Here is a 113,621-nt window from a genome sequence, read left to right on the forward strand (position 1 = left end):
CCAAACGCTTACTCTCATCATATAATTAGGGAGAGTACTTGACAATATAAAAAGAGCACTTTGTTTGAGAGAGAAGAGAGTGTTATAATAGTTTTTATAACTGACTAGAGTAAGGTGACGAAAGATGGATAAAAAATTACACACACTACAAAATATTGCAAATGAGCGCACATGGGCATCATTTTTGAATGATAATCATCCATATAGTTTACTTCATTGGTCAATCGCAGGTGTAGGACAAGAACCGAAAGATGTTTGGTTACTTCAAGATGAGGTGACTTTTCAAACGACGGAATTTCCAACGCTAGACGAGGCAGTAAAGTGGATTTCTGAAAATATGGAACAAGTTACAGACGTTTTAGCGCAGTAAAAAAACAGGCTTATGCAAGCCTGTTTTTTGTTTCTTTTACATATGTGTTTAAAAATTGATCGATGGCATCTTCGTACTCTTCTTTATTTTCATTATAAGAGCAAGCGTGTGCACCATGTTCTGCAATATAAAGCTGTTTATTATTTTCTTTCGCTTCATAAAGTGATTTCGTCATATCAGATAAAATATAGTCATCATCTTTACTATGAATAAAGAGAACCGGATTGTTAATATTTTTTATACAATCAATTGGTGAAACTTCACGAATTGTATAGCCATCACGAACTTTTAAAAAGGCATTTGCTAAAGGTAATAAAGGCCATTTTGGCAAATGAAACTCAACTTTCAAACGATGTTGTAACTGTCCATAAAAATCAGAGAAAGGACAATCAGCAATATAAAAATCAGCACCATCTTCTACAAGTCCTGCATATTGAAGAAGAGTTGCAGCACCCATAGACTCACCATGAATTCCGAGTGTAATATTCGTTCCGAAACGATCTTTTAGCCAGTCAACTACTGACTTTAAATCATGTTTTTCATAATAGCCATAACTTGTTGTTTTACCACCGGTTTTACCATGACGGCGATGATCATAAATAAATACGTTATATCCTCTATTTAAAAATAAGTTTGCATATTTAACGGAATTCATTTTATTTACAGTCACACCGTGGCAAAAAATCATAAATTTATTGGAATGACCAGCTGGCATGTAATATCCGTGAAGTTCGTATCCGAATTGAGAAGGGATGTGAACCTCTTCTTTTTGAATAGCCTTAAAATCGTCCAAATGAAAATGTTTTTTCGTTTCGCGTTCTAAAACTTCTTCCTCTGTTTTTTTCTTCAAGTACATAACTTTATTTGTAAAGAAAATCCCAATCGCAGTTAGTGCACCTAGTATAGTAAACAATGCTGTAAAAAAACGTTTCATACTTTACCTCATCCTCCAAATACCTCTACATGTGATACACTAACATTGTATCACAATGATGTGAAAAGGGGAGAAATCGTGTATGGTTCATATACAAAAAATCACACCAGAAATGAAAGAAGCAATTCAGGATTTTATGTGTGAAAACTGGGGAAGCTCAATGATGGTCTCGCGAGGCAGAGTACATCAATTAGAAGAATTACCTGGTTTTATTGCACTTATAAATAACAGAATAGTGGGAATTGTAACATATAAAGTGATAGAAAACATATGTGAAATTGTATCGTTAAATAGTTTTGAGGAAGGGAAGGGGATTGGTACAAAACTGGTGGATTGTGTGTTGCAAGTGGCAAAAGAGAACGAATGTAAAAAAGTGTGGCTTATTACGACGAATGATAATATGAACGCACTTCGTTTTTATCAAAAACGTAACTTCATGATGACGAACTTGTATATTGATGCGGTAAAGGAAGCGCGAAAAATAAAGAAAGAAATTCCGTTTATTGGTTATGATAATATCGCGATTTCACATGAAATTCAGCTGGAGTATATTTTTTCCCGCATTAACGGGCAGTAAAACTCCCACCTCAAAATTCAGTTGGAGCAAAGAAGTTAGGTGGGAGATCAACTGCCCGTAAACGCCCGATTGGTGAAGGCTAATAATCAGTGGGGGATGAACAAAACCCCCACTGATTAAAGTTTCACTTTATGAGTAGAGTGGAAATTGTGTAACAATTTTCAGAAATATAAAACAATAACCTTGACGAATGTTATATTTTGGTTTAATTTAAAATTGTAATCTATTACCATATTAAGGGGTGACGATGTGGCAACTATACGTGATGTTGCAAAATTGGCCGGTGTTTCAGTCGCAACCGTTTCAAGAGTCATTAACGAAAAAGGATATGTCCATGAAGATACGGTGAAACAAGTAAAAAAAGCAATTGAAGAATTACATTATAGACCGAATGCTACAGCAAAGCCTTTATTTAAACAGCCTTCAACGGTGATTGCATTACTTGTAGATAATTTGCATAATCCATCATACATCACTTTGCTCCGTTTCGTTGAGGAAATAGCATACAAAGAAGGGTATCAAGTAATAGTTTGTAATATAGAAAATAAGAATAGATACATAGATATGTTGGAGCAAAATAACATTGCAGGCGTTATAATGACGAAATCTGTTTTTCGAAGTATAGGAGAAATCTCACTTCCTTTCGCTGTGCTTGAAGAACGACAATCTCTTATGAGCTATTATGAAAGTGGACAGAAAGCTGTTTCTTTATTAAAAGAGAAAGGCTGCCAGTTTCTTGCTTATATCGGTGAGGGAGTAGAGAGTGAAGAAATGGAAGAGCATGTGGCAGGATTTCTAGATACTGCTTGGAAAGAAGGACTTTCTTATCGAGAGGAAATTGTACAAGGGTATACGAATCAACAGTTTCTTGAATTGTTACAAAAGCATCCATACATAGATGGGGTTGTAGCTTCAAGTGATAAGGTCGCTATTGAGCTAATCAGGGCGGCGAAAACTCTTAATATTCATATACCAGATAAGTTACAAATCATTGGATTTAACGGGAGTGTAGAGGGTGAATGGATAAGTCCATCATTAACGACGATTGGAAGTTATATCGAAGAAAATGGGGAAATAGCTTTTCAACAGTTAATAGGAAAAATAAAGAAGAAACAAGTGCGACAAGAAGAAGTGGAAACAGAATTTAGGTGCATTGAGAGAGAAACAACAAAGTAAAAGGTGCGTTTTTAAAACGCACCTTTTATAGTGTAATTGCGGCAATAAAGCCGAATATAAGTAACGGTATATTATAGTGTAGAAATGTTGGGACGCATGTATCCCATATATGATGGTGCTGACCATCAGCATTTAAACCAGACGTTGGTCCAAGTGTACTATCAGATGCTGGAGAACCTGCATCACCAAGTGCACCAGCTGTACCGATAATTGCGATTGTAGCCATGGGACTAAATCCGATCTGGACGCATAACGGTACGAAAATTGTTGTTAATATTGGGATGGTTGAAAAGGAAGAGCCAATTCCCATCGTAACGAGAAGTCCAATAATGAGCATAAGAAATGCAGCAAGCGGTTTATTATTTCCGATTATATGTGCACTCGTTTGCACAAGAGATTCAACATGTCCAGTTTTTCGAAGAACAGCGCCAAATCCAGCGGCAGAAATCATAACAAATCCGATAAAGGACATCATACGCATTCCACTTGTTAAAATAGCATCGGCTTCTTTAAGAGGGAGGCTACCGCTAACTGATAAGACGATAATACCTGCTAAAGCACCAAAAATCATTGATTCTGTTGCTAATTGCACAGTTAATGTAGCGAGTATTGATAATAAACCCAAAGTAATGCTTCTTTTCGTATAGGGAACGATTTCATTCTGTGCAGCATGAATTTGTTCTGTTTCATATGTACGTGGTTTTCTGTATGTAATGAAAACCGCTACACATAATCCGATAATCATACCGATTGCTGGAATAGTCATCGCTTTTGGAATAAGTGCGACATCAAATGTAAGACCGCTTTGCGCAGCATTTGTTTGCAATACGTCATGAAAAATTTTTCCGAACCCTGCTGGAACCCACATGTAAGGGGTAATTAACCCAAATGTAATAAGACATGTTACAAGCCTACGATCCACCCTCAGTTCATTTAATACTTTTAAAAGTGCTGGAATTAAGATTGGGATGAAAGCGATATGAACAGGGATAATATTTTGTGAGAAGCAAGCCATTGTTAAAATGATAAATAATATAAGTATTTTAGAATAGACTTGTTTTTTCGTGTCTTGTTCGTTGCCGATCCATTTTAAAGCTGATTGGATCATTGCATCAGGAAGTCCTGTTTTTGAAAGGGAAATAGCAAATCCACCGAGCATTGCGTAGCTTAATGCGATAGGAGCACTGTTCCCAAGACCGGCTGTAAAAGTACTAATTGTTTCTGAAATACCGAGTCCGCCGATAAGTCCGCCTGTTAAAGCTCCAACGATAATGGCGACAATGACTTGGACACGTAACAAACTAAGCAGTAGCATGACTGCTACTGCGATGAGTACAGCGTTCATAATAAATGTAATCTCCCTAATTTTTATTCTGTTAAGGCAAGCAAGTGTTTGTAGTGACATATACTTGCGACATATCATTATAAAATGTTTTCTATGAAATGTAAAAGCGCCTTTTGTTATTAATGTTGAAAAGATAGTTCTTGTTTAATTGATTGTAAAGATTTAGCGAATAACTCAGGCTCTTCTAAATCTGGAGAATGTGCCGAGTTTGGAAACCAAATCATCTTTTTAATAGGAGCTTGAATGATATCGCAATATTGTTGAACGAGTGCATAAGGAGTTTGATAATCATAGCGACCAGAACAAAAATAAACAGGAACAGATAAACTTGAAATAGATGAAAAGAAATCGATTGTCAGCATCTCTTCCCATAAAACTCCGGATTTTAAATTTCCTGCGAGAAATTTGAACCAATCTAATAGCGTATATTCAGGAGAAAAGAAGCCTTTTCGTATGAAAGAAAAGGAAGATCCATTTTGGATTGCTCCTCCGAATGTACCAAGCCACTTTCTTTGAATAATGAGGCGTCTCGTATCTAAAAAGGGTGGTTTCCCTAATTTTAAAAGAGAAGCTAATGCCTTTTTATGGTCATGCTTTTTGGCAGAGCTAATTAAATGTTGATATAGTAATTCTTCATTTTGCTTCATATGTACGATTTGACCGATGCCGATGTATGCTTCTATATATTCGGGACATTGATTAGCGATTTGTAGTCCGATAATACTTCCCCAAGAATGACCAGCGAGAAATAGTTTTTGCTTATTAAAGCGTTTGAGAAGATATTGAATAACCTTTTTTGCATCTGAAAAAAATTGATCAATCGTAAGATTTGTTTGGATGTCCCGCCATAAAAAGGATTTACCTGCCCCTCGCTGATCCCAATTAATAACGATAAAGTGCTTTTCTAACTCTTTTTGAAAATGGCGAATAAAGCCGATTTGTGCCATACCAGGACCGCCGTGACAGCATAATAAAATAGGCTGATCCACGTTTTGGCCGCGTATAAGGAGAGATTGTTTCCGGTCATTAATCATAACGCTTTCTATCGTAGCGATACTGTTAGGGATTAGTTGCTTCTTTTCGTTGTAAAACCGAGGGGTATGGCTACGAAAAAGCATATGTAAACCTCCTTTTCTTAAATGGTATGAATCGCACAGGCTCTTTCTTTTGCATATACTACTAGAAAATCATTGTATCATAACATACTGGTTTGATTTCAAGTTTAGGCGATTAAGAGAGGAGGGAGAATGTGACGATTGGAGAAATTATTGATTCTTTAAATAGACGCGAATCAATCGCTATTATAGCGAAACGGCTTGAAATGAGCCCATATACATTATCAAAGAAATTAAGGGTGATTGGATATGAATATGATGGAGAGCAGAAAAAACGTATCTTTATAGGTGATGGTGAAGAGCCACGTCATTTGCAAATACAAGAAGCTACTGCCCTTCAATATGCAAAAACAGACTATCAATTACTAATTTATGAACAATTACAAAGCATTTATGAATTGCTAAGAAAAAGAGAAGAAGTAAGTGTTCAAATTATAAGTAAGAGCACAGAGAAAAAGAAACGAACCTTTTCGATTAATATAGAAGTATTAGCAAGACTAGATGTTATATCGGAATCAAAAGGGATTCAAAAGTCTAAAATTGTAGAAGAAGCACTACAGGAGTTTTTGCAACGGTATGATGTTAATCATGAAACGTATCCAGAGAAATAAAAGAAAGGATACTATGTTCCATATAAGAGCGTGTATCCTTTCTTTTATTTCATTTTTTGTTTTGTTTCGAAAAGTAATATAGGAACCAAACGGCATGATTTTGTTCATCAGCTGCTGCGCGCTGAAATGTTTCTTTCACTTGTTGATTTGTCGTTCCGTCAGCAATTTCTAAGTAAAAATCAACTGTTCGTTGCTCATCTTGCCGAATTTCAAGGATTTGAGTTCGTTCATTTATGTCTGGAGCTAAAGTAGCTAATCTAGCATAAAAATGAATGGCGCTATATTCTCCATTAATTGCTTTCTCAATACTACGAATGTGTTTGTCGATACAATGTATCGTCATTGTTTGATAGAAATACATACAAATCTTCCCATTATAGTTTTCTATATACTACGAAGAAACAAGGGGCTATGTGCGTATCCTTTACTGCACTAGAAAAATGACAATACGTATGACTCTAAAAGAAGAAGCTCCTTGCATATAAAAGGAGCTTCTTCTTTCGAGTGTCACGCACTAGTTTGAATAGTATTTAATTGTTTTTTTGAATACGTCCATCAATAATCGGCTGAATTGGTTCTTTCACTTGTTTTACATAATCGACTAATGCTTCAAAATCGTTTGGACCAGTTTCAGCATTTTTTCCATTTTTAAAGGATACGAATCCATCACCGCCAGAAGCTAGGAAAGCATTTGCAACTACGCTATACGTTTTAGAGGGAACTAATTCTTCACCATTTGTTAAACGGATATTCGTAACCTTTTCGTTATTTGGTTTGTTTGCATCCCAAGTGTATTGAATACCTGAAATTTGAAGCATTCTCGTTGCTCCTTTTTGCCATTGTTGATTTAATATATCACGAATATCTTGACCTGTTAGATCTACTTTAATTAATTGGTTTCCGAAAGGCTGAATGCCGTATAATTCGCCCCATGTAATATCTCCAGCGTCTAGATCATTACGAATTCCACCAGGATTCATAAGAGCGATTTGTGTTTGCATAGTTTGGCGCTGGGCATCCGCAACTAAATTTCCAAGTGTAGATTCACCAGCATCGTTTTGTTTACGGTCGATAGGTGCTGTAGATTTTCCGACTACTTCATTTACAAGAGGTGCGATTTTTTCTTTATATTGATCTAACTTTTGTTTTACTTGTTTGTCAGGCTCTACACCTTCATGGTACGTTGTAATAACTTCAGCTTTTTTCTTCACAATATCTTTTGTTTTTCTATCAATCGTTACATCTACATCAGAGAAAGCCATCCCGTAAGAGTTCGCCTGCACGATAAGTTTATTATTTACAGTACCATTTACGTACGTATGACTATGTCCGCCGAAAATAACATCAACTTCTGGATCTGTTTCATTTGCAATTCGAGTGAGGTCTCCATTTGTTACACCAGACTCATCAGTTGTTCCGCCGACATGTGCAAGGACTACGATAGATTTAACGCCGAGACGCTTTAATTGTTGTGTGGATTTATTAATAGCCTCTACTTCATCAGTGATTTCTACATTTTTAAGCATAGTAGGCATAACGACATTTGGTGTATCCGTTGTAACAACTCCAATGAACCCTACAGGAACTCCGTCAACCATTTTTACAGTGAATGGTGGTAAAAATAAGCGGCCAGTTGATTTATTATAGAAGTTTGCAGCGACATAAGGGAAGTTTGCTCCTTTGAAATTCCCTGTTTTTTCGTGATATCCACCGTAAATGAGGCGTTTCATTTCATCAATACCTTCATCAAATTCATGGTTTCCGATTGTACCAACATCAAACTTTAAGTCATTTAAAAATTCAATTGTTGGTTCGTCTTGTAATAATGCGGAAACTGGTGGGCTGGCTCCGACAATATCACCGGCATGTACGAGAAGTGTATTAGGGTTTTGTTTTTTGCGTTCTTTTAAATAAGTAGCTAAATAATCAGCGCCACCAGCTTCTTTATTGTTAACTTTTTTTACAGTATCTAGTTGACCATGTAAATCATTAATACCAAGCATTTGTACGTCTATGTATCGGTTTTGTTCGGCAGGAGTCTGAGATGGAGGAGCGGCGAATACGCTTGAAAAAGTAATAGTACTTAAAACAGCAACAGCAGGAATAATTTTTTTCCACATAATTAATTTCTCCTTTTTTTATAATCTGACATCATACGACATAATTTTAATAGATTACTAGGATTATATCCATATAAAAATTTAGTTTTTTCGAAAAATTAACATATTTACAAAAGATAAATAATAGAGTAGGGAACCTTTTTTATTGTCGATTTCGCCGTGTATCCTCTATAATGGAGAAAAAAGTAAAAGGTGAATAGTATGAAGAAAAAGAAGCAAAGACAAACACAAAGACACTCTCAAATGAATCAACCAGAGAAAGAATCACTTACACTAGGTGATCAATTGAACGATTCGTTAATGCAACAATTAAAGAATAAGAAAAAAGAGTTGCAAGTGAGAGAAGAGAAAAAAGAGGCAGCAGAACAAGAAAGAAAGCGTAAAGAACAAAAAGAACGTGAAAAGAATAAATCATTTGAAGAACTGTTAAGTGAAAGTAGCCTTACTTGGAAAGACTTTAAATAATAAAAAGATGATCAGTGAAATGCCACTGATCATTTTTTTGACGAGTTTGTAAGAAAAGGGGAGTTAGAATGAGGAAAATTGTAGTCGTTCCGTATGAAAATCATTGGAGTGAGAAATTTCAAATGGAGGCCGAAAGATTAAAATCGGCGATGCCAGAAACGGTAAAAATCCATCATATTGGAAGTACGTCAGTGCCAGGACTAGCAGCTAAACCTATTATTGATATGATCATGGAAGTAGAAAGTATCGACAGAGTAGATCATTGGAATGAACGATTTAAAGAGCTTGGTTACATCGTGAAAGGGGAAAATGGTATTTCAGGTCGTCGTTTTTTTATTCATGGAACTGAGGAAAAACGCTCGTATCACTTACACGTATTTGAAAAAGAAAATCCTGAGATAGTAAGGCATTTAGCATTTCGTGATTATATGATGGCTCATTGTGAAGAAGCAGAAGCGTATGCGACTTTAAAGAAAGAACTAGCTGAAAAATATACATATGATGGCACGTTGTATACAGAAGGAAAAAATGAATTTGTACGTAATGTTGATGAAAAAGCGAAGAAATGGATAGAAAGTAACGTGAACGACTGAGTTCATGTTATTTTCTAAAGGGGTATAAAATTATTATGTAAACTGTACGTATGTTTTGACATTTTGAATAAATCTTGTTGAAATAAAGTGGTGGTTTATAAAAAATGTAACATTGAAAGGGAGAACGACTGTGCATATTCCAACAACTACACTTCATAATGGCGTGAAAATGCCGATGATTGGTCTAGGCGTTTATAAAGCGAAAGAAGGCGACGAAGTTAAACAAGCAGTAAAAACAGCGTTAGAAGTTGGATACCGTTCGATTGATACAGCAACTGTATATGAAAATGAAAGCGGTGTCGGAGAAGCGGTTCGTGAATCTGGAATCCCGAGAGAAGACATATTTATTACAACAAAAGTTTGGAACGACGATCAAGGGTACGAGGAGACGCTCGAGGCGTTTGAAAAAAGTTTAAAGAAATTACAAATGGAGTATGTAGATTTATATTTAATCCATTGGCCGATAAGAGGGAAGTATGTTGATACGTACCGTGCTTTAGAAAAGCTATATGAAGAAGGTAAAGTGCGCGCGATTGGTGTTTCTAATTTTCATAAACATCATTTAGAACTGTTATTACCAAATTGTAAAGTGAAGCCGATGGTAAACCAAGTTGAACTTCATCCGATGTTAGCGCAATTTGAATTGCGTGATTTCTGTCAAGGTGAGCAAATTCAGATGGAAGCGTGGAGTCCTTTAATGAGAGGCGGCGAAGTATTCCAGCATCCAATTATTCAGGATATTTCTAAAAAATATGAAAAGTCACCTGCACAAGTTATATTAAGGTGGGATATTCAAAGTGGGATTGTGACTATTCCTAAATCTGTTACGCCATCTCGTATTAAAGAGAACTTTACTATTTTTGATTTCTCATTAACTGAAGAAGAGATGGATCAAATTAATACGTTAAATCGTAATTTACATGTAGGAACGAATCCTGATAAATATGATACGTTATAAAAAAAGACTGCCGCCTAGTGTTGGGGGGCAGTCTTTTGCTTTTATCGGTATCAATATTTTAGCGATGCAAAGCATATGAATCATACTTAACAATCTTTTGAAGTTGTACATATTCTTCTTTTGTTAAAGATAACTGTTGGCTAGCTTGTATATTTTCTTGCAATTGTTGAATAGAGCTTGCACCAGGTATAACAGCTGCAACAGTTTCGTTATGTAAGCAATATTGAATAGCTGTTCCTGTTAAAGAGCTTTCCCCGATTATTTCTTTTACACTCGCGAGTGTCGAATATAACTCATCGTAAGAATAAGAGAGGTAATCTTTTTCTTTTACTCTTTCTATCTTTCTTGCATTATTGTTAGTTAAAATCCCTTTTGCAAGTGGTCCGCGAGCAATAACGCTAATTTGCTGTTCATTAAGAAGCGGGAACCATTCTTCAGGGCGACGATTTAAAAGGCTGTATTCCATTAATATGCTAACGATATTTGATCGTTTTGCATACTCACGAATGACATTTGGACGTATAGAAGAGATACCATAATGACGAATAATCCCTTCTTTTTTTAATTCTTCAAAGGCTTCAACTGTTTCATCTATAGGATCTTCAATCGTCCCGCCATGCAGTTGATATAAATCAATATAATCTGTTTGAAGTCTACGTAAACTCTCTTTTACTTCGGTCTTTATATAAGCTTTAGAAGGATCCCAAGACCAACCGTTTTTTTCTTCTGTCCATCGATTTCCAACCTTTGTTGTAAGAACAATTTGGTCGCGTTTTCCTTTCAGAGCTTTTCCAACAAATTCTTCATTTAATCCATAATCGTATAAGTCCGCTGTATCAAAAAAATTAATTCCTAAATCGATTGCCTCATCGATAATACGCATAGCTTCAGCCTCAGATGCACCGAGAGACATACAGCCAAATCCAATTTCCGTAACATATAAATCTGAGTTTCCTAATTGACGTTTTTTCATAGGTCAACCTCCTTACCTTTATTGTACGAAAGGGGAAGGAGGTTGACAAACGTTTACTTTTTATTTGCTGTAATCCACTCTTGTACAGTTGTATACTCTTTTCCATATTGTTTTAGCTTATGACGAATTTGCCATGCTTTGCCGACTAAAGTGACGCGATTTGGTAAAATGTAAACTTTCATTTCTATCACGCTCCTTTCAATGTGGTAAAATGTATGAAGAACGATTAGGAAATAGAACAGGGAGATGAAGTAGTATGAGTAATCTTGCAGAAAGAACAGTAAAAACTGAACCGATTTTTGATGGTAGAGTTATAAAAGTTCGTGTTGATGATGTAGTATTACCAAATGGAGAAATGAGTAAACGTGAAATCGTAAATCACCCTGGGGCAGTTGCTATTATTGCTATTACTGATGAGGGGAAAATTGTACTCGTTGAGCAGTATCGTAAAGCTCTCGAAAAGGCAATTGTGGAAATTCCTGCTGGGAAGTTAGAACCTGGGGAAAAGCCAGAGGTGACAGCAGTTCGTGAATTAGAAGAAGAAACAGGATATGTATGTGAAAATATGGAGCTTATTACATCTTTCTATACATCACCTGGTTTTGCAGATGAGATTTTATATGTATATAAAGCGACAGGATTAAAACAAAAAGAAAATAAAGCAGCTTTAGATGAAGATGAATTTGTGGAATTAATGGAAGTGTCATTAGAAGAAGCGATTGATCTTATGAAAGACCTTCGCATACATGATGCTAAGACGATGTTTGCAGTACAATATTTACAATTACAAAAATAAACACTCGCCTAAGGCGAGTGTTTTTAGTTGATTTTTGCATATACACGTGCATCGCGTAAGCTGCCATCGGGTGCTAGGAAATCATTTTCCATTGTACCTTCTAAAATAAATTCTAGACGTTCTGCTAAGTTACATGCGTTTATATTTGTTGCATCAGTACGAATTTCAATTCTTCTAGCACCTAGTTTATCAAATGCAAATTGAATCGCACCTTTAATGGCTTCTGTCATATAGCCATGCTTTGTATAAGCGCTATGTAGCCAAAAGTGAAGTGAAAACTTTGGAATATCCCAGTTTTCAGGCTTGAGCGTAATAGCTCCGATGAATGTACCAGATACTTTATCGTATAAGTGGAAATCAAGTGTTTCACGAAGTAAAAACTGTCCGTGAGCTTCGCGAACAATTTCTTCAGCACGTTCTTCTGTTTCAGCTGTAATTGGCATCCATGGTAATAAGTCTTCTAGCGAAGCTTGGATTGCTTCATATACTTCTGTTCCATCACCTGGAAACGGCTTACGTACTTGCAAGCGCTCAGTTTGAAATAATGTTGGAAAATCTAATAATAATGGTTTCAAGAGAAATCCCTCCTATTCTCTACTTTTTAGTTTAGCAAAGTAGAGCGGAATTTCAATGCTAATTCGTCATACTTTTTTTCTTTCTTTCATACATTTTTAGTAAGAGTGTGAACGGAGGGAAGGAAAATGTGGCGAAAAACGTGGCAAGACCGTGTAATGTCTCACATACAGGAAAATTCTTCACTATATATATTTAATGCAGTTTTATTACTGATGGGAGTAATATTTGGAGCGATTCTTGTGAATAGTTTACAAATAAACCAAAAGCAAGATTTATCATTTTATTTACAGCGTTTTTTTGGACAAGTTTCTAAAGGAGAATTTGCTGTCGCAGGCGAAATGTTTCGAGAAAGTTACTTTTCGCAATTAAAATATATCGGCTTTATTTGGATTTTGGGGATTTCAATTATTGGGTTGCCGCTCATTTTTATCTTACTATTTTTAAAAGGGGTAGTTGTTGGATTTACAGTAGGTTTTTTAGTAAGTCAGCACGGATGGAATGGACTATTATTAGCATTTGTATCTGTATTGCCACAAAATTTAATTATAATTCCTGTATTTCTCGTAATGACAACAATTGCTGCAAGCTTTTCCTTACGCATGATTAGGCATCAATTTATTCGGAAAATAACTGAGCCACTATTACCGTTATTAATTCGCTATACATGCTTTTTTCTCGTGATTGGAGCGGTATTAGCTATTGCTTCCAGTGTCGAAGTGTATGCATCACCAGTTTTAATGAAAGAAGTTGTGGAGGCTATTAACAAACAATAAATGTTTTTTGAGAATAATTATCAATTTGTTTTTATTGTTTTTCTTTTGACAGGAGCCCTTCTTCTGATATAATGGTGTAAGAGTGGCGAGGAGGGAGTAGTACCGAATGGAAGAAAGAATTGAACGAATTAAGAAGCAATTACATGCAGCGAGCTATAAATTGACACCACAACGTGAAGCAACAGTTCGTGTGCTGCTAGAAAATGAAGAAGATCATTTAAGCGCAGAAGATGTATACCTCCTTGTAAAAGAAAAGTCGCCAGAGATCGGATTAGCAACCGTTTATCGAACTTTAGAGTTATTGTCTGAGTTGAAAGTTGTCGATAAAATTAACTTTGGAGACGGTGTTTCGCGTTATGACTTACGCCAAGAAGGTGCACAGCGTTTCCATCATCATTTAATCTGTACACAATGCGGTGCTGTACAAGAAATACAAGAAGATTTACTTGGTGAAGTGGAGAATAAAGTGGAACGAGACTGGAGCTTTAAGGTGAAAGATCATCGTTTAACATTCCATGGGATTTGTAAAAATTGTCAAGAAAATGAAACGGATGAAAAATAACCTTTTCCTATTTAACTAGGAAGAGGTTTTTTATTTGAATAAGGTATAAATTGGTGAAAGCTTGGCATATGTTGTAATAACTTATATTTTGGAGGAATTTACAATGCGCCGAGCTTTAAAATTAACTTTTGATGGGATGAAAGTATTTTTATTATTTACAAGTTGTACGATTTTGTTTTATTTCGCTATACTATGGATAAATCAAGAATATGAAAGTTACCATCGTTATGAAAAGCCAAAAGAAGAGACTGTAGAAAAAGTATCAGGGAATGAGGAGCCGGAAAAGGATGCTTTCGTAAATAGAATGATGTTTTTCTATGAAAATGGGGAGTAGTGTAGATTGGAAGATCAATTAAAAGATTTTATTCATTATATGATTGTTGAAAAAGGTTTAGCGAAAAATACAGTTGTATCTTATGAACGCGATTTAAAAAGCTATGTGAAGTATTTGCAAAATGTAGAACAAACGAAGACGTTTCATGAAGTGACACGCTTGCATATTGTTAACTTTTTGCAGTATTTAAAAGAAAACGGGAAATCTTCAAAAACATTGGCGCGTCATATTGCATCGATTCGTTCGTTTCATCAATTTTTACTTCGTGAACGAGCAGTGGAGCATGACCCATCGGTACATATTGAAACGCCACAAGGGGAACGGAAATTACCAAAAGTATTATCAATCGACGAAGTGGAAGCATTGCTTCAAACACCGAAAACGGCAAGTGCTTTTGGGATTCGTGATAAGGCAATGTTAGAGTTGTTGTATGCAACAGGACTTCGTGTTTCAGAATTAATTGCATTAAATTTAGAAGATGTGCACTTAACGATGGGATTTGTTCGCTGTATCGGGAAAGGGAACAAAGAAAGAATTATTCCACTAGGAAGCTTAGCGACAGAAGCGATTCAAAAGTATATTGAAAAAGGAAGAAGAGAATTGATGGGTAAAAAAGCAGTAGATGCGCTCTTTTTAAACCATCATGGTAATCGATTATCGAGACAGGGATTTTGGAAAATTTTAAAACGGCTAGCGAAAGAAGCGAATATTGCAAAAGAGCTTACACCGCATACGTTGCGTCACTCTTTTGCTACGCATCTATTAGAAAATGGGGCAGACTTACGTGCTGTACAGGAAATGCTTGGACATGCAGATATTTCGACGACACAAATTTATACGCACGTTTCAAAAACTAGATTAAAAGATGTATATAAACAGTTTCACCCGAGAGCATAGTCACTATGCTCTTTTTTCATAGATTAAGAAGAGTGAACCATTTCACAGAAACTTCACAAACATTTCGTACATTGTTTTCAGCAGAAGACTAGAATATTACAATGTATTTCCTCTATACTAAGGAAAGTATGAAGGAGGAAATGAAGATGAAAAAACTTATTATTACATTATTTATCGCGATGCTAGCATTGGCTGGCTGTAATACAAACAAAGAAGAACCGAAAAAAGGACAGAAACTTGAAGGTATAGACGTAGCGGTTCAAACGAATCCGAAAGAAATTAAACCTGGTGAAAAAACAGAGGTACAAGCACTTGTTACACAAGGAAAAGAAAGAGTAACGGATGCTGATGACGTAAAGTTTGAGATTTGGAAAGATGGCGACGAGAAACACGAGATGTTAGATGGTAAGCATAAAGGAAAAGGTGTTTATGCAGTAGAGAAAACATTTGAAACTGATGGAGTATATCATATTATTCCTCATACAAATGCACGTGATATACACGTTATGCCAGAACACAAAATTGCTGTAGGGAATGCGAAAGTAGAAGATGCGAAAAAAGAAAGTGGTGATCATAGTGCAGGACACGGTGATCATAAAAGTGACACAATGATTCATCTTATGGCCGGTGACATAAAAGCAAATGCTGAATCAACAATGAAAGTCCATTTAAAACAAAAAGAAGAAGCGTTAACTGGTGCTGAAGTACAACTTGAGATTTGGAAAGACGGCGTTGAAAAACACGAATTTATTCCGGCGAAAGAAGGGAATAAAGGGGAGTATGAAAGTAAACATACTTTCAAAGAGAATGGTGCTTATAAAGTGAAAGTTCATGTAAGAAAAGGTGAACTACATGAACATAAAGAAGAAACAGTAGAAGTAAAATAAAAAGTAGCTCTTTAGAGCTGCTTTTTATTTTTATATTAGGAAATATGTTATAAAATGATTAGCACTTCTTTGCAGAATGGATTACAATAGAATGGTAAAGAAAATGAGAAATTCTACGAAAATGTATTAAAAAGAAAGCGTAAACATGGTATGATATCAATATCAGATGTCTGACATCTGACTTGGAAAAACCTAGAAATGTTTTTTATTCGTTTGAAAGTAAAACGAAAAAGTTAGAGAATGATTTAAAGCAGTACTGTTTAATAATGAGGACGAAAGATAATTCCCATTGATAACAGTTTCACTTTATAGCGTTTTGAACATACTACAAGAAGTAGAACTGAACATATAGGAGGTTGCAGTTATGAATAAATATAAACGTATTTTCCTAGTCGTAATGGACTCCGTGGGAATCGGTGAAGCACCAGATGCTGAGCAGTTTGGTGATTTAGGTTCTGATACAATTGGTCATATCGCTGAACATATGAATGGATTACACATGCCAAACATGGTGAAATTAGGCCTTGGTAATATTCGTGAAATGAAAGGAATCTCTAAAGTAGAGAAACCGCTTGGATATTATACAAAAATGCAAGAGAAATCTACAGGTAAAGATACAATGACAGGTCACTGGGAAATCATGGGCCTTTACATTGATACACCATTCCAAGTGTTTCCTGAAGGATTCCCGAAAGAATTACTTGATGAATTAGAAGAAAAGACAGGTCGTAAAATTATCGGTAATAAACCAGCTTCTGGAACAGAGGTACTTGTTGAGCTTGGTCAAGAACAAATGGAAACAGGTTCTTTAATTGTTTACACTTCTGCTGATAGTGTATTACAGATCGCAGCTCATGAAGAAGTAGTACCACTTGAAGAGCTATATAAAATTTGTAAAATCGCACGTGAATTAACATTAGATGAGAAGTACATGGTAGGGCGTGTTATTGCTCGTCCGTTCGTTGGAGAGCCAGGAAACTTCACACGTACACCAAATCGTCATGACTATGCGTTAAAACCATTTGGTCGCACAGTAATGAATGAACTTAAAGATGGCGATTATGATGTAATTGCTATTGGTAAAATTGCTGACATTTATGATGGAGAAGGTGTAACTGAATCACTTCGTACGAAATCAAATATGGATGGAATGGACAAGCTTGTAGATACATTAAATATGGACTTTACAGGTATTAGCTTCTTAAACTTAGTTGACTTTGATGCCTTATTTGGTCATCGTCGTGACCCACAAGGGTACGGAGAAGCATTGCAAGAATATGACGCACGTCTTCCAGAAGTATTCGAAAAACTAAAAGAAGATGATCTATTATTAATTACAGCAGACCATGGTAATGATCCAGTACATCCTGGTACTGATCATACACGTGAATATGTACCGTTATTAGCATATAGCCCAAGCATGAAAGAAGGCGGACAAGAGTTATCACTTCGTCAAACATTTGCTGATATTGGTGCAACTGTAGCAGAAAACTTTAATGTTAAAATGCCAGAACATGGAACAAGCTTCTTAAATGAGCTAAAGAAATAGGGGGATAAACAGATGAATCGTGAACTAATTACAAAATCAGCTTCATACTTAAAAGAGAAATTTCAAGAGACACCACAAGTAGGACTAATCCTTGGATCTGGACTAGGTGTATTAGCAGATGAAATCGAGAACGCAGTAACAGTACCATACAGTGAAATCCCTGAATTCCCGGTTTCAACTGTAGAAGGACATGCAGGTCAACTTGTATTCGGTACACTTCAAGGTGTAACAGTAGTAGCAATGCAAGGACGTTTCCATTTCTACGAAGGATACGATATGCAAAAAGTAACATTCCCAGTTCGTGTTATGAAAGAACTAGGTGTAGAAACAGTTGTTGTAACGAACGCAGCTGGTGGTGTAAATACATCATTTGAACCAGGCGATCTTATGTTAATTTCAGACCATATTAACTTCATGGGTACGAACCCATTAATCGGACCAAATGATTCTGAAATGGGTGTACGTTTCCCTGATATGTCTACATCATATACGCCAGAACTTCGCGAAATGGCGAAACAAGTTGCAGCAGATTTAAATATTAAAGTACAAGAAGGTGTATATGTTGGAATGACAGGTCCTGTATATGAGACACCTGCTGAAATTCGTATGCTTCGTACACTTGGCGGAGATGCAGTTGGTATGTCAACAGTACCAGAAGTAATTGTAGCTCGTCATGCAGGTATGAAAGTACTAGGTATTTCTTGTATTTCAAATATGGCAGCTGGTATTTTAGATCAACCACTTCACCACGATGAAGTAATTGAAACGACAGAACGTGTTAAAGCTAATTTCTTAGCATTAGTAAAAGCAATTGTAAAACAAATGAAGGGGTGACTTCACAATGAGAATGGTGGACCTAATTGCAAAAAAACGTGATGGACATGCATTAACGACAGAAGAAATTAACTTTATCGTTGAAGGATACACAAATGGTAGTATTCCAGATTATCAAATGAGTTCACTTGCAATGGCAATTTTCTTCCAAGATATGAATGATCAAGAACGTGCAGATTTAACGATGGCAATGGTAAATAGCGGTGATACAATTGACTTATCAGCCATTGAAGGTGTAAAAGTAGATAAGCATTCAACGGGTGGAGTTGGTGATACAACGACACTTGTATTAGGTCCATTAGTAGCTGCTTTAGGTGTACCAGTTGCGAAAATGTCTGGACGAGGTCTAGGACATACGGGTGGTACAATTGATAAATTAGAAGCAGTACCAGGATTCCATGTGGAAATTGAAAATGATGAATTCATGCGTCTTGTAAATGAAAATAAAATCGCTGTTATTGGTCAAAGTGGAAACTTAACACCTGCTGATAAAAAGTTATATGCGCTTCGTGATGTAACTGCAACAGTAAATTCAATTCCTCTTATCGCTAGCTCAATTATGAGTAAGAAAATTGCTGCTGGTGCAGATGCAATTGTTCTTGATGTAAAAACTGGAGCAGGCGCGTTTATGAAAACGGATGAAGATGCAAAGCGTTTAGCAGAAGCAATGGTACGCATCGGTAATAACGTTGGTCGTAATACGATGGCGGTTATTTCTGATATGAGTCAGCCGCTTGGTGAAGCAATTGGTAATGCATTAGAAGTACAAGAAGCAATTGATACATTACAAGGTAAGGGACCGAAAGATTTAGAAGAGTTATGTTTAACACTTGGAAGTCAGATGGTGTACCTTGCTGGACAAGCTTCATCTTTAGAAGGTGCACGTGAAAAGTTAATTGAAGTAATGAACAATGGTAAAGCGCTAGAATCATTTAAAACGTTCTTATCAGCACAAGGCGGCGATGCATCTGTTGTTGATGATCCTTCTAAATTGCCACAGGCACAATTTAAAATTGAAGTGGAAGCGAAAGAAGACGGTTACGTATCGGAAATCGTTGCAGATGAAATCGGAACAGCAGCAATGCTTTTAGGAGCAGGGCGTGCAACGAAAGAGTCTGAAATTGATTTAGCAGTTGGTCTAATGCTTCGCAAAAAAGTAGGCGATAGCGTGAAAAAAGGTGACTCTCTTGTTACAATTTACGCAAACCGCGAAAATGTTGAAGACGTAAAAGCGAAAATTTATGAGAACATGAAAATCGCTAAAGATCACGTAGATGCACCAACTTTAGTACACGGTATTGTAACGAAGTAATAAAGTGAAACTTTAATCAGTGGGGGCTTTATCCCCACTGATTATTAGCCTTCACCAATCGGGCATTTACGGGCAGCCCGACCTAGACCTAACTTCTTTGCTTTCGCTGAATTTTGAGGTAGGGGTCTTACTGCCCGCAAATAGCGGGATAAAAAAAAGCTGAGGAGATTTCTCCTTGGCTTTTTTTACTATTTTTTGTTTATAATAGTAATGGGTGAAATTATGATTAGAATTTGTGCAATAACGAAAAAAAATGAAGTTTTATATGATGTTTCGCTAGAAGAAACGAAAAAAGAGAACATCATATGGTATTGGCTTGATTTATATAAGCCAACGAAAGAGGAGTATACATATATTTTACAAGATCACTTCAAGTTCCATCCCCTTGCAATTGAAGATTGTGTAGAGTATGTACAGAGACCAAAGGTAGATTTTTATGATGGATATAACTTTTTAGTTCTTCATGCATTCGGAGAAGACGGATTAGAACCGCATGAAATCGATTTATTTATTAGTGATCGATATATAGTCTCTTTCCATTTCTCTCATAACAATGCGATTGAAAGAGTATGGAAAACGCTCGGTGAAAAGAAACGTATTAAGAAGAGCCCTTTGCATGTAGCACATACAATTATTGACCAAATTGTAGATGATTATTTCGCACCTGTTTATTACATCGAAGACCATTTAAATGCAATTGATGATAATTTAACGGGTGAGACAGCAGGAAGTGTGCTAGAAGAAGTATTTGATATTCGTGCAGATTTATCTAAGTTAAGGCGTACGATTATTCCGATGCGTGATTTATTGTATCGTATATTAAATTCAACACGTTTTTACGGTATAAGCGATCATGAAATTTATTTTAAAGATATACATGATCATTTGCTTAAACTGACAGAGATGATTGAAGCGAGCCGTGAATTAACAGCAGATATTCGAGATAGTTACTTTTCGTTGAATTCCCACCATATGAACAATATTATGAAAACATTAACTGTTTTCTCAACTATTTTCATGCCGTTAACATTTATTGCAGGGGTATACGGCATGAACTTCGCACATATGCCAGAGCTTGGCGGGAAGTATAGTTATTTTATTTGCTTAATTTTAATGGCGTTAATTGGCGGCGGAATGATGGCTTGGTTTTATAAAAAAGGTTGGTTTAAGTAAAAAAACACCGAGGATTTCCTCGGTGTTTTTTCTTAGCCAATAGCGTGTAATACGAACATGGCTAAGAATAAGCATGTAATAATATACATGGACGGTGCGACCTCTTTACGCTTTCCAAGTGCAACTTTCAAGATAGGATAAGCAATAAATCCGAACGCAATGCCATCAGCGATACTATATGTGAGCGGGATCATAACGATAATTAAAAACGCTGGAAATCCTTCTGAAAAGTCGTTCAGAGGAATTTGTTGAATGCTTGTAATCATCAGCCCGCCAATAATAATTAAGATTGGTGCAATGGCACTGTCAGGAATTATTTTGACAAACGGAAGCGCAAACAGTGATGCGAAGAATAACAACCCTGTAACGATAGACGTCAGACCTGTCTTTCCGCCTGCAGTAATACCTGCGGCACTCTCTACTGTTGAAACGGTAGGGCTTGTGCCAAATAGACCACATGTCATTGCTGAAATTGCATTTGCTTGGTAAGCACGTGGGAATTTACGATCATCTTCTAATAAACCATGTAAAAGTCCCATGTTCTCAAAAATAAGCACCATGCTTAAGGAGAATGTTGCAATCCAAAATGGCAAGGAAGAAAGTTTCCCAAATGACATAGCTCCAAACACATCGCCATAATTAGCGAATGAAAACGAACTATTTCCCATTTGACTCGTATCAACAAGACCAAACAGCCATGCAATACCAGTTCCAATTGCAATCGTCCATAAAAAGCTTCCACGTACGTTACGCGCAAATAGTACAAGTGCGACAATAAGAGTAAGTAGTGTGGCAAGAACGACAGGACTACTTAATTTTCCCATTGCAACAGCAGTATTAGGATGCGAAACGACTAAACCACCTTTTTGCAAGCCGATGAAAGCTAAAAACAACCCGATACCGACAGTGATCGCTTCCTTTAATGACTTTGGAATAGATACCGAAAGCACGCGAGCAATCGGTGTAAAAGCAGCAATTGCAAAAATAATACCGGCGATAAAAACAGCTGCCAATGCTTCTTGCCAAGTTAAACCGAGCGTATGCACAGCAGTGTACGTGAAGAATGCATTTACACCCATACCAGGGACAAGAATAGCAGGTGCATTTGCCCAAAATGCCATAAGTAGACATCCGACAAATGAACTGAAAACAGTTGCTAAAATTCCAGCTTCAAGAGGAATGCCGGCATCTGATAAGATTGACGCATTTACAATCATAATATAAACGATTGTGAAAAATGACGTGACTCCAGCTAAAACTTCTTGTTTTGGTGATGTTTGGTGTAAGTCTAATTTAAATGTTCTTTCAAGTATTCCTTTCATGTTAAACCTTCTTTTTCATATCCCTCTCCCACCCGTGATATCTCTTATGTAAGAGCTCACCGTCCTTTATTATATCAGAACATCATGTTTTTACAACAACGAAAATGATAACGGTTACTTATAAATGAGTTTATTTATAAATACGTAAAAATTGCCCGGATAGATGAAATGATTTCTAGTTCTCCTGATTGAATGGGCGGAGCTGCTTGCGCATGCAAAGTAGCATATGATGCGATCTCCCGTGGTAATTGGGCAGATTCTTCAACGAGTGAGAGGGGAACAGGATTAATATTTAAATTGTAGGTACTCGCAATTGTACGAGCTTTGTCTACTGCTTGTTGCAGAGCTTGAATGAGAGCTTGCTCATAATATTTATTTGGATGAGATATTCGAAAACGTAAGCCTTTTGCTACGTTTGCACCATTTGTAACGGCTATATCATATACTTCCCCTGCTTTTTGCACATTTAAAACGGTAATTTCATACAAATGCTCCACACGGTAGCCTTGTAGTAATGCTTTATCATTTACATATTCGTATTGAGGAGTAATGGTATAAGAAATGGTTTCTATATCTTTATCGGCAATACCTAGCTGTTTGAGTGCATCAAGCAATTGTTTCGATTGCACTGCATTTTCTTCTTGCGCCTGTTTTACATTTTTACTATCTGTTCGAATGCCCAGTGTTAATATGACAACATTTGGTTTTGCCTTTATAATGCCTTCTCCTTGTACAGTAATAGTAGCTTCTTTACCAGTATTTGTCGTACGGATATTATGTAAATACGGATTCATTCCACTTTGCATTTATGCTCACCATCCTTTTTTATATGTATATGTGTGAACAAAAAAGAAAATCTTATGAAAAAAGTTACATAAATGAGAATGTTAAGGGAAGAAAGCATATACAATATAGGTATTTATAGATTATAATATGTGTAAATATGATAAAAAAGGGACGAGGCTAGTGAACGAAAATAGAGAAACACTGATTTTAGATTTATCTGCATCATTTCGAAAGATGATACGTTTATTACAAAATGATATTAATACACGTTTTTCAGAGCATATGCCATATAATGAATTCTCTGTATTACGTGCGTTATTTTTAAACAGTCCACAGATGGCTTCGCAAATTGCGAGTGAAGTAAACGTAACCTCCAGTCATATTACAGCTGTAACAGATCGTCTCGTGCGAAAAGGGTTTGTTGAAAGAAAACGTTCAAATTCGGACCGTCGTATCGTATACTTAGAAATTACTGAAAACGGACGAGAAGTAACTGAAAAGCTTGAAGCTGTGCGTAAAGAATATTATAAAGAGAAATTTAAAGGTTGGAGCGACCAAGAGATAGAAATGGTTTTAGAACTATTTGGCCGCGTATTATAATAAATGAGGATAGGAAGCGAGAGCTTTCCTATCCTTTTTCTTTTGAATAAAAATATTTTGAAACTCCGATACTTTAATTAAACAGATCGGAGGAAAGATTATGAAATATATTGCTGCACTTACCATTTTACTTGGAAGTTTTTTCTGCTTTCATACATTCATGTACGCTGATACCCCTATCCAAGTGGTGCAAAAAGAAGTGAAGTACATTGAAAACGATAATACTGTCCTGTATTCGAAATTATGGGTTCGTTCTATGCAAAACGCAGTATTATTTCATCATAGCGATAATGTTCGTAATCAGGACACTTTGCGTAATGTAACAAGTTCATCGCTCGTTAAAGCGAAGCAATTACCATTTAAGAAAGCATCAATGTACATTCCAAGATTATCGCAATACGTATCAAAAGCAGGGAAAGAAAATATTCAAGTGCACTACATTGCGGTGCACTATAATGTAAAAAAAGAAAATGCGTATCAATTAAATGGTATGAACTATTTTCTGCAAGTATTTGTGAAAGAGCGCGGGGAATGGAAAATTGCTGAAAGTGTAGTCGCACCGACAGAGCAAATTGTACAAAATGGTGATGGGTTTGGGATGAAAGAAGAGAGGGGGTATGGAGATAGGAGAGAGAATGTGAAATAACCTCCTTTTGAAGGAGGTTATTTATTAAAAAATTACATTTTGTTATTTTAATCCCCAAGAAATCTTTTTCTTTAATAAGCGTGATAACACGATATAGCAAATTAGACCAATTACAACGAACCCAATATAATACCCAATAATGGATTGTATACCTCCTATTATGCGACCTCCAAATAGGGCGAAACAAGATGCAGTACATGCTATAAAAGGCTTGTAGAGCTTTGAGAATAAAAGCAACTTACCGTTTTGTTCATTAGGCGATTGTGTATATAAATAGGTACCTAAAGGTAATAAGATAAGTATATACACAATTGGAGTTAATAATTTCCAAGCAGAAGGTATTTTCGAAAAATTAGGTTCGTTTATGCGTTTTCCGTTTTTATCTGTATAAGCTGATTGTGGATCGTAATCAAATCTAATCTCTAAGTCCTCAATAGGTGAAAGTATACTTATATGTGATGAAATTGATACGTATTGATTTTCAATTTTATAAGTTTTCTCATGAGTTTCGTACAAGTGAACTGAAACAAAACCAGCCAAAAGTAAGGCCAATCCGTATGGTAAAATAAGCATAATACCAGTGAATATACTTTGAGAAAGTATATTAGCAGTTATTGTTCCCATAAATAATGTCAAAGTATAAATAGCAATTAATACAATGACTGTATAAAGAAAATAAGAATGAAATGGTGAGAATAACTGGTATTTATTATGAAAGGTCGTCTTTTTTAAAATTGCGAAAAGTCCCCAATTTATTGCATAGACAGCAATAATATTGAATACCCCTAATAACCATTTTGTAAGATATATATATCTTCGTTTAAAAGGCATTGACCATAAAGCATCCATGGTTTGGTTATGGCGCTCCCAACCAATTTGAACACATGCTAATGCAATAATTACAATTCCCTGTATAAATAAATGGTCTTCAGGACTAAGGAAATATTGATAATGATAATTAACTTTTTTCGTGATAGTTTGTGAAAAATGAAAGGATTTTGCAGCATCTAAATAATATTTATAAGATAGTGTATAGAAGCTAGTAATCCAAAAAAGCCAAATGAAATATTTTCCCTGTTTATAGCTTTGTAACCATAATGCTTTTTGAAACATAGGATCTCTCCTTTATAAAACTTTATAATTTGTAAGGCGTGATAGTGCAAAATAGCTGAGGGTTCCAAATAAAATTAGCCCAAAATAATAGCTAAATATCAAATCAAAATAGTGTAACATGCTCCCACCGATTAAAGCAAAATAGAAAGTTGTCCCGACAATCCATAGTTTTTGTTTCTTTTGAAATGAAAATACTTTCTTATTATTTTCATTAGGTGAATGCTTATATAAAATAACCCCCAGTAATAAGAAACATATTGTATATAGAATGGGTACTAGTAATATTTTAGGAGAACTATAGTCATAGAATACAGGTCCTTCCTTTTTAGTTGGTTGGTTCCTCATATCGTAATTATATCGAATATGAAAATTTTTTATGGGAGCAAGAATTTCGGTTTGCTGGTTTAAATGATAGATTGCTTCATATTTATTTGAAGAATGTTCTGTATCCATATTTAAATGTGCATTATAAAAAGAGAAGAGCAAAGAAAAAATTCCAAACCCTTTAATTAAATATAGAACACAGAAGGTACCTTGAGAAATGATACTTCCTGTAAAAGTTCCGATACACAAAGCTGTAGTATAGAGAGCGATATAAGTAATTATTGCATAGAAAAAATATCTATGGAAAAAGTTGAATGATTGAAATTCAAAGTGAATTGTCGTTCTATATACAAGGTACATTAGAGCCCAGCATAGTAAAAGACATGTAACAATGTGAATAATGCCAAATAACCATTTTGAAAAAAAGATGGTGCTACGTTTAAAAGGCATTACCATTAAAGAATCACTCAACTTCAAATTGCTACGTTCCCATCCAATCATTAAGCAAGCTAGTGCAATGATAGAGAGAATAATGATGGAATTGTAATCTGAGAAGTAATAGTCGTAATAAAACTCTCCTGTTGGGTTATATTTATAGAAAAAATCCATCTGGGTTTGGGATGCCTTATAGTATTTATAAGGGAAAACATACATAGATATTAAAAACATTATTAGTACAGCATATTTCCCGCGCTTCCAATTCCACATCCACAACGCCTTATGAAACATACCCATCCTCCTCAAGTGTCGTAACGAAGACATCTTCAAGTGACATTGTTAATTCTTCAATGAGTATTGGTTGCTCTTTATAAAACTTTTCAAGCGTTGTAGCAACATTTCCTTCGATTAAAATCGTATATACTTTTCCTGTTTGGTTTAATATTTTAATATTGCTTAAGTTTTCTAGTTTTTGAGGTAGTGATCGTTCGTAAGCAACTTGGACTTTAGCAAATTGTGATTTTGCATCATCTAGTGATGTAATAGAATCTACTGTATGTCCTTTTAAAATAATGATTGTATCGGCAATTTTTTCAACTTCATCTAAATGGTGAGTGGAGATGAAAATTGTAATTTCTTTTTCTGCTACTTCTTCAACGAGAAATTGTAGAATCTGTCTTTTAACGATAGGATCAAGTCCGTTTGTCGGTTCATCTAAAATGACATATTCTGCTTTTACAGCGAAAGCTAAAATGATCGCAAGCAGTGCTTTCATTCCTTTTGAGTAACTACGAATGCGTTTGTTTGGTAAATTAAAACGTTCTAATATTTCATAAAAATATTGTTCATCAAATGCTGTATAAACCGCTTTATAAAACTTTACGATTTCCTTCACTGTATATCCGTTCAGTATGTTAGTAGAATCTGGAACGTATACAACTTTTTGTTTAATTTCAGGATGCATATGAACATCTGTATTATCATATGTAACAGTTCCTTCATCGGGGTCTAAAATGCCGACCATCGTTCGTAATAAAGTTGTTTTCCCTGCGCCATTTCTTCCGAGTAATCCGACGATACTACCTTTTTGTAATGTGAAAGAAACATCGTCTAAAATCGTTTGGTTATCAATTGTTTTCTTCAAGTTTGTCACTTTCAACATCTGTATTTCCTCCAATCTCTTTATAGTATGAATCTATCCAATCGTGAATTTTATCTTTCGTAATCCCAAGATAAGAGGCTTCTAGTAATAATTGATGAAATTGCTTTTCAACCATAGTGATTTTCCTTTCGTCTAATGTTGGGGTAATCGATTGGGCTACAAATGTTCCTTTTCCTCGTAATGTTTCAATAATCCCTTGTCGCTCTAATTCTTGATAAGCTTTACTTACTGTATTTGGATTTATAACGAGCAAAGAAGCAAGCTCGCGTACAGAAGGAAGCTTATCACTTGGAGCTAACATATTTTTTAGTACGAGCTCTTTTATATTTTGAACAATTTGTTCCCATATCGGAGTGTTGCTTCTTGGATCAAGTTGAATATGCAAGAGCAATGTCTCCTTCCTGATGAGTATTAAGTGTACTACTACGTGTAATACACTTAATACAATATAGGCAATGAACTTATTTGTCAACTGAAAATAATAGAAAAATATGGTATTAAAAATGTATAAATTGGAAAAAATAAGTTTGATATAGAATGGAGGGTTAGTCATGAAGCGAGTTTTTGGAATACTTGTTTGTTTCATGTTATTGCTTTCTGGTACTTCAGTTAGTTTCGCACAATCTGAGAAAACGAAGCAGGAAAAAACAGAAGAAACCACGCCGAAGTTAGCGGAACAAGCGTCGTCAGCGATCGTAATTGAACAAGATACAGGTAAAGTTTTGTTTGATAAAAATCCGAATGAAAAGTTACCACCTGCTAGTATGACAAAGATTATGACAATGCTATTAATTATGGAACAAGTTGAAAAAGGAAAACTAAAACTAAACGATAAAGTTAGAGCGAGTGAACACGCAGCTTCAATGGGCGGATCACAAATTTTTCTAGAACCTGGGGAAGAGATGACTGTAAATGAAATGTTAAAGGGCATTGCAATTGCATCTGGAAATGATGCATCTGTTGCAGTAGCTGAGCATATCGCTGGTTCAGAAGAAGGTTTCGTAAATATGATGAACAAAAAAGCGAAAGATCTAGGATTGAAAAATACACATTTTCAAAATCCGACAGGTCTCCCGGCTAAAGATCATTATTCTACAGCGAATGATATGGCTATTATGGCGAAAGAGTTGATGAAGTATCCACTTATTCGAAAATACACAGGTAAATATGAAGACTATTTACGTGAAAATACGGATAAGAAGTTTTGGCTTGTTAATACGAATAAGCTAGTACGTTTTTATCCTGGAGTAGATGGGGTGAAAACAGGCTTTACGACAGAAGCGAAATATTGTTTAACGGCATCGGCTGAGAAAAATGGTATGCGTGTTATTTCAGTTGTAATGGGAGCACCTACATCAAAAGAACGGAACAATCAAGTAACGAAGCTTCTTGATTATGCATTTGGACAATACATGACAAAGAAATTATATACACGTGGTGAGAAAATTAAGACTGTACAAGTAGGAAAAGGTAAGGAAGAAAAAGTAGATTTAGTTGCGTCAGACAATGTGTCTCTTCTTATGAAGAAGGGCGAAAATATGGACAAAGTTAAACAAGAAGTGATTGCTGAAAAGAAAGTGAAGGCACCAATTAAAAAAGGTGATGCACTTGGCACACTTGTTATTAAAAGAGATAAAGATGTTTTATTAAAACAAACAATTGTAGCGAAAGAAGATGTTGAGGCAGCGAGCTGGTGGGAGTTATTTAAAAGAAGTTTTGGGATGTTTTCAACATCAAAATAGCGGCGGGAATTTTGATGTTTTTCTGTTCGTATTTACTGAAATAATTGCTGAAAGGTTTCACTTTATGACGAAATAGTTCTTCTTTTGTCAGTAGGAAGGATTCTGATTTTATATCACGAAAATCTTATGTTAATGAGTAAAGTTTGAGCATAAGGAGGAAATCGTGTGAGTCTTTCCATGCATTTAGAAGTAAAACGTGACGTCTTATGTGTGAGGCTAGAGGGCGAGTTAGATCATCATACTGCTGAAGAGTTGCGAACGAAAGTCACAGATATGATTGAGACACATGGTGTTCATCATATTGTTTTGAGCCTAGAGAACTTAACATTTATGGATAGTTCTGGTTTAGGCGTTATATTAGGCCGATATAAACATGTAAAGGGATTAGGTGGAGAGATGGTTGTCTGTGCAATTTCACCGCCCGTTAAACGTTTATTTGAAATGTCAGGTCTATTCAAAATTGTTCGTTTAGAAGAAAGTGAAGCGCGTGCGCTCGCGACGTTGGGGGTGGCGTAGATGAGAAATGAAATGAACCTTCAATTTTCAGCGTTAAGTCAGAATGAATCATTCGCTCGTGTTACGGTAGCTGCTTTTATTGCGCAATTAGACCCGACGATGGAAGAACTAACAGAGATTAAAACAGTTGTGTCAGAAGCGGTTACAAATGCAATTATTCATGGGTATGAAGGAAATGCAGAAGGTGTTGTTTATATTTCAGTGATTTTGGAAGAAGCGATGGTGAAACTCACGATTCGAGATGAAGGGATTGGTATCTTTAACTTAGATGAAGCAAGACAACCCCTTTTTACAACTAAACCTGAATTAGAGCGTTCCGGAATGGGATTTACTATCATGGAAAATTTTATGGATGAAGTAGAAGTTATTTCAAACGAATCTTTCGGGACAACAATCCATTTGACAAAATACTTATCAAATAGTAACGCTCTATGCAATTAAGGAGAATAGCCAATGGACATAGAGGTCAGAAATGAGAAGAAGAAACCTCAGTTAAAGGACCACGAGCTAAAAGCGTTAATTCAAAAAAGTCAAGATGGAGATCAACAAGCGAGAGATACAATCGTTCAAAGTAATATGCGTCTCGTATGGTCGGTTGTACAGCGATTTCTTAATCGAGGATACGAACCAGACGATTTATTTCAAATTGGATGTATTGGACTCTTAAAATCGGTAGATAAATTTGATTTATCTTTCGACGTGAAATTTTCAACATATGCAGTTCCAATGATTATCGGTGAAATACAACGATTTTTACGTGACGATGGATCAGTGAAAGTAAGTAGATCTTTAAAAGAAACAGGAAACAAAGTCCGAAAGATGAGAGACGAGCTTTCGAAAGAATTTGGAAGGGCTCCAACGATTAATGAGGTAGCACAGGCTCTTGAACTAACGCCGGAAGAAGTTGTTCTGGCGCAAGAAGCGAGTCGTCCTCCTTCGTCGATACATGAAACTGTGTATGAAAACGATGGAGATCCAATTACTATTTTAGATCAAATTGCAGATCAATCGGAAACGAAATGGTTTGATAAAATTGCTTTAAAAGAAGCAATTAGAGAATTGGATGAACGAGAAAGGCTAATTGTGTATTTGCGCTATTATAAAGACCAAACCCAATCAGAAGTAGCGGAGCGCATAGGCATTTCGCAAGTACAAGTTTCAAGACTTGAAAAGAAAATATTAAAGCAGATGAAAGATCGAATAGATGAATAGCTATCTATTCGATTTTTTTTATTGTCACGAAAAGGAGAAGATTCCAACTATCGATAAAAAATTCACAGAATTTATTGATAATTTAGTTAATTTAAACTATAATCCAAATATGAACTTGTCACAAAGGGGGAAGGAAACATGGAAACGAGGCAACAATGGGGAACTAGGGCTGGATTTATTTTTGCAGCAATCGGTTCCGCTGTTGGACTAGGGAATATATGGCGTTTTCCTTATACAGCGTATGAAAACGGGGGAGGCGCATTCTTTTTACCGTACTTATTTGCATTATTAACGACTGGTATTTCATTGTTAGCTTTCGAGTTTGCTCTTGGGCATCGTCATCGTGGTTCGGCGCCACTTACATTCTTCCGTATTCATCGACGTGCTGAATTTATTGGATGGTGGCAAATGTGTGTGACATTTATTGTTTCAACATATTACGCTGTAATCATTGCTTGGTCTATTTCGTATACGTACTTTGCAATTACTGGAGCATGGGGGAAAGACACGCAATCATTTTTATTTAAAGAATATTTACATGTTGCAGATAAGCCAGGACAATTCGGGGGGCTCGTACCAGAAGTATTAATTCCGTTAGCTCTCGTTTGGATTATTGTGCTTGGTGTTGCGTTTAAAGGAGTTAAAAAAGGAATCGAAGTTGTTAACCGCATTTTTATTCCTTTACTAGTTGTTATGTTCCTTATTATCGTTGTTCGTGCAGTGACGATGGAAGGTGCGATGCAGGGGCTAGATGCATTCTTTAAACCAGATTGGAGTCGTATTTTTGATGGGAAAGTATGGCTTGCTGCTTACGGTCAAATTTTCTTTAGTTTATCTTTAGCATTCGGAATTATGATTACGTATTCTAGTTATTTACCGAAAAACTCAGATACAACAAATAATGCTTTTATTACAGGATTTGCAAATTCAGGATTTGAATTATTGGCAGGTATTGGTGTCTTTGCAGCTCTTGGATTTATGGCGAATAACATGGGGGTACCGGTTGATAAAGTAGCTAGTGCTGGTGTAGGACTTGCATTTGTAGTATTCCCGCAAATTATTAATGAGTTACCGATGTCGCCGTTATTTGGTGTATTATTCTTCTTATCTCTAACTGTTGCTGGAATTACATCACTCATTTCACTTGCAGAAGTATGCTTTGCCGCTGTATCTGAAAAATTCAGTTTGAGTCGTCAAAAGACGATTGGAATTATGGGAACGCTATTAGTATTAGTTTCTCTTGTTTTTGCAACACGTGGTGGACTTATGTTCCTAGATGTTGTTGATTACTTCGCTAACAATTTTGGATTGATTACAATTGCACTCGTTGAAGTAGTTACAATAGGACTAATCTTGCGCCGTTTACCAGTTTATCAAAATCATGCAAACTTTGTATCTGATATAAAGTTAGGAACGTTTTGGAGAGTGAGTTTACTCGTTATTACTCCACTTATGTTAGGGTATATGTTAATTGATGGTACAATCCAAAACATTAAAAAGAACTACGGAGGTTATCCAACAGAGTTTGTTGTAACGTATGGTTGGTCGATAGCGGCAGCGTTTCTTATAGTTGCACTAGTCATTAGTCTGAAGAAATGGAATGCACAAATACATTCAGACTCTGTCCAGCTTGAAAAAGAATGGAAGGACCGAGGTGTTTCATGATGAGTGGATCAGCGATTATGATGATGGTTATAGGTATGGTAGTCATTTGGGGAGGACTTGCATTAAGTATTGCAAATTTATTTAAGAAAAAGGCATAAGCTAAAAACATCTGTACCGAAATGGTACAGATGTTTTTTTTATGAAAAAATTGTATTAGAAAAAATTCCAATAACCATACTACAACTACGAGGAAGAGTGAAGGGGTGAATGAAAATTGGAACAAACGATTTATATTAAAATGCGCAATCGCTTAAAAGTGTCTCCTACGTATGAAGTAAAGCTGAGCGATGTTGCTCAACTTGCCGGAGATTCTTTTGTAGTTGAGTTGTTACAAAATGAAATAGTCTACAAAATAACAGCGCATGATAAAACACATGTTGTAATTGATGTTATGAAAGTGATTGAGATTATTCAACAAAAAGCGGCTCACATACAAATTAATTTACTTGGTTCTGGACAAACTCTTGTTGAAATTATATACGAAAAAAAGAAAGTGCATCCGGTTTTCTTCGGACTTGTATGGTTGTTACTTTTCATTGGAGCGGCCCTTGCAATCATTTATTTCCATGAAGATGTAAGTATGCAACAAGTACACCAACGGTTATATTACATGATTACTGGAGAATTTAAGGCGCAACCACTTTTATTTCAAATTCCTTATTCATTAGGTCTTGGATTAGGTATGGTCTTATTTTTTAATCATGTATTTCAAAAGAGAATTAATGAAGAGCCGAGCCCGTTAGAAGTTGAGATGTTTCAATATCAGCAGTCGCTTGATCAATATGTAATTGTTCATGAAAACAAGGATAATATGAAACAGATTGCTGATGATTGAGTGTGCATTTGTTGTATTAATTGGCTTAGCTGGAGGGATTGCAGTAGGTAGCGGATATGTCGCGTTTTTAGCTGTACTTGGTATAATCCCTCGTTTAGCTCAATTAACGAGAAGTGGAAAGCATATTCAATACTTTGAGTGGGCGGTCATTGCAGGTACTTTAACAGGGGCTTGGTGTAGTTTGAAAAATATTACATTTCAAACGTCACAATATTGGCTTGTTATATTAGGGATATTTTGTGGCACATTCATTGGAATGCTCGCTGCGGCGTTAACGGAAGTGTTAAACGTTTTACCTATTTTAGCGAAACGAGTAAGGGTAGAGGAGAAAATTATTGTTTTACTCGTTGCTCTTGTACTTGGGAAAGTAATAGGCTCGTTGTTTCACTGGATTTATTTCGTAAAGTAGGAGGCAATATATATGGCAGGGCGAAAATTGAAGGACGATTACATAAATAAAGTGAAGGAGTACCATCCAAAATCGAACTATTTCATAAATTGTGTGAAGGCATTTCTTGTTGGTGGACTCATTTGTACAGTCGGAGAAATATTGATGAAATTTTATATACATTATTTTCACTTTAGTGAACAAGAGGCGGGAAATCCGACAGTTGCAACGCTTGTTTTATTGTCGGCGATTTTAACAGGGTGTGGTGTATATGATAAAATCGGGCAGTTTTCTGGAGCGGGATCAGCTGTACCAGTTACTGGATTTGCGAATTCTATGGCGAGTGCCGCACTAGAGCATAGGAGTGAAGGGATTGTTCTAGGAATCGCTACTAACATGTTTAAGCTTGCAGGAAGTGTCATTGTATTTGGAGTCGTCGGTGCATACATTATTGGGTTAATAAGATATACATTTCAAATTTTAATGTCTTAAAGGAGGGGTGGGTATGAGATTGACAGGAAAACAAACGTGGGTATTTCAAAATGATATCTTCGTGAATGCAACTGGTACTGCTGTCGGTCCGAAAGAAGCTGAAGGCCCTCTTGGAAAGGATTTTGATATTTCATATTCTGACTTACATTGCGGAGAGGAAAACTGGGAACTTGCTGAACGAAGGTTAATGTCAGACTCAATTCAACAAGCGATGCAAAAAGGGAATATAAAAAAATCGCAAATTGATTTCTTTTTAGCGGGAGATTTATTAAACCAAACAGTGACAGCAAATTATGTTGCTCGTGAGTATGGTATTCCTTTTTTAGGGATGTTCAGCGCTTGTGCGACGTCAATGGAAACTTTGGCGATTGGATCAGCTTTTATAGATGGTGGATTTGCGAATCGTATTTTAGCTACAGTAAGTAGTCATAATGCGACGGCTGAAAGACAATTTCGTTCCCCAACAGAATACGGAGGACAAAAGCCAGGGACAGCAAACTCAACTGTTACCGGAGCAGGGTCAATATTAATTAGCAATGAGGAGAGTGCAATTAAAATAACAGCAGCAACAATTGGTAAAGTGCAAGATTTAGGAATTGCTAATCCTTTAGATATGGGATCAGCGATGGCACCAGCTGCTGCTCATACAATTCAACAACATTTTGAAGATTTGAGAAGAAGTGCAGCTGATTATGATCTTATTGTTACTGGTGATTTATCGGCTGTTGGGACACCAATTGCGAAACAACTTTTACTTGAGGAAGGGTATGATTTGGGGAATGTATACAATGATTGTGGATTAATGATTTACAATTCAAATCAAGAAGAAGTGTTTGCAGGGGGCAGTGGTTGTGCTTGTTCAGCTGTTGTAACATACGGCCATTTATTGCGTGAAATGCAAAAAGGGAATTTACAAAGAATTTTTGTCGTTGCAACTGGAGCTTTATTAAGCCCCATGATGATGCAACAGAAGGAAACGATTCCAACGATTGCGCATGGTGTTGTGTTTGAAAGCGTTAAAGGAGAGTGAATTGTGGATTTTATATATGCATTTCTTGTAGGAGGAGCTATTTGTGTAATTGGACAAGTGTTGCTAGATTTCGCAAAGTTAACACCGGCACATTTAATGGCAACTTTTGTAGTCGCCGGAGCTATTTTAGACGGATTCGGATTGTACGATCAGCTCATAAAATTTGCAGGTGCTGGGGCAACAGTCCCTATTACAAGTTTTGGACACTCACTATTGCACGGGGCAATGCATGCAGCAGAAAAACATGGATATTTAGGAATTGGAATCGGCATGTTTAGCTTAACGTCTGCGGGGATTTCAGCAGCGATATTATTTTCATTTTTTGTTGCACTTATATGTAAACCGAAAGGATAAATCAAATGAGACGAAGGGTTGTTTTGGTCACAGATGGAGATGAATATGCAAAGCGGACAATTGAGCTGTTAACAAAGGAATTTGGGGGGAGGTGTATTTCAGCATCGCAAAGTAATCCGACCAAATTGACAGGGAAGAAAGTTGTTGAGCTTATTATGCAAACGCCATATGACCCTGTATTTGTCATGTTTGATGACAGCGGATTTATAGGAGAAGGATCTGGTGAAAAGGCGTTAAAGTATGTCGCAACACATAAACAAGTTGATGTACTCGGTATTTTAGCAGTAGCATCTAATACACATCATTGGGAATGGGCGCGTGTAGATGTAAGTGTAGATCGGAATGGGAATTTGACAGAATATGGCGTTGATAAATTTGGACTCCCAGATGGTGAAATTGGCAGGATTAGTGGGGATACGATTTATTGTTTAGATGGTCTGAATGTTCCTGTCATAGTGGGGGTCGGTGATATTGGCAAGATGTGCGGAAATGATGAATGGGAGAGAGGATCACCTATTACTAGAAAAGCGATTCAATTAATTTTGGAAAGGAGTGGCTTTTATGACGAAGCCTAAAAAAGTGAATATCCCGATTTCATCTTTTTTAAGTGATAATGAAAATTATTTAAAGCAAACAGTTGGGCTTGGTGTTACATACGATGTTGGCATTCGTAAATTTCAAATTTTAAATAAAGAAATTGGTGTGTTATTTGTAAATGGACTTTGTGATACGAATTATATTATCCCTATTTTAGAAGAAGCGGTGGATACAAATGAAATAAGGGATGTAGAAGAAGATACAGTAAAGCTTTTAGAGAATCGTTTAATTCATCAACAAGTAAGTAAAGTAAAAACGATGGATGATGTAATGCTCCAAGTATTATCAGGACTCATTGTTATATTTGTGGAAGGTGAAACTGAAGCGTTCGCAATAGATGTTCGTAGTTATCCGGGCCGGACACCCACAGAACCAGATACAGAAAAGGTAGTGCGTGGTGCAAGGGATGGATTTGTTGAAAATATCGTTGTAAATACAGCGTTAATTCGTAGAAGAATACGCGATCCACGTCTTCGAAATGAAATGATTCGAGTAGGGGATAGATCGCAAACGGATATTTGTATTACATATGTACAAGATGTTGCAAATCCGGATTTAGTTAAGATTATAAAACAAGAATTAAATAATATTGAAGTAGATGGGATTACGATGGCGGATAAAACGGTAGAAGAATTTGTAGTGAAACAAGGTTATAATCCATTCCCGCTTATCCGATACACAGAGAGACCAGATGTAGCAGCAAATCATCTGTTAGAAGGACATGTGTTAGTACTCGTTGATACATCACCAAGTGCTATGATCACTCCAACAACATATTTTCACCATTTACAGCATGCAGAAGAGTTTAGACAAAATCCAGCTGTAGGTACATTTTTACGTTGGGTACGTTTTTTAGGTGTTATATTTTCGCTATTTTTACTGCCATTTTGGCTAGTTTTTGTTTTTGATCCGACTCTTTTACCGGAAAGCCTTGCTTTCATTGGACCAAATAAGATGACGCATTTACCGATTTTATTACAAATTTTGATGGCGGAAGTCGGACTCGAATTTTTAAGAATGGCCGCCATTCATACACCGACATCATTGTCGTCGGCAGCAGGATTAATTTCTGCCATATTAATTGGTCAAATTGCAATTGATGTAGGTTTGTTTGTACCAGAAGTTATTTTATACGTAGCCGTTTCTATGATTGGGTCATTTGCAACGCCGAGTTATGAACTTGGACTTGGAAATAAGGTCGGAAAATTGTTTGTCATTATTTTAACAGGCATATTTCATGAAATGGGATTTGTCATTGGAATGACGATGTTGATTCTGTTTTTAACATCTATAAGAAGTTTGCAAACACCGTATTTATGGCCGTTTTTACCGTTTGATTGGGGCGCGTTAACGAAAATTTTACTTCGTCCAACTATGTCTAGTTTAAAGGTTCGTCCAAGTATTGTAAGACCTCAAAATGTGCGAAGACAAAAATAAGCGGGATTATGCTCCGCTTATTTTTTATTGAAAATTTATTGTTTTTTTAACAAAAATCAAACATTTTTTTTGTACAATTAGAGTAGATATTGTGTATGGAAGGGGAAGAGGACATGATTAAACTATTTGTAAGTGATTTAGATGATACACTCGTTTACAATATGAATGATATGCAAAAAGAAGATGAACGAGCGCTTTGTTGGCTAGCTGAAAACGGGACAAATATTTGTTTTGCCTCTGGTCGTTTTACTCACCGAATTGATGAGGCGGTAAAAAGGTTTTCGTTCCCGTATTACACAACTAGTTTAAATGGAGCGACAATGATACTACCGGATGGAAAAGTATTTCATGAATCGAGTTTTGAAGATGGGGTTGCCCAGGAAATATATCGATATATACATAAAAAGGGACTAGCAGATATTGTTTGTGCAAATGAGCAGCGATATACAAAAAGGAAGAATGAACATCACCATACTTTTGAAGAGTATATGGGAGTGCATATTGCTGAAATCGAAGAGTTAGAAGAGGAATTTGGGAAGACTGTACATCCTGCGAAATTATTTGTTTTTGGCGAAGAAGAAAAAATTGTAGCATTAGATCAAGAGTTGAGAGATACATTTCATAGCGAAGCGGAAGTCTTTATATCGGGTAAGCGATATGTTGACATTATGCCAAGAGGTGTGAGTAAAGGAAGCGCTCTGAAGCGATTAATGGAACATTTACAAATTGAAGCAAATGAAGTTGCATGTATTGGAGATTCTTTCAATGATATTTCTATGTTTGAAGTAACCCCGCACTCCTTCACCCTCCATCATGCTCATCCGTATGTGAAGGAGAAAGCAAATCATGTTGTCCGTTCGGTTGAAGAAGCTATTATGAAATTACCGTTACTTGTATAAAAAAGAAGCTCGTCACTGGCGAGCTTCTTTTTTTACTTGAATAAAGATTTAACGAAATCAATGATACTAGAGAAGAAATCTTTTACTTTATCTAGGAAACTTTGCCCCTCTTCAGATCCTAAGAAGGCAGACACATGGTCTTTTGCTTTCTCTAATTGGCTACCAACTTGGTTCCAATCGATATTAAGATTTTTCATTTTATCAAATAACGCTACTAGGCTATCCAGCTGTTCATCTGTTAATGTAATACCGAGTTGATCAGCAATTTTTTTAATTAATGTACGTAAATCTTCAGTTGTTTTTGGCTGTTCTTTTGCAATTTCTTCTTTAATTTTTGCAACAAGTTGAACTGCTTTTTCTTCGCCGATTTTATCACCAAGCTGGGCTGTTTGTACCATTTCTTCATTGGCTACTTTTTTTACTTCTTCAGGAATGGCTTTGTTTGATGTTGTTTCATAGGCCTTCATTAAACCTGTTAAAGCAGCAGTTCCTGAAACTTTAAATGGTGCAGTAATTTGAATCTCTGCATCTTTCACACCTGCTGTAATAAGTGCATTTGTGTACATTGCATCTGTTATCGAATTAATGTTTTTTGAGCGTACAATGAGACCTGACCCTGGTTTTGTGTATGTAATCATAGAAGAGGAAATAGCTCTCGTACCAATTTGCGCTTTTGGAACGATGCCCTCTAGAAATTTATGTTCTTCCGCATTAGATACAGTAATAATTTGTGCATCTTTTGGTGCTTTCATTTCTTTCAAAAGATCTTGTTTCTGTTGTTCAGATAAGTTTTCTCCTAGTGTAACAATTGATTCTCCCTCAATGATGTCTGCAAATGAAGCTGTTGGCATAATAAATACGGCTACAGCTAATAGCAGAGCTAGTAATTTCGTTTTCACGAAAAATCGCTCCCTTTCTCTTTCTTAAATTTTCGGGCAACACAGTTATTATAGTATATTTTTCTTATTTGTCACCTAGCTTCTTCCACATTTCAAAAAAGAAGTATGCAGATTGTCGGATTCTTTTTGTTTCTCGTCATGAATATGGTAATATAGTGCTGAGATAGTTGAAAGGAGACATATACATATGAAAACTTTAGGATACATATTAATGGAAAATGGCGAAAAAATCGATTTAGAATTTTTCCCAGAAGAGGCACCAAAAACAGTAGAAAACTTTAAAAAATTAGCAGAGCAAGGATTTTATGATGGTGTGACATTCCACCGCGTTATTCCTGGCTTCGTAAGCCAAGGTGGAGACCCAACAGGCACAGGAGCAGGTGGCCCAGGTTACTCTATCCCATGTGAAACTGATGGAAATCCTCATAGACATCTTGTTGGCTCACTTTCTATGGCACATGCTGGCCGTAACACAGGTGGTAGCCAATTCTTTGTTGTTCATGAGCCACAACCGCATTTAGATGGCGTACATACTGTATTCGGTAAAGCAACAAGCGGTATTGAAACAGTATTAAACATGCGTCAAGGCGATGTAATGAAAGAAGTTAAAGTTTGGGAAGAATAAGTTACGAGAAAAGGAGAGCGATTTTGCTCTCTTTTTTAATTTCCTATAAACAGGGATTGGTATATATTTTAAAGTATATGACACAAATAGGACGGCTACTAACGTTAAATTATATTGTTCATGAGAACACACTTTTAACAAAATACATAGAATGGAGTACGAATTATATGCTTCAATAAATGTATTTCTCTTAACATATTGCTTTTAGTAGAACTACTTTGTTCAAAAGTGGTTAATAAGTGAAATGTGATGAGAAAGGGATTTTCCTTATAGTTCCTATATAGTATTGTCTCTTTTTTGAGCGGTGTAATAGAAAGAAATAGCGTGGAAACATATATTTGACTTTCTTCTTAACGCTTTGTATGATTATCAAGTTGTTTCAGCCTCTTCTCACTCTTGTAAAAATATTGTAGAATGAATGTGATATGAAAAGAGTGATTGAGGGGATAAATAGTTTGTAACTTTTGTAAGAAGGGATAAGGGTTATGTTAATTCGTTTTAAAAAAAGTTATGAAAAAATTGCAATGGGGCTTCTTTCATTTATGCCAACTGAAAAAGATGTAAAAACATTACAATTGACAATGAAAGAATATGAAGCGAAAGAGGATTGGCAATTGTATTTGTGGAAACAAAATGAAGATTTTGTTGGGATAATGGGGATTATAAAAAAAGAAGATCAGGTATTGGAAATTCAGCATTTGAGCGTGAATCCGTCTCACCGTCATATGGGGATTGGGACGAAGATGGTTCAAGAGCTTAAGAGTAAATTTCTTGAGTTTACAATTTGCGGAAATGAGCAAACAGCAAGTTTTTGCAAAAAGTGTAAAGAGCTTGAACAAAATATACATTCATGAAAGCAGGGATAAGTGTTTATTATCTCTGCTTTCTTTTTTGTAGTTGCTCGTGTCGTTCAGAAATGACTTCTGTTCGATCACGCAATGTGTGCTTATTTATGATGTATTCATCAGGAATGACGTTCACATCTTTCCAAGAGAGGTTTTGTTTCTTACATAACTGTATGCATTGTTTTTCTAACGATACGTCTAATAAGGGTAAAAATAACGGCGTGAAAATTTCCTTTTTGTGGATAGAGTGTAATCTTTCATTTAATAAGAACATAAGTTGTTTATGATCTATTCCTAATTGATGTAAAGATGTACTGTTCTTTTCTAAAAGTGCTATTGCGCTTTTTATCATCTTCTCTGCACCATTCCAGTTGGATCGTCTGTGATGGTATAAGGAAACAGCAATTTGAATGAGACCGACTAAGTAATTGTCGCGTTCTCCTCTAGGTTTTAATTTCCAATACTCTTCTAATATTTCATGACATTCAAAATAATCATAGTCTCCGTGAAAATGAATTAAAAATTGTATGTACTCGGTAGGATACATTTTTTTCGCTCCTGTCTAACGGTTATATGTACAGTTTATCATAGAAATATTAACAATAAGCGACTAGGGAAATATCCCTAGTCGCTTTATTGCGTCCTATTAGCAGAAGCAAGCTGCTCCTACAATGATTAGTAAAATGAACAGTACAACAAGTAATGCGAACCCACCGCTAAAACCGCAATCAACGTGACCCATAGTTTTTTGACCTCCTACATTGTTCTTACTACATTGTTATCATATGAAGCGGTGGGCATTATGACATGGGCATAGGTCTATTTTTAATTAAATTTCTTAAAAAGGTTGGATAGAACATGAGTATGCTCTATACTTATGTTGTTATAGAAAAAATGTGGTGGGATGCTTTGTGCAGTATAATTTTAAAGTAGAGGCTTTTGAAGGGCCTTTAGATCTATTGTTACACTTAATACATCGTTACGAAATTGATATATATAATATTCCTGTAGCGGAAATTACAGAGCAATATCTATCTTATGTCCATACGATGAAAGAATTACAATTAGATGTTGCCAGTGAGTATTTAGTAATGGCTGCAACGTTATTGCAAATTAAAAGTAAAATGTTGTTACCGAAACAAGAAGAAGATGTACCTGATAACGGTGAAGACTTTATAGATGACCCTCGTCAAGAATTGATGGAGAGGTTAATTGAATATAAGAAATATAAGCAAGTTGCTACTGAGTTAAAAGAAAGAGAACAAGAAAGAGCACAGCTATATACACGTCCGCCAATTGATTTTACATCATTTCAACAAGAAGAGGAGACAAGCTTACCTCTTGATGTTACGTTATATGATATGTTAGCGGCATTTCAAAAGCTAATGCGTCGTAAAAAAGCAAAGACCCCCGTAACAACGCGAATTACTCGCCAAGAAATACCAATTGCACAGCGAATGACTGATATTATACAACAGTTAGAAGTAAAAGGCGGTCGTCAAAGCTTTTATGATTTGTTTGCTGATGAAGAACGTGAAATAATGGTTGTAACATTTTTAGCGGTTCTTGAGCTAATGAAAAATCAACAAATCATAATTGAGCAAGAACATAATTTTGATGAAATTTTCGTGTTAAGCTCTAATAAATCCGTATAGAGTTGGTATGTGAAAATGGGATAGAAATATTTTATCTTATGTTAGGTTTTAATGTATCGTTTGGAACGAGAGAAGAAATATTGAACCGAACGCATTTACTGTGATTCGGTTTTTTTATGTGTATTTTTATGGAAAATAGGAGGAAGGAGTTCGTAAAATGGATAGAAAAGAACAAAAAGCGATTATTGAAGGACTTTTATTTGTTGCAGGTGACGAAGGGATTTATCCGGAACAGATAGCTAAAGTTCTGGAAGTTGAAGTGGAAGAAGTAATAAACAGTATAGAGGAAATGCAAAAAGAATGTGAAGGATCGAATCGAGGGCTGCAAATTGTACAATATGCAAAAGTGTATCGTTTTGCAACAAAGAAAGAACATGCTGCATACTATCAAAAATTAATAAATACCCCAACAACGGCTTCACTGTCTCAAGCAGCTCTTGAAACGTTGGCAATCGTTGCGTACCGTCAACCGATTACAAGAACAGAAATGGAAGAGATTCGAGGAGTGAAAACAGATAAGGCATTACAAACGTTAGTTTCACACTTACTTATAAAAGAAACGGGAAGAGCGGAAGGACCAGGGCGCCCTATTTTATACGGAACGACGAAAGAATTTTTAGATACGTTTGGATTGAAAACATTAGATGATTTACCACCTCTTTCGGAAGAAAATGAACAAATGAATGAAGCAGATTTATTCTTTGGTTCTTTACAGGAATTATCAAAATAAAAGCTTAGCATTTTGCTAAGCTTTTTTTGTATATCAATTACAGAGCGTGCCATACTAAATGAAAAAAGGAGACGAGTTATGAAAGGTGTACGGAGTATTCTATTGTTGGTTTCTGTTTTATTATGTTTTTCGTTAAACAGCGCATCGGCTAAAAGATATATGATGTCTATTCATACTGCGTCTTCTATACATATGCATCGGCAACATTTTGGTAAAATGAAAGTGAGTTTTTTAAAAGTTGGACAAGGTGATGCGACACTTATTACATTGCCAAATGGTCAAACGATGTTAATAGATGGGGGCCCTTATGAAGCAGGAGAGGTTATTATTCAAAAACTAATTGAAAAAGGAATTAATCATTTAGATGTGATTGTAAGTACTCATCCTGATATGGACCATATAGGGGGGCTTATTCCAATTGTAGAACAAATGCCGGTTTCACTCGTATTAGATAGTGGAAAAACATATAGTTCATTTACTTATCATACGTATCGGAATAATATTAAAAAAAGGGGCATACCTTTCATTTCAGTGAAGGAAGGACAATATATACCGTTAGATCCACATGTTGCTATACAAGTATTAAACAATGGTAAATCGAAAGACGAGAATAACGAGTCCTCAATTGTGTTAAAGATTCGATATGGTAAAGCGGACTTTTTATTAATGGGTGATGCTGATATACGGACGGAAAATGAAATATTAAAGCAATTTGATGTACATGCAGATGTATTAAAAGTTGGGCATCATGGCTCGTATACTTCAACGAGTGAAACATTCTTAAAAAAAGTGGATCCACAATTCGCTATTCTTTCGTACGGGAGTAGAAATCCGTATGGGCATCCTCATCAAAGTGTAGTAAGACGATTAAAACAGCGTGGTATAATGATATATGGAACAAACAAGCGAACTGTGGAAATAGAAACAGATGGTGAACATATTACTATGGGGGCAAGCGGTCTTATGCCATTACTTAAGTAACTAATTATATAAGAGGTTATTATCCATTTTGGTAAAAATGGATAATATATATTAGAATGAAAAAGAAATCAATTTCCTTTTTTCGCTGAACGAAGAGGAAATTTCATTAGAATGTATAGACAACTACTTGTGTGTATATTAAGATGGAATTAGGCGAATAAGGTAATAATAATAAGTAGGTATTTCATGGGAAAGGGTCGATGAAAATGAAAACGCAAGTTGTCATCAATGCCGAAATTTATACAGGTAAAGAAGTAGTGGAAAACGGATTTATTCGTTACACAGAAACAGTTAAAGAAATTGGTTTGATGGCTCAATATGTATCACAAGAAAATGAAACTGTGTTAGATGTGGCAGGAAAGATTGTGATTCCAGGTATGATTGATGTTCATATTCATGGTGGATACGATATTGATGCGATGGATGCAAATAGCGATGGATTAGTAACTCTTGGTAAAGAAATGTTAAAAGAAGGAGTTACAACTTACTTCCCAACAACAATGACACAAGCTCCAGAAGCGATTGAAGCGGCGCTAAGTGCTGCGAAGGAAGCGAAAGACAAAGGAGCACATTTCGAATATATTCACTTAGAAGGACCATATGTTTCAAAAAAACGTGCGGGTGCACAACCACTTGAACATATTGTTCCTGCGAGTATCGAGCAATTTAAACAATGGCAGGAAGCAAGCGGTAATCTAATTAAATTAGTAACATATGCACCGGAAGAAGAAGGTGCGTTAGAGTTTGAACAGTATCTTGCTGAAACAGGTGTTGTTGGCACAATGGGGCATACAGATGCGATTGATGCACAACTGAAAAATAGAAAAATTACACATGCAACACATTTATACAACCAAATGCGTGGATTACATCATCGTGAACCAGGTGTTGTTGGTCATGTGTTATTAAATCCAGATGTAATGGTTGAAGTAATTACAGATGGTATTCACATTCACCCTGATATGGTGAAATTAGCATATAAATTAAAAGGACCGAAAAAAGTAAGTGTCATTACAGATGCAATGCGTGCAAAAGGTCTTGAAGAAGGATTATATGAGCTTGGCGGACAGCCAGTACATGTAAAAGATGGCAGTGCCCGATTAGAAGATGGAACGTTAGCTGGTAGTATTTTAAAAATGGATCAAGCTTTCCGAAATGTAATTGAATTTACAGGATGTTCAATCGAGGAGGCAGTGTTAATGACATCAGTTAACCAAGCAGAAGAATTTGGATTAAATAATAAAGGCGCGTTAGCGGTAGGTAAAGATGCAGACTTTGTTGTTATGACTGAAGAATTACATGTATATGATACGGTTCGTTTAGGAATTCATATGAAGGAAGGGAAGTAATTAGATGAATATTCTTGTTGTAAAAACTCCAGAAGAATTAGCAGAAGCAGGTTATAAGTTAATTAAAGAGGTTGTAAAATCAAAAGAAAATCCAACTTTAGGAATGGCTACAGGAAGCTCTCCATTAGGTATTTATGCAGAAATGCGAAAAAATAAACTTGATACAAGTCATGCAACCACTGTAAACTTAGATGAGTACGTAAATTTACCACACGAAGATAAAAACAGCTATCACTATTTCATGCAAGAACAGTTGTTTGATCATCTTCCATTTAAACAAACTTATGTACCGAATGGGATGGCAAGTGATTTAGAGGAAGAGTGCAAGCGTTATGAAGGCATTCTAGTAGCTAACCCAGTTGACTTACAGATTCTTGGAATCGGTGAAAACGGTCACATCGGATTTAATGAGCCAGGAACACCATTTAATTCTCCAACTAACATTGTAGAATTAACAGAATCTACACGCCAAGCAAACCTTCGCTTCTTTGAAAATGAAGAAGATGTGCCGACTCATGCGATTACAATGGGAATTGGAAGTATTATGAAAGCGAAACAAATTCTACTTGTTGCTATGGGATCTAAAAAGGCAGAAGCTATTAAAGAATTATTGCAAGGTGAATATAGTGAGGCGTGTCCTGCTACAGTTTTACAACGTCATCCGAATGTAACCGTAATCGCAGATCCAGAAGCTCTATCTTTATGCAGTGAGGCGATTGCTGATGAACATCGACAAGTATTCACCATTTCCGATCTATTATCAGATTCAAGAGTGGGTGAAACAGCTAATTGAGGAAGGCGAATGGAAGCCGGGAGATAAAATTCCATCTGAGAATGAACTTTGTGATAAGTTCGAAGTGAGTCGTATGACAATCAGACAGGCGATTAATAACTTAGTGGAACAAGGTTATTTATACCGGAAACGTGGGATTGGAACGTTCGTCCAACTTCCGAAAGTGGAGCAAAAGTTGCAAGGAATGACGGGATTCACAGAAGATATGATTTCTCGTGGTATGAAACCGAGCAGCCAGTTATTAAGTTTCCGCCTAGTTCCAGCTACTGCTAAAATAGCAGACCGGCTGAGAATACAAGAGGGAGAATCGGTTTATGAAGTGAGGCGTACGCGCTTAGCTGATGAAGAACCGATTGCATTTGAGACGACATATTTGTCGCCAACTCTTGTGAAAGATATTAACGAAGAAATATTGCAACAATCTTTATATGAACATTTAGAGAAAAAACTGGGCTTTAAGCTTGTTCGCGCTACTCAATCAATTGAAGCTTCAATTGCAACGGATAATGAAGCTGAACATCTGCATATTCCTAAAAAGGCGCCTGTACTTGTAATGCGCCAATGGTCATATTCAGAAGGTGAGTTACCGTTAGAGTATGTGAAATGTATTTATCGTGGGGATCGTTACAAGTTTATTACGAACATCGCACGTAACAAGTAATATATTTCAGTTTGTGAAGTACAGTGAACTTTGATGTTTTCAACATGTAAAGAAATAAAAATACGACTCATCCTTATAAGGATCGAGTCGTATTTTTATTTGCTTCTTTATTGTAAACAAGTACTTGGTTAACGGCATCTTTGACAGCATCTACTACATAGTGAGCGTGCTCTTTTACTGCGTCATCTGCTTGAGACATAGCAAAACTGTGAGGAGTTAAAGAGAACATTGGAATATCATTATAAGAATCCCCTATGCAAGCAATTTCCTCTGGTTGTATTTGAAATTCTTTTAATAAAATAGAAATAGCAGAACCTTTACTAATATTTGGTGGCATTACATCTAAACATTGTTCAGCTGAAATGAAAGTACTAACTTTTCCATGGAATTTTTCATCAATCTTTTTTTGAAGGAGTTGTAAGCTTTCCTTCGTTCCACCGATAGAAATTTTATTTGGAAAAATTGTATCATCAATTTTCTGTAATAGATTAGGTTCTTCAACAGAAGTCATCGTTACTTGTTGTTCAAGTTCATGAATAAACGGTGTTTTTTCTTCAATGTAGTAGTTATGTTCATCACTTACATAACGGAAATAAGGGTCTTCATTTGTCATAGCTAACAAATCTGGAAGAATGCTGGAATCGAAAGTTGCAGATAATAGCTGTTTATTTTCATGTGTATATACAAAAACACCATTTACACTAATGCGATGGAAATTTGTATTAACCGCTCTCATTAAGTCTGCAATTTCATTATCAAGTCTTCCAGAAGCAAAGCAAAGAATTACATTTTGTTCAGCTAAGCTGCGTAAAGCGATAACATCTTTTTCGTCGATAAAACCTCCGTGTTGCATCATCGTTCCATCAATATCACTTACAAACATTTTAATCATGTTGCAATCTCCTTTCTATGTACAGTTGCCCTTACATTATACGCATCATATACAAACATGTCTAAAAAATGAATTTTTATTAAATGGTAGATGTTTTATATTGACGAAAAAGAAGAATGTTCTGTAACATAAAAGTAGGCTATTTAAGTACGAGGGTGGTGTTATATGAGTAATTATCTAGAAATTAAAAAAGTTTTAAATAATAATGTCATCATTGCTAGCCATCCTGAACACGAGGAAGTAGTAGTGATCGGTAAAGGAATCGGATTTGGGAAAAAGGCTGAAGATGTGTTGGAGCAAGAACAAATTGAGAAAATGTTTGTTTTAAAAAATGAACGTGATCGAGAACAATACAAACTTTTAGTACCACATGTGAGTGAAAAGCTAATTGAATTGATGAATGATATTATGTTATACATTCAAGAAAAAGCGGAGTCTCCATTAAATGAACATATTCATATCGCTTTAACAGATCATATTTCTTTTGCAATTAAAAGGCTGAAACAAGGACTTACAATAGATAATCCTTTTTTAGTTGAAACGAAAATGCTATATCCAGAGGAATATAAAATTGCTGAAGGAGTTGTGAAACTTTTAAATTCTCGTTTGCAAATTACATTGCCAGAAGGAGAAGTTGGCTTTATCGCACTCCATATTTATAGCTCGCTTACAAACTCTGATTTATCTTCTGTTAATCAAAATTCTCGTCTTATTGCACAACTTGTGTCTTTAATTGAGACAAGCCTACAAATTACATTAGACCAAGAAAGCATTCATTATTTACGCCTTATTCGCCATTTACAATATGCTATTGAGCGGGTGAAAAAAGGAGAAAAAGTAGAAGAAGCACAGAGTTTTGCTGATTTATTAAAGTTGGAATATCCAGTTTGTTATAATTTGGCGTGGAAACTAGTCAAAGTAATGCAGAAAGAATTACAACTTCCTGTATATGAAGCGGAGAGTATTTATTTAACGATGCATTTACAACGATTAGTGAAAGTAGAACATGTGTAAAAAGACATATATTTTTGTCTAAAATGAAAACGTTAAAAAAAATGATTGAATCGCTTACAATAGTTATGTATAATAACTATTGCAAAGTTATACAAAATTCGACAAACACATTAAGGTAAATAACGAAAACGTTTGCTTTAATTATAGTGAACTTATACGTAATCCTATTTTTGACACGTGTTACTGATTCGATCAGGCATGAGTGGAGAAAAGTTGGGAATGTAAGCTAAAGAAAGGGACATACTACCCTTTGTATAGCTATCGTTCTATCTTTTTTTTCCTCATGCCTTTTTGGCGTTTGTCGAAAAGTATCAATATAGATAAGAGAGGAAGGGTTTCCATGTTTAAGAAGATCTTTGGTGTTCTTCAAAAAGTCGGAAAAGCGCTTATGCTTCCAGTAGCGATTTTACCGGCAGCAGGTATTTTACTTGGATTTGGTAATGCATTTCAAAATCCACAACTAACAAATGTTATTCCTGCTTTAAAAGCAGATTGGTTCGTAATGGTTGCAAAAATTATGGAACAATCTGGCGATATTATTTTCGCTAACCTTGCACTATTATTCGCAGTTGGGGTAGCAATCGGTTTAGCTGGTGGAGACGGAGTAGCTGGTTTAGCAGCGTTCGTCGGCTACTTAATTATGAACAAAACGATGAGTGTGTTCTTAGAAGTAGATAAACTAGTGAAAGTAACAAGCACTGGAACAGATCCAGTGAAAATTGGATTTTCAGATCCAGCATATGCAAACGTATTAGGAATTCCAACGCTGCAAACAGGAGTGTTTGGTGGTATTATCGTCGGGATAGTAGCGGCATATTGCTATAATAAATACTTCAACATTGAATTACCATCATACTTAGGTTTCTTTGCAGGTAAGCGTTTCGTACCGATCGCAACTGCAACATTCTCTTTAGTGGTAGGTATTATCATGTGCTTCATTTGGCCATACATTCAGGGTGGATTAAATACGTTCTCACATCAAATGATTGATGCAAATAGAACGATAGCAGCATTTATATTCGGTTTAATCGAACGTTCATTAATTCCATTTGGATTACATCATATTTTCTATTCACCGTTCTGGTTCGAATTCGGTCAGTATACAAATGCAGCTGGCGAATTAATCCGTGGTGACCAAAAAATCTTTATGGCACAGTTAAAAGACGGCGTAGAATTAACAGCAGGTACATTTACAACTGGTAAGTACCCGTTCATGATGTTCGGTCTTCCAGCAGCAGCTTTAGCAATGTACCATGAAGCACGTCCAGAAAATAAAAAATTAGCAGCTGGTATTTTAGGATCTGCTGCATTAACATCTTTCTTAACAGGTATTACAGAACCGCTTGAATTTTCATTCTTATTCGTAGCACCAGTATTATTCGGAATTCATGCAGTATTCGCTGGTCTATCATTTATGACAATGCAAATTTTAGGTGTTAAAATTGGTATGACATTCTCTGGTGGTTTAATTGACTTCATATTATTCGGTGTACTACCAGGTCGTACGGCATGGTGGTGGGTAATTATTGTTGGTCTTGTACTAGCAGTGATTTACTACTTCGGATTCCGTTTCGCAATCCGTAAATGGAACTTAAAAACACCTGGTCGTGAAGTAGCGAATGCTAATGAAGGCGCAGGGAAAACAGAAGCAGGAGAACTTCCACGTGAAGTATTAGTAGCACTTGGTGGTAAAGAAAACATTGCTTCGTTAGATGCTTGTATTACTCGTTTACGTGTTCAAGTTAACGAACAAAAAAATGTAAATAAAGACCGCTTAAAAGAGCTTGGAGCAGCCGGTGTACTTGAAGTTGGAAATAACATTCAAGCTATTTTCGGACCGAAATCTGACACATTAAAATCACAAATTCATGATATTATGTCAGGTCGTACACCTCATGTTGAAAAAGAAGCGCCTGTAAAAGCGGAAGAAGCTCCTCAACAGGTTGATGAAAATGAAACAATCGTTTCACCAATTGAAGGGAAAATCTTACCGATTACAGAAGTACCTGACCAAGTATTCTCAGGGAAAATGATGGGAGATGGATTTGCGATTGAGCCAACAGAAGGAACAGTAGTTTCTCCGGTTAATGGTGAGATTGTAAATGTATTCCCTACAAAACATGCGATTGGTATTCAGTCTGAAGGCGGAAAAGAAATTTTAATCCACTTCGGTATTGATACTGTAAAATTAAATGGTGAAGGCTTTGAAGCGCTTGTAGCACAAGGTGATAAAGTGAAGCAAGGACAACCATTATTAAAAGTAGATCTTACATTTGTAAAAGAAAATGCACCATCTATTATTACACCAATCGTCTTTACGAATTTACAACAAGGGCAACAAGTCGAATTGAAAAAAGATGGAAATGTTAAGAAGGGCGAAAACGCTATTATTGACATTCAGTAGGAATTTGACGCAAAATGTTTATAATTATAATAGGCGATGTGGTTGACCGAACATCGCCTATTATATACAATAGATGATGTAGTACTAACGTCTATACAACTAAAAAAATACTGTATTTGAAGGAGATAAATTATCATGGAAAAAATCTTTAAAGTAACTAGCGACTCAGGAATTCATGCTCGTCCAGCAACTCTACTTGTAAACACTGCAAGCAAATTTGGTTCTGACATTAACTTAGAGTATAACGGAAAAAACGTTAACTTAAAATCAATCATGGGTGTTATGTCTTTAGGAATTCAACAAGGCGCGGAAATTAAGGTCACTGCAAATGGTGATGATGCAGCTCAAGCACTAGCAGCTATCGAAGAAACTATGAAAAACGAAGGATTAGGAGAATAATGACTCTTAACATTCAAGGGATCGCTGCATCAAGTGGGATTGCTATTGCAAAGGCTTTCAGACTTGAGAATCCTGAATTTAACATTGAAAAGAAATCAATTACAGACGAAGCTGCTGAAATTGCACGCTTAGACGCTGCGCTTGAGAAAGCAAAATCTGAACTAGAAGCTATTAAGGACCATGCTTTTGCTGAGCTAGGTGCTGATAAAGCTGCTATCTTTGAAGCACATTTATTAGTATTAAATGATCCAGAATTAGTAAATCCAGTAAAAGATAAAGTAAATGGCGAAAAAGTAAATGCTGAATTTGCAATGGATGAAGTTGCATCAATGTTTATTTCTATGTTTGAAAACATGGATAACGAATACATGAAAGAACGTGCTGCGGATATTCGCGACGTAACAAAACGTGTTCTTGCACATTTACTAGGAATTAACTTCTCAAACCCTGGTACAATTTCTGAAGAAGTAATCATCATTGCTGAAGATTTAACACCATCTGATACAGCTCAGTTAAACCGTAAGTATGCAAAAGGTTTCACAACTGATATCGGTGGACGTACATCTCACTCTGCAATTATGGCTCGTTCTATGGAAATTCCAGCTGTTGTTGGTACGAAAGTTGTTATGGAAAAAATCCAAAACGGCGATATCGTAATCATTGACGGTTTAGATGGAGAAGTAATTGTAAACCCATCTGAAGAAACTCTTCGTTCTTTTGAAGAAAAGAAAGCGAAATTTGAAGAGCAAAAAGTCGTATGGGCAAAATTAAAAGACCAAGCAACTGTAACAAGTGATGGACATCACGTTGAGCTTGTTGCTAATATCGGAACACCAAATGATGTACAAGGTATTATCGATAATGGCGGAGAAGGCGTTGGTTTATACCGTACAGAATTCTTATACATGGGCCGTGACAATCTTCCAACAGAAGAAGAGCAGTTCGAAGCGTATAAAGCAGTTCTTGAAGGTGTAAAAGAAGATCAACCAGTCGTTGTTCGTACACTTGACATCGGTGGAGATAAAGAGCTTCCATACTTACATTTACCAAAAGAAATGAACCCATTCTTAGGATACCGTGCAATTCGCTTATGTCTTGATGAGCAAGATGTGTTCCGTACACAACTTCGTGCATTACTTCGTGCTAGCGTATATGGTAACTTGAAAATTATGTTCCCAATGATTGCAACTCTTGATGAGTTCCGTCAAGCGAAAGCAATCTTATTAGAAGAGAAAGAAAGACTTGTTCAAGCGGGTACAACTGTTTCTGATTCTATTGAAGTTGGTATGATGGTTGAAATTCCAGCTTCAGCGGTATTAGCAGATCAGTTCGCGAAAGAAGTTGATTTCTTCTCTATCGGAACAAATGACTTAATCCAATATACAATGGCTGCAGACCGTATGAACGAACGTGTAGCTTACTTATACCAACCATATAACCCATCTATTTTACGTCTTGTAAAAATGGTTATCGATGCTGCTCATAAAGAAGGCAAATGGGCTGGTATGTGTGGTGAGATGGCGGGAGATTCACTTGCTATCCCATTATTATTAGGCTTAGGTTTAGATGAGTTCAGTATGAGTGCAACATCTATTCTTCCTGCAAGAACACAACTAAGCAAGTTGTCAAAAGCAGAAATGGAAACATTAGCAGAAAAAGCATTAACAATGTCAACTGCTGAAGAAGTTGTTGAATTAGTTAAAAGCATATAATAGTAAAAAAACCTGAGTCGATTCGAAATCGATCTCAGGTTTTTTCTATAAGAAAAGTAAATCTTATTTTGTTACTATAGAGGATAAAGAACAGAATTAGATAGCGACTGCGATAATATCAGTCGGGCATACACGTAAAATGCCAGTAAAAGTATTTTGATTGTTCTTATCGTCTTTATTATTATTATTATCTTTGTCGTTATTATTACGAGCTAAAGCAGAGAAAAGAGCAACACCGTTACAGAATCCTTCAAAAATTACATTGCGGAATGATTGATGGCCTCTAATGCTTAAAAGAGAAATTTCTGTTCCAACTGAAATAGTAGCAAGTACGTTACATACAGCAGGTCGGTGTGGTCTAACTTCTTCTCTCTCTTTCTCGCGATGGTCGCGATGGTCACACTCTCTTTCACGATGATGACATTCTCTAAAGTTATCACAGCATCCAAATGATCCAAACATAATCCTCATCACCCCCTTCACACTTATAATCTATGTAAGTTCGGCAGTCGGTGACTGGACAGATAATGGAAATTTTTCTAGGGGATTTTCTCATTTTAAATGACTAGATGGGTATTTAGTATGGAATGATGTTTAAAATAGGGGAAATGTCACAAAAAAATGTAAAGACCACCGAAATGAATGAAATAGGTAGCCTTTACACTTTTTTACTTTTATATAAAACGATGATATATACAGGAAGAGCTAAGAGTAGTGGTGCAATGGATCGTGCAGTATGTTTTTCTGCTTCTAATTGTAACGCTTCTTCTTTAGGGAATTGTAACACTGATATGTTTGCAGCATCGCCAATAAAATATAGCAGTAGTACAGTTACTATGTAACTTAAAAGTGCGATAAAGCTTCCGTATGAACTCAATGAAAATCCCTCTCTTGTTATCTATTTGTTATCATTGTATCACAATTGTAACAAAAATACACGGTTATATTCCGATACTTTAACAAATTTCGACACAAAACGTCATATTTGTTTATGGGGATAGCATGAAAATTACGATTTTTCTATGTATAGATGTCGCATAATACATTGTAATATTACGGATGTGTGACAGAATATAAAAAAACGAAGGTAATGAAATTACCTTCGTTTTTTTATTATTTTGCCCATTCACTCACTTGTTCTACGCTCATGCGCGGTGCAGGGTGACCTTTTAAAGTTGATTCACCAATTGTAATAAGCATAATTGGTACGTAACGAGATGAAACATTGAATTCTTCCATTAATGCTTGTGGGTTGAAGCCACCAATAGCGCAAGTATCCCAGCCAGTTGCTTTAGCAGCAAGCATAAGTTGCATTGCTGCTAAAGCAGCATTTGAAAAGGCAGCATCTCGTGGGTATTGCTCCCGAGTATATGCAGATTCAATGTTTTTAGCTAAGCGCTCTTTTGCTTCTTCATTCATAAATCCTTGTTCTACAATTGGACCGTAAACAGGTTCAACATTTTTGTAAGCTTCTAAATCACCTAAAATAGCGACTACGGCAGAAGCATCAAGAATTTGTTGTTGGTTATAGGCAATTGGGTGTAATCGTTTTTGTACATCTTCGCCTTGGAAAACAAGGAATTTCCAGTGTTGCAAGTTCCAAGCAGAAGGTGCTTGCGCAGCTGCTTTTAAAATTTCATGTAACTCTGTAGATGAAATTTCTTTTTCAGGGTTGAATGCACGTGTAGATGTGCGTTCATATAAAACGTTAAAAAAGTCATTGTTTGTCATTATATATCCTCCAAATTACATATCAACTTAATATAAAATAAATGTAATATACTCTACTTACATTTTGTAAGTTATTGAATTTAAGAATATAATACCTTTATTTTAATTGTCAAGTTTTAAATAGTAAGGCAGGGCATTCATACAAACGATACAATTCATATAATCATACACTAAAAAAGGAATTTCCAGAGCAGATAAGCGAAGATAACATTCTCAATTAGCTTGTTAATATGAGTTCCTCATAATTCTTTATAAAATGATTGTGAGGAATTCAGTAGAACAAGATATATGAAGTGAGTGAAGACTAGTGATGAACATACTACATTTTTTATTAGAGAATACTGTTTTCCAAAATGTATTACAAGATCTTCAGTTGAATGTCCTTTATATAGAAGATGGATGTACACATCAACAAACGATAGAAAACGTCCATCCAAAATGTATGTTTATAGCAAATAGTTTTGAAGAAGGAGAAATATTGTTTCATAGAACTAGACCACATATTGTAATTATGTATGTAACAGATTTTGCTCAAATAAAATATATAAAGAATATATATGATTCACGGAGTACATTCATTATCATTTGGGATCAACAGATAAACAATGAGTTTGCAGATTTACTACTGTTAGGAATACGTAATATTGTTATAGCACCAGTAACTCCACAAGTGGTACTAGAGGAAGTGAATAAGAGTTTATATCAACTTACTTTAGTGCGGCAAGTAGGTTTACAACAAGAATTGCTTCAAACGATGTTTGATTTTCAAAATGATTTATTATTTATAGTAGAAGATGATGAGATTGTTGATTGTAATACGAATTTTTTACAATTCTTCGGACATGATAATTTATTTACGTATCGTGAACAACATTTAGTGTTTGCAGAACATCTTATTAGAGAGAACGGATATTATTCGACGACTCACGATATAACATGGCTGGATGATACTTTATCAAATGGAAGAAGAATTAAAATGTACAATTATGAAGGAGAAGCATTTACTTTTCTATTACGTGCGACACCATTACCAGAAGATTTATCGCGATTTATAGTAAAATGCACAGAGATTACAGAATTAGATGAAATCTATCAAGAGCAAGAAAGATTGGCTATGATAGATTCATTGACAGAAATATATAATCGCTTGAAATTCCAACAAATATTGGAGACAGAGTGGGAGAATGTATTACGTAATGATGAAAAAGTTGCACTTATTTTGTTTGATATAGATAATTTTAAATCAGTAAATGACACATATGGTCATGATTTTGGCGATTTAGCATTAGTACAACTTGCAGATCTTATGAAATCTAAAGTTGAAGATCAACATGTATTTGCAAGATGGGGAGGAGAGGAATTTATAATATTAGTGACAAATACGGTAGAAAAAGAAGCGTTTCAAGTTGCGGAATCATTGCGATTTTTCATTGAAACAAAGCATTTCTCTGGAATTTCGAAATTAACAGCGAGTTTTGGAGTTGCGTTATATGAGCAAGGGATTACAAGAGAAGAGTTAATGCAAAGAGCGGATATTGCGTTATATGAAGCGAAAAAAAATGGAAAAAATCAAGTATGTATATATAGAAAAGAAAAAATGTGATTTTTCGCAACAAATTGTTGCGATTTTTTTTTATTACTTGATAATAGAATATGGGGGACCATTTTAACCGAGAAGCTCCCACTTCAAGTAAGCTCGCAAGAGAGACTAAGTGGTGGGTAGTTCACATGAAGTAATTACGGAGGAACAATATGATAAAAAAAATAATGGTTATGGCTTCACTGTCTGCTGTAGTTTGCGGCGGAGTATACTATTTTCTCTATAGTCCCGATTCAAAGGAACAAGCAGTATTAACAACAAAGGTAACTCCTGCTATTGAGTCAGAGGTACAGGATAATATAGAAGAAGTACAAAAAATTGATTATGCTAGTATATCTCAAAAGTTAGATCAGTATTTAGTAGGAAAGCAATTTAATGGGACAGTTTTGGTGACAGATAAAGAGCATGTTATATTGAATAAAGGATATGGATATACTGATGTTCAAAATAAAATAGAAAATACGCCTCAAACAAAATATCGTATCGGTTCTATTACGAAAACAGTTGTTGCTACATCCATTCTACAGTTACAAGAACAAGGGAAGTTAAATATCCAAGATAATGTAAATAAATACATTCCTTCATTTCCAGCAGATAAACACATCACGTTATATCACTTATTAACGCATACATCTGGTTTACCGGAAAATGGGAAAGGGAAGGTTAATGTAGCTTCACGTATAAATTTAGTAACTTGGATTGGAAGTCAAAAATTAGAGTTTCCACCAGGAACAGGTTGGAAGTATACGGATTATAATTATATGGTGCTCGCTTATATTATAGAAAATATAACGAAAAAGCCTTTAGGAGACTATGTAAAAGAAAATATATTTACAAAGGCCGAGATGCATGAATCAGGTATGGGAAATATGGTGCCTGGAGATAAAAACTTCACGAAGGGTTATGTGAAGAAAGACCAAGATCTTGTACCAGCACAAAAATTAGGAATGGACTGGTTATATGGATCGGGTGAGATGTATACGACAGTAGGGGATATGAAAAAATTAGATGAAGCGATTATAAATGGGAAGCTTCTTTCTGAACAAAGTATACAAGCGATGTTTACACCTTCACAAGAAAGAAAATATGCATTTAGCTTTTACATATATCCAGATTATTTCCATAACCATGGTGTACTATCTGGTTGGAACACTTTCAATAATTTTAATAAAGAAAAAGGAACTTTTGTTATTTTATTTTCAAATGTGAAAAATAGTATGGATGATGATTTTAATAAAGAGTTCCGAAAGATGGTAAATGATTTATTAGAACAAAGGGGATGAGAAGATGGAGAATAAAAATTTATCAATAGGTTTCATCGGTATTGGTGTAATGGGAAAAAGTATGGTACATCATTTAATGCAAGGCGGTCATAAAGTATATGTATATAATAGAACGAAAGCGAAGGCAGCTTCTTTAGTGCAAGAGGGTGCGACTTGGTGTGATACACCGAAAGCGTTAGTAAAGCAAGTTGATGTTGTTATGACGATGGTTGGTTATCCTCATGATGTAGAAGAAGTGTACTTTGGGGTAGATGGAATTTTAGAACATGCAAATGAAGGTACGATAGCAATTGACTTTACAACATCTACACCAACATTGGCAAAACGTATTAATGAAGTTGCGAAAAGCAAGAATATATATACATTAGATGCACCAGTATCTGGCGGGGACATTGGGGCTAAAGAAGCAAGACTAGCAATTATGGTCGGTGGAGAGAACAGAATATATGATATTTGCTTACCTCTATTTGAAAAACTAGGAACAAATATTCAGTTGCAAGGCCCTGCTGGGAGTGGACAACATACAAAAATGTGCAATCAAATAGCAATTGCTTCTAACATGATAGGAGTATGTGAAGCGGTAGCATATGCGAAAAAGGCTGGACTTAATGCAAATAAAGTATTAGAGAGTATTTCGACAGGAGCAGCAGGTAGCTGGTCATTAAGTAATTTAGCTCCTCGAATGTTAAAAGGAGATTTTGAACCTGGCTTTTATGTAAAGCATTTTATGAAAGATATGAAGATTGCTTTAGATGAAGCTGAAAAATTACAATTACCAGTACCGGGTTTAACCCTAGCGAAGGAATTGTATGAAGAGCTAATCGCAGATGGAAAAGAGAATAGCGGAACACAAGTATTATACAAAAAGTATATAAGGGGGTAAATGGAATGGATCTCCAAAAGTTTGACGAGATGATTGATGCTGTGCAGCGAGCAACTTGTGTACAGATTAATGATAAGCAAAAAGAAGCTTTTAAACAAAAATACGATTTTGGACCAGATTTTGAATATGGAAGAGATGAGAAAGGGCATTATGTTATCCGAAGCTCGAAAAAGATGTTAGAGGAAATGGAGTTTTATTTGGCATTGAAATATGATCGAGATGGAATTGTCCTTTATATGCATGCTGAGATTGAAGGGACATGTCATGTATCCGTTAGCTACAGTGAAGATGCACTTCATTTGCAAGAATTGTTTCAATTTCTAGAAGAAAATAAATAAAAAGTCCTCATTTGAGGACTTTTTATTTATTTAGGCAGGCATAATATTTAAGCTGGATAATTTATAGGCTGGAAGCTCGGCGGCATCGTTCAATTGGGAATGGAATAACTTGTGCAATGTGATTAGGACCAAACTGTTTCGCACGAGCATGGCGTACTATATAAAATGCGCACAGGATAGAAATAGGAATAGCACCGTACAAACCAAAAAATAAAGCGCTTACACAAGATGCGACAAAACCTAAAACACCAACTTCTAATTCTTCCATAATAGCTCCTAAAATAACAGGAATAGCTCCGCATGAAACCCCTAGTATAAGTGCGATAAGTAAACTCATGATTATCCCCCTCTGCTTGCAATATTCTTTTCCTTCTTATTAGTTGTAGTATATCATACACAAAACAGAATTTTCAGAAAAAATTCAAAAAAAGTTCAATAAATGTTCAAAAAATATTCCGAAATGTACTTGATAAAGTGGAATTGTGATTCGATATATTTGATTTGAACAAACGAAAGGGACAAATCATTTTAGTAAATAAAAAATCAGGCTTACTTCAATGTTATGAAATAAGCCTGTTCCATAGGAGGATGTATATATGTAGAGTGAATAAAAGGTTGGAAAAGGGGTTCCAAGTTCTTTTATTCAACTAGCTACCTTAATAAATTGGAACCCAACCTTCTGTTGTAACAAAAATACGAATAGCTACAACTTGGCGATCATCTTGTAAGGTGAAATAGTGTCTTGCATTTTCAGGCACAGATATAAGATCACCAGGCTCAAGTTCAACGTCAAAGAATCGACCATCTTTTCCTTCAATAGCGAAGATGCCATGACCGCTGACAATAAAGCGAACTTCATCGTCAGTATGATGGTGTTCTTTTTGGAAATTAATTAATAATTCATCAAGGTTAGGTGTGCCATTTGAAAGTGAAATTACATCATGAGCTTTATAACCTCGGCGCGCTGAAACATCAGCGATTTCTTTTGAAAACACAGCTAATATTTCAGCCTTGTTTTCATCTGCTAACGAATAATTTTCATTTAAATGAGTAGGAAGCTTAGAGATGTTCCATTTCTCATATAAAACGCCTTCCTCTTGTAGAAATTTAGATACTTCCACTTCATTTTCGATACGAGTATTTACTTCATGAATACGAATTTGCGCCATTAGAAACGCCTCCTTGAATTGATAATAGTTTTATATGAAATTGGAATAAAAACTCATAAGCTTCTAATCTTTTCTTTGCATCAAAGCTATCTCGGCCCCATACGGTAATACCATGGTTACGGATTAATACTGCTCCCGAATCTCCTTGTATATGCTTTCGGAAGTTTTCTCCAAGCGTTGGGATATGGGCATCATTTTCTATAATAGGAATGTTAATCGTTGCACCTTCTTCCCAAATATCGAGAGCTTTAATAATTTCTTGATTTTGAAGGGTGACTGCATCACTATATAAATTTGTGATGACATTATTATCAGTTGTATGAACATGAAGTACACACCCGGCATTCGTAATGTTATAAATATGTGTATGCAATATTGTTTCTGCTGAAGGGCGTAATTCAGTCTCTAATACGGGAACCCCTAGATGATCTACTAATAGAAAATCATCTGGAGTAGTTTTTGTTTTATCTTTACCACTTGCTGTAATAAGAAAAGTAAGTGGATCATGACTGACTTTTATAGAAATATTTCCACTCGTTGCTGGAAACCAATTCCGAGTTGTTAATTCTTTTTTTATTTCACTTAAGTCATACCATTGACGAAAAAGTTGTTTCATGATTTCACCTCCAACAAATGTTGTAATTCGACTTGAATATCGTGAAATGTGTTAAAGGATGTATAAGCAATATGATTTTCTTCACATTTTGTAATAAGGAAGTCACGGGCGAATACTTTATCTGCTTGTTTTGCTGCTTGTAAGTCAGTAATGGAATCTCCTATCACAATATGAAAATCATCTTTAGAGCTTAGTTTACGAATTAATGATGATTTACAGAGACCGCAACTATGCTGACATTGCTCGTCACAAGGATGCGGCCATTTAACTTCAACAAATTCTCCTGAAAAGTCAGTTGCATTACAGTAAATTTGCTCTTTTGGAATGATTCCTTGTAAGAGTGGATAGACGAAGAAATCCATTCCACCTGATATAACGTAAAAGGAAATGTTATTTTCATTAATAAATTGTATGAATTCATGAAAACCTGTACGGATTTCAGCAGTTTCTTGTAAAAACTGAATAATATCATCGTGTAGATTAATAGGTATTAATCGAAATAATTGAGAAACACCTTCTTGAATAGAAAGTTCTTGCGATAAAATTTTTTGCTTTATTTCCTCTGCTTCTGGTGGTGCGAACTTTTCCATAATGGACATAATGTTATCATTATTTGTAATCGTGCCATCGAAATCACAAAACACTTGAATACTCATAATTTCACCTCATGTGAGGGATTTCCCCATATTTGTAATGCGCTATGTAAATTCACTTCATCTACCTCATGGAGTGGTTTATTTTGTAAAGTAGCATCAATTGCAGTACGGAAAGCTTTACCGCCGCCCTGCGCGCCATTCGGATGTCCGTGTATCCCGCCGCCAGCATTAATAACAACATCTTTGCCAAAATCTCGTAGAATAAAGGGAACGAAACCAGGGTGAATACCAGCAGATGGAACAACAAAACTTTTCTTGAAAAATGCATCGTCTTCAGTTAAATGTTTTGAAATGTTGAGAGCTTCTTCTTTTTCTAACGCAACACTTCCGTATGGAGATGGGAATAATGAAAAGTCAGCCCCAGCATAGCGAAGTAGCTTTCCAAGTAATAATGGAGACGAGATTCCATATAACTTCGATGCGGAATAAGCACCACTTACAGCAGGATGTGCCATAATGGGAACTGGGATTTCATCATCTTCTGCAAGTGATTGTAGTACATCTAGTCCGTAAGCAAATACGTTGAATAATAGAATATCAGCCCCAGCTTGCACTGCGCGTTTCGCATTTTCTTTTAAATCAAAAGTTCGTCCTGTTAAATTTACGGCATATAACGTTTTATGTCCGTATGTTTCATATACTGATTGTAAAACTTCTTTTCCAGATACAATGCGTTTCGTAAGTGGTGTTAATGTATTCTCAAATAATATTTCATCATCTTTTACTATATCTACACCACCACTTGCTTGATCGCGTAATTGCGTTTTCAAATACCCAATATTTCGTCCAATCATGCCTTTAAAAATACTCATTAAAAGGGGACGATCATGCACTTGTAAAAGATTTCGAATACCATCTATCCCGAATTTTGGACCAGGGAAATACTGTTTTAAGTCGTCTGAAAATGTTAAGTCAATTAATTTCACTTCGCCATCAAGTGATAGCTTTCCGAATGTAGTTGTTAAAATCGCTGGTAAATCTGGACTGAAGTTTAATAACGGATATTCGATTTTAATAATCCCGCGCTTTACTTTTTTACGTAAATACAAATTGGTATGTTCTTGTTCAGCTAATTCCTCAACATGGATGACGTTACCTTTATGCTGTTTTAGTTGCTCTTGCAATAAGTGTGGCAAATGAGTCCAAGAGCCAATTGTTAAACCGAGTGCAATTTGCTCGGCCCTTTTTTCTAAGTTATGTGAATCATCATGGATTAAATACGTCGCTATAATTCCGCTCATTGTTATACCCTCCTAGTTAAATAAAAAAACCTCTCAGCTAAGGAGAGGTTTTTTTACAACCAGCTCCTTATCTGTCAGCGTAATGCTGCGAGAATTAGCACCGTGTCTACAATTATGTAGATCGGTTGCCGGGCTTCGTCGGGCTCGTCCCTCCACCTGCTCTTGATAAGAAGTATTTAGAAATGTTTAAATTTTTAAGATAACTGAATTTTGTCAGATATTTTTCATGTTGTCAATGACTTTTTGAAAATTTTTAATTTATCAATTCGATTAATTGCTTCACGTAATCGTTCTTCTGTATGTAAGAGGCCAACACGGACATAGCCTTCACCGTGCTCACCAAATCCAACGCCAGGAGCAACTGCAACGTGTGCTTTTTCTAGTAAAATATTAGAAAATTGCTCAGATGTATAGCCTTCAGGTACAGGGAGCCAAGCAAAGAATGATCCTTTTGGAATATCAACATTCCAACCGATTGCATGACAAGCTTCTATAAGAGCATTTCTGCGAGATTCATAACTATTAACAAGTTCTACTACACAAGACTGCGAGCCTAATAGTGCTTCGCGTGCTGCGTCTTGAACTGCACCGAAAATACTAACATACATATGATCTTGCAATAAGTTAATTGTTTCGATGACACTTTCATTCCCTACTGCAAAAGCAATACGCCATCCAGCCATATTGAAAGTTTTTGATAATGTATAAATTTCAATTCCTGCATCTTTGGCGCCATCTGCTTGCAAGAAACTAACAGGTTTTTGACTATCAAATCCAATAGCACCGTAAGCAAAATCGTGAACGACTAATATATTATGTTTATTAGCGAAATGAATAGTCTTATCAAAAAATTCTTTTGATGCAGTAGCACCAGTAGGATTATTTGGGTAATTTAAAAACATTAACTTTGCACGCTCAGCGATAGTGTCATCAATTTTCGTGTAATCCGGTAAAAAATTATTTTCTGCAATAAGCGGCATTGTTTCAAAGTGCGCTTTTGCTAAAGCAACTCCGGATAAATAATCTGGATAACCTGGATCTGGAACGAGAATGGTATCGCCAGGGTTTGTAAAACAAAGTGGTAATTCTACTAATCCAGCTTTTCCGCCAAACAAAATAGCAACTTCAGTTTTTGGATTTAATTCTACGCCGTATTCACGTTTATAGAATGTTGCCACGGCTTCTTTTAAGCTTTCATGTCCGCGAAATGGCGGATATTTATGATGGATGGTCTTTTCGGCAGCATCTTGTAAAGCTTTTACGATATGCTGCGGTGTTGGTTGATCTGGATTACCTTGTCCTAGATTAATAACATCGTGACCAGCTGCAACGACTTTGTTAACTTTTGCAACAAGTGAAGCGAAAAATTGTGTTGGCAATGATGTTACTATCTCAGAAGGTTGAAATAATTTCATACTTTCCACCTCTTTTGAAAGTTGTTACAATTCTAGTGACAAATGATATAATCTTTCCAGTATTTTGTAAAGAAAAAAATGAGAATGGGGCTGAAAAAATGAAAGTCGCATGTATTCAAATGGATATTGTCTTTGGAGATGTAGAAAAAAATATTGAGAACGCTAAAAAAAAAATAAGTGAAGCGATGAAAGAAAGACCAGATGTTATCGTCTTACCAGAACTATGGACAACAGGATATGATTTAACGAGACTTTCTGAAATTGCAGATACGGATGGATTAGAAACGAAAGAAAAGTTGAAAGAATGGTCGAAGCGATACGGTGTACATATTGTTGGTGGTTCCATAGCAAAGCAAACAGAGCAAGGGGTTACAAATACAATGTATGTTGTAAACAATGAAGGGAATCTAGTCAATGAATATAGTAAAGTACATTTATTTCAGCTGATGGATGAACATAAATATTTAGTTGCTGGTAATGAGACAGGTGAATTTAAGTTAGATGATGTAGAGTGTGCTGGTACAATTTGTTATGATATTCGTTTTCCAGAGTGGATGCGCGTTCATACTGCTAAAGGTGCAAAAGTTTTATTTGTTGTAGCAGAATGGCCATTAGTACGTTTAGCACATTGGCGTTTGCTTTTACAGGCGAGAGCAGTTGAAAATCAGTGTTATGTTGTTGCGTGCAATAGAGCAGGAAAGGATCCGAATAATGAGTTTGCAGGTCATTCTCTAATTGTGGATCCTTGGGGTGAAGTTGTGGTAGAGGCAAATGAAGAGGAATCAATTTTATTTGGAGAAATTAAATTCGAGAAAATTAAAGAGGTACGTAAAGGAATTCCAGTTTTTGCAGATCGTCGTCCAGAATTATACAAATAAAATGTTGACAAGTGATTTTTATTCTTGGTATAGTCTTCATCATAAAGTTAAAAATTCTAAAAATTATAAAACTCTTATCAAGAGCAGGTGGAGGGATTTGGCCCGATGAAGCCCAGCAACCGACCGTAATACCATTGTGAAATGGGGCGTTTATGACGCAAAAAGGCACGGTGCTAATTCCAGCAGAAAGTAAACTTTCTGGCAGATAAGAGGGGAGAAGATAAACTTCAAACCTCTTTCTTTGTGGAAAGGGGTTTTTCTATTTTAGAAAAACCTCTGAATGAAAAGGAGGAGAAGACGATGGGATATTATTCATTAACTGAAACAACAGCTATACAATATGCGAAAGAACACGGTTATTTTGAAAAGAAAGCAAATGTAGTTTGTCATGAAATTGGAGATGGAAATTTAAATTACGTGTTCAAATTAGATGATGGAGAGAAGTCTATTATAATAAAACAAGCACTGCCATATGCGAAAGTAGTTGGTGAGAGCTGGCCACTGTCTATAAAAAGAGCGACGATTGAAAGTAAAGCATTACAAATTTTTGCGAAGTATGTGCCAGATTATGTTCCGGTAGTGTACAGTCATGATGAAGAGTTAGCAGTTACAGTAATAGAAGACTTATCAAGACTAACAATTACAAGAAAAGGATTAATAGATGGAGAAGGATATCCACTTTTATCCCAGCATATCGGTCGTTTTCTAGCACATGTTTTGTTTTATACTTCAGATTTCGGTTTACAGTCAGAAGAGAAAAGGGTATTAGAAGGTGCATTTGTAAATCCAGACCTTAGTAAAATTACAGAAGATTTAGTTTTTACGGATCCATTTGGACATTATGATACGAATGATTATGAGTCAGATTTACAGTCAGTGATTGATGAACTTTGGAGTGACAAAACTTTAAAGCTAAAAGTAGCACAATATAAATATAAGTTTTTAACGAGAAAAGAAGCTCTTATTCATGGTGATTTACATACTGGTAGTATTTTTTCATCACCTTCTGAAACGAAAGTGATTGATCCAGAATTTGCAACGTACGGTCCATTTGGATTTGATATCGGTCAATTTATTGCAAATCTATTATTAAATGCTTTATCTAGAGAAGAAGAAAAGAGAAGTGTACTATTTTTCCATATAGAAAAGACATGGAGTTATTTTGTAGAAAACTTTACGAAGTTATGGATTGGAGAAGGTGTAGAAGCATATACGAAAGAAAAACAATGGTTACCAATTATTTTGCAAAATATCTTTACTGATGCCGTCGGATTTGCCGGATGTGAACTGATTCGTAGAACAATTGGTTTAGCTCATGTAGCGGATTTAGATGGGATAGCAAATAAAGAAAATAGAATTCAAGCTAAAAAACAAGCGTTATCCTTAGGTAGAGAACTAATAAAATATGAAGCTAAGTGTGCTGATATTCAACTGTTTCGAACATTATTTCAACAGACAGTTGGAGGCGTAAAAGCATGAGTACAATTATTACTATTCCGAGATCTGTAAGTTGGAAAGGCGATGCAATTGCAGTATTAAATCAAACAAAGTTGCCGCATGTCACTGAATACAAAACATTAACGAATATTGAAGAGGTATGGAAAAGTATCATTATGTTAGAAGTACGAGGAGCGCCTGCAATTGGAATTGTAGCTGCGTTTGGTTTGGCGCTTGCGGCGAAGAAATACGATGCTATAAATATCTATGAGTTTCAAAAGAAGTTTAATAGAGATTGTAACTATTTAGGAACATCACGCCCGACAGCAGTCAATTTATTTTGGGCAATCGATCGTATGAGAGAATCTATTCGAGAGATTACTACAATAAAAGAAGTTCAAAAAATATTAGAAGAAGAAGCGCTTCATATTCAGCAAGAGGATGAAATGGTGTGCCGAAGTATTGGAGAACATGCTTTAACATGTTTTAAAGATGGTGATAAAATTTTAACAATTTGTAACGCTGGAAGTATTGCAACGGCTAGATATGGAACAGCATTAGCCCCATTTTATATTGGGAAAGAGAAGGGTGTGCGTTTACATGCGTATGCGTGTGAAACGAGGCCTGTTTTACAAGGTGGTCGTTTAACGACATGGGAATTGAAACAAGCAGACATTGATGTAACGCTTATTACGGATAATACTGCAGCACATGCAATTCGAACGAAAGAAATTAATGCGATTATCGTAGGGGCAGATCGAATCGTTGAAAACGGTGATACTGCTAATAAAATAGGAACATTAAATTTAGCTATATTAGCAAAGCATTTCGGTATCCCATTTTACGTTGCAGCACCGTTATCTACATTTGATACTACGAAACAAACAGGTGCTGAAATTGTCATTGAAGAAAGAGATGAAACAGAAGTTACGAAAATTTTTGGGAAACAAGTGGCGCCACTTGGAACGCCTGTATTTAACCCTGCATTTGATGTAACACCGCATGAATTAATTACGGGGATTATTACTGAGAAAGGTATTTTACGTGGAGATTATAAGCAAGAAATTACATCATTATTTGAAAAAATAAGCTAACTGCTCAGTCGCTATATAAAAAAACGGTGGAAAAGCATATTTTTAAATGGTCGAGAGGGACTGGCTATGTATAGGAGCGGTAAGTGCCTGTTCCTACCACGCGCAACGCTTTAAAACAAAGAAAGGTAGCAAGGTGTAGGACCACTTATATCTTCATGGTAGCAATCTATATGCTGAAAAATGAAATGTATGGCTGAGTAGTTAAAAAACAAGCTAATAAAAAATAGCGTGTTTTTTATGCCTTAAGTCTTCCTTTCCTCTTATTTATGTAATGAAGGGAGGAGAGAAAGATGGAAGAGTGGATTAGGATGATAGGTAATGTGGGCTTTCCAATTGTTGTAACATTATATTTACTTCATCGGATTGAAAGTAAATTAGACGGAGTGATTGTTGCAATTGAGAAACTCCCTAAACAATTACTAAAGTAGAAAGATCCTCGCGATAAAAAGTAAAATAAAGTTTGCTCGCGAAGAGCAAACTTTATTTTTTTATTGAGCAGTATAACCACCATCGATAACGACGGCTTGACCAGTTATACCTTTTGCTTTTTCACTCGCTAAAAATATAGCATAATCAGCAATTTCTTGTACTTGTAGCAAACGTTTCTGTGGTACAAGAGGATAAATGACATCTTCTAAAACATTTTCAAGTGGTACATTTCTTGTAGTGGCTAAATCTTGTAATTGATTACGTACAAGGGGAGTATCGACATAACCAGGACAAAGCGCATTAACAGTAATTCCGTGAGTAGCGCCTTCTAAAGCAGCAACTTTTGTTAATCCAATTACGCCATGTTTCGCGCTATTATAGGCAGCCTTTCCAGCGAATCCAACAAGTCCGTTAATCGAAGCAACATTAATAATACGACCATATTTTTGCTTTTTCATAACCGGAAAAGCATGTTTGATGGCGATAAATGGAGCGATTTGCATAATTTTAATAAGAAGCTCGAATTTATCAGTTGGAAAATCTTCAATCGGTGAAACATGTTGCATTCCTGCGTTGTTAATTAATACATCTAATGAACCGAAATGACGAACTGTTTGAGAAATTGCTGCTGTAATTTCGTCTTCAGATGTAACGTCACATTTTAAACCAATGGCTTGATAGCCTTCTTTTTGCAATTGTTCAGCAGCTTCTTTCGCACGTTCTTCAAGACGATCACTAATCACAACTTTAGCACCCTCTTTGGCAAAAGCACTTCCCATTTCATAACCAATACCGCTCGCAGCACCTGTTAAAAAGACAACTCGATTTGTAACCATGATGAAAAACACTCCTTCATAATAAAAGTTCTCTTATTGCTCTATTTAGAGAGGTGATAATAAAATTCCTGCAAACATTTGGAAAAATATTGCTAGCTATCTTGTTTTGCAAAGTAGCGTTTGCTATACTATTTTGTAAAGCAAGATACTTACGCTTATCTATCTTGTAAAACAAGATAGTAGGAGGATTTTAATTATGTCGACAAGTCAAATGCTGAAAGGGATTTTAGAAGGATGCTTACTTGCTATTATTTCTGAAGGTGAAATATACGGTTATGAAATGAGTGAAAGATTAGCGAAGTATGGTTTTACAATGGCGAGTGAGGGAAGTATTTATCCGTTATTAATACGAATGCAAAAGGAAGGATTAATAACAAGTGTAATGAAGGAATCTCCATCTGGTCCAAAGCGGAAATATTATACATTAACAGAAAAAGGCGAGGAAGCACTGGATGAATTTATGGATCGCTGGGAAGCGATGCAAAGTAGTGTAGAGCGTCTACTTGAGGGGAAGGGGAGAAAAAAATAATGTTATCAAGTGAGGCACGAAATTTTTTATTAGAAATGAGATTATTTTTAGCGGTAAAGAGTGTGAAAGAAAGCGATATTGAAAATTTTATAGAAGATGCGGAACTCCATTTAATTGAGGGTGAGAGTGATGGGAAAAGTGTAGAAGATATTTTCGGAAGTTCACCGAAAGAATACGCGAATGAACTTGTAAAAGTAATGGAAAGGGATAGAAAGGAAAATTGGAAGCAAATTGGTTTTACGGTAATGAATATCGTATCGTTTTGGTTTATTGCTTCTATCTTAATAGTGAATAATGGAATTCTACAGATTTCACTTATTCAGTGCATTGGCTATAGCTTTACATTGATCGTAGCTGTAATGGGTCCTAATTTTCTGCTTCGTAAAATGACATTTGTAACAAGTTTTACAAAAACGTGGTTTTCCATGTGGTTTTTAGTCATGATTGCGCCAATGTTTTTATTAGGAGCAGTTACGATATTAGATGTGATATATCCTACAACGATGTTTACGTTGACTCTAGTCCAAAGTTATATATTAGCTGGAGGGATCTTTATCCTCACGGTAGCTATAAATATATATTTTGAAGGATGGTTTAAAAATTTATATTTAATTATTCCGCTTTCTATTATGTTAGTTTTTAAAACGTTCACATCGGAAGATCTCGTGCCAATGTTATTTCAAATTATTTGTTTATACGGAAGTTTGTTTGTTTTAATCTTCCTTGAAATTATGATGAAGGCGAATAGAAGAGAAACGGTTAAATAAGGGAGGGATTCTAATGCAAGTTTCTAAAGAAGGGGAAAAGTTTTTAATCGACACGAAAGTGTATTTAATTACGAAGGGAATTAAAGAAGAGGATGTAGATGCTTTTCTAGAGGATGCAGAGCTACATTTAATAGAAGGTGAGAAAAAAGGAAAGACGGTAAGTGATATATTTGGTGATTCGCCAAAAGAATATGCAGAAGAATTAGCGAATGAGATGGAGAAGGATAAAGGCGGGAGTATAAAGACTATTTTAGGAATGATAATTGGGATAGGTGGATATTGGTTACTTACAAATATTTTATTTGAAAGTCCGAATCATGAATTTACATTAACGAATGTACAATTGATTGGGTACCCAATTGTTTTAATGATAACTATTGTGGCTATTATTTTTGCTTTTAAGATGTCATCATTTAAAAGCAAAATAAAAGAATTTAGCATTATTTATGTAGCAGCTTTGCTACCAATTTTATTACTAGTATTATTAATGTTTATGAATAAATGGTATGGGACACCTGTATTGCAATTAACTACTATGCAAAGTTATATACTAGCTGGAATTGTCTTATTAGTGTTGTTAATTGGTGAAGCTTTTATACTTGGATGGATTGGAATATTAGCTGTTATCGTACCGCTATTAATTATGTTTGTATTTAAAGATTTAGGAAAGCAAAATCCATATTGGGGAATGTTAGAGCCTTTACTTCTGTACGGTAGTTTATATGTATTAATGCGATGGTCTTTGAAAAATGAGGAGAGAAAAACTGTAAGCTAGCTTTATATTAATAGTGCACGAACTGAATTTTTTATTAAGGGGGGAACAAATATGCAAAGTATATTTCTAGGTATATTGTCTATTATATTTTTAGGTTTAACGATTTTTGGGTTATATACTACCTTTTCGGAAAAGGTACACGATGACTATTTCGATACTTTATTAGATGACACATCAGGTTATGTTTTGTTCTTCGGTTTAATAGGAAAAGGGCTGCTCTGGATATGCAAAAAAGTATTTCCAAAGAAATATTATATTGGGATTTTCAGAGGAATTACGTTTACGTTTAGTTGCCTATTTTTATTCCTCGCAGCCGGTATATCGTTTGTTAATTGGAATAAATTGTTGTAAACAGTAACAAGATCGTTACTGTTTTTTTCTTTGTAATAAAGAACTTTGTAAGGAGAGTTCCTTTTGTTCGTTTGTTAATAAGGAATGAATATGGACGTTTTCAGGACGAGGTACGATAGGATACATAAGATTTGTTGGAGAAGGGTGGTGCTCCGATCCAGTTGGAGAATGAGGATCTGCATGAGTAAGTTTTCCATGAATTCGTCTTGTAAATAAAATATGACCAATTTCGTGAGCGAGGGTGTATATATTTTTCATTGGAGCAGCTGAGTTTGTTAAAACGATGTAACCAGTAAGTTGCTGTTGTTTCGCTAGAGAGTAAGCGCAAGCGATTACTGCGGTTTCTTTGAAATAATCACTACCAATATAACAAATATAAAGGTCGCATTCAGGAGCTTCGTTAACACAAGTTTGAAAAAAGGATGATAATTTTTCCTGACTTTGAATGGAGTTTTTATAACTAATTTCCCGATTAGAAAAACGGAAAAGCTCGTTTAGTACAATCACTTCTTTAATTTGAAATGTAATGGGATGCCAAATTGATTCTGCAACTGCTAAATCTTTTGCAATACGGTCGTCAGAAATATCGGCGCCTGGAGTAATGCAAACACATATATTAACGTATGAATCCATAAGGAACACCTCAAATGAACAAATTCTTCCTATAATATATGTGGGAAAAGATTCTATGTATGGATAAACGCCTTGTTTATCGCACGAATATATATAATACAAGTCGAAAAAATTTCATAGTTCTATAACGTAGTATGGTCTGCTTTTTGATATAGTAAAGAAAAGGGGGAGAATATATGTATACATTAAAAATCGTTTCAGACAGAGAAGCTCTTTATCAATTTGCGAGCTATGTAAGAGTTGTGCAAGGGGTTGAAGATGTATATGTAGAGGTGGGAGAACCTTTATATGAACATCCATTAATGAAGTTTTATGTACATATTACAATTGAAGAAACATATGATCAGCATAAAGCATTGCAAGAAATAGCTAGGTTAGTAGAATTAGGGCGTTTTACATATGTCCATTATCATAATGAGGAAATTGAAGAAGCTTTTGAAGTTGTAAAATACGAAAGCTTTAAGAAATAAAGTGAAACTTTAATCAGTGTGGGTTTTGTTCATCGCCCACTGATTATCAGCCCTCACCAATCGGGCTTTTATGGGCAGCCCGATCCCCACCTAACTTCTTTACTTTCGCTGAATTTTGAGGTAGGGGTCTTACCGCCCGCAAATAGCAGGATAACGGTAAAAAAAGGAAGTGGAAGCTTCCTTTTTTATTGAAAATTACAGCAACAAAAGAAAGAGAATTTTGTTATGATAAGGAAGGGTGAGGAAAGGGGAGTTTACATATTGGGGTATATTGAAGAGTTACGCAAAGTAGTTGGTACGAGACCACTTATTTTAGTAGGATCAGCAATTATTATATTAAATGATAATCAAGAAGTATTGCTTCAATATCGTTCAGATACATATGATTGGGGCGTACCTGGTGGGGCAATGGAACTGGGAGAAACGACAGAAGAAACTGCTCGTAGAGAATTATTCGAGGAGACGGGACTAAACGCGAAAATTATGCAATTTCTTGGCGTTCTTTCAGGCAAGGAAGTTTATTTCCGTTATCCAAATGGAGATGAAATTTTTAATGTGATTCATCTGTATCAGGCACATCATGTAAGCGGAGAATTAAAGCTCGATCATGAAGGGTTACAACTTCAATATTTTCCAGTAGATAAGTTACCAAAATTGAATGAAACGACAGAGAAGATATTACAAAAATTCTTATACGCATTGACAGAATAGAAGGTTAATTCCTTCTATTTTTATTATATTAAATATTTTGATTTTTTGGTATGTTTATAGTATGATAATTTTAGACATACAACTTATGGGATTTCACCTAAAAACTTACTAGGGTACATAAGAGAGGGGCAAGTACAAAATGCATAATGTTGTCATTACAGCTGCAGTTCGTTCACCTATTGGAACTTTCGGAGGAGCACTAAAAAATATAACACCAGTAGAATTAGCTGTTCCTGTACTTCAGGAAGCTGTAAAAAGAGGCGGAGTAGAGCCACATGAAGTTGATGAAGTAATTTTAGGTCATTGTATTCAAAGAACTGATGAAGCAAATACAGCAAGAACAGCTGCATTAGCGGCAGGATTTCCTGACACAGTTACTGGTTATACAATTCAACGTCAATGTTCTTCAGGTATGCAAGCAATTATGTCTGCTGCAATGCAAATCCAATTAGGTGTAAGTGATATTGTTGTTGCAGGTGGAGTAGAAGCAATGAGCTCGAGCCCTTATGCATTAAAACAACACCGCTGGGGACAACGTCTACAGCACGGAGAAATTCGTGATACGGTGTGGGAAGTTTTAGAAGATCCGATTCACCATATTATGATGGGTGAAACAGCGGAAAATTTAGTTGAACAATATGAAATTACAAGAGAGGAACAAGATGAAGTTGCGCTTCGTAGTCATACATTAGCGCTGCAAGCGATGGAGTCTGGATACTTTGACGACCAAATTGTTCCTATTACAATAAAAGAACGTAGAAAAGAAGTTGTATTTGCAAAGGATGAACATCCACGTGCAGATATTACAGCTGAAAAATTAGCAGGATTAAAACCAGCTTTCCGTAAAGATGGATCAGTAACTGCAGGAAACTCATCTGGTCTTAATGACGGAAGTGCAGTTCTAGTATTAATGAGCGAAGAAAAAGCAAAAGAAAAAGGCTTACAACCGTTAGCTCGAATTGTTGGATATTCAGTAGCGGGAGTAGATCCGAAAATTATGGGTATTGGACCAGCACCAGCAATTCGCAAAGGATTAGAAAAAGTAGATTGGTCATTAGAAGATGCAGATTTACTTGAAATTAATGAAGCTTTCGCTGCACAATACCTAGCTGTAGAGAAAGAGTTAGGGTTAGACCGTGAGAAAGTGAATGTAAACGGTAGTGGTGTAGGACTTGGACATCCAATTGGTTGTACAGGAGCTCGTATTACGGTAAGTTTAATTCACGAATTAAAAAGACGTGGATTAGAGAAAGGTATTGCCTCTCTATGCGTTGGAGGCGGTATTGGAGTAGCTTTATTTATAGAAGCATTATAAAAAAGAGGCAGCGATTGCTGCCTCTTTTTTATGACTCAAATAAGTGATGAAATAATCGATCGCGATTTTCAAAGAAAAGTTTCGTCGTTTGGTAATGCTCTGTTTCTTCTAATGTCGATTCGTGAATCCCTTCTTGAGTTAAAGAGTATATAGTAGATTCAGGATAAGCCATTAAAATAGGAGAGTGCGTCGCGATAACAAATTGTGAACCTTGTTCCGCTAGTTCGTGCATTCGAATAAGCATAGAAAGTTGCCTCATTGGTGATAGAGCGGCCTCAGGCTCATCTAAAATGTATAAACCTTGTCCTGAAAAACGATTCATAAATAATGAGAAAAATGATTCACCATGTGATTGTTTGTGTAGTGAGGTACCACCATAGGAGTCAATAATTGGATTTCCGGGTGCGTCTAAATCAGCATCCATTTCATCAATATAAGAAGCAACGTTATAAAATGATTCAGCGCGAAGAAAGAAACCGTCGTTTGGTGTATTGAAACTTTTTGAAATTCGAAGATATTCATGTAAAGATGAATGGGAATCGTTTGTGCTAAAACGGAAATTCTTCGTTCCACCTTCTGCATTAAAACCTAAAGCAATTGCAATTGCTTCGAGTAATGTTGATTTACCTGTCCCATTCTCTCCAATAATGAATGTTACATTTGGGTGGAAAGCTAGTGATTGCAAAGTTCGAATAGCGGGTAGACAGTAAGGATATGCGGAAAAGCTAGGGATATTTTCTTTTTTTAATGTGACATTTTTTAAAAAGGGTACGTCAATCAATATATAAACCTCAATTCATAACGGATTTTGATTCTAAAAAAGCAGCGAATACAAGTGTAATACAACTTGCTAGTAATATTGTATATTGAAGTGCGCCAAAACCAAGCCCTTCCCAGCTGAAAGTCATTCTCTTCCATATGAAAATGAAAAGAACGCTCATAAAGCCAAAGAGAGCAGGCATATATTTTATGATTTTCAAGTGCTTCCATAGAAAGAAGCCGATGTATGTACTTAAAAACAAGGTAGACAGAACAAGAAAAAATACAAGTGTTAACGACACGTGAACTCCTCCTATTTTCTGAATATTTCATGTGGATTATAACATTTAAACTATCATATTCCAATGTGAAAATAAATATTGCATAGAGATTGTTCATATCGTTATGATAATATGTATTCTATTGGAAATATGAAAAGGAGTTAAAATATGCCGTTTACATTTGCACATCCAGCAGCTGTTCTCCCTTTTGCTAAGAAACATTCTAGTTATATTTCGGTGACGGCTCTTATATTGGGTAGTATGGCACCTGATTTTGAATATTTTTTATATTTTAGGCCATACGGTATTATTGGCCATACATGGGCTGGTTTCTTCTATTTGAATTTACCACTCGTTTTTTTATTAGCATATGCATATCATCGTATTTTAAAAGGACCGTTTATAACACATTTACCTAAGCCTTTTGCTAATTACTATAAATATGTAGTAGATGCGAAGTGGGGGCTATATACTTGGAAGGACTTTTTTGTATTTTGCTATTCTGCTTTATTCGGTATGGTGACGCATGTCGTTTGGGATGCTTTTACTCATAAGACAGGCTATTTTGTTATGAAAATACCGCTGTTACAGCAAGAAGTATATAGTATTCCGATTTATAAATTTTTACAGCATGGGAGTACGTGTTTTGGTCTACTATTACTAATATATGTACTATGGAAATATAGGAGGGAAACTGATCAAGATACTAGTTTAACTTCGGAAAAAAAGAAATATTGGGCTTCATCTATCGTTGTGGCGATCATTATATTTATCGTTCACGCGTTATTAGACCCCTATTTTCATATTTTCCAAATAGGAGGTATAATAGTATCTGGACTGACAAGTTCGTTTTGTGGACTTCTTATTGTTTCTATAGTTTACAAATCAAGGGACTAATTTATATTAATGAATGATAGTGTTAGGAGAAATTAAATGATGAAAGCATGGAAAAGTATTTTTGTTTTATGCAGTTTTCTTCTTATGTTAAGTGGTTGCTTCCAGCAAGAAGAAAAGAAGGCAGAACCTAAAAAGAAAGAATCTATTCCAGAAACAAAAGAGTATGGTGGGCGTGAGCTTAAAAAAGTAGGACAAAAAGTGAAAGAAAAAGGGTGGGGGACATTTGAATTAGAACAGATTCATTCTGTGAATCAGACATTTGAAGTAGCCCCAATGAAAATTCACGTACAAGACGTTAAAGTTATCTCATTATCACAAATGAGCAAAGAGGCAAAAAATACATTGAAAGTGTATACTGCATTAACTCCTGAAGAAGTAAAGCGTAGATTGGGAGATAAAGTGAGTCAAGAAGATGCTGAATTATATGCATCGTTAAGTGGGACAGAGATTAGCGATACGATTCGGTATGTTGAAATTACATATAAGGTAGAGAATAGTGGAGATAAGAACATGCAATTTTTCTCTATGAATGATGTTGCTATAAATGACAAACAACATTTTAATGTAGCGACTCAAAACTTTTTATATGATGAAGATACGCTCGTTGGTACAAAGAGTGTTTCAAGGGAAGATTATAGGCCTGGTGAGACACGAGAAGGAATTATCGGTTTAATACTTGATGATGGAAAAGAAAAAGTAAAGGATATTAAGTTTACGACAGATGATTTAGCAGCAGGAGACACAAATGAAGCTGTTAAAGAACCGCAAACTTTTAATATTTCACTCTCTAAATAAAGTGTCTTTATAATAATTTAAGCAAAAACAGTCAGCATAAAAAGTTATGCTGACTGTTTTTTTAGCTCTTTCACATATGAATCTACACTTTGAAAAGGCACTGTAATTTTAAAAGCATCTTTTTGCTCGTTAAATTGTTTTTCATTATAAGGACCAAATCGTTTATTATGCTTTACATCGATGATCCAATAATGTTCACTTTTTTTATTTGTAATTGCTGCGTCAGGATTATTTGGATCTGATTTTTCCTCAATTTGCTTTGTGATAATGTATTTATCGTCCCAAGCAATTTCTGTAATTTTTGCAGGGATGTATTGTGTAGCATATACAGCATCCTGCGATGGGAAAAGTTCAAATGCATCTCCAGAAGTATGTATGAGTTCATATTCATCGTTAATTGTATAGGTCAAATGGTTTGTATTGCCTGTACAACCTGTTAATAAGAGTGCGGCAAATAGGATTATCCATCTTTTCAATATGGGAACCTCCTTTACAGTGCTGTTGTAACACATTGTACAAGAAAAGTAAGCGAAACGCCAGTTTACAATGTTTTTTAGAAGTGGTACGATGAGACGGGTAAAGAAGGATATGAAGGAGTCGACACAAAATGAAGTTAAAGATGCATCGTCCAGCGCTTGTAATGAATCGCATAGGTGCTTCCCTTATTGACATGTTTTTAATCTCGGTTACGTACGGTGCAGTAGTAGCTATTATTACCGGAAACTATAGTGCTATTTTCAATCGTTTTAATATAAGTTTAGGTGACTATAGATATGACCTTACACTTGTTTTCGTATTAATGGCTATAAATTTTATTGTGTTACCTTTTCTTTGGAACGGTTCTACACTTGGTAAAAAGGTAACAAGAACAAAAATAATCTCGTTAACAAGTGAAAAACTAACGTTACAAACATTAATAATACGATTTTTGGTATTATTATTACCAAGCATATTATTACTTGGAGTTCCATTAATATGCAATGTATATATGATGTTATTCCGCAAAGATAATTGTGGCTTCCATGATTTAATTGCAAAGACGAAAGTGATGAGTCTTGTATAATTAATATTTAGATTATACGTGCTACTAATGAAATAAGACTTTTTATCGTTTGTATATAAAAAGTCTTATTTTTAATTTCGTGAAAAATTTCATCATTATCTTTTTTTTGGAAAATTAGATAAATGGAATTGATATAGGGCGGATATTTCCTATATAATACCCTCCATATTATTGATGGATGTTTAAAGAAGCTGTAGCTAATTCAAACATCCTATTTTCGTTTTAAATAGATTGAAAATTAAGAGAATGGTATAATGGATATAAATAATATCGTTATATAACAAAGGGGGATTTAGAATGACTGGAGGTAGCTTAATATTTTGGGGGATTCTTATTTTTATTGGTTTAACCTTCGATCAATATAATAGTAAGAAAAAAAAAGAAACAGAAAAGTAATCGCTTACAAGTTGTGGAGTAAACTTTTCCTGCTTGCGGACTAATATAATAAAAGAGTATACTGAATGACGGTAAGACTTATAGAAGGGGTAATGAAAATGAAGCTTGCAGGGAAAGTTGCTATCGTAACTGGCGGTGGCATCGGTATTGGACGTAATACAGCTCTTTTGTTGGCTAAACAAGGCGCAAAAGTAATTGTGACGGACATTGATCAAGAAAGTGGACAAGCAACAGTGGAGGAAATTACGAATCTAGGCGGAGAAGCACTTTTTGTATCCTATGATATGGGAAAGCAAGGAGATTGGCAACGCGTTATCAGTATTACTTTGAATGCATTTAGTCGCATTGATATGCTTTTTCAAAATGCTGGTTTATATAAAATAGATTCTATTTTTTCTCGCCAACAAGAGAACGATTCCAATGTACTTTGTATTAATGACGTTTGGATAGAGATAAAACAATTAACGTCATCTTTTATGAAACAGCAAGAAGAAGTGGTGCTGAGTGACTTACCGATTTTCGGTATTATTGGCACGAAAGGACAATCATTTCATACAGTAGAAGCCCTCGTATAATAATGAAAACCGCCCTCAAAATATGTGGACGGTTTTTTTGTGTGTATTTTCAGCCATTCTAATTTCTTATCGTATAAGTAGCAACTATACAGAATACAAGTGATTTCGTACCCACTATTTTTTTGTTTTAATTTGGCACGGGGTAGGAAGAGGATCTGACCGTTTCTATGCATGGCTAGGTTCTCTTTTCTACCTAAAAAAGAAAGTGTTGTATTTGCATGTATACTTAGCGAATACGTTGTTCAGTTTGACTATCAAAGAAATGCGCTTTATTCATATCAAATGCTAGTTTAATTTGATCTCCAGGTGAAAATGCATGTCTTGCATCAACACGTGCTGCAAAATCTTGATCTCCAAGTTTCATATATAAAATGGATTCAGCCCCTAACAACTCTGCAACTTCAATTTTCGTTGTGAAAGTAGTAGATTGTGAAGCTTCTAAAAATAATAGTTCATCATGAATATCTTCTGGACGAATACCTAAAACAATTTCTTTATTTACATAGCCTTGTTCGCGTAATAACTTCATTTTTCCTTCAGATACTTTAAACTTTAGTGAACTGTCTATAACGAAATCGGTTTCAGTTAATTTTCCACGGAAGAAATTCATTGCGGGTGAACCGATAAAACCACCAACGAAAATATTTTCAGGTGTTTCATATACTTCTTTTGGAGTTCCAATTTGTTGGATTTTGCCGTCTTTCATAACAACAAGGCGTGAAGCCATTGTCATTGCCTCAGTTTGATCATGTGTTACATAAATTGTCGTTGTGCCAAGGCGGTGGTGTAATTTAGAAATTTCTGATCGCATTGCAACACGTAGTTTAGCGTCTAAGTTTGATAATGGTTCATCCATTAAGAAGACTTTTGCGTCTCGAACAATTGCTCTACCTAATGCAACACGTTGACGTTGTCCACCTGATAAAGCTTTCGGTTTTCTATCTAAATATTGTTCAAGCCCTAAAATTTGAGCTGCATGTTTCACTCGACGGTCGATTTCATCTTTTGGTATTTTTCGAAGTTTTAATCCAAATGCCATATTATCATACACACTCATATGTGGATAAAGAGCGTAGTTTTGGAAGACCATTGCGATATCTCGATCTTTTGGAGGAACATCGTTCATTAGCTTACCATCAATTGAAAATTCTCCTTTTGAAATATCTTCAAGCCCAGCTACCATTCGTAGTGTTGTAGATTTTCCGCAGCCAGAAGGACCAACGAATACGATAAATTCTTTATCTTGAATGTGTAAATTAAAATCTGTTACGGCTGTTACGTTATTATCATATATTTTATAAATATTTTCTAATTTAAGTTCTGCCATGATATTTCCCCCTAGAAAGTTTATGCAAACGTTTTCTTTGAATTTATTATAAACGAATAGATTCAAAAAAGAAATAAAAACACTATAAAAAAATAAAACGTTTTCATTATTCCTATGAATATATAATAAGTTCCACATGTTTTATTAGAAAAAGAAAATAAATATTGTAAGCGCTATTTTAAATTTGGATAGAATCTGTTATCATTCAGTAATGAAAACGTTTGCGCCTTAAAAAAAGAAAAAAGAATCAATAGTATAGATGAAATGGGGTAGCATAATGGAAAAACAATGGTGGAAAGAAAGTGTAGTATATCAAATTTATCCTCGTAGTTTTATGGATAGTAACGGTGATGGTATAGGTGATCTTCGTGGTATTCTTGCGAAGCTAGATTACTTAAAAGAATTAGGTATTGATGTAATTTGGTTATCACCAGTCTATGAATCTCCAAACGATGATAATGGTTACGATATAAGTGATTATTGTAAAATTATGAATGAGTTCGGAACAATGGAAGATTGGGATGAACTATTACATGAAATGCATAAACGTAATATGAAACTTATGATGGACTTAGTTGTTAATCATACTTCAGATGAACATAATTGGTTTATTGAATCATGTAAATCGAAAGATAATAAATATAGAGACTATTATATATGGCGTCCTGGAAATGAAGGGAAAGAGCCGAATAACTGGGGAGCAGCATTTAGTGGCTCTGCATGGCAATATGATGAAATGACAGATGAATATTATTTGCATCTGTTTTCTAAAAAACAGCCAGATTTAAACTGGGATAATGAAAAGGTAAGACAAGATGTTTATGACATGATGAAGTTTTGGTTAGAAAAAGGAATTGATGGGTTCCGTATGGATGTTATTAATTTTATTTCTAAAGAAGATGGCCTACCATCTGTTGAAACGGATGAAAAAGGATATGTTTCAGGGCATAAACATTTTATGAACGGTCCGAATATTCATAAGTATTTGCATGAAATGAATGAAGACGTATTGTCTCAGTATGACATTATGACGGTTGGGGAAATGCCTGGTGTAACGACAGAAGAGGCTAAATTGTATACAGGGGAAGCTAGAAAAGAACTGCAAATGGTATTCCAATTTGAACATATGGATTTAGATTCCGGAGAAGGCGGGAAATGGGATGTAAAACCATGCTCACTTCTTACTTTGAAACAAAATTTAACAAAGTGGCAAAAAGCATTAGAACAAACAGGATGGAATAGCCTTTATTGGAATAACCATGACCAGCCTCGCGTTGTATCTCGTTTTGGTAATGATGGAGCTTATCATACTGAATCAGCGAAAATGTTAGCGACAGTACTTCATATGATGAAAGGGACACCATATATTTATCAAGGAGAAGAAATCGGAATGACCAATGTTCGGTTTGAATCAATTGATGAATACCGAGATATTGAAACACTAAATATGTATAAAGAAAAAGTTATAGAGCGCGGCGAAGATATAGATAAAGTGATGCAGTCTATATATATAAAGGGCCGAGATAATGCTAGAACTCCGATGCAGTGGGATGATAGAGAACATGCTGGATTCACAACGGGTGAGCCTTGGATTGCGGTAAATCCTAACTACAAAGAGATTAATGTGAAACAGGCGATCCAAGACGAAGAATCAATTTTTTATTACTATAAAAAATTGATTGAGTTACGTAAAAACAATGAAATAGTTGTGTATGGAACATATGATTTAATACTAGAAAATAACCCTTCTATTTTTGCTTATGTAAGAACATATGGAGAAGAAAAGCTTCTGGTGATTGCAAACTTTACTGCAGAGGAATGTGTATTTGAATTGCCTGAGGACATTATTTATAGTGAAGCAGAGTTATTAATACACAATTATGATGTAGAAAATGTATTGATAGAAAACATTACATTACGACCGTATGAAGCAATGGTATTTAAATTGAAATAAGAAAAGCCTTATGCCACCCTGGCATAAGGCTTTTACTATTACCATTTTAAAATAGAGAATCCATACGGTGGAAGTGTAACTTGTAATACACTTGCTTCCGCTGAAAATTCTTCGTTTGTATAAATGTTAATTATTTTCTTCCTGGTAATATGAAGAGGGAGTGAAGTTGTAACTTCACTGTTAGTAGGATTTAAAACGAAAAAGATAGTTTCATCTTCATATGTTTTTGTATAAGAAATATAATTATGTTCATCATTTGCCTCAATGAATTGAAAAATACCGTTTCCTCCAAATGCTTTATGTTGTTTCCGTAATGAAATTAATGTTTGTATATGTGTAAATAAAAGAGTATCCTGTTCTTTTTCATCCCATATCATGCATTTGCGACAGCCAGGGTCCATTCCACCATCCATACCGATTTCATCGCCGTAATAAATACAAGGAGAACCGATGAAAGAAAGGTGAAATACATAGAGTAACTTTAACTTATTTTTATCCCCATTACATGTTGCTAAAATTCTAGGTGTGTCATGACTGTCTAATAAATGAAATGCTGCTTCATTTACATTCATAGAGTAGGAATGTAGAGAATCTGTAATTTGTTTCATAAATTCACTTGAATTAATGGACTCGTTAGCAAAGTAAGAAAGTAGAGCGTTTGTAACCGGATAGCTCATTACAGCATCAAATTGATCACCTTGTAGCCATGGGAGTGCATCGTGCCAAATTTCGCCTAAAATATATACTTCAGGATTCAATGCTTTTATTTCACTTCGGAATTCTCTCCAAAAACTGTGATCGACTTCATTTGCTACATCAAGGCGCCAACCATCTATATGGAATTCCCTTACCCAATAACGACCTACTTCAAGTAAATATTCTTTTACATCTGGATGTGCCGTATTTAATTTAGGCATATATGGTGTAAATGCGAAAGTATCATAGTTAGGAAGTGGCTCGGTTATAATTGGAAATTCATGAATATGGAACCAATCTTTATAGGCGGAATTTTCACCTTGTTCCAGCACGTCTTGAAATTTATCAAAGAAGTACCCGCTATGATTAAAAACAGCGTCGAGCATTACTTTTATACCATGTTTATGACACGCCTGAACGAGTTCTTTGAAAGTTTCTTTCGTCCCAAATTGTGGATCGATTTCCATGTAATCAATTGTGTCATATTTATGATTCGAATGAGCTTTGAAAATAGGAGTGAAATATATTCCGGAAATTCCAAGCTTCACAAGGTAATCAAGGTTTTGAATAATACCAGCAAAATCTCCGCCGAAAAAATTAGTTGGAGTTGGTTCGGTACTTCCCCAAGGGAGGGTGTTTGCCGGATTTAATGTGTTATCCCCGTTAGCGAATCGTTCCGGGAAAATTTGATACCATACTGTGTCTTTAATCCAGGATGGTGCTCTGAAAACGTCTTTTGCATGAATGAATGGAAAGCAGAAAAAGTTACCGACATCGTCATTTGGAATGTTAGAAAAAAATCCTCTTTCTGTATAAATAAGAGTGTCTACGTCGTTTTTTAATTCGAATCCATATCGTAAGCGTTTAAATTTCGGCTCGATTGAAACCGACCAATAATCAAATAAATCAGTAGATCCGGTTTTTTTCATAGGTGTACTCGCAGTAATCCATTTCCCATCTTGCCATTCATACGGATCACCGTAGATGAGGGCGGCGCTGTGAACATCATCTCTTTTTGTGTGTATTCGGATGTGAATTGTTTTTTCGTTGTAAGCGTATGCATAATTATCTTTTGGCCTATGATAGATCGCTTCTTTAAGCATATAGAAAATCCCCCTTTAATATCTCTATATATATTGTTACCTAAAATGAAATAATAAAGATTATGTTGCAAACGATTTCCTTTAACATAACTTTAATATTGCTTATAAGAGTAGTATTCATTTTATGTAAAGTCAATGAATAAAGAGTATGAGGAGATTATTTTGAAAATTAATATTTGCAAAATGAATAAAAGAATGTATAATGATAGACAAATAGCGCAAACGTTTTCATAGATTGAGATATTGTTTGCGCTTCTATTAAACCATTCAATGCAAACGTTTTCAACTTCTGAAGTACATAGACAATTTAGGGAGGTTTTTTGGGATGAAGAAAGCATTATCACTATTAACGATTTCAGCATTGTCAATCGGTATGTTATCTGCATGTGGACCGAAAGATTCAGGGAAAAAAGAAGCAAGTAAAGAGAAGAAAGATTATGATCTTCTCGTTTGGGAAGATGATAAAAAAGGTGTTGGTTTAGAACCAGCAGTGAAAAGCTTTGAGGAAAAATATAAAGTAAAAGTTAAAGTTGTTGAAATGCAAATGACAGATCAAGTGAAAAAGTTACGTCTTGATGGACCAGCGGGGACGGGACCAGATGTTGTAACATTGCCACACGATCAAATCGGAAATGCAGTAACAGAGGGCTTACTTTCTGAAGTAAAAGCAGATGATGCTGTGAAGAGTAAATTTACTGACTTATCAATAAAGGCACAAACATACAACGGGAAATTATATGGTTTACCAAAAGCAATTGAAACACCAATTTTTATTTACAATAAAAAATTAATGCAAAAAGCTCCAGAAACGATGGACGAGCTATTTAACTTCTCAAAAGACTTTACGAAGGATGGCAAGTACGGATTTTTAACATTAGGAGATAACTTCTACTTTGCTAACGCGTTTATGGCAGGTATGGGCGGATATGTATTTGGTGAGAAAGACGGAAAGCCAAATGCAAGTGATGTTGGATTAAATAATAGCGGAGCAGTACAAGGGGCTGAATATCTTCAAAAATGGTACAAAGAAAAGTTATTCCCGAAAGGTATTATCGGTGAGTCTGGTGGCCCTGCTGCTGATGGATTATTCAATGAAGGAAAAGCAGCATCTATTATGAACGGACCGTGGGCGTTCCAGGCGATGGAAAAGAACGGAATTGATTATGGTGTTGCTCCAATGCCAAAATTACCAAATGGTCAACCGATGAAAACATTTGTTGGGGTAAAAGGATGGCATGTAACAAGCTTCTCTAAACAAAATGATTTAGCTACAAAATTCACTGAGTGGGTAACAAATGAAGAAAACGCAAAAATTAGATTTGAGAAGACAAAAGAGATTCCTCCAGTAAAATCAGTAATGGAAGATCCAATTATTAAAGATAATGAAGCTGCAAAAGCAGTTGCAACTCAATCAGAAAATGGAATTCCAATGCCGAATATTCCAGAAATGCAAGAAGTATGGAAACCAGCTGGAGACGCGCTTCAGTTAGTTGTTACAGATAAAGAGGCACCAAAATCCGCTCTTGATAGTGCAGTGAAACAAATTAAAGGAAATATTGAGGCAAATCATAGTAAGAAAAAATAAGGTGAAATTCGTGCCTCTACTATAAGAGGCACGAATTCTCTCCCAGAAAAAAGGGGGAAGGAACATGCAAACATCTATGGAACCAGCAAACGGCTTAAAAGGTTCAAAACATAGGAAAATGGCAACCATGTTATCAATCATTCCAGGCATAGGCCAAATGTATAATAAACAATTTGTAAAAGGCCTTATTTTTCTAGTATTAACAGGTTCATTTATTGTAGCATTTGCTGATTTATTAAATATGGGATTATGGGGAATTGTAACACTCGGTACAGAAGTTCCACGTGACCATTCTGTCTTTCTATTAGTAGAAGGAATTTTGGCACTTATCGTCATAGTGTTTGGACTAGGAATATATGGATTTAACTTATATGATGCATACCAAAATGGGAAGAAACGTGATATAGGAACACCATTAAACTCAGTAAAAGAGCAATACCGTAACTTATTAGATCAAGGTTTTCCATATTTAATGGTTTCACCAGGATTTCTATTACTTATCTTTGTAGTTGTATTTCCAATCATTTTTGTAATTTTAATTGGATTTACGAATTATGACTTATATCACTCTCCTCCAGCTAAATTAGTAGATTGGGTGGGCTTTAAAAACTTTATTGATATTTTCACATTACCAATGTGGAGAGAGACATTTTTAAGTGTATTTTCTTGGACTGTCATTTGGACATTTGTTGCAACAACATTACAAGTTGCACTTGGTATTTTCTTAGCAATTATCGTAAATCAGCCTGGTATTAAAGGTAAGGCAATTATTCGAACAATCTTCATTTTACCGTGGGCTGTTCCAGCATTCGTATCTATTCTTGTCTTCTCGGGTATGTTTAATGAAACATTTGGAGCAATTAATAATCAAGTATTAGCTTTATTCGGGATTGAAAAGATTGCTTGGATGACAGATCCGTTTTGGGCGAAGATTGCTTTAATTATGATCCAAACGTGGCTCGGTTTCCCATTCGTCTTTGCAATGACAACAGGTATATTGCAATCGATTCCAGGAGAATTATATGAAGCTGCTACAGTAGATGGAGCAACTGCTTGGCAACAGTTCCGCAAAATTACATTGCCACTTGTTTTATACGCAACAGCACCAATTTTAATTACACAATATACGTTTAACTTTAATAACTTTAGTATCATTTATCTATTTAACGGCGGAGGTCCTGCTGTAGCGGGGCAAGATGCAGGTGGAACGGATATTTTAATTTCATGGATTTATAAGTTAACGATGACTTCAGCGCAGTACGGAAAAGCAGCAGCTCTTACAATGATTTTATCGTTAATCGTTATTACAGTTGCGTTATGGCAATTTAAGAGAACAAAATCATTCCAAGAAGAGGATATGATGTAAATGAATATTAAACGACAAAAGATGTTACGTCTTTCATTAAGTTATTTGGTTATCTTCATAATGTGTGCGATTATTTTCTATCCATTACTATGGATTATTGGTTCATCGTTTAATCCAGGAGATAGTTTGTCTGGTTCTAGCATTATTCCAAAAAATGCTACGTTAGATCATTATCGTAAGCTACTTGATCTTGATTCAAGTAATTACTTACTTTGGTATAAAAATACGTTAAAAGTTAGTGTTATGACGATGATTTTTTCGGTGTTAGCAATTAGCTTTACTGCTTATGCATTTTCGAGATATCGTTTTGTCGGAAGAAAAAATGGTTTATTAACATTTTTAATTCTACAAATGATTCCGAACTTTGCAGCGTTAATCGCACTATATGTATTAGCGCAGTTAACAGGATTAATTGATACACATCTTGCATTAATTTTAATTTATGTAGGTGGAGCAATTCCAATGAATACTTGGCTTATGAAAGGGTATTTTGATACGATTCCGAAAGAGTTGGATGAGTCAGCCCGCATGGATGGAGCAGGACACTTCCGTATTTTTTGGCAAATCATTATGCCGCTTGCAAAGCCAATCGTAGCGGTTGTAGCATTATTCACTTTCATCGGTCCATTTACAGATTTCATTTTAGCAAGTATTATTTTACGCACGCCGGAAAATTACACTTTAGCAGTTGGATTATATGAAATGGTAGCGAAAAAATTTGGTAATGAATTTACGACGTTTGCAGCGGGTTCAGTATTAATTGCAATCCCGATTTCGATTTTATTCTTATCACTACAAAAATACTTTATTTCTGGTTTAACAGCTGGAGGTACGAAAGGATGAGAAATGGGACATTATGTCCCATTTTTCTTTTCATCTCTCTATAAAAAAATTATAGAGAGATGAAAAGAGATTTGACATCGCATATGAAAAGAAGTGAAATAAATAGTATATTATAGTATAGGAAAAAAGAGCTATATCCCTTACAATACATGGAGAGGGAGAATATGATAAGTTTTGCAAGATAGAATAAATAAATGACAGTTTATGACTTCTCCTATGACTTGCAACGGGTGCAAGATAAAATATATGAAAATGGCAGAGAAGTGAAAGGAGGGGATTTTTATGACAGTTACAATTAAAGATGTGGCGAAGAAGGCGAACGTAGCACCATCAACTGTTTCTCGTGTAATTGCTGATAATCCAAGTATAAGTGAAAAGACAAAGCGCCGTGTTCGAAAAGTAATGAGTGAATTAGGGTATCATCCAAATTTAAATGCAAGAAACCTTGCGAACCAAACGACGAAGACACTTGGTCTTGTTATGCCGAGTTCTGCAAGTAAAGCTTTTCAAAATCCGTTTTTCCCAGAAGTTATAAGAGGAATTAGTTCATTTGCACATGTGGAAGGGTATGCGCTTTATATGTCGACTGGTGAAACGGAAGATGAAATTTTTAATGGTGTTGTAAAAATGGTACAAGGGCGTCAAATCGGTGGTATTATTCTTTTATATTCAAGAGAGAACGATCGGATTATTCAATACTTGCATGACCAAAACTTCCCGTTTGTTTTAATTGGAAAACCATATGATCGAAAAGATGAAATTACATATGTAGATAATGACAATTATACAGCTGCAAGAGAAGTAGCGGAATATTTGATTTCATTAGGCCATAAACAAATCGCATTCATCGGCGGTGGATCAGATTTACTTGTAACGAGAGATCGTTTGGCGGGGATGAGTGATGCTTTGAAACTAGCAGATATTCTATTGCCGAAAGAGTATATTTTACACTTTGATTTTTCAAGAGAGAGTGGTCAACAGGCCGTTGAGGAATTAATGGGACTAAAGCAACCACCGACGGCAATTATGGCAACGGATGATTTAATTGGACTTGGCGTGTTAAGTGCGCTTTCTAAAAAAGGATTTGTTGTACCGAAAGATGTTTCGATTGTAAGCTTTAACAATGCTTTATTATCAGAAATTGCTAGTCCACCACTTTCGACAGTTGATGTGAATATTTATCAATTAGGGTATGAAGCGGCAAAAGCTTTAGTTGATAAGGTGGAGCATTCTGAATCTACTTCAAAATGCATTATTATTCCGCATAAATTATTGAAGCGTCAAACTTGTGATTATTATGCAACAAAAAGCTAAGAGTTTAACTCTTAGCTTTTTTCTTTAGAAAGGCTTCTAAACGGTCACAGCCTTCTTTTAAAGTTTCGATACTATAAGCATAGGAAAGGCGAAGGTAGCCTTCACCGTATTCGGAAAATGCGGTTCCAGGAACAACGGCTAGCCCAGCTTCTTTTACAAGATCAAGTGCAAAATCAAATGATGAAGATGTTAAATGTCCAACATATGGGAATAAATAAAATGCACCTGTTGGCTTCTCAACCGTTAAACCCATTTGAATGAGTCTATTATACACGTAATCACGGCGTTTTTTGTATTGATAGCGCATCATCTTCGGGGCATCTTTAGCAGCTGTTAAAGCTTCGATTGCAGCATACTGAGCGATTGAAGTAGCACATGTAACATTGTATTGATGAACTTTTAATATGTGTTTTGCTAAATATTCTGGAGCAAATAAAAGTCCGATACGCCAGCCGGTCATAGAATGTGATTTTGATAAGCCGTTAATGACAATCGTCTTATCACGCATTTCTGGGAAATGAGCGATAGATGTGTGTTTTTCTTCATATACAAGTTCACTATAAATTTCATCAGAAAGAACGAAAATATTTTTATCTTTTAAGATAGATACAATATCTTCTAATTCTTCTTTTGATAAGGTAACACCAGTTGGATTAGAAGGATACGGTAAAACGACGCATCTTGTTCGTTCTGTAATTGCATTTCGCAGAGCTTCAGCTGTTAAACGAAATCCAGTTTCACGAACATCTATAAAAATAGGAGTTGCACCGCATAGTCGAATAATCGGCTCGTAACCAGGATAAATAGGAGCAGGCAAAATTACTTCCGTTCCTGGTTCTAAAATAGTTCGGAATGTAACATCAATCGCTTCACTAGCACCGATTGTAACAATGGTTTCGTTTTCAGGTGAATAATGTAAATCATAGCAATCCTTTACAAAGTTACAAGCTGCTTCGCGTAATTCTAGTAAACCAGCGTTATGTGTATAGCTTGTATAATTTTCTGTAATGGCCCGTTTAGCTGCTTCTTTTACTAGAGAAGGTGTAGGGAAATCGGGTTGCCCAATTGTTAAAGAGATAAGATTATCATAGTTTTGAATCATATTAGAGAACTGACGGATTCCAGAAATTTGGATGTCCTTCACTCTAGGATTAATGAATTGTTCCATTGTATCTCCCTTTCTTCCGTTTGAAAATTAAGTTCATTTTATCATATTTTCAACTATTACGCTTTGTTTATAAAATTCCCCCCGCTATTTGTGAAAGATAAGAATCGTATCTTAAAATTCAGTGGAAGTAAGAAATTATGTGAGGATTCAAATGTCTATAAGAGTATAAGCTGTGTGAGTTAATTAAAGTTTCACTTAAGCATAAACACAAAAAAAGCCGCTGCAAGCGACTTTTTAATAACCGTATTCCCAATCTATTTCATCTTCGTTCCAAAGTACGGAAGATACTTTGCCAAGATGGACAACGGATTCATTTACAGCACATGTACAGTCTTCATCCCCTGCTTTATGTTGCAATTCTTCGTATACGGATTTTTCAACGTTTTCTAGCACAACCAAATTTTCTTCTTTTAAAACAAGCGTAGTACCCGCCATATTTATCTTCCTCCTACTAAAGTAATGATCACTTATTTGTAAACATAGATAGTATGGATTATATGCTGTATTTTGCGATAGTTGTCCGTCTAGTGAAGTGTTTTTTATTTTCTTTGTAATCCGTATTCATTGTATACTGCACGAAGGAAATTTGGTACAGGGTTTACAATCATTTCGGAAATTTGTAACATTTATTATTAGTTGTTAACAAATAATTAACAAATATGTTAAGAAAAATCAAAATTTTAAAACAAATAGACTTATAAAATGATATAATCATATCAAAATACATATAGGGGATGAGAGGCTATGGAGCTGATTCGTGATTTAATGATCCAAATTGCCATCATTATTTTACCACTATTTTTATATGAAGCGATTCGTTTAAATCGTTATCAAGGAATGCTTCCGAAGCCTAATCGCTACTTTATTATGTTTTTATCTAGCGTTACACTCGTTCTCTCCATGACATACTCTATTTGTTTTGGTTCCGTTTGCGGATACAATTTTCATCCAGTCCCGATTGTTAGTGGTTTTTTATATGGTGGGATTGTTGGGCTCATCCCTGCCATTATTTATGTTGCATATGAATGGATTTTTAAGGGGCTTAGTTGGTTGCCTATGGTAGAAGTTATATTTCTTTCGATAATTCCATTATTTTTGTCAAAGAAATGGTCTCTTTTTTCAAGAGATAAGAAGCTAATATTAGCTTTTATGATTGCATCATTTTATGTTCTTGTTTCATTAGTAGTCGGGATGTTGAATGTCCTTTTAGAAACAGGTTTTACACCGTACATATCTAATCTATATAGTGGGTATATATTTGCATCACTTATTATGGTTATGACAATGGTATTTCAAGTGTATTTGACTGAGTATTTAAACGAAAATGCATTATTGCGTACAGAAATGCAAAAATCAGAAAAACTTAATATTGTAAGTGAGTTAGCTGCAAGTGTTGCACATGAAGTTCGAAACCCTCTCACTGTTGTACGAGGGTTTATTCAATTGCTAGAGAGTACGGAAGACGTAAAAAACAAAGATTATATGCGTCTCGTATTAGCTGAACTGGATCGTGCTGAACAGATTATTTCAGATTATTTAAATTTAGCAAGGCCTCAAATTGAAAAAAAAGAACATATTTGTTTATCAGCACAATTAATTGAAATGACAACTCTTATGTCATCATTTGCAGCGATGCAGGGCGTTTATTTGCAAGTTGAGATTTCTGAGAGCCTTTATACTATCGGCGATAAGACGAAATTGAAGCAAGCTATTATGAATGTTGTTAAAAACGGTATTGAAGCAATTCAAGGAAACAAAGGGTATTTAAAAGTAACAGCTATTCAAAAAGATGAATTGATAATAATAAGAGTTAAAGATAGTGGTGTTGGAATGACAAAAGAACAGTTAGTAAGGCTTGGACAACCGTATTATTCTTTAAAAGAAAAAGGAACAGGATTAGGCCTTATGGTAACATTTAGTATTTTACAAGCGCATAATGGCACATTGGAATATAAAAGTGAAAGCGGAAAAGGAACTGAAGCTATTATTATATTGCCAGCTGTACGATATAAGGAATAAAAGTTACCGATAGAAGGTAACTTTTTATTTTTCGTGCATTAGAAAAAGTTACAAAATTTCATTCATTTATTTTTTCTTGTTTTGTTCGAACGAATAAACTTTTAAATGATTGAAAGAAGCTTTGCTCTTTTGAGGCGGCGACTAATCTTTTTGTTTCTTGAATTTCACGAATAACTTGCATAAGTTGTGTATCACGGTTGCTGTCTTTATTGTAAATTTGATTGACAAGTTTATTCATTTTTTCTTCTTGTTTGGATTCTCGCTTATACATATGATTCATTAATAAGTCCATCTTTTCTTTTTGGAGTGCATCTGTTTGAGCGGCGTGAACAACTAGATCTTGTAACATTTTTTCTTGTGAGCCTTCTTTTACATAAACTTGTTGCATTAGTTCATCTAATTTCTCGTCTTTTAAACGATTTTGTGTAATGAGAGTAGAGTTTTGATGAATAATTGCTTCATTTAATTGAGCAAGCATTTCAAGTTTTAGCATGAACTCCTCAAAGTTACGCCCATCTTCTTTTGGTTGCACTTCTTGTTTATCTTGAATAACAGGTACAGGTGGGGCTTCTTTTTCTTTTAAAATAATAGGTATTGTTTCTGAAATGTCCTCTTGTAATGTAGCAGCTCTTTCATGTATAGATTTCAATAGTTTTAAATCATCCAATTTATAAATACGAGCATCAGCTGTTTTTGAAATGATATAACCGTGTTCCTCTAAGAGTTGGCTATATTTTCGGACTATATGTTTTGGGATACCTGTTTTATTTGTAACATCTTTCGTTTTATAAATAGCTTCCATGATAGTTCCTCCCCAAAAAGTATCGTATATATCATTTCAACCTTTTATGAGGACTTCCTTTGAAAAAGAATGTCGGAAGGTTATTAGTTTTCTACAGCATTAGTGAAAAGATGAAGAAAAATGAATGTTTTTGGCGGAATGGAGAGGAAGAGCTAAAATAATGTCTGAAAACATACATAGAAGAAGTTTGTTATAATAACTGAGGAAAAGAAATTGGTAGGAACACGGAGGTACACATGAAGCAATTTAAAGGTATTATCATTTCAATTATTGCAATTCTTTCTCTTTTGGTAGCGGTATATGAAGTACTTGTGCCAGAGGAGACAAGTACTAAAAAAACAACTACGTATGATCAAATTCTAGAGTTCCCGAAAGAACGATATCCAGAGACCGGGAAACATATAACGGATGCTATAAAAGAAGGACATTCGGAAATGTGTACAATTGATCGTAATGGTGCAGCGGATAGAAGGAAATTATCGTTAGCGCCATATCCGACGAAGAAAGGTTATGATCGTGATGAATGGCCGATGGCGATGTGTAAGGAAGGCGGAAAAGGAGCTCATATTGAATATATAAGTCCAGCAGATAACCGCGGTGCAGGTTCTTGGGTAGGGAATAAGCTAGACAAATATCCAGATGGTACGCGTGTGAAATTTGAAGTGAAATAGTAATTGGCATACATTTCATAGTGGAGGAGAGGGATAGTTATGGAATTAACAATTTCATATTCGCAATTAATGATAATGAACTATGATGGTCAGCAGCCTTATGTAGATTGGACTCCTGAAGATTTTGAAAGAGGCTATGCTGAGGTGGATGGAGCTATTATTTTTGAAGCAATCTCTGACTATACTTGTGAAGTGGAAGTTACTTGTGGAAATCATATTGAGAAAGAAGAAGTGGTTAGAACGATATCAGTTCCTTTCACAGTGAAGAATGAAGAAGTATATATAACAAGTATTCTTTCTAATAAATATCATATTCCTATTCCGAACGGGGAATATATGATAGTCTTGCAGGCAACTCCTCTTGAAGAGCCATCAGACGATGAATTGTATAAAGTACAATACGACTTCTATTTTGAGAGTGTAGAATAAAAAAACGTGTTATCCTTTTTGAAGGATAACACGTTTTTTATTATGCGTTTGTTTTTAGGAGAGAACGAGCGTCTTTTGCTGCCTGAACCATGTGCTCTAAAGCAGGTATAACTTCCTCAGTTCTTCGTGTTTTTAAACCACAGTCTGGATTAATCCAGAAATATTTAGGGTCACATACTTGTAAAGATTGTTCTACGATTGTGAACATTTCATCTTTACTTGGGACACGTGGGCTATGAATATCATATACCCCTAGACCAATTCCTTTTTCATATGTTGTATGCTTTAATGTATTAATAAATTCTCCATGACTTCTTGATGTTTCGATAGAAATAACATCTGCGTCTAACGCTCGAATTGCATCTACAATATCTTCGAAGTTACTATAACACATATGAGTATGAATTTGTGTTTCATTTTCTACAGAAGATGTTGCTAAAAGGAATGATTGAACTGCCCATGTAATGTATGCATCCCAATCTTTTTCTTTTAACGGCATACCTTCACGAAGTGCAGGTTCATCGACTTGGATTACTCTAATTCCGGAAGATTCAAGTAATTCAATTTCATGACGAAGTGCTAATGCAATTTGATATGAAACTTCTTTTCTTGAAATATCATTTCGAACGAATGACCAATTTAAAATAGTGACAGGTCCAGTTAGCATACCTTTTACTACTTTCTCTGTTAAGCTTTGTGCATATACAGTTTCTTTAATAGTCATTCCACTTATAAAGGCAACATCACCATAAATAACAGGTGGTTTTACGCAACGAGAACCGTATGATTGTACCCATCCGTTTTTAGTAAAGGAGAAACCAGCAAGTCTTTCTCCAAAATATTCCACCATGTCAGTTCTTTCGAATTCACCATGTACTAGTACATCAAGACCAATATCTTCTTGGTAACGAATCCACTTTGCAGTTTCTTTTTCAATGAATTGATTATATTGTTCATTTGTAATATCGCCGTTACGCCACTGTTTACGTGTTTGACGAACTTCAGATGTTTGCGGGAAGCTACCAATAGTTGTTGTTGGTAACAACGGTAATTTTAAAGCTACTTGCTGTAGTTCATATCGTTTTTCAAATGGAAGAGGACGTGAGAAATCATCTTCTTTAAGTGATGTACGTGCCACTTTTACATCTTCACGATTACGTGCAGCTGATGAGCGGATTGCATGATGTGCATTACGATATGTTGTTAAATCGCTACTGATGCTTTCTACACCTTTAGTAAGAGCAGAATGGATAAGGACTAGTTCTTCTAATTTTTGATTAGCAAATGCAAGTGCATCAAATAATTCACTTGTTAAGTGCGTTTCTTCCGTTTTATCAATTGGAGTATGCAATAAGCTACAAGAAGGTTGAACAATTAAACCTTTTGCTGTGATTTGATTTTGTAATGTTGTAAATAAAGAAAGTACATCATCAAGATCAGCTCTCCAAATGTTACGGCCATCTATACAACCGATAGCTAAAATTTTATCAGCTGGGAATCCGTATTTTGAAATAGCATTTACATTACCTTCTTTGCCATGAACAAAGTCTAATCCAATACCGGAAACAGGGAATGTAATAATTTCTTCATAGTTCTCTTCTACACTATCAAAATATGTTTGTAGAAGAAGATTAGCATTTGGAACCTCTTTATGAATAGCTTCGTAAAGTTCTTTCGCTTGATTAATTTCATCTTTTGTTAAAGATGCGAAGATTGGTTCGTCAACTTGAATAATTTGTGCTCCAGCTGCGTGTAATTCAGAGAATAGTTGTACATAAGGTGCAACTAGCTCTTTTAAAATAGTGGCAAATTGCTCTTCGTTATAACCTTTTGCTAGTTTTAGGAATGTATAAGGGCCTAAAATAACTGGTTTTCCATCAACGCCTAACTCTTTTTTCGCTTCTTCATATAAACGAAGAGGACGATTGTCTTTTAAAGAGATTTGTAATCCTTCTTCATATTCAGGAACAATGTAATGATAGTTTGTGTTAAACCATTTTGTCATTTCAGAAGCAACGTGATCTTTAGAGCCGCGTGCCATTGCAAAATATACATCAAGGTAAGAGGTAAACTCTGAAAAACGTGAAGGGATGAATCCTAACATGTAGGCCGTATCCAGAACGTGGTCATAATATGTAAAATCGCCAACTGGAATTAATTCAATTCCCTTTTCTTGCTGTACTTTGACGTGTTGAAGGCGAATTTCTTTCATTGTCGTTAAAAATTGTTCTTCATCAATTTTATTGGACCAAAAAGCTTCCAATGTTTTTTTCCACTCTCGTTGTAGTCCGATACGTGGATAACCTAAGTTACTTGTTTGAATTGCCATTTTAAATTCCTCCCTAATTGAAAGTAAGCATTTCCGTTTACTCGGAAATACCTATAACAAAAAGCATAAAGGCATAGAAAAATAAGCCTTCCTTTTTGTTCTTAACACCTCATCATCATCCGTGAGTCTATCAGTGTTGTTAAAATAGGCAGGTATCCTGACTTATGCTTCATATAATTTCTTTCACCTTCCCGTTTTCACAGTGGCACAAAAAAGAAATCTCAGCATTTACAGTGGCGGGACCGTGTTGGAGTTTCACCAAACTTCCCTTTTAAACACGAAGTGAAATATTCGTGTACCTATTTTCCTTTTGAAAGGAATTTAACAAGCGATATGATATTGAAACAAATTCTAACACAATTTTCGGAATTTTGTCCACTGTTTTAAAATAAGAAAATTCTAAAGTTTTTATTTCTTTTTATTCGGAAGATTAAGTTTTTTGGTGTTTATTTATTATTAAAATGAGGGTATTTTGAGTTGCGAGGAATAATTATAGTGTTAAGTTTTTCTAGAAGAGGAGGCACCTCTTCTAGAAAAACTTAATCATTATCTACACCTATTTCTGAAAGACGACCTACAGCAGCATCTTGTAAGAGTGTGTTTAGCCAACGTAACTCAACGTTAATATGCTCAATTACGCTTTGTAGAATATATAGTTGAGCACGAGGGACTAGTTGTTTGTTATGATCGTATATCGTTTGCATTGTATGTAAATATAGCATTGTATCATCTCTCTTTTTTTCCAAAATAGGAACTAGTTCTTGTTCGTCGCTAAAGTGAGCGAAAGAGAGCGCAGAATAAATAGGTTTATATATTTGATTTTTCGCTTCAAATTGTTTTAATAATAAAGTGTGGAAAAGGGCTTTTCCTTCTCCTGTTATATGGAAGATTTTTTTATCTGGTCTATTCGTATCTCGAACAATATGGGTAACGCTAATCGCACCTTGTTTTTCTAATTGCTCGAAGGCATAGTATAGCGATCCTTTGGCATATTTAATATAACAATCCATTTGTCGTTCTTTCATTATATGTTGAACTTCATATGGATGCTTATCTCCTTCGAGTAACAAGCCGAGAATGACTAACTTCATGCTCATGCTGTCTCAACTCCTGTATATAGAAACTTTATATATATTATAAACGGTATATCCTCTTTCATAAAGGGATATACCGTTTCATTTTTCTGTATTAGCTTACTTGTTTTTGTTTTTGCTTCGTTTTCGGACCTGTTAAAAGACGTTCATTTCCCATAAATAAAATACAAATTATACTTAGTACAGCTGGGATAAGTGCCCAGAAAAATGTATTGGCAATAGATGTTGCAAGAGCATCCTTAATACCACTCAGTACTTCAGGAGGTAGTTTGTCAGCGGCATTTGGTGATAATAAAAAGCTTGTGTCTCCACCTTTAGGAGCCATTTTTGCTAGTTCAGGTGGGAAGACTGCTTTTAATTTATCAGTGAAAACATGATTTTGAATTGTACCGAAAATCGTTACACCAAGGGTCATTCCAAGTGAACGGAAGAATGAGTTCGTTGATGTAGCAGAACCGCGATCTCTCATTTCTAGTTTGTGGATAGATGCCATACTTAAAACTGAGAAGGAGAATCCAACTCCAAGTCCAGCAAGCACCATAAACGTTGTTACAAGTGTACGAGGTGTTTCCATTGTTAAAGTACTTAGTAAATAAATACCAAGAACGAAGAACACTCCGGATGCTATCATGATGTTACGATAACTTGTTCGTGAAGCTAATTGTCCGCCAGCTTGACTTCCGATTACAGATCCTACCATCATAGGTGTCAAAATCAATCCAGCATTTGAGGCTGAACCACCGAGAACACCTTGAACGAAGATTGGAATATAAACTGTACAGATGATAAAAGCGGCACCATAGAAAAAGGCAACACCTTGGCTAGCTGCAAATAAAGGTTTTTTAAATAAATGGAAAGAAATAATAGGCTCTGTTGCGTTTCTTTCTACGAAGAAGAAGATAATAAGCGTAGTAACAACAGTTGAAAATAAACCAATAATCATATTAGAGTCCCATGCATATTCTTTACCGCCAAGTTCCAGGGCAAACATTAAGCAAACGATACTAACGACAAGTGTAATAGCACCAGCCCAGTCAATTTTTTGTTTTCGGTATTCTAGAGACTCGTTGTAGTATTTAGTAATGAAGAAGAAGGAAATAAGTCCTAATGGAATATTAATATAGAAGACCCAGTGCCAGCTTATATAATCTGTAATGTAAGCACCTAATAAAGGCCCGAAAACACTGGATGTTCCGAAAACAGCACCAAATAGACCTGTCATTTTCCCTCGTTTTTCAGGTGGGAATATATCATACATAATTGTAAATGCGATAGGCATCAGAGCGCCACCGCCAATTCCTTGAATGGCTCTATAAATACTTAGTTGTTCAATACTTGTTGCTGTCCCGCAAAGTGCAGAACCGAATAAGAAAAGAATTAGTCCACCAATAAAAAAGCGTTTCCGTCCGTACATATCAGATAGCTTACCGAAAATAGGCATACCGGCCATTGTTGCTACCATATATGCAGATGTGACCCAAACGAATTTGTCGAACCCTCCTAAGTCTCCAACGATTGTTGCCATCGCAGTTGCGACTATTGTGTTATCCATTGCTGCCATGAGAATACCAAGTAGTAAACCAGCAACAACAAATTTTGTTTTACTTGCTTCGTTTTTTGATAGTTGTGCTTCCAAAAGTAGCCCTCCTTTAATAAAAATTACACTAACTTAAGTTTTTAGATGCAGTGCATGAAAAATCTTTGTGTGTAGTTTGTTTCATTTCCTCTTTATTTATAAAAATTGAGCCTACATGATATAAAGAATGGAAATCATAGATTATATTATAGTCAAATTTGACTAAAAGGCAAATGTTTTCTATCGCCAAATTATTTTATCCCGCTTTAACTGCCCGTTAAAGCTCGATTGGTGAAAGATAATAATCAGTGGGGGATGGACACCCCACTGATTAAAGTTTCACTTTATTATATTGACCAAAAGAGAGAGGTAAGACTTTATTTTGTTATGTAGTCAAGGAAGGAAATTGTAAAAAAATATTTAATAAAGTATAACCTGTGTCAACCTATTAAAAATGGTTTTTTCTTTATATTGTCGAATAGGATAAAAGGAAAAGAAAAATTTAATATGGTTTGTAACAAGCTAAATATTTTTTCTAAGTGTAGTTTATTGCATCGAGAGGCAGAATACAGTTGTATAGATGATATATCTGGAATGAGGTGAATATATTATGAAAATATGGAAACGAATTTCGGATCAAGGAAGGTATTCTATACCGTTACAGCCGGTTTTGTGGATTGATGGTTCTAAAAAGGGCAGGGAAGCATCCGATGTAGCAGTCACATTGCAAATCCGTAGTATGTATAAAGAAAAATTTTCGTATGAGATGATCTATGATGTTAATGACATACTAATTATTCGACTTGAAGTTGAAAATAAAGGCGTTGAAATGATTTCGCGAGTAGTTGTAAGTCATATGATTCGTGATTATTTCGCGTATATCCCAAACTCTTTAAAAGCAGATAAGGGAATAAGTGAGTTTTTATTTCAGCTTGTAAGGTGGCGAATCGATAATTTATCACCGAATGAAAAGGTAGAATTAATTTGTCAAATAAAAGCAAATAAAGATAAAGCTCCTCCCAATTCATTATTTCAGGCTACATATACATTTCAATATAAAGGTGTATCATATGGACCGCTACAAACAAATGAAGTGGTTGTGAGAAAATGATAAGAAGGAACCTGTGCGAAAGGTTCCTTCTTTAATGAAGATTGTGCTTCTTGAGTAATTTCTTTTGTTCCACTCCCTTTTTTCCAATATAGTTATTTTTGTATCCAAAATATAGAATGAATAGAAATGAAATAACATTTACTATAGCGTCAATTTGATCGTTTGTAATGAAGTTTATTCCGAAAGAGTTAAATAGTAATTTTAATGATAACAAAAAGCCAGCTAGTAAGCGCATAATATCTAATAGATTTTCTTTTTGAGGCATATAGGTCACTCCTTCCTAAAACGATATATAGTATATATATGAAATAAAATAGAAAAGGTATACAAGCTTAAGTAGAAATGTACATTAAATATGTACATTTTTTATTTTATAGAAAAACATTATTGTTATAGAAACATATATTGGTATAAAAGGGGGAGAGTATGAAACATAAAGGGAAAATTAGTGGATTATTACTTGGGAACACAGTTGCGGTTACAGAATGGATTGCACTTCAGGATGTAATTGCTAAGCTAGATTCGCGATCATTTTTAACCGTCTTTATTATTTATATATTGCAAATGATACTAAGCTATTATTTTGGACATTGGTACGATAAAAGAACGAATACGCGTGTAAATATTGAAATAGGAGGAATGACAAATAACGATTTTGTCGTTGATTTTTTTGGAAAAGTAGCTGCTTTATCAGAAAGAGATTCTCGTAATATTACAGTGTATATTCTTTCCGTAAAAGAATGGGATGTATTAAAAGACACAGTGCAAGAAAAAAAGTTAGATGAGCTAGTCCAAAGAGTAGAACGTACAATTGTAAAGACAGTTCGAAAAGGTGATGTAGTTACGAGGTGGGATGAAAATAAATATGTTATCGTAGCTGTTGATAATGGCTATGAAAAGTCAACAATAACAAGTCGATTGATCAAAAATATTCAAAATGAAATAGCGAATGATTTATTAAGTGTCACACTATTATTTGGGGCTGCAAGTTATCCTATAGAAGGGAAAACTTTTGAAGATTTGTTTAGAAAGGCACAAAATCAATTGTATAATTATAGAAACTTGCAAAGTTATGAATGAAACTTTGATTTGAAGAAGTATGATATAAAGAATTTTTTGTAACATTTTTTTGTCTTTTGTTACAAGAAAACTTTTTTTTGTAACAAAAGTCTTTAAAAATATATGAAATCAGCATATAATTGTGTGTGGATGTGTCAATGCATTTTGCACAATGTTTTCAGTTTAAAAGTGTAGAGGAAAACATGCTCTACACTTTTCCTTTTTAAGAAATTAAAAGAATCTTTGTAAGAGTTGCGAGGTCCCCTTTGCAATATGTAAAATGGACAAAGAGGTTATTTGATAGAAAGTGAGAAAGGGAATGATAGACGTGAGAGGTCAACGATCATCTTTTATCAGGTGAAACATTATAGTGTTTCTTGCAGTAGGTAAGATTAAGGTAAATACCTTTATGTTTTAAGACATTACATAATTTCAAGTGCGAAAATTGTACAAGCAGTATAAATAATTATTGATGATCTTCGTAAAAAAGATGCGAGCGTGAAATAGATAAAGAAGTTACATGTTTTTCATGGGATTTTTGGCACGATGGTCGTTTATTAATAGGAGGAAAAGATGTTGAAATATAATAAATTAGCAATTGTAACTGCATTATCAATGACTTTACTAGCTGGTTGTTTCGGCCCAAAACCAGAAGAGGAGCTATATGTTGCATTTGAAAATGCTGCCAAGCAAGAAAAAACAATGTTTGAAGATGCGAAAAAATTAGAGTCATTAGAGAAAGAGGGGCAAGTATTATATAATCAAATTGTCCAAGAAGGAAAAGATAATAATCAGGCTGTTAAGGATAAGCTTGATCAAGCGGTGAAAAATACAGCTGAGCGAGAAAAAGTTATTATTAAAGAAAAAGAGGCGTTAAATAAAGCGCAAGAAGAAGTGAAGTCAGCTGATAAGCATGTGAAGAAAATTGAAGATAATAAATTAAAAGACCAGGCGGATAAAGTAAAGAGTACTTATGAGAAACGACATGATTCATTCCAAAAGATGTACGATAGCTATAATAAATCTTTAAAGCAAGAAAAAGAATTATATACAATGCTACAAGATAAAGGTACAAAATTAAAAGATATTAGCGAGAAAGTAAAGTTAGTAAACCAAGCATATAAAGATATTGAGACAGAAAAAGATAAGTTTAATGAATATACGAAATCATATAATACAGAAAAAGTTGCATTCTATAAACAAGCGAATATTAAAATTAAGGAAGATAAAAAATAAAACAGTTTGGCCTAATATGGGCCAAACTGTTTTATTTTTTTGTATAGGTACGGCTATACCATGGAACTGCTTCGCTTAATTTTTTTTCTTGTTTTAATGCTTCAGGACCAATATAATCTTGAAGTGTTTTTTTTGCTATTGTTAAAGATAAGGTTGTTTTCGGATTTCGATAGGAGGATTCAAGGTGACCAAGATGCGGTAGGGTGCGAAAATCATCTTTCGTAGGAGGGATATGGAAAAAATAATCACCTAAACGTATAAGAACATCGGATTGTTGTTGACTAAAACGTGGATTTCTAGAAAAATGTAATCCTTCTTTGATAGCCTTTTTTTCAGTAATTAAGCGTTCTAAAGCAGTCTTTTTTAACCAATATAAGTACTTAGGGTTAGTTGCAGCTTTAGCATGACGATTCACAACGAAAATAGATTGAGCTAGTCTATTAATAGAATGTTGATTATGTAATTGAGATTGGGGTTGTGAAGGTTTCATATTGAATCTCCTTTCAATTTTTCCTTATTATAGCATAAATAAAATGGGTTTTTATTATATGCAAAAAGTAATTGTATATATTTTCAATATTAAAGCAATATTGTTATAAAAAACAACTATTTTGTATAATAGTGATAGAATATGTTTCAGAAATTTGATAATGAAAGAGTGAGAAGTTTGAAAGAAATATTAAAACTACAATATGCCATTATAGACATTGGTTCTAATACAATGCGCTTAGTTATTTATGAAAAACAAAGCGGGGGTTTTTATAAAGAGATTGAAAATACGAAAGTGGTCGCTAGGTTAAGAAATTATTTAGTAAATGGTGTATTAAGTGAAGAAGGAATAGAAGTATTATTACAAACATTATTTCAATTTCAAGAAAGTACACGATTCCATAAGCTGCATCATGTACTTTGTGTTGCAACGGCAACAATTAGACAGGCTGAGAATCAAGAGGAAATTAAAAAACTTGTTGAAGGGCAAACAGATTTTACTCTTAGAGTTTTATCAGAATATGAAGAAGCACGTTACGGTTATTTAGCAGTTATGAATTCCACTTCATTTTCAGAAGGAATTACAGTTGATATTGGTGGGGGGAGTACAGAAGTTACATACTTTCGAAATAGAGAAATTTTAGAATACTATAGCTTTCCTTTTGGAGCACTTTCTTTAAAGCAACAATTTATTCAAGATGATATTCCTACTACAGAGGAGTTAGATGAGATTAGAAGGTATTTATGGTATCAATTCCGAACGCTACCATGGTTAATTGATAAAAAATTGCCTCTTATCGCAATTGGGGGTAGTGCGAGGAACATGGCGAAAATCCACCAAAATTTAATTTGTTATCCTATAGCTGGATTACACTTATACAAAATGAAAGAAGACGATATTAAAAATGTAAAAGATGAATTAAAACAATTATCATTCATAGACCTTCAAAAATTAGAAGGGTTAGCAAAAGATCGAGCAGACACAATTATCCCAGCGGTCGAAGTATTTCATATGCTTGTTAACGTTATAGAGGCATCGGCTTTTGTATTGAGTAAAAAAGGATTAAGAGAAGGTGTTTTCTATGAAGAATTAACGAAAGATTTGGGGATCTCATATTATCCGAACGTAGTAGAAGAGAGTTTGCATTTATTGTCATATGAATACGAATTAGACATGGGATTTGTCATTCAACTTATTAAACAAGGGACATTAATCTGCAAACAACTTGAAGGAGCTGGACTTATTTCTATGTCAGCGAAAGACTGGAGAATATTCCATCAAGCAGCGAAAGTATTTAATATTGGAAAATATATAGATGAAGAAGCGAGCCGCTTACATACATTTTACTTACTAGCGAACAAAACAATTGATGGTATGATGCATAAAGATCGAGTTAGATTAGCGCTTATAGCTTCTTATAAATCAAAAATGTTATTTAAACAACATTTGGCACTGTTTGAAGGATGGTTTGATAAAAGTGAACAAAAGAAAATTCGATTATTAGGGGCTGTATTACAATTTTCGGCTGCTTTAAATATACGACAAAGATCGCTTGTTGAAACAATATATATAACGGAAAGTAAAGAAGGTTTAACATTCAGGATTTTATGTGAAGAATCGGCATTGGCGGAAAAAGTTCAAGCGGAAAAACAAAAAAAACAACTTGAAAGAGTATTAAAAACGAATATTAACTTAGTATTCGAATTGAAATGTTAGGTTGTACGGATGTCTTTACAAAAAATTAACACTTTGGAATATTGTAATTTGATAAAATAAAAGTAATTAAATTATATTAAAAAAGTTTCAAAGGGAAGTGTGAAGCGAATGGAATTACTAAAGGGGAATTTAGTAAATTTAAATGATACAGCGTATTATAATAATCGTGAATTAAGCTGGCTAGCATTTAATGAACGTGTACTACAAGAAGCGCAAGATGAAAATAATCCACTATTAGAAAGACTAAAGTTTATTAGTATTTTTAGTTCGAATTTAGATGAATTTTTTATGGTGCGCGTAGCAGGTTTGAAAGATCAAGTAAGTGCGGGATTTAATCAGCCAGAAAATAAAGCAGGTTTAACACCAAAGAAACAGTTAAATAAGATTGCGATAAAATCGCATGAGTTGATGACTGTGCAGTATGAAACGTTTAAAAATTATGTATTGCCAGCGCTTGAACTAGAGGGGATTGAGCGTTTAACATTCCATGATTTGACGAAAGAGCAAAGGGAATTTATCGAGGAGTATTTTGATGAACAAATATTTCCGGTTTTAACCCCTGTATCTATTGATGCGTATCGTCCATTTCCAATGTTATTAAATAAAAGTTTGAATTTAGCTACTATTTTATATGATGAGCAACAGGCTGAGGAAGAAAATCGTACGAAGTTAGGAATTGTACAAGTGCCTTCATTACTGGAGCGTTTCATATTTTTACCGAGTGAAGGGCAAAAACATAAATTTATTTTATTAGAAGATGTAATTAGTGGTTTTACTCATAAACTATTCACAGGATATAACGTATCACCTGTTACTCGTTTCCGTATTACACGTAATGCGGATTTAACGATCCATGAAGAAGGTGCACGCGATTTATTAAAAGTAATTGAAAAAGAATTGAAAAAGCGTAAGTGGGGAGCTGCCGTTCGTTTAGAAGTTGGTAAAGAACACATTGATGAAAGAGTGTTAGCGTTATTGTATGATGTGTTAGAAGTAAAAGATGAAGATGTGTACATGATGGATGGACCGTTAGATTTAACATGTTTATTCTCCTTATATAAAAAATTAGCGCCTTTATATGAACATCTAGTATATCCGGCTCTTATTCCTCAACCTCCTCAAGATTTAGGTGATGAGGAAGATGTATTTGAAAAAGCGATAGAACATGATATTTTATTACACCATCCCTTTGAGTCGTTTCAGCCAGTCGTTGATTTTGTCCGTGATGCGGCAGATGACTCGAATGTACTTGCGATCAAACAAACATTATATCGTGTAAGTGGAGATTCTCCAATAATTCAGGCGCTGAAGGTAGCAGCTGAAAAAGGGAAACAAGTGACGGTATTGGTTGAGTTAAAGGCAAGGTTTGATGAAGAGAATAATGTTCATTGGGCTAAAGAATTGGAACAGGCCGGATGTCACGTTATTTACGGAGTAAGTCACTTGAAAACGCATAGTAAAATTACGTTAGTTGTAAGAAGAAGAAACGGAAAAATTGAAAGGTTTGTACATCTTGGAACCGGAAATTATAATGATGCAACAGCGAAGTTGTATACCGATTTTGGATATATTACATCGCGAAAAGACTTTGGTGTAGATGCAACAAATTTCTTTAATTATTTGAGTGGTTATACAAAAAAACCGCATTTTCATCATTTATCTGTTGCTCCGTTTGATATAAGAGAGCAGTTTATGGAGTTAATAGATGAGGAAATCCGTTATCATAGACAATATGGAAATGGATATATTATCGCTAAAATGAATTCGTTAACAGATAAACCGTTAATAAAAAAAATGTATGAAGCATCACAAGCTGGGGTAAGGGTAGAGCTCATCGTTAGAGGGACATGTTGTTTAAGACCTGGGATTCCGAATGTAAGTGAAAATATCCGTGTAGTTAGTGTTGTTGGAAGATATTTAGAACATAGTCGTATTTATTATTTCCATCATAATGGAGATGAAAAAATATATTTATCTTCAGCTGATTTGATGACGCGAAATATGGAAAAACGAGTAGAAATATCTTTCCCAATTTTAGATATTGAAATGAAAGCGAGAATAAAGGCAATTTTACAGCTGGTTTTAGCTGATAATGTGAAAACACGTGAACAAAATAAAGATGGTGACTATTATTATATAATTAATAGTAGTATAGAAGAAATTGATAGCCAAGTGAATTTATTTAAGATGGCGTATCAAAATACAGACGCTGAATAGTGTGAAAAAAGTAAAAACCTCTTATTGAATTTAAGAGGTTTTTACTTTTTTTCTCTACTCATATATTCTCAAAATGGAAGGATGAGTAGAGAGAATAGTTTTTATTATAGGCGTGTGATGAGTCGGTTCGTTGAGAGAAAAACGTTAGAAGAATGGTTGGTTTAAATTAATAATAGTATGGTTGTTGACAAGGCCCTCCGTAACAAGGAAAAGGTGCTGGTGGTGGGAAAGGCGGTGGATAAGGCGGATAAAACGGTCTAGGCCCGAAAGCTAATGCTCCGCCTAGCAATCCTCCAGCAATTCCAGCTAGAAATGGAACACCGAAAAATGGAAAGAAGCGTGAGTCGCCTGCTGGGCCAAAAGGTGCTGAACGAACTGGGATCGGTTGATAATATGGATACATGAACAAACCTCCTTTACTGGACTCATTTTTATCATATGGTGGACCAAGCGTGGATGAGCGCGTACAAGGAAGGATATGTAAGGAAATAGGCGAATTGTTACGAATGTTGTAGGATGAAGAGTGTAATTTCAGGTTTTGACATAAAGCGGAATGGGACACGTGTTCTTCCAATACCTCGATTGACATAGAGAGTCAAACCTTGAATGTTATAGAAACCTTCAATGTATTCTTTTGCAAGCGACGGGGTAATAATAGCACCTAAAAAAGGAATTTGTACTTGTCCGCCATGGCTATGACCAGAAAGTTGAAGATTGATTGGATATGTAGCGATTTGTGGCGCGATATCTGGTTCGTGAACGAGAACAATTGTATAAATATTTTGTTTTGCATGTTGTAAAGTTTCCGCTATTTTTGGTTTACCCAGTAGCATATCATCGAGTCCGAAAATAGAAATTTCACTATTATCCAGTAAACGAATTCGCTTTTCGCTATTTTGCAAAAGTTCAAATCCAGATTCGCGCATGATGTGATCATAGTATTCAGTTCCATATCCGCCATGGTCGTGGTTACCATAAATAGAAAATTTACCGAAGGGTGCCTGTATATTCTTTAAAATGGATGCAACAAAAGAAGCCTCGGTATATGTTTGGTAATCATCAATGAGATCACCAGTAAAAAGGACAATATCTGGCTTTTCAGCATTAATCTTGGAAACGATTTGAGATAAATGTTGGAGAGAGAAATAGTATCCTAGATGTAAATCGCTAAATTGAAGGATCTTCATACCATGAAAACCTTTTGGTATGAGCGGTGATTTAAGTGTGTGTTGCGTAAAAGAAAGCAAATAGGGCTCTATATATTTAGCATAATAATAGCCGATACTTGCGGTTATAAATGAATATAGACAAGTGCGTATTCCAGATTTCAAAAAATTTCTTCTTGTAATTTTCTTCATATACAGGTTACTCAAATCTCCCTTCAGTTTTTTTAAAATATATTTTAAATACTAAAAAAGTAGTATAGATTACGAAAAAAATGAACGAAAAGAAACCCCTTTACGTTAAAATATCAGAAAAATTGAAAAACATAAAGATTTCTATCAAATAAAGTGATAAAATGAATGTGTATTCATTTTTTTGGAGGGGATGTATGTGAAAGAGAAGGTAGTTATTATAACAGGTGGATCAAGTGGAATGGGAAAAGGGATGGCGATTCGTTTTGCGAAAGAAGGGGCACGTGTTGTTATTACAGGGCGTACAAAAGAAAAGCTAGAAGAAGCAAAGTTAGAAATTGAACAGTTTCCAGGGCAAGTATTATCTGTACAAATGGATGTACGAAATACTGATGATATTCAAAAAATGATTGAACATATTGATGAGAAGTTTGGAAGAATTGATATTTTAATAAATAATGCAGCTGGAAACTTTATTTGTCCAGCAGAGGACTTATCTGTGAATGGCTGGAATTCGGTAATTAATATTGTATTAAATGGTACATTTTATTGTAGTCAGGCTATTGGGAAATATTGGATTGAAAAAGGTATAAAAGGAAATATTATTAACATGGTGGCAACATATGCATGGGATGCAGGCCCAGGGGTTATCCATTCGGCAGCAGCTAAAGCTGGTGTATTAGCGATGACAAAAACTCTTGCTGTTGAATGGGGACGTAAATATGGAATACGAGTTAACGCTATCGCACCAGGACCAATTGAACGTACAGGTGGTGCCGATAAATTATGGATTTCAGAAGAAATGGCTAAGCGTACATTGCAAAGTGTTCCACTTGGTAGAATGGGTACACCAGAAGAAATTGCGGGTCTAGCTTATTATTTATGTTCAGATGAAGCTGCATACATAAATGGAACTTGTATGACAATGGATGGTGGCCAGCATTTGCATCAATATCCATTTTAAAAGGGATGAAAAAACGAATGATTTATTCATTTCTTTGTGGTAAAATATGACGAAATTGTGACACTTAAAAGAAATGTGTTTACAAGAGGGGATATATACGTTATATTTAAGACCTCTTTTTTCTTCATAGTAGAATTGCTAATTCCCCTTAGCATTTTACCCCTCTAATCCCTTCAGGAAAACTGAAGGGATTTTTTATTATTTTTCCGTAAATATCGTGTTATAATTTTTGAAAAGTAAAGGGAGGGAAGCACGTTGATAGATGCATTAGATGTAATGAGTAACTTGGATAAAGTCCTTCCTTATTATCAAGCTATTTTTAGTGCTGATGAGCATACAGTAATTGGATATGAAGTTGTAGGACGTATTCAAACAGAAGAGGGCATACAAAGTTTAGCATCTTTCTTCCATGATGATTCTATTCCGAGTGAGTTCCAACTTGAAGCGGATAACATCATCGTAGAAAAAGCGTTAAATAGGTATTTAGAAACGGATCAAAAATTATTATTATTTATACATCGGAATGCTAATGTATTAATGAATGATGAAGATGAAAGTTTACTTCAACTTTTGCTGATGTATGAAGAACAAGGTTTGAACTTACAACGCATTGTTCTGGAAATAACAGAACATGAATGTAAAGAAGATATAGAACAATTTAATCATTTACTCATGTATTATCGTACATATGGTATTCAAATTTCGATTAATAAAGTCGGAACGGGTACAAGTAATTTAGAGCGTATTAGCGTGTTAGCACCGGATATTTTAAAAGTAGATTTAACAAATTTAAGGCAAACTGCACTTTTACAATCTTATCAAGATATTTTATATTCCTTATCTTTACTTGCTAGAAGAATTGGTGCGACATTGTTATATGAAGAAATTGATGCTTTTTATCAACTACAATATGCTTGGAAAAACGGTGGTAGATATTATCAAGGTAATTATTTGAAAGAATGTTTACCTGATTTTATTGAAACGAATGTTTTAAAAGAGCGACTTGGTAATGAATGTCATCAATTTATTCTGCATGAGAAGAAGAAGTTGCAAAAAATTTATAATTTAACAGAGATGTTACGTGATCGAATTGGTGATGTTCTGTCAAAACAAAAAAAGAATGAAGATATAAATGATTGGTTATTACAATTTAGCCAAAGCATATCACAATATAGTTTTCGGATATTTATTTGTAATGAAGATGGTTTTCAACAATCGGGTAATGTTATGAAAAAAGATGGTGGATGGATCATTATGCCAGAGTATTATATGAAGAACTGGAGCTGGCGCCCGTATTTTCTAGAAAATATAATGAAAATGCGTTTTGAGAATAAGGCAAGACTTTCAGATTTATATGCTGATATCGAAACTGGTGAAATGGTACGAACATTTTCATTCCCGATTGATGATGAAAACTTTTTATTTATAGATTTATCGTACGAATATTTATATGAAGAAGATGTTTTATTTTAATGCACGAAGAGATTCGTGTATTTTTTTGTTTGTTTTTATCATAAATTGGTAATAGTGAAAATGATGATGAAAATGCTGTCTATCGTTGTAAAGATTTTACGAACGAAATGATCCCTTTCTTTGCATAATCATTGTTACAATGAATACTACAAAGACAAGCTCTTTTAAAAGGAAGGTGAAAAAATGAAGAAATATGGAATATGGTTTGTTCTATTTATATGTGTTGCCTTTCTAGTTGGCTATAGTGTCACAACTGTTTTAGGAAAAGAAGAAGTGAAGGTGGATCGGAAAGAAGTGTTTACAACGATACAAAAAGGTTATGAGACGCAATTTTCAATCCGCGGGAAGCAAATACCTATGAATAAGATGATAGAGACGTTATCACCATATTTTACAAATAATTTCCTTCAAGTTTTTACAGATGAAAACAGTAGAAATGAAAAACAAAGTGGTGAATATTTACTTCCAGCAAAAGAAGCTCCGTTTTCTTTTAATTCAGAAACAAAAATGTCTTATGATGAAGAACATAAAAATTTATATGTCTATGAGCGGACAAAGAGTGGACAATATCAAATTGTGACATTGCAAAAGGATAATGGAAAATGGAAATTAGCAGGGTATCATGAAAGTCAGGAACTGTTGACTGAAATAAAAAGGTTACAACAATTATGAGAATAGGAATAGGTGTCGCCTATTCCTATTCTATACCGAGTAGCTGTTGTAATTTTTCAATTTGAAAACCTGCCACAACTTCTTCGTCAATTACAACTGTTGGAGTTGAATAGGATTCATAGTCATATAAAAGACGATTGCGTGCAGCAGCGTCTTTTTTTATGTCAAATTCTTCATATACAACGTTATTATGTTTTAAAAATTCTTTTACAATGGTACAAGGTGGACAATCAGGTTGTGTATAAACCTCAATTTTTTTCATTGTAATTCCTCCCTTTTTCTGTTGTTTATTATATTCTGCCAGTATAAAAAGCGCAATAAAGAAGTAAAAAGATGCTCTTTCATCTTTTTACTTCTTATTTCGACAAATTTTAGTTGAGTTTCTTGCCAAGAACCTTTATCCTAGATTGTGGAACGTTTTTTCTGTTATGACGGATAGAATGAGTATAGCTGTAAAACCTATTGGTAGGAAGATCAGAGAAAGGAGAGATTTCATGTCTCTACTCCAAGGAATTTTAACTCGACTTGTTAGTCTACAAGAACAAGCTGAAAGCGGTGAAGTAGCACAACGCTATTTTGAAGTGAACGGTGAGCGCAAATGTAGCGTGAAATTTTTCGATAAAAGTGAAATGTATGAGTTAGAAGTGTATCAACAAGGTGAAAAACCTCAAGTGTATCAATTCGATAACATCGATATGGTTGCAATTGAGATTTACGATATCATTTCTTGATACATATAAAAAAGGTACTGCCAAATGGCGGTACCTTTTTTAGTTATATTAATTAATGGGCTATATAGGTAGTAGAAGTTGTAATTTAAGTCGCGATTAAATAAAAGAGTTTTTACAAATGTATATGTATAGGAATTTTTTATTTTTCCTACAATGATAGTAAATATTAATAGGAGGTGCAAAGGATGGAACGCTTACCGATTGTTATTTGTCCTAATTGTCACAGTCATGCTGAAATTAATCACGTATTAACCGCCCAGTCTAATCAAAATGTAATTTATACATGTAGGTTTTGTAATTATGTAATTCGAAATATTGAAACGAATAAAGGGTAGTAAGTTATAATTTTTGTTTTTGTCCCATACAATGAGAATACGAAAAGTCTGTCTAATTGAAAGGACGTGACTATGTGGACGGTGAGTATACATTTTATAATGTTTCAGAGAGACATTTGAATTTTGATATGGTATTTAACCGTATTTGTAGTTTCATTGAAAAGGATCCGCGAAATTTATATCGATTATCTATTGGGACAGACTCACAAGCGCATCAAAAGGATACGAGGTTTATTACAGCGATACATATTCATCGTGTTGGAAAAGGAGCATGGGGATGTTTGCATCATAAATCAGTGAAAAATAAGCCAGCAACGTTGCGAGAGAAAATATATTTAGAAACACAGTTTAGTCAAGAAATCGCCTATCTATTTACTCCCAATCATATACAATCGATATGGGATTTATTGCACCCATACGCTCAAGATGGAGCAGGATTCATAATGGAAATTCATTTAGATATCGGGAATGATGGTTTAACAAAAGAATTTATTTTAGATATGACGATGAAAATTCAAGCAATGGGATTAACAGCAAAAATTAAACCAGATGCTTATGCGGCATTTAGTTACGCAAACAGATATACAAAATAATGTGAAATGATGTCTATATTCGC

129 protein-coding genes and 3 riboswitches are annotated in these 113,621 nt (G+C 35.1%); of the genes, 84 read left to right on the forward strand and 45 right to left on the reverse strand.

Annotated elements, in window-relative coordinates; genetic code table 11:
- The first annotated feature begins 124 nt into the window (after positions 1-124).
- Positions 125-370 (forward strand): DUF2552 family protein, encoded by a 246-nt coding sequence (locus DET63_RS15055; protein ID WP_002014992.1) that lies wholly within the window; start codon positions 125-127, stop codon positions 368-370.
- A 10-nt stretch (positions 371-380) separates the two neighbouring features.
- On the opposite strand, the gene DET63_RS15060 is transcribed toward DET63_RS15055, so the two are convergent.
- Positions 381-1,304: an alpha/beta hydrolase gene (locus DET63_RS15060; protein ID WP_002014993.1), complete on the reverse strand. Its 924-nt coding sequence runs from the start codon at positions 1,302-1,304 to the stop codon at positions 381-383.
- Positions 1,305-1,386: 82 nt separating this feature from the next.
- Here DET63_RS15060 and DET63_RS15065 point away from each other — a divergent pair, with 82 nt between their 5' ends.
- Together DET63_RS15065 and DET63_RS15070 are read left to right on the forward strand one after the other, a co-directional pair.
- The gene (locus tag DET63_RS15065) at positions 1,387-1,881 is read left to right on the forward strand and encodes a GNAT family N-acetyltransferase (protein ID WP_002138223.1); all 495 of its coding nucleotides are present in this window, start codon (positions 1,387-1,389) and stop codon (positions 1,879-1,881) included.
- A 249-nt stretch (positions 1,882-2,130) separates the two neighbouring features.
- Positions 2,131-3,057: a LacI family DNA-binding transcriptional regulator gene (locus DET63_RS15070; RefSeq protein WP_002138222.1), complete on the forward strand. Its 927-nt coding sequence runs from the start codon at positions 2,131-2,133 to the stop codon at positions 3,055-3,057.
- Between the two features lie 25 nt (positions 3,058-3,082).
- Here DET63_RS15070 and DET63_RS15075 read toward each other — a convergent pair whose 3' ends face one another.
- Positions 3,083-4,402, reverse strand: a complete 1,320-nt coding sequence (locus DET63_RS15075) for a Na+/H+ antiporter family protein (RefSeq protein ID WP_113937125.1) — start codon at positions 4,400-4,402, stop codon at positions 3,083-3,085.
- 119 nt (positions 4,403-4,521) lie between these two features.
- A complete protein-coding gene (locus tag DET63_RS15080) occupies positions 4,522-5,520 on the reverse strand; it encodes an alpha/beta fold hydrolase (protein WP_002138220.1) in 999 nt (332 codons plus the stop codon).
- A 131-nt stretch (positions 5,521-5,651) separates the two neighbouring features.
- Between DET63_RS15080 and DET63_RS15085 the strand changes: the two genes are divergently transcribed.
- The gene (locus DET63_RS15085; protein ID WP_002014948.1) at positions 5,652-6,128 is read left to right on the forward strand and encodes a ribbon-helix-helix domain-containing protein; all 477 of its coding nucleotides are present in this window, start codon (positions 5,652-5,654) and stop codon (positions 6,126-6,128) included.
- Positions 6,129-6,177: 49 nt separating this feature from the next.
- Here DET63_RS15085 and DET63_RS15090 read toward each other — a convergent pair whose 3' ends face one another.
- Both DET63_RS15090 and DET63_RS15095 read right to left on the reverse strand, forming a co-directional pair.
- Entirely contained in the window at positions 6,178-6,489 is a 312-nt protein-coding gene (locus DET63_RS15090) for a ferritin-like domain-containing protein (RefSeq protein WP_113937126.1), read from the reverse strand.
- A gap of 169 nt (positions 6,490-6,658) precedes the next feature.
- The gene (locus tag DET63_RS15095) at positions 6,659-8,248 is read right to left on the reverse strand and encodes a bifunctional metallophosphatase/5'-nucleotidase (RefSeq protein WP_113937127.1); all 1,590 of its coding nucleotides are present in this window, start codon (positions 8,246-8,248) and stop codon (positions 6,659-6,661) included.
- A gap of 201 nt (positions 8,249-8,449) precedes the next feature.
- Here DET63_RS15095 and DET63_RS15100 point away from each other — a divergent pair, with 201 nt between their 5' ends.
- The 3 genes from DET63_RS15100 to DET63_RS15110 all read left to right on the forward strand — a co-directional run bounded on the left by DET63_RS15100 (position 8,450) and on the right by DET63_RS15110 (position 10,264).
- Positions 8,450-8,713 carry a YqkE family protein gene (locus DET63_RS15100; RefSeq protein WP_002014945.1) on the forward strand — a complete coding sequence of 88 codons (264 nt, stop codon included), beginning with the start codon at positions 8,450-8,452 and terminating at the stop codon, positions 8,711-8,713.
- A 68-nt stretch (positions 8,714-8,781) separates the two neighbouring features.
- On the forward strand, positions 8,782-9,306 hold the full coding sequence (locus DET63_RS15105) for a GrpB family protein (RefSeq protein WP_113937128.1): 525 nt from the start codon (positions 8,782-8,784) through the stop codon (positions 9,304-9,306).
- 130 nt (positions 9,307-9,436) lie between these two features.
- Entirely contained in the window at positions 9,437-10,264 is an 828-nt protein-coding gene (locus DET63_RS15110) for an aldo/keto reductase (protein ID WP_113937129.1), read from the forward strand.
- Between the two features lie 58 nt (positions 10,265-10,322).
- Here the strand turns inward: DET63_RS15110 and DET63_RS15115 are convergent, their stop codons facing one another.
- Positions 10,323-11,237 carry an aldo/keto reductase gene (locus DET63_RS15115; protein ID WP_002192597.1) on the reverse strand — a complete coding sequence of 305 codons (915 nt, stop codon included), beginning with the start codon at positions 11,235-11,237 and terminating at the stop codon, positions 10,323-10,325.
- Between the two features lie 53 nt (positions 11,238-11,290).
- On the reverse strand, positions 11,291-11,419 hold the full coding sequence (gene mciZ / locus DET63_RS15120) for a Z-ring formation inhibitor MciZ (RefSeq protein ID WP_000870295.1): 129 nt from the start codon (positions 11,417-11,419) through the stop codon (positions 11,291-11,293).
- 74 nt (positions 11,420-11,493) lie between these two features.
- Here mciZ and DET63_RS15125 point away from each other — a divergent pair, with 74 nt between their 5' ends.
- Positions 11,494-12,033 (forward strand): NUDIX domain-containing protein, encoded by a 540-nt coding sequence (locus DET63_RS15125; protein ID WP_002014941.1) that lies wholly within the window; start codon positions 11,494-11,496, stop codon positions 12,031-12,033.
- 23 nt (positions 12,034-12,056) lie between these two features.
- On the opposite strand, the gene DET63_RS15130 is transcribed toward DET63_RS15125, so the two are convergent.
- Positions 12,057-12,608 carry a GNAT family N-acetyltransferase gene (locus DET63_RS15130; RefSeq protein ID WP_002033881.1) on the reverse strand — a complete coding sequence of 184 codons (552 nt, stop codon included), beginning with the start codon at positions 12,606-12,608 and terminating at the stop codon, positions 12,057-12,059.
- A 126-nt stretch (positions 12,609-12,734) separates the two neighbouring features.
- On the opposite strand from DET63_RS15130, the gene spoIIM reads away from it, so the two are divergent.
- The 9 genes from spoIIM (at position 12,735) to corA (ending at position 20,930) form a co-directional block, all read left to right on the forward strand.
- Positions 12,735-13,382, forward strand: a complete 648-nt coding sequence (gene spoIIM, locus DET63_RS15135) for a stage II sporulation protein M (protein ID WP_002014939.1) — start codon at positions 12,735-12,737, stop codon at positions 13,380-13,382.
- A gap of 106 nt (positions 13,383-13,488) precedes the next feature.
- On the forward strand, positions 13,489-13,944 hold the full coding sequence (gene fur / locus DET63_RS15140; protein WP_000392654.1) for a ferric iron uptake transcriptional regulator: 456 nt from the start codon (positions 13,489-13,491) through the stop codon (positions 13,942-13,944).
- 103 nt (positions 13,945-14,047) lie between these two features.
- Complete coding sequence (locus DET63_RS15145) at positions 14,048-14,278, forward strand: YqzK family protein (protein ID WP_002165108.1); 231 nt, start codon at positions 14,048-14,050, stop codon at positions 14,276-14,278.
- Between the two features lie 6 nt (positions 14,279-14,284).
- Positions 14,285-15,175, forward strand: a complete 891-nt coding sequence (xerD, locus tag DET63_RS15150; RefSeq protein WP_002088471.1) for a site-specific tyrosine recombinase XerD — start codon at positions 14,285-14,287, stop codon at positions 15,173-15,175.
- Positions 15,176-15,321: 146 nt separating this feature from the next.
- Positions 15,322-16,062, forward strand: coding sequence for a FixH family protein (locus DET63_RS15155; protein ID WP_113937130.1), 741 nt, complete (start codon positions 15,322-15,324; stop codon positions 16,060-16,062).
- Between the two features lie 364 nt (positions 16,063-16,426).
- Entirely contained in the window at positions 16,427-17,611 is a 1,185-nt protein-coding gene (gene deoB, locus DET63_RS15160) for a phosphopentomutase (RefSeq protein WP_113937131.1), read from the forward strand.
- A 12-nt stretch (positions 17,612-17,623) separates the two neighbouring features.
- On the forward strand, positions 17,624-18,445 hold the full coding sequence (locus tag DET63_RS15165) for a purine-nucleoside phosphorylase (RefSeq protein WP_001078443.1): 822 nt from the start codon (positions 17,624-17,626) through the stop codon (positions 18,443-18,445).
- Between the two features lie 7 nt (positions 18,446-18,452).
- Entirely contained in the window at positions 18,453-19,757 is a 1,305-nt protein-coding gene (locus DET63_RS15170) for a pyrimidine-nucleoside phosphorylase (RefSeq protein WP_113937132.1), read from the forward strand.
- Between the two features lie 210 nt (positions 19,758-19,967).
- The gene (gene corA / locus DET63_RS15175) at positions 19,968-20,930 is read left to right on the forward strand and encodes a magnesium/cobalt transporter CorA (protein ID WP_002067031.1); all 963 of its coding nucleotides are present in this window, start codon (positions 19,968-19,970) and stop codon (positions 20,928-20,930) included.
- Between the two features lie 32 nt (positions 20,931-20,962).
- On the opposite strand, the gene DET63_RS15180 is transcribed toward corA, so the two are convergent.
- Positions 20,963-22,252, reverse strand: coding sequence for an NCS2 family permease (locus tag DET63_RS15180; RefSeq protein WP_002033892.1), 1,290 nt, complete (start codon positions 22,250-22,252; stop codon positions 20,963-20,965).
- Positions 22,253-22,386: 134 nt separating this feature from the next.
- Positions 22,387-23,058: an SIMPL domain-containing protein gene (locus DET63_RS15185; protein WP_002138209.1), complete on the reverse strand. Its 672-nt coding sequence runs from the start codon at positions 23,056-23,058 to the stop codon at positions 22,387-22,389.
- Between the two features lie 160 nt (positions 23,059-23,218).
- Here DET63_RS15185 and DET63_RS15190 point away from each other — a divergent pair, with 160 nt between their 5' ends.
- Both DET63_RS15190 and DET63_RS15195 read left to right on the forward strand, forming a co-directional pair.
- On the forward strand, positions 23,219-23,638 hold the full coding sequence (locus tag DET63_RS15190; RefSeq protein WP_113937133.1) for a MarR family winged helix-turn-helix transcriptional regulator: 420 nt from the start codon (positions 23,219-23,221) through the stop codon (positions 23,636-23,638).
- A 100-nt stretch (positions 23,639-23,738) separates the two neighbouring features.
- Positions 23,739-24,284 (forward strand): hypothetical protein, encoded by a 546-nt coding sequence (locus tag DET63_RS15195; protein ID WP_113937134.1) that lies wholly within the window; start codon positions 23,739-23,741, stop codon positions 24,282-24,284.
- Between the two features lie 42 nt (positions 24,285-24,326).
- Here DET63_RS15195 and DET63_RS15200 read toward each other — a convergent pair whose 3' ends face one another.
- Genes DET63_RS15200 through DET63_RS15215 form a run of 4 tightly spaced genes read right to left on the reverse strand, consistent with a single transcriptional unit; the run spans position 24,327 to position 27,706 of the window.
- Entirely contained in the window at positions 24,327-25,397 is a 1,071-nt protein-coding gene (locus DET63_RS15200) for an ABC transporter permease subunit (protein ID WP_113937135.1), read from the reverse strand.
- Positions 25,398-25,409: 12 nt separating this feature from the next.
- Positions 25,410-26,450 (reverse strand): ABC transporter permease, encoded by a 1,041-nt coding sequence (locus DET63_RS15205; protein ID WP_113937136.1) that lies wholly within the window; start codon positions 26,448-26,450, stop codon positions 25,410-25,412.
- Positions 26,440-27,321, reverse strand: coding sequence for an ABC transporter ATP-binding protein (locus tag DET63_RS15210; RefSeq protein WP_113937137.1), 882 nt, complete (start codon positions 27,319-27,321; stop codon positions 26,440-26,442). The genes DET63_RS15205 and DET63_RS15210 overlap by 11 nt, the downstream gene beginning before the upstream one ends.
- Positions 27,287-27,706 carry a GntR family transcriptional regulator gene (locus DET63_RS15215; protein WP_061689300.1) on the reverse strand — a complete coding sequence of 140 codons (420 nt, stop codon included), beginning with the start codon at positions 27,704-27,706 and terminating at the stop codon, positions 27,287-27,289. Before DET63_RS15215 ends, DET63_RS15210 begins: the two co-directional genes overlap by 35 nt.
- A 166-nt stretch (positions 27,707-27,872) precedes the next feature.
- Here DET63_RS15215 and dacF point away from each other — a divergent pair, with 166 nt between their 5' ends.
- The 14 genes from dacF to DET63_RS15285 all read left to right on the forward strand — a co-directional run bounded on the left by dacF (position 27,873) and on the right by DET63_RS15285 (position 38,488).
- Positions 27,873-29,063, forward strand: a complete 1,191-nt coding sequence (gene dacF, locus DET63_RS15220; protein WP_002088461.1) for a serine-type D-Ala-D-Ala carboxypeptidase DacF — start codon at positions 27,873-27,875, stop codon at positions 29,061-29,063.
- Positions 29,064-29,228: 165 nt separating this feature from the next.
- Positions 29,229-29,579, forward strand: coding sequence for an anti-sigma F factor antagonist (spoIIAA, locus tag DET63_RS15225; protein ID WP_113937138.1), 351 nt, complete (start codon positions 29,229-29,231; stop codon positions 29,577-29,579).
- Positions 29,580-30,020, forward strand: coding sequence for an anti-sigma F factor (spoIIAB, locus tag DET63_RS15230; protein WP_001243400.1), 441 nt, complete (start codon positions 29,580-29,582; stop codon positions 30,018-30,020).
- A 12-nt stretch (positions 30,021-30,032) separates the two neighbouring features.
- The gene (gene sigF, locus DET63_RS15235) at positions 30,033-30,791 is read left to right on the forward strand and encodes an RNA polymerase sporulation sigma factor SigF (protein ID WP_002088458.1); all 759 of its coding nucleotides are present in this window, start codon (positions 30,033-30,035) and stop codon (positions 30,789-30,791) included.
- 138 nt (positions 30,792-30,929) lie between these two features.
- Positions 30,930-32,456, forward strand: a complete 1,527-nt coding sequence (locus DET63_RS15240) for a sodium-dependent transporter (protein ID WP_002014921.1) — start codon at positions 30,930-30,932, stop codon at positions 32,454-32,456.
- The gene (locus DET63_RS15245; protein WP_000016829.1) at positions 32,456-32,554 is read left to right on the forward strand and encodes a methionine/alanine import family NSS transporter small subunit; all 99 of its coding nucleotides are present in this window, start codon (positions 32,456-32,458) and stop codon (positions 32,552-32,554) included. Before DET63_RS15240 ends, DET63_RS15245 begins: the two co-directional genes overlap by 1 nt.
- 116 nt (positions 32,555-32,670) lie before the next feature.
- Positions 32,671-33,291, forward strand: a complete 621-nt coding sequence (locus DET63_RS15250; RefSeq protein ID WP_002067040.1) for a stage V sporulation protein AA — start codon at positions 32,671-32,673, stop codon at positions 33,289-33,291.
- On the forward strand, positions 33,284-33,700 hold the full coding sequence (spoVAB, locus tag DET63_RS15255) for a stage V sporulation protein SpoVAB (RefSeq protein ID WP_016092269.1): 417 nt from the start codon (positions 33,284-33,286) through the stop codon (positions 33,698-33,700). The genes DET63_RS15250 and spoVAB overlap by 8 nt, the downstream gene beginning before the upstream one ends.
- A gap of 12 nt (positions 33,701-33,712) precedes the next feature.
- Complete coding sequence (gene spoVAC, locus DET63_RS15260; RefSeq protein WP_113937139.1) at positions 33,713-34,171, forward strand: stage V sporulation protein AC; 459 nt, start codon at positions 33,713-33,715, stop codon at positions 34,169-34,171.
- Positions 34,172-34,184: 13 nt separating this feature from the next.
- A complete protein-coding gene (spoVAD, locus tag DET63_RS15265; RefSeq protein ID WP_002088448.1) occupies positions 34,185-35,201 on the forward strand; it encodes a stage V sporulation protein AD in 1,017 nt (338 codons plus the stop codon).
- A 3-nt stretch (positions 35,202-35,204) separates the two neighbouring features.
- Positions 35,205-35,555 (forward strand): stage V sporulation protein AE, encoded by a 351-nt coding sequence (gene spoVAE / locus DET63_RS15270; RefSeq protein WP_113937140.1) that lies wholly within the window; start codon positions 35,205-35,207, stop codon positions 35,553-35,555.
- Positions 35,556-35,560: 5 nt separating this feature from the next.
- A complete protein-coding gene (spoVAEA, locus tag DET63_RS15275; RefSeq protein ID WP_002088445.1) occupies positions 35,561-36,130 on the forward strand; it encodes a stage V sporulation protein SpoVABEA in 570 nt (189 codons plus the stop codon).
- Positions 36,117-37,589: a spore germination protein SpoVAF gene (gene spoVAF, locus DET63_RS15280; RefSeq protein ID WP_113937141.1), complete on the forward strand. Its 1,473-nt coding sequence runs from the start codon at positions 36,117-36,119 to the stop codon at positions 37,587-37,589. Before spoVAEA ends, spoVAF begins: the two co-directional genes overlap by 14 nt.
- 95 nt (positions 37,590-37,684) lie before the next feature.
- Entirely contained in the window at positions 37,685-38,488 is an 804-nt protein-coding gene (locus tag DET63_RS15285) for a Cof-type HAD-IIB family hydrolase (RefSeq protein ID WP_002067045.1), read from the forward strand.
- Positions 38,489-38,520: 32 nt separating this feature from the next.
- On the opposite strand, the gene DET63_RS15290 is transcribed toward DET63_RS15285, so the two are convergent.
- The gene (locus tag DET63_RS15290; RefSeq protein ID WP_002014912.1) at positions 38,521-39,387 is read right to left on the reverse strand and encodes a DUF1002 domain-containing protein; all 867 of its coding nucleotides are present in this window, start codon (positions 39,385-39,387) and stop codon (positions 38,521-38,523) included.
- Positions 39,388-39,574: 187 nt separating this feature from the next.
- Between DET63_RS15290 and DET63_RS15295 the strand changes: the two genes are divergently transcribed.
- Positions 39,575-40,012, forward strand: coding sequence for a peptidylprolyl isomerase (locus tag DET63_RS15295; RefSeq protein WP_000853785.1), 438 nt, complete (start codon positions 39,575-39,577; stop codon positions 40,010-40,012).
- A gap of 485 nt (positions 40,013-40,497) precedes the next feature.
- Positions 40,498-40,866: a GNAT family N-acetyltransferase RibT gene (gene ribT, locus DET63_RS15300; protein WP_000908403.1), complete on the forward strand. Its 369-nt coding sequence runs from the start codon at positions 40,498-40,500 to the stop codon at positions 40,864-40,866.
- Between the two features lie 19 nt (positions 40,867-40,885).
- Here ribT and DET63_RS15305 read toward each other — a convergent pair whose 3' ends face one another.
- Complete coding sequence (locus DET63_RS15305; RefSeq protein ID WP_113937142.1) at positions 40,886-41,404, reverse strand: DUF309 domain-containing protein; 519 nt, start codon at positions 41,402-41,404, stop codon at positions 40,886-40,888.
- A 99-nt stretch (positions 41,405-41,503) separates the two neighbouring features.
- The gene (locus tag DET63_RS15310) at positions 41,504-41,599 is read right to left on the reverse strand and encodes a YjcZ family sporulation protein (protein WP_000510194.1); all 96 of its coding nucleotides are present in this window, start codon (positions 41,597-41,599) and stop codon (positions 41,504-41,506) included.
- Positions 41,600-41,768: 169 nt separating this feature from the next.
- Here DET63_RS15310 and DET63_RS15315 point away from each other — a divergent pair, with 169 nt between their 5' ends.
- The 6 genes from DET63_RS15315 (at position 41,769) to phnF (ending at position 47,026) form a co-directional block, all read left to right on the forward strand.
- Positions 41,769-42,512 carry a segregation/condensation protein A gene (locus tag DET63_RS15315; protein ID WP_113937143.1) on the forward strand — a complete coding sequence of 248 codons (744 nt, stop codon included), beginning with the start codon at positions 41,769-41,771 and terminating at the stop codon, positions 42,510-42,512.
- Between the two features lie 157 nt (positions 42,513-42,669).
- Positions 42,670-43,242, forward strand: coding sequence for an SMC-Scp complex subunit ScpB (gene scpB / locus DET63_RS15325; protein ID WP_002088435.1), 573 nt, complete (start codon positions 42,670-42,672; stop codon positions 43,240-43,242).
- A gap of 78 nt (positions 43,243-43,320) precedes the next feature.
- Positions 43,321-44,223, forward strand: coding sequence for a ComEC/Rec2 family competence protein (locus DET63_RS15330; RefSeq protein WP_113937144.1), 903 nt, complete (start codon positions 43,321-43,323; stop codon positions 44,221-44,223).
- A gap of 206 nt (positions 44,224-44,429) precedes the next feature.
- Positions 44,430-45,572, forward strand: coding sequence for an N-acetylglucosamine-6-phosphate deacetylase (gene nagA, locus DET63_RS15335; RefSeq protein ID WP_002088433.1), 1,143 nt, complete (start codon positions 44,430-44,432; stop codon positions 45,570-45,572).
- Positions 45,573-45,576: 4 nt separating this feature from the next.
- Positions 45,577-46,365 carry a glucosamine-6-phosphate deaminase gene (nagB, locus tag DET63_RS15340; RefSeq protein ID WP_002033913.1) on the forward strand — a complete coding sequence of 263 codons (789 nt, stop codon included), beginning with the start codon at positions 45,577-45,579 and terminating at the stop codon, positions 46,363-46,365.
- Positions 46,295-47,026, forward strand: a complete 732-nt coding sequence (gene phnF / locus DET63_RS15345; protein ID WP_113937145.1) for a phosphonate metabolism transcriptional regulator PhnF — start codon at positions 46,295-46,297, stop codon at positions 47,024-47,026. The genes nagB and phnF overlap by 71 nt, the downstream gene beginning before the upstream one ends.
- Positions 47,027-47,099: 73 nt before the next feature.
- Here the strand turns inward: phnF and DET63_RS15350 are convergent, their stop codons facing one another.
- A complete protein-coding gene (locus DET63_RS15350) occupies positions 47,100-47,918 on the reverse strand; it encodes an HAD family hydrolase (RefSeq protein ID WP_113937146.1) in 819 nt (272 codons plus the stop codon).
- A 165-nt stretch (positions 47,919-48,083) separates the two neighbouring features.
- On the opposite strand from DET63_RS15350, the gene glcT reads away from it, so the two are divergent.
- The 4 genes from glcT (at position 48,084) to ptsP (ending at position 53,447) form a co-directional block, all read left to right on the forward strand.
- Positions 48,084-48,932 (forward strand): glucose PTS transporter transcription antiterminator GlcT, encoded by an 849-nt coding sequence (gene glcT / locus DET63_RS15355; protein WP_002088428.1) that lies wholly within the window; start codon positions 48,084-48,086, stop codon positions 48,930-48,932.
- A gap of 340 nt (positions 48,933-49,272) precedes the next feature.
- A complete protein-coding gene (gene ptsG, locus DET63_RS15360) occupies positions 49,273-51,336 on the forward strand; it encodes a PTS glucose transporter subunit IIABC (protein WP_113937147.1) in 2,064 nt (687 codons plus the stop codon).
- Positions 51,337-51,471: 135 nt separating this feature from the next.
- Positions 51,472-51,735, forward strand: coding sequence for a phosphocarrier protein HPr (gene ptsH, locus DET63_RS15365; protein WP_002033915.1), 264 nt, complete (start codon positions 51,472-51,474; stop codon positions 51,733-51,735).
- Positions 51,735-53,447, forward strand: coding sequence for a phosphoenolpyruvate--protein phosphotransferase (gene ptsP, locus DET63_RS15370; protein ID WP_002066976.1), 1,713 nt, complete (start codon positions 51,735-51,737; stop codon positions 53,445-53,447). Before ptsH ends, ptsP begins: the two co-directional genes overlap by 1 nt.
- A gap of 96 nt (positions 53,448-53,543) precedes the next feature.
- Here ptsP and DET63_RS15375 read toward each other — a convergent pair whose 3' ends face one another.
- From DET63_RS15375 to DET63_RS15385, 3 genes are all read right to left on the reverse strand, one after another.
- A complete protein-coding gene (locus DET63_RS15375; RefSeq protein ID WP_113937148.1) occupies positions 53,544-53,909 on the reverse strand; it encodes a DUF3915 domain-containing protein in 366 nt (121 codons plus the stop codon).
- 196 nt (positions 53,910-54,105) lie between these two features.
- Entirely contained in the window at positions 54,106-54,324 is a 219-nt protein-coding gene (locus tag DET63_RS15380) for a hypothetical protein (protein WP_002088422.1), read from the reverse strand.
- A gap of 236 nt (positions 54,325-54,560) precedes the next feature.
- Positions 54,561-55,178 carry a nitroreductase family protein gene (locus DET63_RS15385; RefSeq protein WP_002192616.1) on the reverse strand — a complete coding sequence of 206 codons (618 nt, stop codon included), beginning with the start codon at positions 55,176-55,178 and terminating at the stop codon, positions 54,561-54,563.
- A gap of 310 nt (positions 55,179-55,488) precedes the next feature.
- Between DET63_RS15385 and DET63_RS15390 the strand changes: the two genes are divergently transcribed.
- From DET63_RS15390 to DET63_RS15405, 4 genes are all read left to right on the forward strand, one after another.
- On the forward strand, positions 55,489-56,781 hold the full coding sequence (locus DET63_RS15390) for a GGDEF domain-containing protein (RefSeq protein WP_113937149.1): 1,293 nt from the start codon (positions 55,489-55,491) through the stop codon (positions 56,779-56,781).
- A 149-nt stretch (positions 56,782-56,930) separates the two neighbouring features.
- A complete protein-coding gene (locus tag DET63_RS15395) occupies positions 56,931-58,061 on the forward strand; it encodes a serine hydrolase domain-containing protein (RefSeq protein WP_113937150.1) in 1,131 nt (376 codons plus the stop codon).
- 4 nt (positions 58,062-58,065) lie between these two features.
- A complete protein-coding gene (locus tag DET63_RS15400; protein ID WP_113937151.1) occupies positions 58,066-58,944 on the forward strand; it encodes an NAD(P)-dependent oxidoreductase in 879 nt (292 codons plus the stop codon).
- A gap of 5 nt (positions 58,945-58,949) precedes the next feature.
- Positions 58,950-59,282: a DUF3909 family protein gene (locus tag DET63_RS15405; protein ID WP_002014892.1), complete on the forward strand. Its 333-nt coding sequence runs from the start codon at positions 58,950-58,952 to the stop codon at positions 59,280-59,282.
- A 61-nt stretch (positions 59,283-59,343) separates the two neighbouring features.
- Here DET63_RS15405 and DET63_RS15410 read toward each other — a convergent pair whose 3' ends face one another.
- The 6 genes from DET63_RS15410 to DET63_RS15435 all read right to left on the reverse strand — a co-directional run bounded on the left by DET63_RS15410 (position 59,344) and on the right by DET63_RS15435 (position 64,379).
- Positions 59,344-59,619: a hypothetical protein gene (locus DET63_RS15410; RefSeq protein WP_002165122.1), complete on the reverse strand. Its 276-nt coding sequence runs from the start codon at positions 59,617-59,619 to the stop codon at positions 59,344-59,346.
- A gap of 319 nt (positions 59,620-59,938) precedes the next feature.
- Complete coding sequence (locus tag DET63_RS15415) at positions 59,939-60,451, reverse strand: 1,2-dihydroxy-3-keto-5-methylthiopentene dioxygenase (protein WP_002165123.1); 513 nt, start codon at positions 60,449-60,451, stop codon at positions 59,939-59,941.
- The gene (locus DET63_RS15420) at positions 60,429-61,067 is read right to left on the reverse strand and encodes a methylthioribulose 1-phosphate dehydratase (protein ID WP_113937152.1); all 639 of its coding nucleotides are present in this window, start codon (positions 61,065-61,067) and stop codon (positions 60,429-60,431) included. The genes DET63_RS15415 and DET63_RS15420 overlap by 23 nt, the downstream gene beginning before the upstream one ends.
- Positions 61,064-61,723, reverse strand: a complete 660-nt coding sequence (locus tag DET63_RS15425; protein ID WP_044442768.1) for a 2-hydroxy-3-keto-5-methylthiopentenyl-1-phosphate phosphatase — start codon at positions 61,721-61,723, stop codon at positions 61,064-61,066. The genes DET63_RS15420 and DET63_RS15425 overlap by 4 nt, the downstream gene beginning before the upstream one ends.
- A complete protein-coding gene (gene mtnW / locus DET63_RS15430) occupies positions 61,720-62,964 on the reverse strand; it encodes a 2,3-diketo-5-methylthiopentyl-1-phosphate enolase (protein WP_044442769.1) in 1,245 nt (414 codons plus the stop codon). The genes DET63_RS15425 and mtnW overlap by 4 nt, the downstream gene beginning before the upstream one ends.
- Before the next feature lie 64 nt (positions 62,965-63,028).
- Positions 63,029-63,136: riboswitch (SAM riboswitch) on the reverse strand.
- 52 nt (positions 63,137-63,188) lie between these two features.
- Positions 63,189-64,379, reverse strand: coding sequence for a pyridoxal phosphate-dependent aminotransferase (locus DET63_RS15435; RefSeq protein ID WP_113937153.1), 1,191 nt, complete (start codon positions 64,377-64,379; stop codon positions 63,189-63,191).
- Positions 64,380-64,393: 14 nt separating this feature from the next.
- On the opposite strand from DET63_RS15435, the gene DET63_RS15440 reads away from it, so the two are divergent.
- The 4 genes from DET63_RS15440 to DET63_RS15455 all read left to right on the forward strand — a co-directional run bounded on the left by DET63_RS15440 (position 64,394) and on the right by DET63_RS15455 (position 68,216).
- Positions 64,394-65,257, forward strand: a complete 864-nt coding sequence (locus tag DET63_RS15440) for a carbon-nitrogen family hydrolase (RefSeq protein WP_113937202.1) — start codon at positions 64,394-64,396, stop codon at positions 65,255-65,257.
- 71 nt (positions 65,258-65,328) lie between these two features.
- Positions 65,329-65,469, forward strand: a riboswitch (SAM riboswitch).
- Positions 65,470-65,557: 88 nt separating this feature from the next.
- Positions 65,558-66,736 carry an S-methyl-5-thioribose kinase gene (gene mtnK / locus DET63_RS15445; protein ID WP_113937154.1) on the forward strand — a complete coding sequence of 393 codons (1,179 nt, stop codon included), beginning with the start codon at positions 65,558-65,560 and terminating at the stop codon, positions 66,734-66,736.
- Positions 66,733-67,788 carry an S-methyl-5-thioribose-1-phosphate isomerase gene (mtnA, locus tag DET63_RS15450; RefSeq protein WP_113937155.1) on the forward strand — a complete coding sequence of 352 codons (1,056 nt, stop codon included), beginning with the start codon at positions 66,733-66,735 and terminating at the stop codon, positions 67,786-67,788. The genes mtnK and mtnA overlap by 4 nt, the downstream gene beginning before the upstream one ends.
- 290 nt (positions 67,789-68,078) lie before the next feature.
- Complete coding sequence (locus DET63_RS15455) at positions 68,079-68,216, forward strand: YvrJ family protein (protein ID WP_000393342.1); 138 nt, start codon at positions 68,079-68,081, stop codon at positions 68,214-68,216.
- A 60-nt stretch (positions 68,217-68,276) separates the two neighbouring features.
- Here the strand turns inward: DET63_RS15455 and DET63_RS15460 are convergent, their stop codons facing one another.
- Positions 68,277-69,053, reverse strand: coding sequence for a 3-hydroxybutyrate dehydrogenase (locus DET63_RS15460; RefSeq protein ID WP_113937156.1), 777 nt, complete (start codon positions 69,051-69,053; stop codon positions 68,277-68,279).
- 196 nt (positions 69,054-69,249) lie between these two features.
- On the opposite strand from DET63_RS15460, the gene DET63_RS15465 reads away from it, so the two are divergent.
- The 4 genes from DET63_RS15465 to DET63_RS15480 are packed head-to-tail and all read left to right on the forward strand — an operon-like array spanning position 69,250 to position 71,475.
- Positions 69,250-69,582, forward strand: a complete 333-nt coding sequence (locus DET63_RS15465; RefSeq protein ID WP_002014879.1) for a PadR family transcriptional regulator — start codon at positions 69,250-69,252, stop codon at positions 69,580-69,582.
- Complete coding sequence (locus DET63_RS15470; protein WP_113937157.1) at positions 69,582-70,349, forward strand: DUF1129 domain-containing protein; 768 nt, start codon at positions 69,582-69,584, stop codon at positions 70,347-70,349. The genes DET63_RS15465 and DET63_RS15470 overlap by 1 nt, the downstream gene beginning before the upstream one ends.
- A 13-nt stretch (positions 70,350-70,362) precedes the next feature.
- Positions 70,363-71,124, forward strand: coding sequence for a DUF1129 domain-containing protein (locus tag DET63_RS15475; protein ID WP_113937158.1), 762 nt, complete (start codon positions 70,363-70,365; stop codon positions 71,122-71,124).
- Positions 71,125-71,175: 51 nt separating this feature from the next.
- A complete protein-coding gene (locus tag DET63_RS15480; RefSeq protein ID WP_113937159.1) occupies positions 71,176-71,475 on the forward strand; it encodes a DNA-binding protein in 300 nt (99 codons plus the stop codon).
- A gap of 15 nt (positions 71,476-71,490) precedes the next feature.
- Here DET63_RS15480 and DET63_RS15485 read toward each other — a convergent pair whose 3' ends face one another.
- Complete coding sequence (locus DET63_RS15485; protein WP_113937160.1) at positions 71,491-72,108, reverse strand: ImmA/IrrE family metallo-endopeptidase; 618 nt, start codon at positions 72,106-72,108, stop codon at positions 71,491-71,493.
- A gap of 176 nt (positions 72,109-72,284) precedes the next feature.
- On the opposite strand from DET63_RS15485, the gene DET63_RS15490 reads away from it, so the two are divergent.
- The 3 genes from DET63_RS15490 to DET63_RS15500 all read left to right on the forward strand — a co-directional run bounded on the left by DET63_RS15490 (position 72,285) and on the right by DET63_RS15500 (position 74,604).
- On the forward strand, positions 72,285-72,578 hold the full coding sequence (locus DET63_RS15490; RefSeq protein WP_002088390.1) for a DUF3928 family protein: 294 nt from the start codon (positions 72,285-72,287) through the stop codon (positions 72,576-72,578).
- Between the two features lie 261 nt (positions 72,579-72,839).
- Positions 72,840-73,289: an NUDIX hydrolase gene (locus tag DET63_RS15495; protein ID WP_033708394.1), complete on the forward strand. Its 450-nt coding sequence runs from the start codon at positions 72,840-72,842 to the stop codon at positions 73,287-73,289.
- A 139-nt stretch (positions 73,290-73,428) separates the two neighbouring features.
- Entirely contained in the window at positions 73,429-74,604 is a 1,176-nt protein-coding gene (locus tag DET63_RS15500) for an acetyl-CoA C-acetyltransferase (RefSeq protein WP_002128911.1), read from the forward strand.
- Positions 74,605-74,632: 28 nt separating this feature from the next.
- On the opposite strand, the gene DET63_RS15505 is transcribed toward DET63_RS15500, so the two are convergent.
- Positions 74,633-75,385, reverse strand: a complete 753-nt coding sequence (locus tag DET63_RS15505) for an AAA family ATPase (protein WP_002138158.1) — start codon at positions 75,383-75,385, stop codon at positions 74,633-74,635.
- A gap of 10 nt (positions 75,386-75,395) precedes the next feature.
- On the reverse strand, positions 75,396-75,665 hold the full coding sequence (locus DET63_RS15510; protein ID WP_113937203.1) for a hypothetical protein: 270 nt from the start codon (positions 75,663-75,665) through the stop codon (positions 75,396-75,398).
- Positions 75,666-75,812: 147 nt separating this feature from the next.
- Here DET63_RS15510 and DET63_RS15515 point away from each other — a divergent pair, with 147 nt between their 5' ends.
- Both DET63_RS15515 and DET63_RS15520 read left to right on the forward strand, forming a co-directional pair.
- Positions 75,813-76,541, forward strand: coding sequence for a DUF4184 family protein (locus tag DET63_RS15515; RefSeq protein WP_113937161.1), 729 nt, complete (start codon positions 75,813-75,815; stop codon positions 76,539-76,541).
- A gap of 36 nt (positions 76,542-76,577) precedes the next feature.
- Positions 76,578-77,336, forward strand: coding sequence for a hypothetical protein (locus DET63_RS15520; RefSeq protein WP_002066932.1), 759 nt, complete (start codon positions 76,578-76,580; stop codon positions 77,334-77,336).
- 44 nt (positions 77,337-77,380) lie between these two features.
- On the opposite strand, the gene DET63_RS15525 is transcribed toward DET63_RS15520, so the two are convergent.
- Positions 77,381-77,812 carry a DUF3997 domain-containing protein gene (locus tag DET63_RS15525; protein ID WP_002033805.1) on the reverse strand — a complete coding sequence of 144 codons (432 nt, stop codon included), beginning with the start codon at positions 77,810-77,812 and terminating at the stop codon, positions 77,381-77,383.
- A gap of 131 nt (positions 77,813-77,943) precedes the next feature.
- Between DET63_RS15525 and DET63_RS15530 the strand changes: the two genes are divergently transcribed.
- The 3 genes from DET63_RS15530 to DET63_RS15540 all read left to right on the forward strand — a co-directional run bounded on the left by DET63_RS15530 (position 77,944) and on the right by DET63_RS15540 (position 79,370).
- Positions 77,944-78,399: an RDD family protein gene (locus DET63_RS15530; RefSeq protein ID WP_002014800.1), complete on the forward strand. Its 456-nt coding sequence runs from the start codon at positions 77,944-77,946 to the stop codon at positions 78,397-78,399.
- A 297-nt stretch (positions 78,400-78,696) separates the two neighbouring features.
- The gene (locus DET63_RS15535; protein WP_002142992.1) at positions 78,697-78,795 is read left to right on the forward strand and encodes a hypothetical protein; all 99 of its coding nucleotides are present in this window, start codon (positions 78,697-78,699) and stop codon (positions 78,793-78,795) included.
- Positions 78,796-78,860: 65 nt separating this feature from the next.
- Complete coding sequence (locus tag DET63_RS15540; protein ID WP_000218424.1) at positions 78,861-79,370, forward strand: SDR family NAD(P)-dependent oxidoreductase; 510 nt, start codon at positions 78,861-78,863, stop codon at positions 79,368-79,370.
- Between the two features lie 226 nt (positions 79,371-79,596).
- Here the strand turns inward: DET63_RS15540 and DET63_RS15545 are convergent, their stop codons facing one another.
- Positions 79,597-80,697, reverse strand: coding sequence for an ABC transporter ATP-binding protein (locus tag DET63_RS15545; RefSeq protein WP_113937162.1), 1,101 nt, complete (start codon positions 80,695-80,697; stop codon positions 79,597-79,599).
- A gap of 277 nt (positions 80,698-80,974) precedes the next feature.
- On the opposite strand from DET63_RS15545, the gene malL reads away from it, so the two are divergent.
- A complete protein-coding gene (gene malL, locus DET63_RS15550) occupies positions 80,975-82,651 on the forward strand; it encodes an oligo-1,6-glucosidase (RefSeq protein WP_142675683.1) in 1,677 nt (558 codons plus the stop codon).
- A 38-nt stretch (positions 82,652-82,689) separates the two neighbouring features.
- On the opposite strand, the gene DET63_RS15555 is transcribed toward malL, so the two are convergent.
- Positions 82,690-84,450: an alpha-glycosidase gene (locus DET63_RS15555; RefSeq protein ID WP_113937164.1), complete on the reverse strand. Its 1,761-nt coding sequence runs from the start codon at positions 84,448-84,450 to the stop codon at positions 82,690-82,692.
- 325 nt (positions 84,451-84,775) lie between these two features.
- Between DET63_RS15555 and DET63_RS15560 the strand changes: the two genes are divergently transcribed.
- The 4 genes from DET63_RS15560 to malR all read left to right on the forward strand — a co-directional run bounded on the left by DET63_RS15560 (position 84,776) and on the right by malR (position 89,558).
- Entirely contained in the window at positions 84,776-86,035 is a 1,260-nt protein-coding gene (locus DET63_RS15560; RefSeq protein WP_113937165.1) for an extracellular solute-binding protein, read from the forward strand.
- Positions 86,036-86,099: 64 nt separating this feature from the next.
- Complete coding sequence (gene malC, locus DET63_RS15565) at positions 86,100-87,401, forward strand: maltosaccharide ABC transporter permease MalC (RefSeq protein ID WP_113937166.1); 1,302 nt, start codon at positions 86,100-86,102, stop codon at positions 87,399-87,401.
- Positions 87,402-88,244 carry a maltosaccharide ABC transporter permease MalD gene (malD, locus tag DET63_RS15570; RefSeq protein ID WP_002088365.1) on the forward strand — a complete coding sequence of 281 codons (843 nt, stop codon included), beginning with the start codon at positions 87,402-87,404 and terminating at the stop codon, positions 88,242-88,244.
- A gap of 282 nt (positions 88,245-88,526) precedes the next feature.
- Positions 88,527-89,558: a maltose operon transcriptional repressor MalR gene (gene malR / locus DET63_RS15575; RefSeq protein ID WP_113937167.1), complete on the forward strand. Its 1,032-nt coding sequence runs from the start codon at positions 88,527-88,529 to the stop codon at positions 89,556-89,558.
- Between the two features lie 4 nt (positions 89,559-89,562).
- On the opposite strand, the gene DET63_RS15580 is transcribed toward malR, so the two are convergent.
- Positions 89,563-90,726 (reverse strand): aminotransferase A, encoded by a 1,164-nt coding sequence (locus DET63_RS15580; RefSeq protein WP_113937168.1) that lies wholly within the window; start codon positions 90,724-90,726, stop codon positions 89,563-89,565.
- 234 nt (positions 90,727-90,960) lie between these two features.
- A complete protein-coding gene (locus tag DET63_RS15585; protein WP_000929276.1) occupies positions 90,961-91,161 on the reverse strand; it encodes a hypothetical protein in 201 nt (66 codons plus the stop codon).
- 309 nt (positions 91,162-91,470) lie between these two features.
- Between DET63_RS15585 and DET63_RS15590 the strand changes: the two genes are divergently transcribed.
- Positions 91,471-92,745, forward strand: coding sequence for a sensor histidine kinase (locus DET63_RS15590; protein ID WP_113937169.1), 1,275 nt, complete (start codon positions 91,471-91,473; stop codon positions 92,743-92,745).
- 58 nt (positions 92,746-92,803) lie between these two features.
- On the opposite strand, the gene DET63_RS15595 is transcribed toward DET63_RS15590, so the two are convergent.
- Positions 92,804-93,547: a DUF3967 domain-containing protein gene (locus tag DET63_RS15595; RefSeq protein WP_002014816.1), complete on the reverse strand. Its 744-nt coding sequence runs from the start codon at positions 93,545-93,547 to the stop codon at positions 92,804-92,806.
- 236 nt (positions 93,548-93,783) lie between these two features.
- On the opposite strand from DET63_RS15595, the gene nucA reads away from it, so the two are divergent.
- A complete protein-coding gene (gene nucA / locus DET63_RS15600; protein ID WP_002014817.1) occupies positions 93,784-94,218 on the forward strand; it encodes a DNA-entry nuclease in 435 nt (144 codons plus the stop codon).
- Between the two features lie 39 nt (positions 94,219-94,257).
- Positions 94,258-94,647, forward strand: coding sequence for a competence protein ComJ (gene comJ / locus DET63_RS15605; RefSeq protein WP_002088359.1), 390 nt, complete (start codon positions 94,258-94,260; stop codon positions 94,645-94,647).
- A gap of 40 nt (positions 94,648-94,687) precedes the next feature.
- Here the strand turns inward: comJ and metE are convergent, their stop codons facing one another.
- From metE to DET63_RS15620, 3 genes are all read right to left on the reverse strand, one after another.
- Positions 94,688-96,976 carry a 5-methyltetrahydropteroyltriglutamate--homocysteine S-methyltransferase gene (gene metE / locus DET63_RS15610; protein WP_113937170.1) on the reverse strand — a complete coding sequence of 763 codons (2,289 nt, stop codon included), beginning with the start codon at positions 96,974-96,976 and terminating at the stop codon, positions 94,688-94,690.
- Between the two features lie 130 nt (positions 96,977-97,106).
- Positions 97,107-97,294: riboswitch (cobalamin riboswitch) on the reverse strand.
- Positions 97,295-97,515: 221 nt separating this feature from the next.
- The gene (locus tag DET63_RS15615) at positions 97,516-98,073 is read right to left on the reverse strand and encodes a PadR family transcriptional regulator (RefSeq protein ID WP_113937171.1); all 558 of its coding nucleotides are present in this window, start codon (positions 98,071-98,073) and stop codon (positions 97,516-97,518) included.
- Between the two features lie 91 nt (positions 98,074-98,164).
- The gene (locus tag DET63_RS15620; RefSeq protein WP_113937172.1) at positions 98,165-99,706 is read right to left on the reverse strand and encodes an MDR family MFS transporter; all 1,542 of its coding nucleotides are present in this window, start codon (positions 99,704-99,706) and stop codon (positions 98,165-98,167) included.
- Between the two features lie 550 nt (positions 99,707-100,256).
- On the opposite strand from DET63_RS15620, the gene DET63_RS15625 reads away from it, so the two are divergent.
- On the forward strand, positions 100,257-100,757 hold the full coding sequence (locus DET63_RS15625) for a hypothetical protein (RefSeq protein WP_113937173.1): 501 nt from the start codon (positions 100,257-100,259) through the stop codon (positions 100,755-100,757).
- A 31-nt stretch (positions 100,758-100,788) separates the two neighbouring features.
- Here the strand turns inward: DET63_RS15625 and DET63_RS15630 are convergent, their stop codons facing one another.
- Positions 100,789-101,022, reverse strand: a complete 234-nt coding sequence (locus tag DET63_RS15630; RefSeq protein WP_002014824.1) for a phage holin — start codon at positions 101,020-101,022, stop codon at positions 100,789-100,791.
- A 161-nt stretch (positions 101,023-101,183) separates the two neighbouring features.
- Here DET63_RS15630 and DET63_RS15635 point away from each other — a divergent pair, with 161 nt between their 5' ends.
- Together DET63_RS15635 and DET63_RS15640 are read left to right on the forward strand one after the other, a co-directional pair.
- Positions 101,184-101,837: a diguanylate cyclase domain-containing protein gene (locus DET63_RS15635; protein ID WP_113937174.1), complete on the forward strand. Its 654-nt coding sequence runs from the start codon at positions 101,184-101,186 to the stop codon at positions 101,835-101,837.
- A 552-nt stretch (positions 101,838-102,389) separates the two neighbouring features.
- Positions 102,390-103,052: a YkyA family protein gene (locus tag DET63_RS15640; protein WP_113937175.1), complete on the forward strand. Its 663-nt coding sequence runs from the start codon at positions 102,390-102,392 to the stop codon at positions 103,050-103,052.
- Between the two features lie 31 nt (positions 103,053-103,083).
- Here DET63_RS15640 and DET63_RS15645 read toward each other — a convergent pair whose 3' ends face one another.
- Complete coding sequence (locus DET63_RS15645) at positions 103,084-103,542, reverse strand: YkyB family protein (RefSeq protein WP_002066920.1); 459 nt, start codon at positions 103,540-103,542, stop codon at positions 103,084-103,086.
- Between the two features lie 141 nt (positions 103,543-103,683).
- On the opposite strand from DET63_RS15645, the gene DET63_RS15650 reads away from it, so the two are divergent.
- Entirely contained in the window at positions 103,684-105,258 is a 1,575-nt protein-coding gene (locus DET63_RS15650; RefSeq protein ID WP_113937176.1) for a Ppx/GppA family phosphatase, read from the forward strand.
- 108 nt (positions 105,259-105,366) lie between these two features.
- Entirely contained in the window at positions 105,367-107,475 is a 2,109-nt protein-coding gene (locus DET63_RS15655; RefSeq protein WP_002014829.1) for a polyphosphate kinase, read from the forward strand.
- A gap of 166 nt (positions 107,476-107,641) precedes the next feature.
- On the opposite strand, the gene DET63_RS15660 is transcribed toward DET63_RS15655, so the two are convergent.
- Both DET63_RS15660 and DET63_RS15665 read right to left on the reverse strand, forming a co-directional pair.
- Complete coding sequence (locus DET63_RS15660; protein WP_002014830.1) at positions 107,642-107,878, reverse strand: hypothetical protein; 237 nt, start codon at positions 107,876-107,878, stop codon at positions 107,642-107,644.
- A 97-nt stretch (positions 107,879-107,975) separates the two neighbouring features.
- A complete protein-coding gene (locus tag DET63_RS15665) occupies positions 107,976-108,833 on the reverse strand; it encodes a metallophosphoesterase (RefSeq protein ID WP_002014831.1) in 858 nt (285 codons plus the stop codon).
- Positions 108,834-109,029: 196 nt separating this feature from the next.
- Here DET63_RS15665 and fadH point away from each other — a divergent pair, with 196 nt between their 5' ends.
- The 3 genes from fadH to DET63_RS15680 all read left to right on the forward strand — a co-directional run bounded on the left by fadH (position 109,030) and on the right by DET63_RS15680 (position 111,939).
- A complete protein-coding gene (gene fadH, locus DET63_RS15670; RefSeq protein ID WP_002128892.1) occupies positions 109,030-109,794 on the forward strand; it encodes a 2,4-dienoyl-CoA reductase in 765 nt (254 codons plus the stop codon).
- Between the two features lie 255 nt (positions 109,795-110,049).
- Positions 110,050-111,267, forward strand: a complete 1,218-nt coding sequence (locus DET63_RS15675) for an EAL domain-containing protein (protein ID WP_002066923.1) — start codon at positions 110,050-110,052, stop codon at positions 111,265-111,267.
- 183 nt (positions 111,268-111,450) lie between these two features.
- On the forward strand, positions 111,451-111,939 hold the full coding sequence (locus DET63_RS15680; protein WP_002014834.1) for a DUF3993 domain-containing protein: 489 nt from the start codon (positions 111,451-111,453) through the stop codon (positions 111,937-111,939).
- Positions 111,940-111,964: 25 nt separating this feature from the next.
- Here the strand turns inward: DET63_RS15680 and DET63_RS15685 are convergent, their stop codons facing one another.
- Positions 111,965-112,201, reverse strand: coding sequence for a glutaredoxin domain-containing protein (locus DET63_RS15685; RefSeq protein WP_002014835.1), 237 nt, complete (start codon positions 112,199-112,201; stop codon positions 111,965-111,967).
- Positions 112,202-112,433: 232 nt separating this feature from the next.
- Here DET63_RS15685 and DET63_RS15690 point away from each other — a divergent pair, with 232 nt between their 5' ends.
- The 3 genes from DET63_RS15690 (at position 112,434) to DET63_RS15700 (ending at position 113,598) form a co-directional block, all read left to right on the forward strand.
- Positions 112,434-112,670: a YkuJ family protein gene (locus DET63_RS15690; protein ID WP_000055151.1), complete on the forward strand. Its 237-nt coding sequence runs from the start codon at positions 112,434-112,436 to the stop codon at positions 112,668-112,670.
- 185 nt (positions 112,671-112,855) lie between these two features.
- Positions 112,856-113,005, forward strand: coding sequence for a hypothetical protein (locus DET63_RS15695; protein WP_002033828.1), 150 nt, complete (start codon positions 112,856-112,858; stop codon positions 113,003-113,005).
- A 74-nt stretch (positions 113,006-113,079) separates the two neighbouring features.
- Complete coding sequence (locus DET63_RS15700; protein WP_113937177.1) at positions 113,080-113,598, forward strand: ribonuclease H-like YkuK family protein; 519 nt, start codon at positions 113,080-113,082, stop codon at positions 113,596-113,598.
- Positions 113,599-113,621 lie beyond the last annotated feature (23 nt).

Source organism: Bacillus sp. DB-2, from assembly GCF_003315125.1.
Lineage (GTDB): Bacteria > Bacillota > Bacilli > Bacillales > Bacillaceae_G > Bacillus_A > Bacillus_A mycoides.

What these genes read in the sequence shown, in the direction of transcription:
- DET63_RS15520 (WP_002066932.1), top strand. Translation starts at nt 76,578, where the DNA reads ATGATGAAAGCATGGAAAAGTATTTTTGTTTTATGCAGTTTTCTTCTT.
- DET63_RS15630 (WP_002014824.1), bottom strand. Translation starts at nt 101,022, where the DNA reads ATGCCTCAAAAAGAAAATCTATTAGATATTATGCGCTTACTAGCTGGC.
- DET63_RS15650 (WP_113937176.1), top strand. Translation starts at nt 103,684, where the DNA reads ATGTTTCAGAAATTTGATAATGAAAGAGTGAGAAGTTTGAAAGAAATA.
- DET63_RS15390 (WP_113937149.1), top strand. Translation starts at nt 55,489, where the DNA reads ATGAACATACTACATTTTTTATTAGAGAATACTGTTTTCCAAAATGTA.
- DET63_RS15655 (WP_002014829.1), top strand. Translation starts at nt 105,367, where the DNA reads ATGGAATTACTAAAGGGGAATTTAGTAAATTTAAATGATACAGCGTAT.
- DET63_RS15350 (WP_113937146.1), bottom strand. Translation starts at nt 47,918, where the DNA reads ATGATTAAAATGTTTGTAAGTGATATTGATGGAACGATGATGCAACAC.
- DET63_RS15180 (WP_002033892.1), bottom strand. Translation starts at nt 22,252, where the DNA reads ATGAAAGGAATACTTGAAAGAACATTTAAATTAGACTTACACCAAACA.
- DET63_RS15165 (WP_001078443.1), top strand. Translation starts at nt 17,624, where the DNA reads ATGAATCGTGAACTAATTACAAAATCAGCTTCATACTTAAAAGAGAAA.
- DET63_RS15615 (WP_113937171.1), bottom strand. Translation starts at nt 98,073, where the DNA reads ATGAGCATGAAGTTAGTCATTCTCGGCTTGTTACTCGAAGGAGATAAG.
- DET63_RS15425 (WP_044442768.1), bottom strand. Translation starts at nt 61,723, where the DNA reads ATGAGTATTCAAGTGTTTTGTGATTTCGATGGCACGATTACAAATAAT.
- glcT (WP_002088428.1), top strand. Translation starts at nt 48,084, where the DNA reads ATGAGTAATTATCTAGAAATTAAAAAAGTTTTAAATAATAATGTCATC.
- DET63_RS15075 (WP_113937125.1), bottom strand. Translation starts at nt 4,402, where the DNA reads ATGAACGCTGTACTCATCGCAGTAGCAGTCATGCTACTGCTTAGTTTG.
- DET63_RS15065 (WP_002138223.1), top strand. Translation starts at nt 1,387, where the DNA reads ATGGTTCATATACAAAAAATCACACCAGAAATGAAAGAAGCAATTCAG.
- DET63_RS15560 (WP_113937165.1), top strand. Translation starts at nt 84,776, where the DNA reads ATGAAGAAAGCATTATCACTATTAACGATTTCAGCATTGTCAATCGGT.
- ptsH (WP_002033915.1), top strand. Translation starts at nt 51,472, where the DNA reads ATGGAAAAAATCTTTAAAGTAACTAGCGACTCAGGAATTCATGCTCGT.
- DET63_RS15240 (WP_002014921.1), top strand. Translation starts at nt 30,930, where the DNA reads ATGGAAACGAGGCAACAATGGGGAACTAGGGCTGGATTTATTTTTGCA.
- spoIIAB (WP_001243400.1), top strand. Translation starts at nt 29,580, where the DNA reads ATGAGAAATGAAATGAACCTTCAATTTTCAGCGTTAAGTCAGAATGAA.
- dacF (WP_002088461.1), top strand. Translation starts at nt 27,873, where the DNA reads ATGAAGCGAGTTTTTGGAATACTTGTTTGTTTCATGTTATTGCTTTCT.
- mtnK (WP_113937154.1), top strand. Translation starts at nt 65,558, where the DNA reads ATGGGATATTATTCATTAACTGAAACAACAGCTATACAATATGCGAAA.
- malC (WP_113937166.1), top strand. Translation starts at nt 86,100, where the DNA reads ATGCAAACATCTATGGAACCAGCAAACGGCTTAAAAGGTTCAAAACAT.
- DET63_RS15195 (WP_113937134.1), top strand. Translation starts at nt 23,739, where the DNA reads ATGAAATATATTGCTGCACTTACCATTTTACTTGGAAGTTTTTTCTGC.
- DET63_RS15585 (WP_000929276.1), bottom strand. Translation starts at nt 91,161, where the DNA reads ATGGCGGGTACTACGCTTGTTTTAAAAGAAGAAAATTTGGTTGTGCTA.
- nucA (WP_002014817.1), top strand. Translation starts at nt 93,784, where the DNA reads ATGAAGCAATTTAAAGGTATTATCATTTCAATTATTGCAATTCTTTCT.
- DET63_RS15470 (WP_113937157.1), top strand. Translation starts at nt 69,582, where the DNA reads ATGTTATCAAGTGAGGCACGAAATTTTTTATTAGAAATGAGATTATTT.
- DET63_RS15645 (WP_002066920.1), bottom strand. Translation starts at nt 103,542, where the DNA reads ATGAAACCTTCACAACCCCAATCTCAATTACATAATCAACATTCTATT.
- nagB (WP_002033913.1), top strand. Translation starts at nt 45,577, where the DNA reads ATGAATATTCTTGTTGTAAAAACTCCAGAAGAATTAGCAGAAGCAGGT.
- DET63_RS15465 (WP_002014879.1), top strand. Translation starts at nt 69,250, where the DNA reads ATGTCGACAAGTCAAATGCTGAAAGGGATTTTAGAAGGATGCTTACTT.
- deoB (WP_113937131.1), top strand. Translation starts at nt 16,427, where the DNA reads ATGAATAAATATAAACGTATTTTCCTAGTCGTAATGGACTCCGTGGGA.
- DET63_RS15490 (WP_002088390.1), top strand. Translation starts at nt 72,285, where the DNA reads ATGTATACATTAAAAATCGTTTCAGACAGAGAAGCTCTTTATCAATTT.
- DET63_RS15125 (WP_002014941.1), top strand. Translation starts at nt 11,494, where the DNA reads ATGAGTAATCTTGCAGAAAGAACAGTAAAAACTGAACCGATTTTTGAT.
- DET63_RS15660 (WP_002014830.1), bottom strand. Translation starts at nt 107,878, where the DNA reads ATGTATCCATATTATCAACCGATCCCAGTTCGTTCAGCACCTTTTGGC.
- DET63_RS15415 (WP_002165123.1), bottom strand. Translation starts at nt 60,451, where the DNA reads ATGGCGCAAATTCGTATTCATGAAGTAAATACTCGTATCGAAAATGAA.
- phnF (WP_113937145.1), top strand. Translation starts at nt 46,295, where the DNA reads ATGAACATCGACAAGTATTCACCATTTCCGATCTATTATCAGATTCAA.
- DET63_RS15060 (WP_002014993.1), bottom strand. Translation starts at nt 1,304, where the DNA reads ATGAAACGTTTTTTTACAGCATTGTTTACTATACTAGGTGCACTAACT.
- DET63_RS15535 (WP_002142992.1), top strand. Translation starts at nt 78,697, where the DNA reads ATGACTGGAGGTAGCTTAATATTTTGGGGGATTCTTATTTTTATTGGT.
- mciZ (WP_000870295.1), bottom strand. Translation starts at nt 11,419, where the DNA reads ATGAAAGTTTACATTTTACCAAATCGCGTCACTTTAGTCGGCAAAGCA.
- metE (WP_113937170.1), bottom strand. Translation starts at nt 96,976, where the DNA reads ATGGCAATTCAAACAAGTAACTTAGGTTATCCACGTATCGGACTACAA.
- DET63_RS15310 (WP_000510194.1), bottom strand. Translation starts at nt 41,599, where the DNA reads ATGGGTCACGTTGATTGCGGTTTTAGCGGTGGGTTCGCATTACTTGTT.
- DET63_RS15210 (WP_113937137.1), bottom strand. Translation starts at nt 27,321, where the DNA reads ATGTTGAAAGTGACAAACTTGAAGAAAACAATTGATAACCAAACGATT.
- spoIIM (WP_002014939.1), top strand. Translation starts at nt 12,735, where the DNA reads ATGTGGCGAAAAACGTGGCAAGACCGTGTAATGTCTCACATACAGGAA.
- DET63_RS15460 (WP_113937156.1), bottom strand. Translation starts at nt 69,053, where the DNA reads ATGGTTACAAATCGAGTTGTCTTTTTAACAGGTGCTGCGAGCGGTATT.
- DET63_RS15245 (WP_000016829.1), top strand. Translation starts at nt 32,456, where the DNA reads ATGAGTGGATCAGCGATTATGATGATGGTTATAGGTATGGTAGTCATT.
- DET63_RS15455 (WP_000393342.1), top strand. Translation starts at nt 68,079, where the DNA reads ATGGAAGAGTGGATTAGGATGATAGGTAATGTGGGCTTTCCAATTGTT.
- DET63_RS15100 (WP_002014945.1), top strand. Translation starts at nt 8,450, where the DNA reads ATGAAGAAAAAGAAGCAAAGACAAACACAAAGACACTCTCAAATGAAT.
- DET63_RS15545 (WP_113937162.1), bottom strand. Translation starts at nt 80,697, where the DNA reads ATGGCAGAACTTAAATTAGAAAATATTTATAAAATATATGATAATAAC.
- DET63_RS15690 (WP_000055151.1), top strand. Translation starts at nt 112,434, where the DNA reads ATGTCTCTACTCCAAGGAATTTTAACTCGACTTGTTAGTCTACAAGAA.
- DET63_RS15680 (WP_002014834.1), top strand. Translation starts at nt 111,451, where the DNA reads ATGAAGAAATATGGAATATGGTTTGTTCTATTTATATGTGTTGCCTTT.
- DET63_RS15305 (WP_113937142.1), bottom strand. Translation starts at nt 41,404, where the DNA reads ATGTATCCTACCGAGTACATACAATTTTTAATTCATTTTCACGGAGAC.
- DET63_RS15635 (WP_113937174.1), top strand. Translation starts at nt 101,184, where the DNA reads ATGAAACATAAAGGGAAAATTAGTGGATTATTACTTGGGAACACAGTT.
- spoVAF (WP_113937141.1), top strand. Translation starts at nt 36,117, where the DNA reads ATGACGAAGCCTAAAAAAGTGAATATCCCGATTTCATCTTTTTTAAGT.
- DET63_RS15385 (WP_002192616.1), bottom strand. Translation starts at nt 55,178, where the DNA reads ATGACAAACAATGACTTTTTTAACGTTTTATATGAACGCACATCTACA.
- DET63_RS15540 (WP_000218424.1), top strand. Translation starts at nt 78,861, where the DNA reads ATGACGGTAAGACTTATAGAAGGGGTAATGAAAATGAAGCTTGCAGGG.
- DET63_RS15375 (WP_113937148.1), bottom strand. Translation starts at nt 53,909, where the DNA reads ATGTTTGGATCATTTGGATGCTGTGATAACTTTAGAGAATGTCATCAT.
- ptsG (WP_113937147.1), top strand. Translation starts at nt 49,273, where the DNA reads ATGTTTAAGAAGATCTTTGGTGTTCTTCAAAAAGTCGGAAAAGCGCTT.
- DET63_RS15595 (WP_002014816.1), bottom strand. Translation starts at nt 93,547, where the DNA reads ATGGAAGCTATTTATAAAACGAAAGATGTTACAAATAAAACAGGTATC.
- nagA (WP_002088433.1), top strand. Translation starts at nt 44,430, where the DNA reads ATGAAAACGCAAGTTGTCATCAATGCCGAAATTTATACAGGTAAAGAA.
- mtnW (WP_044442769.1), bottom strand. Translation starts at nt 62,964, where the DNA reads ATGAGCGGAATTATAGCGACGTATTTAATCCATGATGATTCACATAAC.
- DET63_RS15475 (WP_113937158.1), top strand. Translation starts at nt 70,363, where the DNA reads ATGCAAGTTTCTAAAGAAGGGGAAAAGTTTTTAATCGACACGAAAGTG.
- DET63_RS15400 (WP_113937151.1), top strand. Translation starts at nt 58,066, where the DNA reads ATGGAGAATAAAAATTTATCAATAGGTTTCATCGGTATTGGTGTAATG.
- DET63_RS15420 (WP_113937152.1), bottom strand. Translation starts at nt 61,067, where the DNA reads ATGAAACAACTTTTTCGTCAATGGTATGACTTAAGTGAAATAAAAAAA.
- DET63_RS15205 (WP_113937136.1), bottom strand. Translation starts at nt 26,450, where the DNA reads ATGTTTCATAAGGCGTTGTGGATGTGGAATTGGAAGCGCGGGAAATAT.
- malD (WP_002088365.1), top strand. Translation starts at nt 87,402, where the DNA reads ATGAATATTAAACGACAAAAGATGTTACGTCTTTCATTAAGTTATTTG.
- DET63_RS15395 (WP_113937150.1), top strand. Translation starts at nt 56,931, where the DNA reads ATGATAAAAAAAATAATGGTTATGGCTTCACTGTCTGCTGTAGTTTGC.
- fur (WP_000392654.1), top strand. Translation starts at nt 13,489, where the DNA reads ATGGAAGAAAGAATTGAACGAATTAAGAAGCAATTACATGCAGCGAGC.
- DET63_RS15080 (WP_002138220.1), bottom strand. Translation starts at nt 5,520, where the DNA reads ATGCTTTTTCGTAGCCATACCCCTCGGTTTTACAACGAAAAGAAGCAA.
- DET63_RS15115 (WP_002192597.1), bottom strand. Translation starts at nt 11,237, where the DNA reads ATGAAAAAACGTCAATTAGGAAACTCAGATTTATATGTTACGGAAATT.
- spoVAEA (WP_002088445.1), top strand. Translation starts at nt 35,561, where the DNA reads ATGAGACGAAGGGTTGTTTTGGTCACAGATGGAGATGAATATGCAAAG.
- DET63_RS15055 (WP_002014992.1), top strand. Translation starts at nt 125, where the DNA reads ATGGATAAAAAATTACACACACTACAAAATATTGCAAATGAGCGCACA.
- ptsP (WP_002066976.1), top strand. Translation starts at nt 51,735, where the DNA reads ATGACTCTTAACATTCAAGGGATCGCTGCATCAAGTGGGATTGCTATT.
- DET63_RS15285 (WP_002067045.1), top strand. Translation starts at nt 37,685, where the DNA reads ATGGAAGGGGAAGAGGACATGATTAAACTATTTGTAAGTGATTTAGAT.
- DET63_RS15170 (WP_113937132.1), top strand. Translation starts at nt 18,453, where the DNA reads ATGAGAATGGTGGACCTAATTGCAAAAAAACGTGATGGACATGCATTA.
- DET63_RS15485 (WP_113937160.1), bottom strand. Translation starts at nt 72,108, where the DNA reads ATGGATTCATACGTTAATATATGTGTTTGCATTACTCCAGGCGCCGAT.
- DET63_RS15590 (WP_113937169.1), top strand. Translation starts at nt 91,471, where the DNA reads ATGGAGCTGATTCGTGATTTAATGATCCAAATTGCCATCATTATTTTA.
- DET63_RS15105 (WP_113937128.1), top strand. Translation starts at nt 8,782, where the DNA reads ATGAGGAAAATTGTAGTCGTTCCGTATGAAAATCATTGGAGTGAGAAA.
- DET63_RS15530 (WP_002014800.1), top strand. Translation starts at nt 77,944, where the DNA reads ATGAAGTTAAAGATGCATCGTCCAGCGCTTGTAATGAATCGCATAGGT.
- DET63_RS15295 (WP_000853785.1), top strand. Translation starts at nt 39,575, where the DNA reads ATGAAAACTTTAGGATACATATTAATGGAAAATGGCGAAAAAATCGAT.
- spoVAC (WP_113937139.1), top strand. Translation starts at nt 33,713, where the DNA reads ATGGCAGGGCGAAAATTGAAGGACGATTACATAAATAAAGTGAAGGAG.
- comJ (WP_002088359.1), top strand. Translation starts at nt 94,258, where the DNA reads ATGGAATTAACAATTTCATATTCGCAATTAATGATAATGAACTATGAT.
- DET63_RS15515 (WP_113937161.1), top strand. Translation starts at nt 75,813, where the DNA reads ATGCCGTTTACATTTGCACATCCAGCAGCTGTTCTCCCTTTTGCTAAG.
- DET63_RS15480 (WP_113937159.1), top strand. Translation starts at nt 71,176, where the DNA reads ATGCAAAGTATATTTCTAGGTATATTGTCTATTATATTTTTAGGTTTA.
- mtnA (WP_113937155.1), top strand. Translation starts at nt 66,733, where the DNA reads ATGAGTACAATTATTACTATTCCGAGATCTGTAAGTTGGAAAGGCGAT.
- spoVAD (WP_002088448.1), top strand. Translation starts at nt 34,185, where the DNA reads ATGAGATTGACAGGAAAACAAACGTGGGTATTTCAAAATGATATCTTC.
- malL (WP_142675683.1), top strand. Translation starts at nt 80,975, where the DNA reads ATGGAAAAACAATGGTGGAAAGAAAGTGTAGTATATCAAATTTATCCT.
- DET63_RS15405 (WP_002014892.1), top strand. Translation starts at nt 58,950, where the DNA reads ATGGATCTCCAAAAGTTTGACGAGATGATTGATGCTGTGCAGCGAGCA.
- malR (WP_113937167.1), top strand. Translation starts at nt 88,527, where the DNA reads ATGACAGTTACAATTAAAGATGTGGCGAAGAAGGCGAACGTAGCACCA.
- DET63_RS15095 (WP_113937127.1), bottom strand. Translation starts at nt 8,248, where the DNA reads ATGTGGAAAAAAATTATTCCTGCTGTTGCTGTTTTAAGTACTATTACT.
- DET63_RS15145 (WP_002165108.1), top strand. Translation starts at nt 14,048, where the DNA reads ATGCGCCGAGCTTTAAAATTAACTTTTGATGGGATGAAAGTATTTTTA.
- DET63_RS15640 (WP_113937175.1), top strand. Translation starts at nt 102,390, where the DNA reads ATGTTGAAATATAATAAATTAGCAATTGTAACTGCATTATCAATGACT.
- DET63_RS15625 (WP_113937173.1), top strand. Translation starts at nt 100,257, where the DNA reads ATGAAAATATGGAAACGAATTTCGGATCAAGGAAGGTATTCTATACCG.
- corA (WP_002067031.1), top strand. Translation starts at nt 19,968, where the DNA reads ATGGGTGAAATTATGATTAGAATTTGTGCAATAACGAAAAAAAATGAA.
- spoVAB (WP_016092269.1), top strand. Translation starts at nt 33,284, where the DNA reads ATGATTGAGTGTGCATTTGTTGTATTAATTGGCTTAGCTGGAGGGATT.
- DET63_RS15555 (WP_113937164.1), bottom strand. Translation starts at nt 84,450, where the DNA reads ATGCTTAAAGAAGCGATCTATCATAGGCCAAAAGATAATTATGCATAC.
- DET63_RS15330 (WP_113937144.1), top strand. Translation starts at nt 43,321, where the DNA reads ATGAAAGGTGTACGGAGTATTCTATTGTTGGTTTCTGTTTTATTATGT.
- DET63_RS15580 (WP_113937168.1), bottom strand. Translation starts at nt 90,726, where the DNA reads ATGGAACAATTCATTAATCCTAGAGTGAAGGACATCCAAATTTCTGGA.
- DET63_RS15410 (WP_002165122.1), bottom strand. Translation starts at nt 59,619, where the DNA reads ATGAGTTTACTTATCGCACTTATACTAGGGGTTTCATGCGGAGCTATT.
- DET63_RS15695 (WP_002033828.1), top strand. Translation starts at nt 112,856, where the DNA reads ATGGAACGCTTACCGATTGTTATTTGTCCTAATTGTCACAGTCATGCT.
- DET63_RS15435 (WP_113937153.1), bottom strand. Translation starts at nt 64,379, where the DNA reads ATGAAATTATTTCAACCTTCTGAGATAGTAACATCATTGCCAACACAA.
- DET63_RS15500 (WP_002128911.1), top strand. Translation starts at nt 73,429, where the DNA reads ATGCATAATGTTGTCATTACAGCTGCAGTTCGTTCACCTATTGGAACT.
- scpB (WP_002088435.1), top strand. Translation starts at nt 42,670, where the DNA reads ATGGATAGAAAAGAACAAAAAGCGATTATTGAAGGACTTTTATTTGTT.
- DET63_RS15155 (WP_113937130.1), top strand. Translation starts at nt 15,322, where the DNA reads ATGAAAAAACTTATTATTACATTATTTATCGCGATGCTAGCATTGGCT.
- DET63_RS15185 (WP_002138209.1), bottom strand. Translation starts at nt 23,058, where the DNA reads ATGCAAAGTGGAATGAATCCGTATTTACATAATATCCGTACGACAAAT.
- ribT (WP_000908403.1), top strand. Translation starts at nt 40,498, where the DNA reads ATGTTAATTCGTTTTAAAAAAAGTTATGAAAAAATTGCAATGGGGCTT.
- DET63_RS15090 (WP_113937126.1), bottom strand. Translation starts at nt 6,489, where the DNA reads ATGTATTTCTATCAAACAATGACGATACATTGTATCGACAAACACATT.
- sigF (WP_002088458.1), top strand. Translation starts at nt 30,033, where the DNA reads ATGGACATAGAGGTCAGAAATGAGAAGAAGAAACCTCAGTTAAAGGAC.
- DET63_RS15665 (WP_002014831.1), bottom strand. Translation starts at nt 108,833, where the DNA reads ATGAAGAAAATTACAAGAAGAAATTTTTTGAAATCTGGAATACGCACT.
- DET63_RS15200 (WP_113937135.1), bottom strand. Translation starts at nt 25,397, where the DNA reads ATGTTTCAAAAAGCATTATGGTTACAAAGCTATAAACAGGGAAAATAT.
- DET63_RS15685 (WP_002014835.1), bottom strand. Translation starts at nt 112,201, where the DNA reads ATGAAAAAAATTGAGGTTTATACACAACCTGATTGTCCACCTTGTACC.